This is a genomic window from Pseudomonas sp. H2_D02, assembly GCF_054677635.1.
This window is the reverse complement of record NZ_CP162816.1, coordinates 986,231-1,098,297: the sequence shown is the minus strand read 5'-3', so window position 1 is coordinate 1,098,297 and position 112,067 is coordinate 986,231. Positions and strand designations below refer to the sequence as shown.

Annotated in this window: 107 protein-coding genes, 1 other RNA gene and 6 pseudogenes (2 of these 114 running past the window's edge); 59 read left to right on the top strand and 55 right to left on the bottom strand. The window is 61.9% G+C overall.

Features of this window, described 5'->3' with window-relative positions:
- The 3 genes in view from AB4N42_RS04990 to AB4N42_RS04980 are tightly spaced (at most 31 nt apart) and all read left to right on the top strand, a layout consistent with a single transcriptional unit that may run on beyond the window.
- A protein-coding gene (locus AB4N42_RS04990; RefSeq protein ID WP_460115927.1) for a M16 family metallopeptidase crosses the window boundary here: on the top strand, positions 1-845 show its 3' portion. It extends 646 nt beyond the left edge of the window; 845 of the gene's 1,491 nt are visible here — the last part of the coding sequence; the start codon falls outside the window, past its left edge; its stop codon occupies positions 843-845.
- Entirely contained in the window at positions 845-1,456 is a 612-nt protein-coding gene (gene rsmD, locus AB4N42_RS04985; protein ID WP_030137927.1) for a 16S rRNA (guanine(966)-N(2))-methyltransferase RsmD, read from the top strand. Before AB4N42_RS04990 ends, rsmD begins: the two co-directional genes overlap by 1 nt.
- 31 nt (positions 1,457-1,487) lie before the next feature.
- A complete protein-coding gene (locus tag AB4N42_RS04980) occupies positions 1,488-2,486 on the top strand; it encodes a hydrolase (RefSeq protein ID WP_030137928.1) in 999 nt (332 codons plus the stop codon).
- A 146-nt stretch (positions 2,487-2,632) separates the two neighbouring features.
- On the opposite strand, the gene AB4N42_RS04975 is transcribed toward AB4N42_RS04980, so the two are convergent.
- Together AB4N42_RS04975 and AB4N42_RS04970 are read right to left on the bottom strand one after the other, a co-directional pair.
- Complete coding sequence (locus AB4N42_RS04975; protein WP_030137929.1) at positions 2,633-3,487, bottom strand: sulfurtransferase; 855 nt, start codon at positions 3,485-3,487, stop codon at positions 2,633-2,635.
- Between the two features lie 37 nt (positions 3,488-3,524).
- Positions 3,525-4,196, bottom strand: a complete 672-nt coding sequence (locus AB4N42_RS04970) for a TetR/AcrR family transcriptional regulator (RefSeq protein ID WP_198796886.1) — start codon at positions 4,194-4,196, stop codon at positions 3,525-3,527.
- Between the two features lie 151 nt (positions 4,197-4,347).
- Between AB4N42_RS04970 and AB4N42_RS04965 the strand changes: the two genes are divergently transcribed.
- The 5 genes and pseudogenes from AB4N42_RS04965 (at position 4,348) to AB4N42_RS04945 (ending at position 9,072) form a co-directional block, all read left to right on the top strand.
- Positions 4,348-5,778, top strand: coding sequence for a coniferyl aldehyde dehydrogenase (locus tag AB4N42_RS04965; RefSeq protein ID WP_323155194.1), 1,431 nt, complete (start codon positions 4,348-4,350; stop codon positions 5,776-5,778).
- 26 nt (positions 5,779-5,804) lie between these two features.
- A complete protein-coding gene (locus AB4N42_RS04960; protein ID WP_030138371.1) occupies positions 5,805-6,350 on the top strand; it encodes a hypothetical protein in 546 nt (181 codons plus the stop codon).
- A 145-nt stretch (positions 6,351-6,495) separates the two neighbouring features.
- A pseudogene (locus tag AB4N42_RS04955) lies at positions 6,496-8,092 on the top strand (GMC family oxidoreductase).
- Between the two features lie 115 nt (positions 8,093-8,207).
- The gene (gene coaD, locus AB4N42_RS04950; RefSeq protein ID WP_007897855.1) at positions 8,208-8,687 is read left to right on the top strand and encodes a pantetheine-phosphate adenylyltransferase; all 480 of its coding nucleotides are present in this window, start codon (positions 8,208-8,210) and stop codon (positions 8,685-8,687) included.
- 133 nt (positions 8,688-8,820) lie between these two features.
- Positions 8,821-9,072, top strand: coding sequence for a YfhL family 4Fe-4S dicluster ferredoxin (locus tag AB4N42_RS04945; protein WP_003206534.1), 252 nt, complete (start codon positions 8,821-8,823; stop codon positions 9,070-9,072).
- A gap of 139 nt (positions 9,073-9,211) precedes the next feature.
- Here the strand turns inward: AB4N42_RS04945 and AB4N42_RS04940 are convergent, their stop codons facing one another.
- From AB4N42_RS04940 to AB4N42_RS04930, 3 genes are read right to left on the bottom strand one after another with little or no spacing between them, the layout of a single operon-like run.
- Positions 9,212-9,532: a multidrug transporter gene (locus AB4N42_RS04940; RefSeq protein WP_198796890.1), complete on the bottom strand. Its 321-nt coding sequence runs from the start codon at positions 9,530-9,532 to the stop codon at positions 9,212-9,214.
- A gap of 54 nt (positions 9,533-9,586) precedes the next feature.
- The gene (gene mutM / locus AB4N42_RS04935) at positions 9,587-10,399 is read right to left on the bottom strand and encodes a bifunctional DNA-formamidopyrimidine glycosylase/DNA-(apurinic or apyrimidinic site) lyase (RefSeq protein WP_030138374.1); all 813 of its coding nucleotides are present in this window, start codon (positions 10,397-10,399) and stop codon (positions 9,587-9,589) included.
- 30 nt (positions 10,400-10,429) lie between these two features.
- Positions 10,430-11,299, bottom strand: coding sequence for an HDOD domain-containing protein (locus tag AB4N42_RS04930; RefSeq protein WP_198796891.1), 870 nt, complete (start codon positions 11,297-11,299; stop codon positions 10,430-10,432).
- Between the two features lie 178 nt (positions 11,300-11,477).
- Here AB4N42_RS04930 and AB4N42_RS04925 point away from each other — a divergent pair, with 178 nt between their 5' ends.
- The 6 genes from AB4N42_RS04925 to ilvD all read left to right on the top strand — a co-directional run bounded on the left by AB4N42_RS04925 (position 11,478) and on the right by ilvD (position 19,055).
- Positions 11,478-12,017 (top strand): type 1 glutamine amidotransferase domain-containing protein, encoded by a 540-nt coding sequence (locus AB4N42_RS04925; RefSeq protein WP_030138376.1) that lies wholly within the window; start codon positions 11,478-11,480, stop codon positions 12,015-12,017.
- A gap of 104 nt (positions 12,018-12,121) precedes the next feature.
- Positions 12,122-13,318 (top strand): class I SAM-dependent rRNA methyltransferase, encoded by a 1,197-nt coding sequence (locus AB4N42_RS04920; protein WP_030138377.1) that lies wholly within the window; start codon positions 12,122-12,124, stop codon positions 13,316-13,318.
- 406 nt (positions 13,319-13,724) lie between these two features.
- Positions 13,725-14,807 carry a SagB/ThcOx family dehydrogenase gene (locus AB4N42_RS04915; RefSeq protein ID WP_217860564.1) on the top strand — a complete coding sequence of 361 codons (1,083 nt, stop codon included), beginning with the start codon at positions 13,725-13,727 and terminating at the stop codon, positions 14,805-14,807.
- Positions 14,804-15,757 (top strand): diiron oxygenase, encoded by a 954-nt coding sequence (locus tag AB4N42_RS04910; protein ID WP_198796894.1) that lies wholly within the window; start codon positions 14,804-14,806, stop codon positions 15,755-15,757. The genes AB4N42_RS04915 and AB4N42_RS04910 overlap by 4 nt, the downstream gene beginning before the upstream one ends.
- Positions 15,750-16,955, top strand: a complete 1,206-nt coding sequence (locus AB4N42_RS04905) for an MFS transporter (protein WP_217860565.1) — start codon at positions 15,750-15,752, stop codon at positions 16,953-16,955. Before AB4N42_RS04910 ends, AB4N42_RS04905 begins: the two co-directional genes overlap by 8 nt.
- Before the next feature lie 258 nt (positions 16,956-17,213).
- Positions 17,214-19,055, top strand: coding sequence for a dihydroxy-acid dehydratase (gene ilvD, locus AB4N42_RS04900; RefSeq protein WP_323155191.1), 1,842 nt, complete (start codon positions 17,214-17,216; stop codon positions 19,053-19,055).
- A gap of 232 nt (positions 19,056-19,287) precedes the next feature.
- Here ilvD and AB4N42_RS04895 read toward each other — a convergent pair whose 3' ends face one another.
- Complete coding sequence (locus AB4N42_RS04895; RefSeq protein ID WP_030138379.1) at positions 19,288-20,343, bottom strand: HAD family hydrolase; 1,056 nt, start codon at positions 20,341-20,343, stop codon at positions 19,288-19,290.
- Positions 20,344-20,584: 241 nt separating this feature from the next.
- On the opposite strand from AB4N42_RS04895, the gene AB4N42_RS04890 reads away from it, so the two are divergent.
- Positions 20,585-21,976 carry an L-cystine transporter gene (locus AB4N42_RS04890; protein WP_030138380.1) on the top strand — a complete coding sequence of 464 codons (1,392 nt, stop codon included), beginning with the start codon at positions 20,585-20,587 and terminating at the stop codon, positions 21,974-21,976.
- 120 nt (positions 21,977-22,096) lie between these two features.
- On the opposite strand, the gene AB4N42_RS04885 is transcribed toward AB4N42_RS04890, so the two are convergent.
- Complete coding sequence (locus tag AB4N42_RS04885) at positions 22,097-22,609, bottom strand: dihydrofolate reductase (protein ID WP_217860567.1); 513 nt, start codon at positions 22,607-22,609, stop codon at positions 22,097-22,099.
- Between the two features lie 77 nt (positions 22,610-22,686).
- Here AB4N42_RS04885 and AB4N42_RS04880 point away from each other — a divergent pair, with 77 nt between their 5' ends.
- On the top strand, positions 22,687-24,054 hold the full coding sequence (locus AB4N42_RS04880) for a DUF2868 domain-containing protein (protein WP_460115926.1): 1,368 nt from the start codon (positions 22,687-22,689) through the stop codon (positions 24,052-24,054).
- The gene (locus AB4N42_RS04875; RefSeq protein WP_460115925.1) at positions 24,047-25,420 is read left to right on the top strand and encodes a GTPase/DUF3482 domain-containing protein; all 1,374 of its coding nucleotides are present in this window, start codon (positions 24,047-24,049) and stop codon (positions 25,418-25,420) included. Before AB4N42_RS04880 ends, AB4N42_RS04875 begins: the two co-directional genes overlap by 8 nt.
- A gap of 166 nt (positions 25,421-25,586) precedes the next feature.
- On the opposite strand, the gene AB4N42_RS04870 is transcribed toward AB4N42_RS04875, so the two are convergent.
- Both AB4N42_RS04870 and AB4N42_RS04865 read right to left on the bottom strand, forming a co-directional pair.
- A complete protein-coding gene (locus AB4N42_RS04870) occupies positions 25,587-26,078 on the bottom strand; it encodes a 2-thiouracil desulfurase family protein (RefSeq protein ID WP_431147158.1) in 492 nt (163 codons plus the stop codon).
- A gap of 2 nt (positions 26,079-26,080) precedes the next feature.
- Positions 26,081-26,713 carry a 2OG-Fe(II) oxygenase gene (locus AB4N42_RS04865; RefSeq protein ID WP_460115924.1) on the bottom strand — a complete coding sequence of 211 codons (633 nt, stop codon included), beginning with the start codon at positions 26,711-26,713 and terminating at the stop codon, positions 26,081-26,083.
- 140 nt (positions 26,714-26,853) lie between these two features.
- Here AB4N42_RS04865 and AB4N42_RS04860 point away from each other — a divergent pair.
- Positions 26,854-27,599: pseudogene (locus AB4N42_RS04860) on the top strand (DUF2059 domain-containing protein).
- Between the two features lie 96 nt (positions 27,600-27,695).
- On the opposite strand, the gene bipL reads toward AB4N42_RS04860, so the two are convergent.
- Complete coding sequence (gene bipL / locus AB4N42_RS04855; RefSeq protein ID WP_030138387.1) at positions 27,696-28,643, bottom strand: phospholipase BipL; 948 nt, start codon at positions 28,641-28,643, stop codon at positions 27,696-27,698.
- A 107-nt stretch (positions 28,644-28,750) separates the two neighbouring features.
- Between bipL and AB4N42_RS04850 the strand changes: the two genes are divergently transcribed.
- The 14 genes from AB4N42_RS04850 to AB4N42_RS04785 all read left to right on the top strand — a co-directional run bounded on the left by AB4N42_RS04850 (position 28,751) and on the right by AB4N42_RS04785 (position 38,563).
- Complete coding sequence (locus tag AB4N42_RS04850; protein WP_460115923.1) at positions 28,751-29,326, top strand: DUF6436 domain-containing protein; 576 nt, start codon at positions 28,751-28,753, stop codon at positions 29,324-29,326.
- 405 nt (positions 29,327-29,731) lie between these two features.
- Positions 29,732-30,655 (top strand): sigma-54-dependent Fis family transcriptional regulator, encoded by a 924-nt coding sequence (locus tag AB4N42_RS04845; protein WP_030138389.1) that lies wholly within the window; start codon positions 29,732-29,734, stop codon positions 30,653-30,655.
- 92 nt (positions 30,656-30,747) lie between these two features.
- Positions 30,748-30,957 carry a type III secretion system major pilin HrpA gene (locus AB4N42_RS04840; RefSeq protein ID WP_030138390.1) on the top strand — a complete coding sequence of 70 codons (210 nt, stop codon included), beginning with the start codon at positions 30,748-30,750 and terminating at the stop codon, positions 30,955-30,957.
- Positions 30,958-31,015: 58 nt separating this feature from the next.
- Entirely contained in the window at positions 31,016-31,945 is a 930-nt protein-coding gene (locus AB4N42_RS04835) for a type III secretion protein (protein WP_460115922.1), read from the top strand.
- A 27-nt stretch (positions 31,946-31,972) separates the two neighbouring features.
- Positions 31,973-32,347, top strand: a complete 375-nt coding sequence (gene sctI, locus AB4N42_RS04830; RefSeq protein ID WP_030138392.1) for a type III secretion system inner rod subunit SctI — start codon at positions 31,973-31,975, stop codon at positions 32,345-32,347.
- Positions 32,348-32,360: 13 nt separating this feature from the next.
- On the top strand, positions 32,361-33,236 hold the full coding sequence (gene sctJ / locus AB4N42_RS04825; RefSeq protein WP_460115921.1) for a type III secretion system inner membrane ring lipoprotein SctJ: 876 nt from the start codon (positions 32,361-32,363) through the stop codon (positions 33,234-33,236).
- Positions 33,233-33,820 carry a hypothetical protein gene (locus AB4N42_RS04820; protein ID WP_460115920.1) on the top strand — a complete coding sequence of 196 codons (588 nt, stop codon included), beginning with the start codon at positions 33,233-33,235 and terminating at the stop codon, positions 33,818-33,820. The genes sctJ and AB4N42_RS04820 overlap by 4 nt, the downstream gene beginning before the upstream one ends.
- Positions 33,798-34,379 carry a type III secretion system stator protein SctL gene (gene sctL, locus AB4N42_RS04815; RefSeq protein ID WP_460115919.1) on the top strand — a complete coding sequence of 194 codons (582 nt, stop codon included), beginning with the start codon at positions 33,798-33,800 and terminating at the stop codon, positions 34,377-34,379. Before AB4N42_RS04820 ends, sctL begins: the two co-directional genes overlap by 23 nt.
- 294 nt (positions 34,380-34,673) lie before the next feature.
- Positions 34,674-34,898 (top strand): type III secretion protein, encoded by a 225-nt coding sequence (locus AB4N42_RS04810; RefSeq protein ID WP_030138396.1) that lies wholly within the window; start codon positions 34,674-34,676, stop codon positions 34,896-34,898.
- A complete protein-coding gene (locus AB4N42_RS04805) occupies positions 34,885-35,310 on the top strand; it encodes a type III secretion system chaperone (protein ID WP_460115918.1) in 426 nt (141 codons plus the stop codon). Before AB4N42_RS04810 ends, AB4N42_RS04805 begins: the two co-directional genes overlap by 14 nt.
- The gene (gene sctC, locus AB4N42_RS04800; RefSeq protein WP_407682959.1) at positions 35,303-37,453 is read left to right on the top strand and encodes a type III secretion system outer membrane ring subunit SctC; all 2,151 of its coding nucleotides are present in this window, start codon (positions 35,303-35,305) and stop codon (positions 37,451-37,453) included. The genes AB4N42_RS04805 and sctC overlap by 8 nt, the downstream gene beginning before the upstream one ends.
- Positions 37,450-37,659, top strand: coding sequence for an HrpT family type III secretion system protein (gene hrpT, locus AB4N42_RS04795; protein ID WP_030138399.1), 210 nt, complete (start codon positions 37,450-37,452; stop codon positions 37,657-37,659). The genes sctC and hrpT overlap by 4 nt, the downstream gene beginning before the upstream one ends.
- A 6-nt stretch (positions 37,660-37,665) precedes the next feature.
- Positions 37,666-38,043 carry a hypothetical protein gene (locus AB4N42_RS04790; RefSeq protein WP_030138400.1) on the top strand — a complete coding sequence of 126 codons (378 nt, stop codon included), beginning with the start codon at positions 37,666-37,668 and terminating at the stop codon, positions 38,041-38,043.
- Positions 38,044-38,113: 70 nt separating this feature from the next.
- A complete protein-coding gene (locus tag AB4N42_RS04785; RefSeq protein WP_030138401.1) occupies positions 38,114-38,563 on the top strand; it encodes a type III secretion system chaperone in 450 nt (149 codons plus the stop codon).
- Positions 38,564-38,692: 129 nt separating this feature from the next.
- Here the strand turns inward: AB4N42_RS04785 and AB4N42_RS04780 are convergent, their stop codons facing one another.
- The 12 genes from AB4N42_RS04780 to AB4N42_RS04725 form a co-directional block, all read right to left on the bottom strand.
- Positions 38,693-39,202, bottom strand: a complete 510-nt coding sequence (locus AB4N42_RS04780; protein WP_460115917.1) for a type III effector — start codon at positions 39,200-39,202, stop codon at positions 38,693-38,695.
- Positions 39,203-39,319: 117 nt separating this feature from the next.
- Complete coding sequence (gene sctU / locus AB4N42_RS04775; RefSeq protein WP_030138403.1) at positions 39,320-40,420, bottom strand: type III secretion system export apparatus subunit SctU; 1,101 nt, start codon at positions 40,418-40,420, stop codon at positions 39,320-39,322.
- A 15-nt stretch (positions 40,421-40,435) separates the two neighbouring features.
- Positions 40,436-41,233, bottom strand: a complete 798-nt coding sequence (sctT, locus tag AB4N42_RS04770) for a type III secretion system export apparatus subunit SctT (RefSeq protein WP_030138404.1) — start codon at positions 41,231-41,233, stop codon at positions 40,436-40,438.
- Positions 41,233-41,487, bottom strand: coding sequence for a type III secretion system export apparatus subunit SctS (gene sctS, locus AB4N42_RS04765; protein WP_030138405.1), 255 nt, complete (start codon positions 41,485-41,487; stop codon positions 41,233-41,235). Before sctS ends, sctT begins: the two co-directional genes overlap by 1 nt.
- A gap of 9 nt (positions 41,488-41,496) precedes the next feature.
- Entirely contained in the window at positions 41,497-42,150 is a 654-nt protein-coding gene (sctR, locus tag AB4N42_RS04760; RefSeq protein WP_030138406.1) for a type III secretion system export apparatus subunit SctR, read from the bottom strand.
- Complete coding sequence (gene sctQ / locus AB4N42_RS04755) at positions 42,147-43,247, bottom strand: type III secretion system cytoplasmic ring protein SctQ (protein WP_460115916.1); 1,101 nt, start codon at positions 43,245-43,247, stop codon at positions 42,147-42,149. Before sctQ ends, sctR begins: the two co-directional genes overlap by 4 nt.
- Positions 43,244-43,813 (bottom strand): type III secretion system HrpP C-terminal domain-containing protein, encoded by a 570-nt coding sequence (locus tag AB4N42_RS04750; RefSeq protein ID WP_407682952.1) that lies wholly within the window; start codon positions 43,811-43,813, stop codon positions 43,244-43,246. The genes sctQ and AB4N42_RS04750 overlap by 4 nt, the downstream gene beginning before the upstream one ends.
- Positions 43,806-44,225 carry a hypothetical protein gene (locus AB4N42_RS04745; protein ID WP_460115915.1) on the bottom strand — a complete coding sequence of 140 codons (420 nt, stop codon included), beginning with the start codon at positions 44,223-44,225 and terminating at the stop codon, positions 43,806-43,808. The genes AB4N42_RS04750 and AB4N42_RS04745 overlap by 8 nt, the downstream gene beginning before the upstream one ends.
- On the bottom strand, positions 44,212-45,567 hold the full coding sequence (locus tag AB4N42_RS04740) for a FliI/YscN family ATPase (protein ID WP_460115914.1): 1,356 nt from the start codon (positions 45,565-45,567) through the stop codon (positions 44,212-44,214). Before AB4N42_RS04740 ends, AB4N42_RS04745 begins: the two co-directional genes overlap by 14 nt.
- A complete protein-coding gene (locus tag AB4N42_RS04735; RefSeq protein ID WP_460115913.1) occupies positions 45,567-46,460 on the bottom strand; it encodes an FHA domain-containing protein in 894 nt (297 codons plus the stop codon). Before AB4N42_RS04735 ends, AB4N42_RS04740 begins: the two co-directional genes overlap by 1 nt.
- Before the next feature lie 160 nt (positions 46,461-46,620).
- Entirely contained in the window at positions 46,621-48,708 is a 2,088-nt protein-coding gene (gene sctV / locus AB4N42_RS04730; RefSeq protein WP_460115912.1) for a type III secretion system export apparatus subunit SctV, read from the bottom strand.
- The gene (locus tag AB4N42_RS04725) at positions 48,705-49,832 is read right to left on the bottom strand and encodes a TyeA family type III secretion system gatekeeper subunit (RefSeq protein ID WP_198796917.1); all 1,128 of its coding nucleotides are present in this window, start codon (positions 49,830-49,832) and stop codon (positions 48,705-48,707) included. The genes sctV and AB4N42_RS04725 overlap by 4 nt, the downstream gene beginning before the upstream one ends.
- A 319-nt stretch (positions 49,833-50,151) precedes the next feature.
- On the opposite strand from AB4N42_RS04725, the gene AB4N42_RS04720 reads away from it, so the two are divergent.
- Both AB4N42_RS04720 and AB4N42_RS04715 read left to right on the top strand, forming a co-directional pair.
- The gene (locus AB4N42_RS04720; protein ID WP_030138414.1) at positions 50,152-50,703 is read left to right on the top strand and encodes an RNA polymerase sigma factor; all 552 of its coding nucleotides are present in this window, start codon (positions 50,152-50,154) and stop codon (positions 50,701-50,703) included.
- A complete protein-coding gene (locus tag AB4N42_RS04715; RefSeq protein ID WP_030138415.1) occupies positions 50,700-51,296 on the top strand; it encodes a GNAT family N-acetyltransferase in 597 nt (198 codons plus the stop codon). The genes AB4N42_RS04720 and AB4N42_RS04715 overlap by 4 nt, the downstream gene beginning before the upstream one ends.
- Positions 51,297-51,423: 127 nt before the next feature.
- On the opposite strand, the gene AB4N42_RS04710 is transcribed toward AB4N42_RS04715, so the two are convergent.
- The gene (locus AB4N42_RS04710) at positions 51,424-52,638 is read right to left on the bottom strand and encodes a cytochrome P450 family protein (protein WP_323154125.1); all 1,215 of its coding nucleotides are present in this window, start codon (positions 52,636-52,638) and stop codon (positions 51,424-51,426) included.
- A gap of 582 nt (positions 52,639-53,220) precedes the next feature.
- Here AB4N42_RS04710 and AB4N42_RS04705 point away from each other — a divergent pair.
- Complete coding sequence (locus tag AB4N42_RS04705) at positions 53,221-54,378, top strand: serine hydrolase domain-containing protein (protein ID WP_460115911.1); 1,158 nt, start codon at positions 53,221-53,223, stop codon at positions 54,376-54,378.
- A 149-nt stretch (positions 54,379-54,527) separates the two neighbouring features.
- Here the strand turns inward: AB4N42_RS04705 and AB4N42_RS04700 are convergent, their stop codons facing one another.
- Entirely contained in the window at positions 54,528-55,649 is a 1,122-nt protein-coding gene (locus AB4N42_RS04700; protein ID WP_198796919.1) for a transglycosylase SLT domain-containing protein, read from the bottom strand.
- A gap of 151 nt (positions 55,650-55,800) precedes the next feature.
- Between AB4N42_RS04700 and AB4N42_RS04695 the strand changes: the two genes are divergently transcribed.
- The 4 genes from AB4N42_RS04695 (at position 55,801) to AB4N42_RS04680 (ending at position 61,673) form a co-directional block, all read left to right on the top strand.
- Positions 55,801-56,289 carry a type III secretion system chaperone family protein gene (locus AB4N42_RS04695; RefSeq protein WP_334598488.1) on the top strand — a complete coding sequence of 163 codons (489 nt, stop codon included), beginning with the start codon at positions 55,801-55,803 and terminating at the stop codon, positions 56,287-56,289.
- Positions 56,290-56,305: 16 nt separating this feature from the next.
- Complete coding sequence (locus AB4N42_RS04690; RefSeq protein ID WP_431147124.1) at positions 56,306-58,432, top strand: type III effector; 2,127 nt, start codon at positions 56,306-56,308, stop codon at positions 58,430-58,432.
- A gap of 406 nt (positions 58,433-58,838) precedes the next feature.
- Complete coding sequence (locus AB4N42_RS04685) at positions 58,839-61,244, top strand: penicillin acylase family protein (RefSeq protein ID WP_460115910.1); 2,406 nt, start codon at positions 58,839-58,841, stop codon at positions 61,242-61,244.
- Positions 61,245-61,331: 87 nt separating this feature from the next.
- Complete coding sequence (locus tag AB4N42_RS04680; protein ID WP_003206631.1) at positions 61,332-61,673, top strand: carboxymuconolactone decarboxylase family protein; 342 nt, start codon at positions 61,332-61,334, stop codon at positions 61,671-61,673.
- Positions 61,674-61,675: 2 nt separating this feature from the next.
- On the opposite strand, the gene AB4N42_RS04675 is transcribed toward AB4N42_RS04680, so the two are convergent.
- A complete protein-coding gene (locus tag AB4N42_RS04675) occupies positions 61,676-62,641 on the bottom strand; it encodes a GlxA family transcriptional regulator (protein ID WP_431147118.1) in 966 nt (321 codons plus the stop codon).
- 184 nt (positions 62,642-62,825) lie between these two features.
- Here AB4N42_RS04675 and AB4N42_RS04670 point away from each other — a divergent pair, with 184 nt between their 5' ends.
- Positions 62,826-63,464, top strand: a complete 639-nt coding sequence (locus tag AB4N42_RS04670) for an HD domain-containing protein (protein WP_030138090.1) — start codon at positions 62,826-62,828, stop codon at positions 63,462-63,464.
- A 406-nt stretch (positions 63,465-63,870) separates the two neighbouring features.
- Here the strand turns inward: AB4N42_RS04670 and AB4N42_RS04665 are convergent, their stop codons facing one another.
- From AB4N42_RS04665 to AB4N42_RS04630, 8 genes are all read right to left on the bottom strand, one after another.
- Positions 63,871-64,758, bottom strand: a complete 888-nt coding sequence (locus tag AB4N42_RS04665; protein ID WP_217860585.1) for an ABC transporter permease subunit — start codon at positions 64,756-64,758, stop codon at positions 63,871-63,873.
- A complete protein-coding gene (locus AB4N42_RS04660) occupies positions 64,755-65,675 on the bottom strand; it encodes an ABC transporter permease subunit (RefSeq protein WP_030138092.1) in 921 nt (306 codons plus the stop codon). Before AB4N42_RS04660 ends, AB4N42_RS04665 begins: the two co-directional genes overlap by 4 nt.
- Positions 65,672-66,814: an ABC transporter ATP-binding protein gene (locus AB4N42_RS04655; RefSeq protein WP_030138093.1), complete on the bottom strand. Its 1,143-nt coding sequence runs from the start codon at positions 66,812-66,814 to the stop codon at positions 65,672-65,674. Before AB4N42_RS04655 ends, AB4N42_RS04660 begins: the two co-directional genes overlap by 4 nt.
- Before the next feature lie 71 nt (positions 66,815-66,885).
- Entirely contained in the window at positions 66,886-67,983 is a 1,098-nt protein-coding gene (locus AB4N42_RS04650; RefSeq protein ID WP_030138094.1) for a polyamine ABC transporter substrate-binding protein, read from the bottom strand.
- Between the two features lie 185 nt (positions 67,984-68,168).
- Positions 68,169-69,266, bottom strand: coding sequence for a polyamine ABC transporter substrate-binding protein (locus AB4N42_RS04645; protein WP_030138095.1), 1,098 nt, complete (start codon positions 69,264-69,266; stop codon positions 68,169-68,171).
- A 169-nt stretch (positions 69,267-69,435) separates the two neighbouring features.
- The gene (locus AB4N42_RS04640) at positions 69,436-70,800 is read right to left on the bottom strand and encodes an aspartate aminotransferase family protein (RefSeq protein ID WP_198797493.1); all 1,365 of its coding nucleotides are present in this window, start codon (positions 70,798-70,800) and stop codon (positions 69,436-69,438) included.
- A gap of 56 nt (positions 70,801-70,856) precedes the next feature.
- Positions 70,857-72,215: a glutamine synthetase family protein gene (locus AB4N42_RS04635; RefSeq protein ID WP_030138097.1), complete on the bottom strand. Its 1,359-nt coding sequence runs from the start codon at positions 72,213-72,215 to the stop codon at positions 70,857-70,859.
- A gap of 40 nt (positions 72,216-72,255) precedes the next feature.
- The gene (locus AB4N42_RS04630; protein ID WP_030138098.1) at positions 72,256-73,032 is read right to left on the bottom strand and encodes a gamma-glutamyl-gamma-aminobutyrate hydrolase family protein; all 777 of its coding nucleotides are present in this window, start codon (positions 73,030-73,032) and stop codon (positions 72,256-72,258) included.
- 278 nt (positions 73,033-73,310) lie between these two features.
- Here AB4N42_RS04630 and AB4N42_RS04625 point away from each other — a divergent pair, with 278 nt between their 5' ends.
- Together AB4N42_RS04625 and AB4N42_RS04620 are read left to right on the top strand one after the other, a co-directional pair.
- Positions 73,311-74,687 (top strand): glutamine synthetase family protein, encoded by a 1,377-nt coding sequence (locus AB4N42_RS04625; RefSeq protein ID WP_030138099.1) that lies wholly within the window; start codon positions 73,311-73,313, stop codon positions 74,685-74,687.
- 281 nt (positions 74,688-74,968) lie between these two features.
- Positions 74,969-75,604 carry a TetR/AcrR family transcriptional regulator gene (locus tag AB4N42_RS04620; RefSeq protein ID WP_030138100.1) on the top strand — a complete coding sequence of 212 codons (636 nt, stop codon included), beginning with the start codon at positions 74,969-74,971 and terminating at the stop codon, positions 75,602-75,604.
- A gap of 152 nt (positions 75,605-75,756) precedes the next feature.
- On the opposite strand, the gene AB4N42_RS04615 is transcribed toward AB4N42_RS04620, so the two are convergent.
- The 7 genes from AB4N42_RS04615 to AB4N42_RS04585 form a co-directional block, all read right to left on the bottom strand.
- Complete coding sequence (locus AB4N42_RS04615) at positions 75,757-75,972, bottom strand: TOBE domain-containing protein (RefSeq protein ID WP_003177394.1); 216 nt, start codon at positions 75,970-75,972, stop codon at positions 75,757-75,759.
- A gap of 25 nt (positions 75,973-75,997) precedes the next feature.
- Positions 75,998-76,804, bottom strand: a complete 807-nt coding sequence (gene ssuB / locus AB4N42_RS04610; protein WP_030138101.1) for an aliphatic sulfonates ABC transporter ATP-binding protein — start codon at positions 76,802-76,804, stop codon at positions 75,998-76,000.
- The gene (gene ssuC / locus AB4N42_RS04605) at positions 76,801-77,583 is read right to left on the bottom strand and encodes an aliphatic sulfonate ABC transporter permease SsuC (RefSeq protein WP_030138102.1); all 783 of its coding nucleotides are present in this window, start codon (positions 77,581-77,583) and stop codon (positions 76,801-76,803) included. The genes ssuB and ssuC overlap by 4 nt, the downstream gene beginning before the upstream one ends.
- Positions 77,584-77,590: 7 nt before the next feature.
- Positions 77,591-78,739 carry an FMNH2-dependent alkanesulfonate monooxygenase gene (gene ssuD / locus AB4N42_RS04600; protein ID WP_198797495.1) on the bottom strand — a complete coding sequence of 383 codons (1,149 nt, stop codon included), beginning with the start codon at positions 78,737-78,739 and terminating at the stop codon, positions 77,591-77,593.
- A 24-nt stretch (positions 78,740-78,763) separates the two neighbouring features.
- Positions 78,764-79,729 (bottom strand): sulfonate ABC transporter substrate-binding protein, encoded by a 966-nt coding sequence (locus AB4N42_RS04595; protein WP_217860588.1) that lies wholly within the window; start codon positions 79,727-79,729, stop codon positions 78,764-78,766.
- Positions 79,730-79,820: 91 nt separating this feature from the next.
- Positions 79,821-80,414 (bottom strand): NADPH-dependent FMN reductase, encoded by a 594-nt coding sequence (ssuE, locus tag AB4N42_RS04590; protein WP_198797497.1) that lies wholly within the window; start codon positions 80,412-80,414, stop codon positions 79,821-79,823.
- Positions 80,415-80,717: 303 nt separating this feature from the next.
- On the bottom strand, positions 80,718-81,356 hold the full coding sequence (locus tag AB4N42_RS04585; RefSeq protein ID WP_258648492.1) for a peroxiredoxin: 639 nt from the start codon (positions 81,354-81,356) through the stop codon (positions 80,718-80,720).
- Positions 81,357-81,691: 335 nt separating this feature from the next.
- Between AB4N42_RS04585 and mntA the strand changes: the two genes are divergently transcribed.
- Together mntA and hepT are read left to right on the top strand one after the other, a co-directional pair.
- Positions 81,692-82,087: a type VII toxin-antitoxin system MntA family adenylyltransferase antitoxin gene (mntA, locus tag AB4N42_RS04580; RefSeq protein ID WP_198797498.1), complete on the top strand. Its 396-nt coding sequence runs from the start codon at positions 81,692-81,694 to the stop codon at positions 82,085-82,087.
- Positions 82,077-82,505, top strand: coding sequence for a type VII toxin-antitoxin system HepT family RNase toxin (gene hepT, locus AB4N42_RS04575; RefSeq protein WP_030138107.1), 429 nt, complete (start codon positions 82,077-82,079; stop codon positions 82,503-82,505). The genes mntA and hepT overlap by 11 nt, the downstream gene beginning before the upstream one ends.
- A gap of 83 nt (positions 82,506-82,588) precedes the next feature.
- On the opposite strand, the gene AB4N42_RS04570 is transcribed toward hepT, so the two are convergent.
- The 3 genes from AB4N42_RS04570 to argE form a co-directional block, all read right to left on the bottom strand.
- Positions 82,589-83,914 (bottom strand): OprD family outer membrane porin, encoded by a 1,326-nt coding sequence (locus tag AB4N42_RS04570; protein WP_407682938.1) that lies wholly within the window; start codon positions 83,912-83,914, stop codon positions 82,589-82,591.
- 472 nt (positions 83,915-84,386) lie between these two features.
- The gene (gene argA, locus AB4N42_RS04565) at positions 84,387-85,685 is read right to left on the bottom strand and encodes an amino-acid N-acetyltransferase (RefSeq protein WP_198797500.1); all 1,299 of its coding nucleotides are present in this window, start codon (positions 85,683-85,685) and stop codon (positions 84,387-84,389) included.
- A 136-nt stretch (positions 85,686-85,821) separates the two neighbouring features.
- Positions 85,822-86,979, bottom strand: coding sequence for an acetylornithine deacetylase (gene argE, locus AB4N42_RS04560; RefSeq protein ID WP_407682937.1), 1,158 nt, complete (start codon positions 86,977-86,979; stop codon positions 85,822-85,824).
- Positions 86,980-87,292: 313 nt separating this feature from the next.
- Between argE and AB4N42_RS04555 the strand changes: the two genes are divergently transcribed.
- Positions 87,293-88,660 carry a CYTH domain-containing protein gene (locus tag AB4N42_RS04555; RefSeq protein ID WP_460115909.1) on the top strand — a complete coding sequence of 456 codons (1,368 nt, stop codon included), beginning with the start codon at positions 87,293-87,295 and terminating at the stop codon, positions 88,658-88,660.
- A 130-nt stretch (positions 88,661-88,790) separates the two neighbouring features.
- Here the strand turns inward: AB4N42_RS04555 and AB4N42_RS04550 are convergent, their stop codons facing one another.
- On the bottom strand, positions 88,791-89,261 hold the full coding sequence (locus tag AB4N42_RS04550; protein WP_198797502.1) for an Lrp/AsnC family transcriptional regulator: 471 nt from the start codon (positions 89,259-89,261) through the stop codon (positions 88,791-88,793).
- Between the two features lie 126 nt (positions 89,262-89,387).
- Here AB4N42_RS04550 and AB4N42_RS04545 point away from each other — a divergent pair, with 126 nt between their 5' ends.
- The 5 genes from AB4N42_RS04545 to AB4N42_RS04525 all read left to right on the top strand — a co-directional run bounded on the left by AB4N42_RS04545 (position 89,388) and on the right by AB4N42_RS04525 (position 93,553).
- Positions 89,388-89,726 (top strand): hypothetical protein, encoded by a 339-nt coding sequence (locus tag AB4N42_RS04545; RefSeq protein ID WP_217860592.1) that lies wholly within the window; start codon positions 89,388-89,390, stop codon positions 89,724-89,726.
- 150 nt (positions 89,727-89,876) lie between these two features.
- Positions 89,877-91,661 (top strand): GspE/PulE family protein, encoded by a 1,785-nt coding sequence (locus AB4N42_RS04540; protein ID WP_030138114.1) that lies wholly within the window; start codon positions 89,877-89,879, stop codon positions 91,659-91,661.
- A gap of 126 nt (positions 91,662-91,787) precedes the next feature.
- On the top strand, positions 91,788-92,708 hold the full coding sequence (locus tag AB4N42_RS04535; protein ID WP_030138115.1) for an SPFH domain-containing protein: 921 nt from the start codon (positions 91,788-91,790) through the stop codon (positions 92,706-92,708).
- A gap of 9 nt (positions 92,709-92,717) precedes the next feature.
- Positions 92,718-93,167, top strand: a complete 450-nt coding sequence (locus AB4N42_RS04530; RefSeq protein ID WP_460115908.1) for an NfeD family protein — start codon at positions 92,718-92,720, stop codon at positions 93,165-93,167.
- 65 nt (positions 93,168-93,232) lie between these two features.
- Positions 93,233-93,553, top strand: coding sequence for a DUF2388 domain-containing protein (locus tag AB4N42_RS04525; protein WP_172680574.1), 321 nt, complete (start codon positions 93,233-93,235; stop codon positions 93,551-93,553).
- A 119-nt stretch (positions 93,554-93,672) separates the two neighbouring features.
- On the opposite strand, the gene gcvH is transcribed toward AB4N42_RS04525, so the two are convergent.
- The 8 genes and pseudogenes from gcvH to AB4N42_RS04485 all read right to left on the bottom strand — a co-directional run bounded on the left by gcvH (position 93,673) and on the right by AB4N42_RS04485 (position 102,789).
- Entirely contained in the window at positions 93,673-94,056 is a 384-nt protein-coding gene (gcvH, locus tag AB4N42_RS04520) for a glycine cleavage system protein GcvH (protein WP_030138117.1), read from the bottom strand.
- Between the two features lie 52 nt (positions 94,057-94,108).
- Entirely contained in the window at positions 94,109-95,191 is a 1,083-nt protein-coding gene (gene gcvT, locus AB4N42_RS04515) for a glycine cleavage system aminomethyltransferase GcvT (protein ID WP_217860593.1), read from the bottom strand.
- Positions 95,192-95,378: 187 nt separating this feature from the next.
- Positions 95,379-96,996, bottom strand: a pseudogene (locus tag AB4N42_RS04510) (ABC transporter permease).
- A 247-nt stretch (positions 96,997-97,243) separates the two neighbouring features.
- Positions 97,244-98,249: pseudogene (locus tag AB4N42_RS04505) on the bottom strand (extracellular solute-binding protein).
- Between the two features lie 160 nt (positions 98,250-98,409).
- Positions 98,410-99,627 carry a 2-octaprenyl-3-methyl-6-methoxy-1,4-benzoquinol hydroxylase gene (locus AB4N42_RS04500; protein WP_460116370.1) on the bottom strand — a complete coding sequence of 406 codons (1,218 nt, stop codon included), beginning with the start codon at positions 99,625-99,627 and terminating at the stop codon, positions 98,410-98,412.
- 61 nt (positions 99,628-99,688) lie between these two features.
- Complete coding sequence (gene ubiH / locus AB4N42_RS04495) at positions 99,689-100,876, bottom strand: 2-octaprenyl-6-methoxyphenyl hydroxylase (RefSeq protein WP_198797508.1); 1,188 nt, start codon at positions 100,874-100,876, stop codon at positions 99,689-99,691.
- Positions 100,873-102,207, bottom strand: coding sequence for a Xaa-Pro aminopeptidase (pepP, locus tag AB4N42_RS04490; RefSeq protein WP_217860596.1), 1,335 nt, complete (start codon positions 102,205-102,207; stop codon positions 100,873-100,875). Before pepP ends, ubiH begins: the two co-directional genes overlap by 4 nt.
- A 27-nt stretch (positions 102,208-102,234) precedes the next feature.
- Positions 102,235-102,789, bottom strand: coding sequence for a YecA/YgfB family protein (locus AB4N42_RS04485; RefSeq protein WP_030138124.1), 555 nt, complete (start codon positions 102,787-102,789; stop codon positions 102,235-102,237).
- A gap of 129 nt (positions 102,790-102,918) precedes the next feature.
- On the opposite strand from AB4N42_RS04485, the gene AB4N42_RS04480 reads away from it, so the two are divergent.
- From AB4N42_RS04480 to AB4N42_RS04465, 4 genes are all read left to right on the top strand, one after another.
- Positions 102,919-103,128 carry a TIGR02449 family protein gene (locus AB4N42_RS04480; RefSeq protein WP_030138125.1) on the top strand — a complete coding sequence of 70 codons (210 nt, stop codon included), beginning with the start codon at positions 102,919-102,921 and terminating at the stop codon, positions 103,126-103,128.
- Positions 103,125-103,442: a cell division protein ZapA gene (locus AB4N42_RS04475; RefSeq protein WP_030138126.1), complete on the top strand. Its 318-nt coding sequence runs from the start codon at positions 103,125-103,127 to the stop codon at positions 103,440-103,442. Before AB4N42_RS04480 ends, AB4N42_RS04475 begins: the two co-directional genes overlap by 4 nt.
- A 30-nt stretch (positions 103,443-103,472) precedes the next feature.
- A non-coding RNA gene (gene ssrS / locus AB4N42_RS04470) (6S RNA) lies at positions 103,473-103,652 on the top strand.
- Positions 103,653-103,769: 117 nt separating this feature from the next.
- Positions 103,770-104,375, top strand: coding sequence for a 5-formyltetrahydrofolate cyclo-ligase (locus AB4N42_RS04465; RefSeq protein ID WP_198797510.1), 606 nt, complete (start codon positions 103,770-103,772; stop codon positions 104,373-104,375).
- A 35-nt stretch (positions 104,376-104,410) separates the two neighbouring features.
- Here AB4N42_RS04465 and AB4N42_RS04460 read toward each other — a convergent pair whose 3' ends face one another.
- Positions 104,411-104,557, bottom strand: a complete 147-nt coding sequence (locus AB4N42_RS04460; RefSeq protein WP_085987032.1) for a hypothetical protein — start codon at positions 104,555-104,557, stop codon at positions 104,411-104,413.
- A gap of 195 nt (positions 104,558-104,752) precedes the next feature.
- Between AB4N42_RS04460 and AB4N42_RS04455 the strand changes: the two genes are divergently transcribed.
- From AB4N42_RS04455 to AB4N42_RS04440, 4 genes and pseudogenes are all read left to right on the top strand, one after another.
- Positions 104,753-105,202 carry an EVE domain-containing protein gene (locus tag AB4N42_RS04455; protein ID WP_258648501.1) on the top strand — a complete coding sequence of 150 codons (450 nt, stop codon included), beginning with the start codon at positions 104,753-104,755 and terminating at the stop codon, positions 105,200-105,202.
- 81 nt (positions 105,203-105,283) lie between these two features.
- Positions 105,284-106,250: pseudogene (locus AB4N42_RS04450) on the top strand (HlyD family secretion protein).
- Positions 106,247-108,971: pseudogene (gene rbbA / locus AB4N42_RS04445) on the top strand (ribosome-associated ATPase/putative transporter RbbA). Before AB4N42_RS04450 ends, rbbA begins: the two co-directional pseudogenes overlap by 4 nt.
- Entirely contained in the window at positions 108,971-110,089 is a 1,119-nt protein-coding gene (locus AB4N42_RS04440) for an ABC transporter permease (RefSeq protein WP_030138131.1), read from the top strand. The pseudogene rbbA and the gene AB4N42_RS04440 overlap by 1 nt, the downstream one beginning before the upstream one ends.
- A 67-nt stretch (positions 110,090-110,156) precedes the next feature.
- Here AB4N42_RS04440 and AB4N42_RS04435 read toward each other — a convergent pair whose 3' ends face one another.
- Positions 110,157-110,573 carry a flagellar basal body-associated protein FliL gene (locus tag AB4N42_RS04435; protein WP_030138132.1) on the bottom strand — a complete coding sequence of 139 codons (417 nt, stop codon included), beginning with the start codon at positions 110,571-110,573 and terminating at the stop codon, positions 110,157-110,159.
- Between the two features lie 150 nt (positions 110,574-110,723).
- Here AB4N42_RS04435 and AB4N42_RS04430 point away from each other — a divergent pair, with 150 nt between their 5' ends.
- The gene (locus AB4N42_RS04430) at positions 110,724-111,701 is read left to right on the top strand and encodes an NADPH:quinone oxidoreductase family protein (protein ID WP_198797513.1); all 978 of its coding nucleotides are present in this window, start codon (positions 110,724-110,726) and stop codon (positions 111,699-111,701) included.
- Positions 111,702-111,832: 131 nt separating this feature from the next.
- Here the strand turns inward: AB4N42_RS04430 and AB4N42_RS04425 are convergent, their stop codons facing one another.
- On the bottom strand, positions 111,833-112,067 hold the 3' end of the coding sequence (locus AB4N42_RS04425; protein ID WP_198797514.1) for an energy transducer TonB. The gene runs 371 nt beyond the window's last position; 235 of the gene's 606 nt are visible here — the last part of the coding sequence; the start codon falls outside the window, past its right edge; its stop codon occupies positions 111,833-111,835.

The window sequence follows — 112,067 nt, the reverse complement described above, 5'->3', positions numbered from 1 at the left end:
CGTATGCCCATTCCAGCGATGGCACCGCCGACAGCATTCCGCCGATCACCCTGGCCCAGGCCCGGGCCTTCCATGCCAAGGCCTATGCCGCCGGTAACGCGGTGATTGCGCTGGTGGGGGATTTGTCCCGCGCCGAGGCTGAAGCGGTTGCCAGCCAAGTCTCCGCCGCGCTGCCCAAAGGCCCGGCCCTGGCGAAAACCCCCGCACCGGCGGAGCCGAAGGCGAGCATCGGCCATATCGAATTCCCGTCCAAGCAGACCAACCTGATGCTCGCGCAACTGGGCATCGACCGCGACGACCCGGATTACGCGGCCGTTACCCTCGGCAACCAGATCCTCGGTGGCGGTGGTTTCGGTACGCGATTGATGACGGAAGTGCGCGAGAAGCGCGGCCTGACCTATGGCGTCTACTCCGGCTTCACGGCGATGCAAGCCCGTGGCCCGTTCATGATCAACCTGCAAACCCGCGCGGAGATGAGCGAGGGCACTTTGAAGCTGGTTCAGGACGTGTTCGCCGATTACCTCAAGAATGGCCCGATCCAGAAGGAACTCGAAGACGCCAAGCGCGAACTGGCCGGCAGCTTCCCACTGTCCACCGCCAGCAATGCCGACATCGTCGGCCAGCTCGGCGCCATGGGTTTCTATGACTTGCCGCTGAGCTACCTGGAAGACTTCATGCGTCAAACCCAGGAACTGACGGTTGAGCAGGTGAAGACCGCACTGAACAAACATCTGAGCACCGACAAGATGGTCATCGTCACCGCTGGCCCGAGCGTGCCGCAAAAGCCGTTGCCGGCCCCCACTGACAAACCTGCCGAGCAGCCGCTCGGGGTCCCGGAGCATTAATGGCCCGCCCATCCAATCCCAGCAAGAAACCCGCGCACAACGGCGTGAACCAGTTGCGCATCATCGGCGGCGAATGGCGCAGCAGGCGCCTGAGCTTCCCCGATGCCCCTGGCCTGCGGCCGACCCCGGACCGGGTGCGCGAAACCCTGTTCAACTGGCTCGCCCCTTACGTGGCGGGCGCCAAGGTCCTCGATCCGTTTGCCGGCAGCGGCGCGCTGTTTCTCGAGGCGCTGTCCCGTGGCGCCGCCATGGGCCAGGCGCTGGACGCCAGCAACGTGGCGGTTTCCAGCCTGAAGGAACACCTGGGGACCCTGCGTTGCACCGTTGGCCAGGTGCAAACCGCCGATGCGTTGCGCTACCTCGACAGCCAACCGGCGACGGCCTTCGACCTGGTGTTTCTCGACCCGCCTTTCAACCAGAACCTGTTGCCGGCGGTCTGCGCCTTGCTCGAGGAACGTCAGTGGCTGGCCGAGGATGCCTGGGTCTACACTGAAAGCGAAACCGCCCCGTCCACCCTGGGCTTGCCGGGCAACTGGCGCTTGCACCGCGAGCAGAAATCCGGACGGGTGTATTACGCCTTGTGGCAGCGTCTGACAAAGGACATTGGCTGAACGGCTGACCAGTGCATCGAGAATAATAATGATGTCCGCCGCATCCGAACGTTTCGCCCCGGCTCCGGGGCTCGGCAATCCACACCTGCAAACCTTGTGGGGCCCCTTGTGGCGCAAGACCACGCACATCGCTCGTCAACGCGAGCGCTTGTGGCTCGAGGATGGCGATTTCCTCGATCTCGACTGGTACGGCCCCCACAGCGCCGAAGCGCCATTGGTACTGGTGCTTCATGGGTTGACGGGCTCTTCCAACTCCCCTTACGTGGCCGGTTTGCAGCAGGCTCTCGATCGCCAGGGCTGGGCCAGTGCAGCCTTGAACTGGCGCGGTTGCTCGGGCGAGCCGAACCTGTTGCCCCGCAGCTATCACTCTGGCGTCAGCGAAGATTTGGCAGCCGCCCTTGCTCATCTACGAGCCCGGCGACCCTTGGCGCCATTGTTTGCAGTGGGTTATTCACTGGGCGGCAATGTGTTGCTCAAGCACTTGGGGGAAACCGGCAGCAACAGCCAGTTGCAAGGCGCGGTGGCGGTCTCGGTGCCGTTTCGCCTCGACCAGTGCGCCGATCGCATCGGCCAGGGATTTTCCAAGTTCTACCAGGCGCACTTCATGCGGCAACTGGTGGCCTATGTGCGCAACAAGCAACGCCAGTTCCTGCACGACGGACGTCATGAGGGCCTGGCAACCCTGGCGGCGCTTGGCCCGCTGGAGAACATGCGCACCTTCTGGGATTTCGATGGCCGGGTAACGGCGCCGCTGCATGGGTTTTCCGACGCAGCGGATTATTACCGTCGTGCCTCCAGCCGTTACTTCCTGGCGGATATCAGCACGCCGACCCTGGTCATCCAGGCCGCCGACGATCCGTTCGTGTTCCCCCACAGCCTGCCCGAACCCGGCGAGTTATCAACCTCGACCCAATTCGAGCTGCACGCCAGGGGTGGGCATGTGGGGTTTGTCGATGGAACCTTGCGGTGTCCAGGGTATTACCTGGAACGGCGCATTCCGGATTGGCTGGCCAGCCTGGGTCGCGGGTGACTAAGACACGAATCTGCCCAAAGCCCATGTGGGAGCGAGCTTGCTCGCGATAGCGGTGGTCAGCCGCATTGAATTTGACTGACGCACCGTCATCGCGAGCAAGCTCGCTCCCACATTGACCCTCCCACATTGCCCCTGAGCAGCTGTTACTCGCCCTTCGCCACACCGCGCTGAGGATCATTGATCCACTCACTCCACGAGCCAGCGTACAGCCGCCCCAAGGGATACCCGGCCAGGCTCAAGGCAAACAGGTTATGGCACGCCGTCACGCCAGAGCCGCAGTAGGCCACCAGCCCAGTCGGCGAGCGATCGCCCAGTTTTTCGGCGAAGCGCTGCTTGAGCTGGTCGGCCGGCAGGAACCGGCCATCCGCGCCGAGGTTATCGGTGAAGGCCGCGCATTGCGCTCCCGGGATGTGTCCGGCCACCGGGTCGATCGGCTCGACTTCGCCCTTGAAGCGCGGCAGCGCTCGTGCGTCCAGCAAGGTCATGTCCGGCTGGCCAAGGCGTTGCTGCAGCGTGTCGGCATCGACCAGCAAATCCGCATCCGGCGAACCACTGAAGGTCCCGGCCGACGTGGCAGGCGGATCCAGGCTCAGGGGCAAGCCGGCCGCGTGCCAGGCCTTGAGCCCTCCGTCGAGGAGATACACGCCGTCCCGCTTGCCCAGCCAGGCCAGCAGCCACCAGGCCCGGGCGGCATAGGCACCGGGGCCATCGTCATACAGCACGATGTCGCTGTCGTTGTTGATGCCCCAGCTCTGGAGGCGCGCGATCAAGGCGCCAGGACCGGGCAAAGGGTGGCGCCCGGTCACACCCTTTAGAACCGGCCCGCTCAAATCCCGCTCCAGGTCCGCGAACGACGCACCGGCGATATGGCCCTCGGCGTAACTGCGCTGGCCATAGTCCGGATCATCCAGGGCAAAACGACAATCAAGGATGACCAACCCGGGTTGCGACCGCCTCTCTTCAAGGGCCTGGGGGCTGATAAGTTGCGCGATGGGCATGGTGAGCTCCTGAGATTGAAACAAGGGAGGGCCGAACCTACTGCCCCTCCTCAAGGGTCTGGGCCAGCGGGACGTAAAACTCTTTGAACAGATCATCCACCGCTTCACGGGCTCCGTCGGTCACAAAACCCGCCTCCAGCACCAGCACTTGATAGACACCGCGCTTGATCGCCTGCTCGCTCAGATGGCTGGAGTTTTCCCGGGTCGTGCAGAGGAAACGTACCCACGAGGTGAGGATAATCCAGGCATTGAGGGTCAGGGATTCGATCTGCACCCGGTCCATCTTCAGGATGCCGGCAGCGACGAAGCCTTCGTAGATCGCGGTGCCATGGATCAGGCAGCGCTGGGAGAACCGTCGATAGCGAGCCGCCAGCTCCGCGTCGCTGTCGAGCAGATGCTCCAGGTCCCGATGCAGGAAGCGGTAGCGCCACATCGCTGACAGCAGTTCTTGCAGATAGAAACGCTTGTCGTCCACCGTGGCCGCGCGGCCCTGGGGCGGACGCAGGAAGCTGTCCACCAGGTTTTCGTATTCGCTGAACAGCACGGCGATGATCGCCTGCTTGTTGGGGAAATGGTAATAGAGGTTGCCCGGGGACATGTCCATGTGGGCAGCAATGTGATTGGTGCTGACACTGCGCTCGCCCTGCCGATTGAACAACTCCAGGCTGTTCTGCACGATGCGCTCGCTGGTTTTTATTCGTGGGGCCATGGCTTGGGCTTTAATTCAAAAGTCAGTGGGAGGCATCTTACGACCTATCGGTCACGGGATAAAACCCAAGCAATTTTACAGGTCCTCATTTGACTTTCTAGAGCATTAGCTCTAGAAAGCACCGACTCCAATAATAAATCCGGTGCCCACCATGCCCGCCGACGTTGCTTACCTGCACGAGTCCCAACAGCAACTGGAAGAGCTCCGAGCATTGTTCGATGCCCAGCGCCTGGCCTACACAGCCCATCCGATGCCACCGGCTGAACAGCGCCTGCAATGGCTCAAGGCATTGCGCGAACTGTTGAGCAATGAACGGCAGGCGTTGATCAATGCGATCAGCCAGGACTTCAGCCACCGCAGTCCAGACGAAACGCTACTCGCCGAGCTGATGCCGAGCCTGCATGGCATCCATTACGCCAGCCGGCACCTGAAGGGCTGGATGAAACCCTCCCGACGCAAGGTCGGCGTGGCGTTCCAGCCGGCGTCGGCCAAGGTCGTCTACCAGCCGCTGGGCGTTGTCGGAGTCATCGTGCCTTGGAACTATCCACTGTTCCTGGCCATCGGGCCGTTGGTGGGGGCGCTGTCGGCGGGCAACCGAGTGATGCTCAAGCTCAGCGAATCGACGCCAGCCACCGGCTTGCTGCTCAAGCAATTGCTGGCGCGGGTCTTTCCCCAGGACCTGGTGTGCGTCGTGCTGGGCGAAGCAGACGTTGGCGTCGCGTTCTCCCGGCTGCCCTTCGACCACCTGTTGTTTACCGGTGCCACCAGCATCGGCAAGCATGTGATGCGTGCCGCCGCCGAGAACCTCACCCCCGTTACCCTTGAGCTGGGTGGCAAGTCTCCCGCCATCGTGTCCGAGGATGTCCCACTCAAGGACGCCGCCGAGCGCATCGCCTTCGGCAAGACCCTCAATGCCGGACAGACCTGCGTCGCGCCCGACTACGTGCTGGTGCCGCAGAACCGCGTCGGGGCGTTCGTCGAGGCGTATCGTGAGGCGGTTCGCGGCTTTTACCCGACGCTGGCTGACAACCCGGACTACACCGCAATCATCAATGAGCGACAGCTGGCACGGCTCAACGGCTACATCAGTGATGCCACCAGTAAAGGCGCCTTGCTGATCGAGCTGTTCGACCAGGGCCAGGGACGACGCATGGCCCACAGTCTGCTGCTCAACGTCACGGATGACATGACCGTCATGCAGGACGAGATCTTCGGCCCGCTGCTGCCGATCGTGCCTTATGCAGATTTGAACCAGGCGTTTGCCTACATCAATCAGCGACCTCGCCCGCTGGCGCTCTACTATTTCGGCTACAACAAGGCCGAGCAAAATCGCGTACTGACCGAAACCCATTCCGGCGGCGTCTGCCTGAACGACACCCTGTTGCACGTGGCCCAGGACGACATGCCGTTCGGCGGCATTGGTGCCTCAGGGATGGGGCACTATCACGGACACGAGGGTTTCCTGACCTTCAGCAAGGCCAAGGGCGTGCTGGTGAAGCAGCGATTCAACGCCGCGAAACTGATCTATCCGCCCTATGGCAAGCCTTTGCAGAAATTGATCCAGAAGCTGTTCATCCGCTGACAGTGCTTCCCAGGGGAATAACAATAATGAACCCGAGCCTGACCGATACGCCCACCCTGTCGCGGCGGGGCTTGCTGCACTTGAGCCTCGGCGCCGGCGCGTTTCTCGCCACGGTCGGATTGGGAGCCACGTTGAGCGGTTGCTCCACCAGCCAGCCGGCCAGCGGCCTAGTAGCATTGCGTGACAGTGACCTGCCATTTTTGCGTGCGGTCATTGCGGTGATGCTGAACGGCGCCGTGACGGCGCAAACGCTCGACGCCGCCACCAACGCCACGTTGCAGAGCCTGGATCGCGGCCTGGCGCATCTGTCCCCGTCCATGCTCAAGCTCACACGCCAGCTCTTCGATGTGCTCACGCTGGGTATCACTCGCGGGCCACTGACCGGGATCTGGGGTGCGTGGGAAAACGCCAGCACCGAGAACATCCAAGCGTTTCTGGCACGGTGGGAAAACAGCTCGCTGAGTTTGTTGCGCCAAGGCCACGGATCGTTGCTGCAAATGGTGATGATGGCTTGGTACAGCTGCCCCGAATCCTGGGGCCATTGCGGATACCCAGGGCCGCCAGTGGTTTGAAGCAAGATCCAATCCCTGTGGGAGCGGGCTTGCCCGCGAATGCAGTTATACATTCTCCCCTGTGCAAGCTGATCCACCGCCTTCGCGAGCAAGCCCGCTCCCACAAGAGCCTGTCGCAACCTACTCACAACAAGAGGCCCCGAACATGCCCGTACCCGACCCGTTCCGCGAAGGCCTCGCCCGTGGCTGGACCACCTACAACGGCGCGCAACTGGCCGAGGACCTGACGCTGGAAGCCGATGTGGCGATCATCGGCAGCGGCGGCCGGCGGTGGTACCACGGCGGAGATTCTCAGCGCCGCCGGCTACAAGGTGCTGCTGATCGAGGAAGGCCCGCTCAAGACCAGCCATGACTTCACGCTGCGCGAGGACCAGGCCTATACCAGCCTGTACCAGGAGGGCCTCGGGCGCATGAGCAAGGACGGCGCCATTACCATTCTCCAGGGGCGGGCGGTGGGCGGCACGACCTTGATCAACTGGACATCGAGCTTTCGCACGCCTACGCAAACCCTTGAGCACTGGGCCGCCGAGCACAACGTCAAAGGTCACAGTGCCGCCGAAATGGCGCCTTGGTTCGAACGCATGGAGCAGCGCCTCGGTGTAGCGCCCTGGCTGATACCACCCAACGCCAACAACGACGTGATTCGCAAGGGCTGCGAGCAACTGGGCTACAGCTGGCACGTCATCCCGCGCAACGTGCGCGGTTGCTGGAACCTGGGTTATTGCGGCATGGGCTGCCCGACCAACGCCAAGCAGTCGATGCTCGTCACCACGATACCTGCCACGCTGGACAAGGGTGGCGCGCTGCTTTACCTGGCGCGAGCCGAGCGTCTGACGATCAAGAACGACACCGTCGACGGCCTCGAATGCCAAGCCATGGACGAGCGTTGCGTGGCGCCGACCGGGCGACGCATCACCGTCAAGGCGCGGCATTACGTGCTTGCCGGTGGCGGCATCAACAGTCCCGCCCTGTTGCTGCGCTCCGATGCGCCAGACCCTCACGAGCGCCTGGGCAAGCGTACGTTCCTGCATTTGGTGAACATGTCGGCCGGCCAGTTCGATGAAGTCATCAATCCGTTCTACGGCGCGCCGCAATCGATCTACTCGGATCACTTCCAATGGCAGGACGGTATCACCGGAAAAATGTCCTACAAGCTTGAGGTGCCGCCCTTGCATCCCGCATTGGCCGCCACGCTGCTGGGAGGCTTCGGCGAGGAAAATGCCAGGCACATGGCGCACCTGCCCCATACCCACGCCATGCTGGCGTTGTTGCGTGATGGCTTTCACCCCGACAGCCCCGGCGGTACCGTCGAGTTACGCAGCGACGGCACGCCGGTGCTCGACTATCAGGTTTCGCCCTATGCGTGGGACGGTCTGCGCCGAGCGTTCCACAGCATGGCCGAGATTCAGTTTGCCGGCGGGGCCAGGGCGGTCATGCCGATGCACAGCGATGCCCATTATGTGAAAACCCTGGCAGAGGCACGGGTGATGATCGACGGGCTCGACCTCGCCCTCTACCGCACGCGCCTGGGCAGCGCCCATGTCATGGGCGGCTGTGCCATGGGCGAAGATCCAGGCTCAGCCGTGGCCGACAGCCTTGGCCGCCACCACCAATTGGGCAACCTGTCGATCCACGATGGCTCGCTGTTCCCCACCAGCATCGGCGCCAACCCACAGTTGTCGGTGTATGGGCTGACGGCGAAACTGGCGTCGAATCTGGCCGAACGCCTGAAAAATTCATGAAAATATGCACCATTCGCAGCGTCTATAGTTCTTTTCTACGCAACAGCCGACTTGGCCGACCGAGAAGGCTGCGATACCATCCGACTCCCCAACGCACTCCCGCCAGGACGACGCGATGAACCGAGTGTTGTACCCAGGTACCTTCGACCCTATTACCAAGGGCCATGGCGATCTGGTCGAACGCGCCTCGCGCCTGTTCGACCATGTGATCATCGCCGTCGCCGCCAGCCCGAAGAAAAACCCGCTGTTCCCGCTGGAACAACGTGTGGAACTGGCCCGTGAGGTCACCAAGCACCTGCCCAACGTGGAGGTGGTCGGCTTCTCGACGCTGCTGGCGCACTTCGCCAAGGAAAAGAACGCCAACGTGTTCCTGCGCGGCCTGCGCGCGGTCTCGGACTTCGAATACGAATTCCAGCTGGCGAACATGAACCGGCAACTGGCACCGGACGTCGAAAGCCTGTTCCTGACGCCGTCGGAACGCTATTCCTTCATTTCCTCGACCCTGGTTCGGGAAATCGCAGCGTTGGGTGGCGACATCACCAAGTTTGTCCATCCGGCCGTGGCCGACGCGCTGACCCTGCGTTTCAAGAAATAACCTGCCGGTGCTGCGAGTCGCCTCGCAGCACAGCGCAGTCCATCGCGCCCGCGTGCACTGCGCTCGCCAATGCGGCACAATTGCGCCCATACGTTTTCAGATGCCCGGGCCCAATGCCCCGGCAGGAGCCTGCATGTCCCTGATCATCACCGACGACTGCATCAATTGCGACGTCTGCGAACCCGAATGCCCGAACGAAGCCATTTCCCAAGGCGAAGAGATCTACGTCATCGACCCGAACCTGTGCACCCAATGCGTCGGCCATTACGACGAACCCCAGTGCCAGCAAGTCTGCCCGGTGGATTGCATCCCGTTGGACGAAGCGCACCCGGAGACTGAAGAACAGTTGATGGCGAAGTATCGCAAGATTACTGGCAAGGCTTGAATTTTCAGGGGCCCTACTGGCCTCATCGCGAGCAAGCTCGCCCCCACAGGGATTGCTCTGCTTACATTATTGGCGGCTGACGCAAACTACTTGTGGGAGCGAGCTTGCTCGCGATGAGGGCGTCAGCCGCGCCCAATGCTCAATCCTGCCGCTCAAACCCCTCCCCGATACACCCCAGGCAACGCACGAAGGTAGCCTTCGCCGGATCCACCACCAGCGCCTTCCCCGCATCGCCAACCCCACCGCCCAGCGCGGTAAAGGGCAACGACACGACAAACGCCCCGGCGCCAATCACGGTGGCAGCCAGCAGCAACGGCCGTGCAATCAGCAAATCGCCGATCATGGCGTAGGCCGGCGGATTCTGGATGGTGTAGCGCGGGTCACCGCTCTCGGTGTTCGCAAAGGCAGGCAAACTGGCACCCAACGAGAGCGCCAGAACGATAGGTCGAAGCAGATTCATGAGGCCATCCTTCGGCTAAGCAGTCTGATAACTGACTATAGACCGTAGGACAAATCATCTCTGGCAGCGTGGACACCAGACGCTGGCGCGCTGGCCCAGGCGGATTTCCCGCAGCCCCGTGCCACAGGCTTTGCACAACTCCCCGCCCCGACCGTAGACGAACAGTTCCTGCTGGAAATAGCCCGGCTGGCCATCCCCGCCGATGAAGTCCCGTAGCGTGGTGCCGCCGCGCTCGATGGCATGGGCAAGGATGCGCTTGATCTCGATCGCCAGTTTCAAATAGCGCGCCCGCGAGATGCCTCCCGCTTCACGCCGCGGGTCGATCCCGGCGGCAAACAGCGCTTCGGTCGCGTAGATATTGCCCACGCCCACCACCACCGCGTTGTCCATGATGAACGGCTTGACCGCCATCGAACGCCCGCGCGACAGCTGGAAAAGCCGTTCGCCATCGAACAGGTCGGTCAAGGGCTCGGGGCCGAGGCGAATCAACAGCTCATGATTGAGCGGATCCAGGCTCCAGAGCATCGCGCCGAAACGGCGAGGATCGGTGTAGCGCAAGGCCAGGCCGGACTCCAACTCGATGTCGACATGCTCATGCTTGGCGGCTGGCATGCCGATTTCAACCAGGCGCAAGTTGCCGGACATACCCAGGTGGCTGATCAACGTGCCGACCTCGGCGTTGATCAACAGGTACTTGGCACGGCGCTCCACCTGCACGATGCGCTGGCCCGAGAGCCGCACGTCGAGATCCTCCGGGATCGGCCAGCGCAGGCGGCGGTCACGGACCACCACACGACTGACCCGTTGGCCTTCAAGATGGGGCGCGATGCCTCGACGGGTGGTTTCGACTTCCGGCAGTTCTGGCATGGGGTTCTCGAATCAGGCGAACAGTGGCACTCAACGAGTGGCCAGGTCGCGAATTTCCTGTTTCTGGGTCTGGAAGTCATATTCCGACAACCCGATGTAATCGAGCACCAGCGGCCCGACGCTGTCCCACTCGTGATCGTCGGCCTGATTGCCCAGCACACGATGGGAGGCGCAAATGTTCTCCGACATCTTGAGGATCGCCAGCAGGTTCTTCAGCGGGCTGTTATTGCGCGACGTTTCGTCACTGAAGATCGCCAGGGCGTTGTGGTGATTGGCGATGGCCTGGCTGACGTGATCCGGCAGGCGCCAGGATTTGGATGTGTAATAACCGACCACCGCATGGTTGGTGTTGAACACGCGGTTCTCGGTGTCGACCACCCGGCACTCGGCGCTGGCATTGGCGTAGGCCTCCTCCAACACGCTCATGTAAGTGGGGAATTGCTTGAGCATCAGCGGTATGCCGCAATCATGGAACAAGCCCAGGGCATAGGCTTCGTCACCGTTCTGCAGGCCGACGCGCTTGGCGAGGGTCAGGCAGGTCATCGCCACATCCTGGGCGGTATCCCAGAAACGATTCAAGGTGACGATCGTGTCATCGTGCAATTCGCCCTTGATGGACTGCGCATTGATCAGGTTGATGATCGAACGGCTGCCCAGCAGGTTCACCGCGCGCTGGATCGAGGTGATCTTGTTGCTCAGGCCGTAATACGGCGAATTGACGATCTTGAGCAACGCGCCCGAGAGCCCCGGGTCCTGGGAAATCAGCTTGGCGATGGTCTCCAGGTCCGGGTCGGGCATGTACTGCTCCATCTGCAAATCCACCATGATTTGCGGCTGGGGCGGGACACTGATGCCTTGCAGGGACTGTTGGATCTGTTCGGCGGAAAGCTCTTTGGACATGGGTACGCACTCTGGGCCAGGCGGGGATTCTAACGCTTAAAGCGCAATCCGATACACCGCCGGGTAGTTCGGCGGAACTTTCATTAAAGCCTCGGCTTCGGATTTTGTAGAGCCGACAGCCAAGCCTGCATACAGGCTTAGGTCGGCAGCCTACCTACTCAGCTTGAGGAGATTTTTCATGCCTGGCTCCCTGAATGACAAACGCGTGGCCATCCTGGTGACAAACGGTTTCGAACAGGCCGAACTGACCGGCCCCAAGCAGGCGCTGGAGCAGGCCGGGGCCAAGGTGGAGATCGTCTCGGCCAGCGAAGGCCAGGTCAAAGGCTGGAACCATGACAAACCGGCCGACGACTTCAAGGTCGACCTGACCTTCAAGGCCGCCAACATCGACCAATACGATGCCGTGGTGCTGCCCGGCGGCGTGCAGAACTCCGACACCATCCGCATCGACACCGACGCCCAGAACCTGGTCAAGGGCTTCGACGCGGCGGGCAAACCCATCGCGGTAATCTGCCACGGCGGCTGGTTGCTGGTGTCGAGCGGATTGGTCAAGGGCAAGACCATGACCAGCTACAAAACCCTCAAGGACGACCTGGTCAACGCCGGCGCGAATTGGGTCGACCAGGAAGTGGTCAAGGACGGAACCTGGATCAGCAGCCGTCAACCCGACGACATTCCGGCGTTCAATCGCGAGCTGATCAGCGCATTGTCCGCGTGACCCATGGTGGCGAGGCGAGCAAAGCTCCCTCGCCGCATGTCCACCACAGGCCCCGCGATGGTTGCAACACGGTATACTCCCGCTCTTTTTTCCGGAGCGACGTCATGTCCCTGCCTAGCCTGCGCCTCAAAGCCAACGCCGACCGTCGCCTGCGCGCCGGCCACTTGTGGGTCTACAGTAACGAAATCGATGTAGCCGCCACCCCGTTGCACGGCTTCAAGGCCGGCGACCAGGCAATCCTCGAGGCCGCGGGTGGCAAGCCGCTGGGCATCGTCGCGATGAGCCCCAACAACCTGATCTGCGCGCGCCTGCTGTCCCGCGATGCGAAGCTGCCACTGGACAAGTCCCTGCTGGTGCATCGCCTCAACGTGGCGTTGTCCTTGCGCGAGCGGCTGTTCGACAAGCCTTTCTATCGCCTGGTCTACGGTGACTCCGATCTTCTGCCGGGCCTGGTGGTCGACCGTTTCGGCGATATCCTGGTGGTGCAGATCGCCTCCGCCACCATGGAAGCCCATAAAGACGACGTGATCGCCGCGCTGACCCAAGTGCTCAAGCCCAGCGGCATCCTGTTCAAGAACGACTCCGCCGCTCGTGACGCCGAAGGCCTGGAACGCTACGTCGAGACCGTGTTCGGCCTGGTGCCGGAGTGGGTTGCCCTCGAGGAGAACGGCGTAAAATTCGAAGCGCCAGTCATCCAAGGCCAAAAAACCGGCTGGTTCTACGACCACCGCATGAACCGCGCACGCCTGGCGCCGTACGTCAAAGGCAAACGCGTACTGGACCTGTACAGCTACATCGGCGGCTGGGGCGTGCAGGCCGCGGCGTTCGGCGCCAGTGAAGTATTTTGCGTCGATGCTTCGGCCTTCGCCCTCGACGGTGTCGAGCGCAACGCCGCACTGAATGGTGTCGCCGAAAAAATGACCTGCATCGAAGGCGACGTGTTCGAAGCCCTCAAGGAACTGAAAGCCAGCGAAGAACGCTTCGATGTGATCGTGGCCGACCCACCGGCCTTCATCAAACGCAAGAAAGACATGAAGAACGGCGAAGGCGCCTACCGCCGCCTGAACGAGCAAGCCATGCGCCTGCTCACCAAGGACGGCATCCTGGTCAGCGCCTCGTGCTCGATGCACCTGCCCGAAGACGACCTGCAGAACATCTTGCTGACCAGCGCCCGTCACCTGGACCGCAACATCCAACTGCTCGAACGCGGCGGCCAGGGACCAGACCATCCGGTGCACCCGGCAATCGCCGAAACCCGCTACATCAAGAGCATCACTTGCCGGTTGTTGCCTAACAGCTGAGGCCGGGCGGGGCCAGTGCCGCAGCGCTGTGCCCCGCACATTCGAATTGCATACTGATCGCGGCCTTGGCTGCGATTTTTTTGCGCGTCTGGAAAGTACTGCATTGAAGTTTCTGTAAGAAGCTCCCCACGACATTATTAGAATTTTCCTACTCAAAATTTATTTGCCAATGTCTCACTAATAACTATGATCAACCTGTCACGACGCAAGTGACAATCCATACAAAAAAACACATCAACAAAGCAAAGGAGTTTAACAATGAAAACAATCCATCTAGAAGCTAATAAAATTGCAAACCTGGCGAGCCTGATCATTCCAAAAGCCGCTAAGTAAGTAATAAGTGGGGCCGAGGAGTGCCGGCAACTCAGCCCCATTCAACTTATGAGCCACTGCGGGGTCAAAATCGATGCATATAAATCCGAGCCTCTTTATACTTGCGCACCCGCCATGCCAGATTGTCTGGAACTATGAAAACCACACCCAGCATGAACTCGAACTCGACTATTCTACACGTCTAGCTCAACTCACTAGCGACCCAACTTTATTCGACAAGCACAATCCCATTGATATCGATCTATTAGAAGCTGGGATACTTATAGCAGAGCCCAAAAAACCTTTAGATTGGAAATGGGATTCATTGTCTAAGATATTCCATATCGGCACAAAAAATATTCCTTGCGAAACTGTTCCTCAAAACGTGACCGAATGGGCAAAGCTTTATCTGGAACATTGCAACGAAGTCCTCGAGTCGCCAGCACCTCCGGCCAAGATAAAACCGGACTTGAGCAAGCTTATTTTCCTTTCGCCCTGCTCGTGGGAGGACCTTCAGGACGTTTCTCTGGCGCAGACGCTTGTCGACCGCCGCACGTCTCGCTCATTCAGCGAAGAGTCCATTTCGCTAAAGCAGGTCAGCACCCTGCTTTATCTGACGCTAGGTTACCTGAACGAACGACCTTTCGTTCCCGGAGCTGACCAGCCGGAAGCCTTGGGCGCGCGACGCAGCAGTCCCTCTGGTGGAGGTTTGAATGCCTGCGATGGCTACCTTTACGTGCGCAACGTCGAGGGGTTGAAAGCCGGTGTCTACGCTTATTACCCGGATAAACATGCCTTGAGTCTGATCGGCCCGCTACCGGCTGAACCTTTGGGCCTGTTGTTAAGCGGACAACATTTCATCAATGCGCTGCCATTCGGGCTATTCCTCACCTCCCGATTCGACAAACTCTGGTGGAAATACGAACACTCCCGCACCTATCGGATGGCTTTCATCGAAGTGGGACACGTGTCTCAGGTATTCCTGATGGTCGCGACCGGTCTTGGACTCGATACGTGGCTGACCGGAGCGCTAACTGATTGCAAGGTGGAACAACTGCTGGGCCTTAAAGAAAGTCCCGAGCAACCATTGTTTTTTGTCGGTTGTGGCCGGGGCGACGGGCAAGTGCATTGCGAAGCACTGAGGGCATTGGCCAATACTCAGGACATTACCCCATGACTGGCTCAACCTTTACGCAAACGCCTTGCTACACCCTAGGCGACTGGGACAACAAGGCAGCGGTGCGCGTGCGCAAGGACGACTACCGCCTTCCCGAGGATCTGGAGCAACAGTTGTGGGTCAGGGACTGGTTCCCGCCGGCCTTCGTCCCCTATATCGAACACCCGCTGATCAAGGCAGCTGGACGTTCCATCGTCCAGCGTCTTGAGGCTAATCACCTAGTGTATTTCTTAGACTACACCACGTTGCTGGAACACCGGGTCGTCAACCGTTCCGTGGAGACCATCGTTCATGGCGAACTTGACGTGACGATTCCGAACATGATGAAAACTGCCGCGCTGCAGCTCTATACCGATGAAGGCTATCACGCGCTGTTCTCCAATGAAGTAGCCGAGCAGGTCGCCGCCATGTATGGCATCGGTGATCGTCAAACGCCGAGACGCATTGAACGGCTGCTGGGCATGATCGATAAAATCCATTCGAAGCATCGTCCCCTGGCATGGTTCCTGATGGGATTCGTCTCTGAAACAATAATCGCCAAAGAGCTGCTGGCCATCACCCGCGAAAGCTTGGTTTCCACGGTGTACCGAATGCTCAGGAATCATCTTGAGGACGAAGCACGCCACAGTCGCTACTTTAGCGAAGTGTTCCAGTTTCTGTGGGCCGTCCTGGCCCCACCACAGCGCGATCAGGCCGCAAGGATGTTACTGGAGATCATAGGGCTTTATTTCGAACCAGACGCGTCCTGGCTAATGAGTAGCCTTGCCAGCGTAGGCTTCGACGAGCAGTCATCCCGACTGATCATCGCAGATCTCTTGCAACCAGACGCCCATATACAACGGCTTCGCTCCGGCACGGTATCGACGTTCGCAGCCATGAAGAAGGCGCGCTTCTTCGACAACGAACACAACCGACAGCTTTTTTCTCAAGCGGGGTTTATCGATGGCTGACACCAAGATCCTTATGCAGACCCGCAAACCTGCTGCCGTCGGTTTGCTACTGACGCTGACCTTGCTTGGCGTGTTTCCGATAGATGTGGTGCTGCCCTCGTTCCCTGCACTGTCCGAACACTTTCAGAGCCCATCATCCGATATCGCCCTGTCTGTCAGCCTGTTCGCGGTGGGCATCGCCCTTTCGCAACTGCTGATCGGTCCGCTTTCCGACGTTATGGGACGAAAAAACCTGCTGTTGATCGGGATCACCATTTCAGCGGGTGGAGCAACAGGTTGCGTACTCGCCGACAGTTACTGGTCCTTTCTCTTCTTCCGTGTCGTCCAGGCCTTGGGGTGCGGTTGTTTCGTGCTGTCCCAAGCGCTGATCCAAGACCTGTTCACCGGACAGGAACAGCAGCGATTGCGAGTCTTGCTGGTCACCTGCGGCGGGATTTTTATTTCCGTTTCGCCCCTGGCTGGCACCGGGCTGCAAAGCTGGATGGGCTGGCGCGGCAGCTTCCTGGTGTTCATTGCCCTGGCAATTGGCGTATTCGCAAGCGCCTGTCATTTGCTTGAACGCTCCCCGTCCGGCAGTCAATCCAGGCGTTTCAATATCATCGCATCCTATCGAAAGGTCTTCGGTGACTTCAGTTTCATCGCTTATTGGTTAACCTCGGCGCTGGCTTTTTCCTGCCATTTTTCGTTCATCGTCATTTCCCCCCTGGTGCTGATCGACCAGTTGCACTTATCACCCGAGGCTTTTTCGCTGGTACTGCTGGGCTATGGGCTGGCCTATATCGGTGGGGGCGCGGTGGCGTCCGTGCTGAGCAATCGAGTCGATCCACAGGCGCAAATCGTCACGGGGCTGGGCCTGATCCTTGCCGCAGGCCTCCTGATGCTGGGGCTCGCCAATTACCTAGGCTTGTCGATCACTACTCTGTTAGCGCCCATGATCGTTTGCACCGCCGGAACGACCATTGCCAGGGCGGCAGCCAACAACCAAGCCATGACGATATTTCCGGCGCAGGCTGGCACGTCCGCCTCGGCCGGTAGCGTACTGATCTTTATTGTCGGCGGGATAACCAGTGCCGTGATCAGCCTCACCCCGCTGGACTTACAGCTGGCCCTGGCCCTCTGCCTGATCCTGCTCAGCCTGCTGGGGCTGGTACTCAATGCCCTGGTCCGGCAGCGTGGCAAGGGCTTGTTGCCCGGCTGAACCGTGCCAGTCGTCATCCCGAGCGCGACATTGGCCTCGGTTCAGCGCTTTGCGTCATTTCATCCTGGCGCCAGCGGTGTAGAATCGTGGCATTCATCGCCATTCATCCCCGGCGGGTTTATGAGCTCATGCCGAGGCGCGCAGCGATCCTGCAAAGTCATCGGCCACTTCCGGACACACCGCCAATCCCGAGTGTTCCAGAGGTCAACAGAAGCTCACTTCCCCTTTGATACTTTGATTAGCCGCCCGGAGTGCTCCATGCCTGATTACCGCTCGAAAACATCCACCCATGGCCGCAACATGGCCGGCGCCCGTGCTTTGTGGCGCGCCACGGGGATGAAGGATGACGACTTCAAGAAGCCGATCATCGCCATTGCCAACTCCTTCACCCAGTTCGTACCGGGCCACGTCCACCTCAAGGACCTCGGCCAACTGGTTGCCCGTGAAATCGAGCGCGTCGGCGGCGTTGCCAAGGAATTCAACACCATTGCCGTGGACGACGGCATCGCCATGGGCCACGACGGCATGCTCTATTCGCTGCCGAGCCGCGAGATCATCGCCGACTCCGTCGAATACATGGTCAACGCCCACTGCGCCGACGCCATCGTGTGCATTTCCAACTGCGACAAGATCACCCCCGGCATGCTCATGGCCGCCCTGCGCCTGAACATCCCGGTGATCTTCGTCTCCGGCGGCCCGATGGAAGCCGGCAAGACCAAGCTCGCCAGCCACGGCCTGGACCTGGTCGATGCCATGGTGATCGCCGCCGACTCCAGCGCCTCTGACGAGAAGGTCGCCGAGTACGAGCGCAGCGCCTGCCCGACCTGCGGCTCGTGCTCCGGCATGTTCACCGCCAACTCGATGAACTGCCTGACCGAAGCCCTGGGCCTGGCCCTGCCGGGCAACGGTTCGACCCTCGCCACCCACAGCGATCGCGAACAATTGTTCCTGCAGGCTGGCCGGACCATCGTCGAGCTGTGCAAGCGCTACTACGGCGAAAACGACGAGTCGGTGTTGCCACGCAACATCGCCAACTTCAAGGCGTTCGAAAACGCCATGACCCTGGACATCGCCATGGGCGGTTCCACTAACACGATCCTGCACTTGCTGGCCGCTGCCCAGGAAGCCGAGATCGATTTCGACCTGCGTGACATCGACCGCCTGTCCCGTCACGTACCACAACTGTGCAAGGTCGCGCCGAACATCCAGAAGTACCACATGGAAGACGTGCACCGTGCCGGCGGGATCTTCAGCATCCTCGGCTCCCTGGCCCGTGGCGGCCTGCTGCACACCGATCTGCCGACCGTGCACAGCAAGAGCATGGCCGAGGCCATCGCCAAGTGGGACATCACCCAGACCACCGACGAGGCCGTGCATCACTTCTTCAAGGCCGGCCCGGCGGGTATCCCGACGCAAACCGCGTTCAGCCAGTCGACCCGCTGGGAAACCCTGGACGACGACCGTGAAAACGGCTGTATCCGCAGTGTCGAGCACGCGTACTCCAAGGAAGGCGGCCTGGCCGTGCTGTACGGCAACATCGCCCTGGATGGCTGCGTGGTGAAAACCGCCGGCGTCGACGAGTCGATCCACGTATTCGAAGGCAACGCCAAGATCTTCGAAAGCCAGGACAGCGCCGTACGCGGCATCTTGGCCGATGAAGTGAAGGCCGGCGATATCGTGATCATCCGCTATGAAGGTCCGAAGGGCGGTCCGGGCATGCAGGAAATGCTCTACCCAACTTCCTACCTGAAGTCCAAGGGACTGGGCAAAGCCTGCGCCCTGCTGACCGACGGTCGTTTCTCCGGCGGCACTTCAGGCTTGTCCATCGGCCACGCCTCGCCAGAAGCGGCGGCTGGCGGTGCCATCGGCCTGGTGCGCGATGGCGACAAGGTCCTGATCGACATTCCAAACCGCTCGATCAACCTGCTGATCAGCGACGAGGAACTGGCCGAGCGCCGCATCGAACAGGACAAGAAAGGCTGGAAGCCGGTGGAAGTGCGTCCGCGCAAAGTCACCACGGCCCTGAAGGCCTACGCCCTGCTCGCCACCAGCGCCGACAAGGGCGCGGTGCGCAACAAGGCGATGCTGGACGGGTTGTAAGCGCCCCGAGCCGCAAACAAAAATGCCCCGCCAAGTGCGGGGCATTTTTTTGGGCTTCAGCTCGGCCCGTTGAGTCAAGTGATCTTCGTGGCGAGGGAGCTTGCTCCCGCTGGGTCGCGAAGCGGCCCCAAAATTCGCCCCTCACCTCAATGTATGAGCTGACGACCTTGGGGCTGCTGCGCAGCGAGCTCCCTCGCCACAGGGGTCCTTGGTATTACTGTGGGGACAGGGTCTACTGGATATCTTCCGGCTTGACGATCACCCAGTTCTTGTCCGCCGTCACCGGCAGTCCTTCCTTGGCTTGGGCAGCCGCGTGCTTGGCCATCATGCCGTTGATCTGGGTCATGTACTTGTCCTTGCGGTTGACCCACAGGTGAATGCCGCCCTTGGCCACGTCCACATCGTGGAACAGCATGTAGCCGTCGCTGCTCGGCGTATCGCCAGCCACCAGAACCGGTTTTTTCCATTCGTCGATGTAGGTCAGGATCGCGGCATGCTTGCCAGCCATCCAGGTTGCCGGGGTCCATAGATAGGGCGTGTATTCCAAGCCCAGGTTGGCCTTTTCGTCATACTTGCCGGCAGTGATCTGCTTGCGTGCCGTGGTCAGTTCACCGGTCTTGCGGTCCTTGAGCAGCGTGGTCACGCCGATCACGTTCTGTGGCTTGAGGTTGTAGCCGTACTTCGGGTCCGAGGCGACCATGCGCACCAGTTCTTCGGAAGCGGCGGTCATGACATAGACCTCGATGCCGTTTTCCATCAGCTTGTTGTACAGCTCGGCCTGGCCGGTGAAGACTTTCGGTGGGTTGACGTTGTATTGGACTACCTTGTCGCCATCGTAATAGGTGGTCGGCACCGGCTTGCCGGAAGCCATCAATTCGTCGACATACCCCTTCAATTCCTCGAGCGTGAACCCGGAGAATACCTGGGCCACCCACGGGTAGCAGACCATGTCGTCCACTTCGCACAGGCGATAGTAATAGCTGAACAGGCTTTCCTTGTGATCCGCCGTGTCCTTGAACGGCATCAACTTCAAGGACGGATCGAGTTTTTCCCGAGTAATGAGCCCCTTGTTCTCCATGAATGGCAACAACGACTCTTCGAGGTCATAGCGGTAACTGGTGTTGTCCATGTCGAACACCGCGTAGTTACCCTTGTTGGCATTGGCCGCAATCATGGCCTCCAAGGCCTTGGCCTGTTCCGCTGGCCAGTGCTTGAGATCGGTGGCGAGCGCTTGGCCGGCGAGGCTCAGGCCTAAAGCGACAGCGAGCAAGTGAGGTACGAGCTTCATCGGCATTACTCCCATTTGATAAGAGTTCGACGCTAACAAATGCCTGTGACAGATCTCGCCTGTGGGCGACCGCTTGCGTCTCGATAACGGCAGCGGCATGTCCCTGGGCGCCAGCGGCTTATTCCAAAAGCGACAGTAAACATTCTTTTTTAGTATTAATTCTTTAGATTTCAGACTGTTAGGCTTTCCGGCTCACAGTCGCGGCGCTTGGCGGCTGGCAAAGTCTTATCGGAGCTATTTCATGAATGTGCCGCTGATACTCAATCTGTTGGTGTTCATCGGGCTGCTGTTCGGCCTGGCGCAAACCCGCCACGGCACCTGGAGCCTGGCAAAAAAGGTATTGCTGGCGCTGGTGCTGGGCGTGGTGTTCGGCATCGCCCTGCATACGATTTACGGCGCAGGCAACCCGGTGCTCAAGGCCTCGATCGGTTGGTTCGACCTGGTCGGCAATGGCTACGTGCAGTTGCTGCAAATGATCGTGATCCCGCTGGTCTTCGCCTCGATCCTCAGCGCCGTGGCACGACTGCATAACGCCTCGTCCCTGGGCAAGATCAGCTTCCTGACCATCGGCACGCTGCTGTTCACCACCGCCATCGCGGCACTGATCGGCATCGGCCTGACCAACCTGTTCGGCCTGACCGCCGAGGGCCTGGTGGCCGGTACCCAGGAACTGGCGCGCCTGCAAGTGATCCAGAGCGACTACGCCGGCAAGGTCGCCGACCTGAATATCCCGCAACTGCTGCTTTCGTTCATTCCGCAGAACCCGTTTGCCGACCTGGCACGAGCGAAGCCGACGTCGATTATCAGCGTGGTGATTTTCGCCGCGTTCCTGGGTGTCGCGGCGTTGCAGTTGCTCAAGGATGACGCCGAGAAAGGCCAGAAAGTGATCAATGCCATCGACACCTTGCAAGGCTGGGTGACGCGCCTGGTGCGCCTGGTGATGAAACTGACGCCGTACGGCGTATTGGCATTGATGACCAAGGTAGTCGCCGGCTCCAACCTGCAGGACATCATCAAGCTCGGCAGTTTCGTGGTGGTGTCGTACCTGGGGCTGGGCTTGATGTTCGTGGTCCATGGCCTGCTTGTATCGGCGGCCGGGATCAATCCGTTGCGCTTCTTCCGCAAGATCTGGCCGGTGCTGACGTTCGCCTTCACCAGCCGCTCGAGCGCTGCAACCATCCCGTTGAGCATCGAAGCCCAGACCAGCCGCCTCGGCATTCCCCGTGCGATCGCCAGCTTCAGCGCCTCGTTCGGCGCCACCATCGGCCAGAACGGTTGCGCCGGGCTCTATCCAGCGATGTTGGCGGTGATGGTCGCGCCGACAGTGGGCATCAACCCGCTGGACCCCGTGTGGATCGCAACGCTGGTCGCCATCGTGACCTTGAGTTCGGCGGGCGTGGCCGGTGTCGGTGGCGGCGCGACATTTGCCGCGCTGATCGTGCTTCCGGCCATGGGCTTGCCGGTTTCACTGGTGGCGCTGCTGATCTCTGTGGAGCCGCTGATCGACATGGGCCGCACCGCGTTGAACGTCAGCGGCTCGATCACCGCGGGGGCGATCACCAGCCAGGTGATGCAGCAGACTGACAAGGCGCTGCTGGATGCCGAGGAGCATGGGGAGTTGGTGCACGCTTGATTCGGCGGTGCCAGATAGATTGCCTTCGCGAACAAGCTCGCTCCCACAGGGATCAGCACTGAACACAAATTTCATGTTCGCCAAAAATCCAATGTGGGAGCGAGCTTGCTCGCGATGCTTTTAGCGCTTTTCCCAGACTTCGAAACTGTAGGCCGGCCTGTCCCCTTCAGCCGGATTCGGCTGGTTCGACACCAGCGTCCATAGGCTCGAATCAAACGCCGGGAACCACGCATCCCCTTCCGGGCTCAGCGCCACACGGGTCAGGTACAGCCGATCAGCCTGGTCCAGCGCCTGCGCATAGAGCTGGGCCCCGCCGATCAGCATCAGCTCGTCCACCCCCTGTTCCAACGCCCAGGCTTCGGCCCGCTCCACCGCCGCTTCAAGCGTGGAATAAACCTCCGCGCCATCCAAAACCAGGTCCGGCTGGCGGCTGACCACGATGTTCAAGCGACCCGGCAACGGCCGACCCAGGGAGTCCCAGGTCTTGCGCCCCATGATGATCGGCTTGCCCAGGGTGGTGGCCTTGAAGTATTTGAAATCCCCCGGCAAGTGCCAGGGCATGCTGTTGTCGATGCCGATCACACGGTTTTCACCGAGGGCTGCGATCAGGCTTAAGGGAAGTGTTTTTTTCATGACCGCGAGGATACCAGAGGCCCGGACCGGCGCCACAGCGGTTATGCTCTTTGCTCATTCGAGCAACGGAAGCCCCCGTGACAGAACTGCAGAACCTCTGGCTGACCGAGACGATACGCCTGCGTGAAGAACACGCCGGCCCGCTCGAGGACCAGGAAGCCAATCGCCTGGCCCGCGCGGCAGGAGGCGATTTAACCACCCGCATCCGCCACCGCGCCCGCTGGCTGGCCGACCGCGATGGCCTTACCCAAGCCCTGCGCCATTGGCTGCAAGGGGCGCGCCTGGCACTGGTGGTATTGGCGGTGCTCGCCATCATCAGCGGCGCCGGCCTGGGGTTTGCCGCGCTCGGCGATGGGCGTGCGCCGGTCAATGTCTTCTGGGCCTTGGGCAGTCTGTTGGGGCTGAATCTGATTCTGCTTATCGGCTGGGCCCTGGGCTTGATATTCGCCGGGGGACAAGGCGCCACGCTGGGACGCCTTTGGCTGTGGCTCAGCGAAAAACTGGCCCGCGATGCCAAGGCCGCCCAACTGGCGCCAGCCCTGTTGCTGTTGCTGCAACGGCACCGGCTCAACCGCTGGGTACTCGGTGTGCTGGTCAATGGTTTATGGCTGTTGGCGATGCTCAGCGCGTTGGTCATCGTCTTGCTGCTGATGGCGACCCGGCGCTATGGCTTCGTCTGGGAGACCACGATTCTCGGTGGCGAGACCTTTGTCGCCATGACCCAGGCCCTTGGCGCACTGCCGGCCCTGCTGGGCTTCAGCGTGCCGACCGTCGAGATGATCCGCGCCAGCGGCGACGCCGCGTTGAATATCGAGAGCGCCCGCCAGGCCTGGGCCGGCTGGTTGGTCGGCGTCCTGCTGGTCTACGGCGTACTGCCACGTCTATGCCTGGCGCTGCTGTGCCTGTGGCGTTGGCGTCGTGGCCGCGCCAGCCTTCGCCTGGACTTGAACCTGCCTGGCTACGCGCAGTTGCGCGAGCGGTTGATGCCCAGCAGCGAACGCCTGGGGGTCAACGATGCCGCGCCCGCGCAACTGCACCGAATCGACAGCACCATCGGCGCAATGGAAAGTGACGGCGCGTTGCTCGTGGCGATCGAGTTGGACGAACGGCCCTGGCCGCCGAAGCTGCCCGATTCCGTTAAAAACGCCGGCATCCTCGACAGCCGCGAGTCTCGCCACAAACTCCTGGAACAACTGTCACGCTTTCCTCCCGCGCGCCTGGCGATTGCCTGTGATCCACGGCGCTCGCCAGACCGTGGCAGCCTCGCGTTGATTGCCGAGCTGGCCCGCAGCGCCAGCGCCACCCGTGTCTGGCTGCTGCAGGCGCCGCCCGGCGAAGCGCTGGACGGCGAGCGCCTGGGAGACTGGCATAACGCGCTGCAACAGCTGCAACTGCCGTTTGCCGACTGCGCCCCGATGAACTGGCTGGAGACCGGCCATGACTGAATCCTTCAAACCTCTGAAGCTCGCGGTGGTCGGCCACACCAATGTCGGCAAGACCTCCTTGCTGCGCACCTTGACCCGCGACGTCGGCTTCGGCGAAGTCTCCCACCGCCCGAGCACCACCCGTCATGTTGAAGGCGCTCGCCTGTCGGTGGATGGCCAGGCGCTGTTGGAACTGTACGACACACCGGGGCTGGAAGACGCCATCGCCCTGCTCGATTACCTCGAACGTCTCGAACGTCCCGGTGAGCGCCTGGACGGCCCGGCGCGGCTTGCACGCTTCCTCGACGGCAGCGAGGCTCGGCAACGCTTCGAACAGGAAGCCAAGGTGCTGCGGCAATTGCTCGCCAGCGATGCCGGGCTGTATGTCATCGATGCCCGCGAGCCCGTGCTGGCCAAGTACCGTGATGAATTGGAAGTCCTCGCCAGTTGCGGCAAACCGTTGCTGCCAGTGCTCAACTTCGTCAGCAGCGCCCAGCATCGCGAGCCTGAGTGGCGCGAAGCCCTGGCGCGATTGGGGCTGCATGCGTTGGTGCGCTTCGACAGCGTCGCCCCACCGGAAGATGGCGAACGGCGCCTGTATGAAAGCCTGGCACTGCTGCTGGAAAGCGCGCGCGAACAACTGGAACGCCTGATCGCCGATCAACAGGCCCAGCGCCAGGCGCGCCAGCAGAGTGCAAAGCGCCTGATCGCCGAACTGCTGATCGACTGCGCCGCCTGCCGACGCAGCGTTGCCAGCGATGCCGATCTGGAGCACCAAGCCATCAGCCAATTGCGCGACGCCGTTCGCCAGCGCGAGCAGCGCTGCGTCGAAGCCCTGCTCAAGCTCTACGCCTTCCGCCCCGAGGACGCCGCGACTGGCGACTTGCCGCTGCTGGATGGCCGCTGGGGCGACGACTTGTTCAATCCCGATACCCTCAAGCAACTCGGTGTACGCGTCGGCGGCGGGATCGCGGCGGGTGCAGCGGCTGGTGCAGGCGTGGATTTGCTGGTGGGCGGGCTGACCCTTGGCGCGGCCGCCCTGGCCGGGGCGATTGCTGGCGGTGCGCTGCAAACAGCCCGCAGTTATGGCAACCGGTTGATGGGCAAGCTCAAGGGCCAGCGTGAACTGACCGTGGACGACGGCGTGCTGCGCCTGCTGGCCTTGCGCCAACGGCAATTGCTGCAAGCGATCAACCAGCGCGGCCATGCGGCGATGGACAGCATCCGCATCGCCACACCCCAGGACAAGACTTGGCGCGAGGGCAAGCTGCCCGAGGCGTTGGGCAAGGCGCGGGCGTATCCGCAGTGGTCCTCGCTTAATCCCAATCCGCGCTTGAGCCAGGCCGAGCGCCAGGAACAGATCGAGCAGTTGGCCGAGCAGCTCTAGCCCACCAGCCTAAGCCTTCCTCTGTGGCGAGGGGATTTATCCCCGTTGGGTCGCGTAGCGGCCCCGGCTTTCCATTGGATGCGCTGCTGCGGCCGATATTTTTTGGGGGCGCTTCGCACCCCAGCGGGGATAAATCCCCTCGCCACAAAAAAGCGATTCGCCGCAATTATTTTGCGGCCAACGCTTTTAGCGTCGAAGCCGCTTCCGCCAATTCAAGTTCATTGAACACCCGTACGCCATGCCGCTTGAGCAACGCCGCCGTCACGCCTTCGCCACTGACTTTCACACCACTGAACGTGCCGTCATAGGTCAGCAGGTTGCCGCAAGACGGGCTGTTGGCCTTGAGCACAGCGATCCGGATGCCGTGTTCACGCACCAGGTCCAATGCCTGATGCGCACCGGACAGAAACTGCACGGTCACGTCCTCGCCGTCGGTGGTAATCACCGCCGCGTCGCCATCGAGCACCTGCGCACCCTGCCCACCGGGAATCTCCGCAGCCGCCCGAGGCGTGGGCAAGCCTCCGGCGACTTCCGGGCACAGCGGCACGACCCGACCCTCGTCGAGCCATTGCTGGAGCTGATCGAACGGGCCACTGGCGCCACCGTCGTAGCGTACGCGGTGACCGAGCAAGCAGCGGCTGACGAGGATTTTTTCCATGTTCAGAACAACTCGTTGCCGCGACGCCGGAACCAACCGGTCAACGACAGGCGATCACGGATGGCCGGCAGGACTTCATGGGGAATGTCCCCGGAGAGAAACACCACCAGGCAGCCGCCCGTGGGCACCACGTCATGCTCCACGCCGTCATCCAGGTACATGCGCAATTGACCACCGTGTTCCGGCAACCAGGCGTCGTTGAGATAGAGCACCGCCGAGACCATGCGCCGGTCATCATCCCGGAATCGGTCGACGTGCTTGAGATAGAGCGCACCCGGCGGATACAGGGCAAAGTGGCTTTCGAAATCCTCCAGGCCCAGGAACAGCCCACGGTTCAAGGCCTCGCGCAGGCTGTCCATCAGCGCCAGGTAACGATCGCAGGCGTCGACCTGGCCAGGCTCGATCCACTGGATGCGATCACCCCGAATACCCTCTCGAATCTCGGAAAACGGCCCGCGCCCGACGGCGGCCGGGGCCAGTTCGCCTTCAACGGCGCGCTGACGGCATTCAGCCGCCAAGGCACGCGTCAGCGCATCCGGCAGGAAAATGTTCTGCTGCGACCAGCCGCGCTCGGCCAGGTCGTCGACGATACGTAACAGCAACGGATGATCAGAAGGTATTTGCATGGCGCGCATAGTATTCCTGTGCCTGCAAAACCGACAGCGCCGCGCAGCAGATCAGCCACGCCAGGTAGCACCGCCGTACGAACTTGATACGAATTCTCGACAAGTTCCCGTACCCCACGGAGAATAGTCCGCTGCTGACAGGAGTCCCTATGCGCCGTTTGCTTTTCTCACTGTTGATGTTCTGCGTTTTGCCCGCCTGGGCAGACAGCTACGACCAGTTGTACAAGGTCGCCGGCTGGCCGGAACAACGGGCGCATTTCAATGACGCCTTGAGCGCCGCGCAGCAGCGTTACCAGAGCAGCCTGCCGCCGGCATGGTGTTCCAGGCGCTGGTGAACAACAGCAATCAGCGTTTCGCGCCCCAGGCCATGGATCAACGGGCCGAGGCCCAACTGCGCAAGAAACTGGCCGACCCGAACCCAGCCCTGAGCTTTTTCCAGACGCCGCTGGGCCGTAAAGTCGTCGCCGCCGAACTGCTTGCCACTCGCCGCGATCAATTGGCGAAGAACGCCAAGGGCCTGCCGAAGATGCAAGCCAGCGACAACCGCCTGCTGATCATCGGCCACCTGGCCCAGGCGCTGCCCGCCCGTGAAGCGGGTGCCGAAGTCAGCCTGGCGATCGCCGGCGTGGCCGCCGACAGCCTGAGCTCGATGATTCCCGGCCTGCTGGGCGGCGGCCAGGCCCAAGGCATGCTGAACGGCCAGCGCCAGCGCCTGATGGACCAGATCGGCGCAGACCTGAACAACACGCTGCTGTACGTCTACCGCGACCTGAGCGACACCGAGCTGGAAGAGTTCGCCACCTTCGCCGAGTCGGCCGAGGGGCAGGCGTATTACCAAGCCGCCTTGGCGGCGATTCGGGCGGGGTTGGCGGTGGGGCAGAACCTGGGGCAGTAGTTCAGCACCGCTATCGCGAGCAAGCTCGCTCCCACAGGGACTGAATGCACAGTTCCATTGTGGGAGCGAGCTTGCTCGCGATTGACGGTAGCCCAGTCACCGCCGATCCCGGCTCATCCGCTTGGTCAAGAACCCAAACATCTCCTGCCGAATCTCCAGCGCCTCGTTCGCCAAGTGATGCCGTCCTTCGGGCAGCATCAACACTTGCGGCCGGTCGAACTTACCGCGCAACACCTGCAGGTTATGCCGCCAATCCACGGTCATGTCCGCCTGCCCCTGCACGATCAGCGGCTGGCGCGAGCTGCTCGGCGCCGCCTCGATACGCTTGATCCATTGCGCCAGCGCGCCGACCCACGCGGTGGGCAGGCGCAGCGGTTGCAGTGGGTCGGCTTGCAGGAATGGCAGGAAATCCGGATCGGTGGAGTTCTCGCTGAAGCGCCGGGCAATGCCGGTCACGAACGGCTTGAGCAGGTAATAACTGAGGCGTGACCAGCCCCAGGCCCGAGGTCGCACCAAGGGCGACAACAGGATGACCTGGCCCTGGGCCGGACTTTGCGCGCCCTGGTTGAGCACATGGTCCACTACGATCGCACCGCCGGTGCTTTGTCCGCACAGGTGCCAGGGTTGCGGCAAATCCAGCGTTCCGGCCTCAGCCAGCAGGCCTTGCAGCGTTGCCTGGTAGTCGGCGAAATCGCCGATGCTGGCGCGCTCTCCACCCGACAGGCCATGGCCCGGCAGATCGCAGCTGATGACCGCGAATTGCTGATCCAGTGCCCACTCGATCAGGTGTCGATACAACCCCATATGGTCGTAATAACCGTGAAAGAGGAACAAGGTCGCCACGGCCTTTTCCGGCCACCACACCTGGCCTACCAATTCATACCCGGCGCGCTCAAAGCGCCCCAGGCCTCGACGCAAGGTATGTGTCGGGAAATCCAGTCCATAGAAGCGCTGATAGGCCTGCGCTTGCGCAGAAAGAGGTTGCCATTGCGCCAGCGGTTGCAGGCTGGCGCGCAGTTGATCGGGGTCGAAAGAGGCAGGCATCAAGAGTCCAGGCAAAAGCGCATCGCGCGAAACAGGCTTTATGAGCCTGCGATATTCATCTGTCGCGCCAGGCATGGCAAGCTACGCCGCTTCAGAGGATCGACTCCATGCGCTCGTCCCACCGCACGACCTTGCTTGCCAGCCTTATCGCCCTCGGGTGCGCCGCCGTGCTGTGGTTCGCCTATGACTGGTTCCAGGGGCGCTTCCTCCGGGCGTTCAGCCAGCATACCGCGGTGTTTTCCGGCGATCCTCTGCGCCTGCCTCCCGACCTGGCCGGCCCCGGCGCGATCCGCCTGGTGCATTTCTGGGATCCGGCCTGCCCGTGCAACGTCGGCAACCAGCAGCACCTTTCCGAGCTGATCGACAAATACTCAGCCCAAGGGGTCGAGTTCTATGCGGTTCAGAAAACCGGCAGCCAAGGGCACCTACCCACCAACCTGACCCACCTCAAGCCCCTGGCCGCGTTGCCCGGTTCGGGGCAGATTCCCGCCAGTCCCGCCGTGGCGATCTGGGACCGCGCTGGCAAGCTGGCGTATTTCGGCCCTTACAGCGAGGGCCTGACGTGCAACTCGAGCAACAGCTTTATCGAACCGATTCTCGAAGCACTAAGTGTTAACCGGGAAGTTAACGCGACCCATACGCTCGCGGTGGGCTGTTATTGCCCATGGTCGACTTCGAATTGATCTAATCAAACTACGATACGTATTGGCAACATGCCCAGCCTCGCCGCGCGAAGTTGAGCACTTGCTCTTTTCTAGAGCTCTTGCTCAAAGTGACCGTTTTAGCTGAACCGTTTGTCGGATCCAATTTTCCCAAGCGCGCCCGATACGCCTCTTTTTTGCCTTCAAGCCCCAGGCCAGCCGGGTTTCTCAGCGGTTTTCGAGGCGCTTCGACCGTCGAGCTGAATCGATTAACAACCGCCGCCGCAACGTGAACTTTTCTTTAAACGCTTCTCTAAACCCGTACAGCAGATGTTGATCACCTATTCGGTTGCGCGGCGGCGCTATATATCGAGGAAGTTGTACACGCCTTTTCATCGTTTTACTTGTCGACCCTCCTAAACCAAACAAAAAATGGAATCGTCAGTGATGCAAAAGTTGCTATGCGCTGCACTTTCCACTTCCACCAAAGAGGATGCTCTCAACCTTGAGGCGTTTGCCCAGTGCGTGGCCCCGCTAGGGGTCGATGTGCTGTTGCGCGGCGAAACCGGCACTGGCAAGGACACCCTGGCGGAAAAGATCCACAGCTTGTCCGGCCGTTCCGGAAAATTCGTCGCCATCAACTGCGCCGCCATTCCCGAATCCCTGGCGGAGAGCCAGCTCTTCGGGGCCAACACCGGAGCATTCACCGGGGCCAGCCAGAATCGCGCGGGGTTCGTCGAAGCCGCGCACAACGGCACCCTGTACCTGGATGAAATCGACAGCATGCCGCTGGGGCTGCAAGCCAAGCTGCTGCGTGTCCTGGAGTCGAGGACGGTGCAGCGGCTGGGCTCGACCCAGAACATCCCGGTGGACATGCGGGTGATCGCCTCGGCCCAAAGCCCATTGGCGGACATGGTCGAACGTGGCGAATTTCGCCGGGATCTCTATTTTCGCCTGAACATCATCAGCCTCAAGCTGCCGCCGCTGCGCAGCCGCAAGGAGCGCATCGTGCCGCTGTTCCAGACCCTCGTGCGGCGCGAAGCCCAGGCGCTGGACCGACCTTATGTCGCTCCGTCGCCGGCGCTGCTGCGCCAGTTGCTCGGCTACGCCTGGCCCGGAAACATCCGCGAGTTGCAATCGGCCGCCAAGCGCTACGTGCTCGGCCTCCCGGCACTTCCCCGCGCCGAGCAGCTGGAGCACAACAGCTCGACGCTCAAGCTGAAGGAACACCTGCAGCAGTTCGAAAAGATCCTCATCGAAGACTGCATGCGCCGTCACCATCACTGCATCGACAAAGTCATCGCTGAACTGGGTATCGCCCGGCGCACGCTGTATTACCGGATGAAGTGCCTGCAAATCTCCTCGAGTTGAGTGGATCGGTGGAACCGTTTGCGTAGCGGTCGCCACTTAACCGTCGAGACGTTCACGATCGTCTCGCCATTCCACAATCCGGAGATACGACTATGAGTTTCGGTGGAGCTTCTCTCGCCGCCTCCATGGCTGCCATGCAGCAGATGGACGCCACGTCGGCGGCGATGACGACCATGAAATCCCAATTCGACCAGAAGAAACTGGTCGCCGACACCATGAATGCCATTTCAGCGGAGTCGATGGACAGCGCGACCAAGGCCATCACCGCCATGGGGGAGGCGTCGAAAAACATACGATTCTGACCCTCTCGCTCCAGCCCCGCTCCGGCGGGGAACCTCACGTGCAATGAGAGGAGGCCCTATGCAGATCCATACGCCCGACAGCCTTCACGCTCCCAGGGACTTGCCCCGCGACGACACGACGCAGCGCCCCACCTCGACCTCGGCGGGCCTGGCGAATCTGCTCGCCGAACATCTGGCACAGCCGGGTGCGGGCAACCGGCTGCGCGAATCGCTCGTGCAATGGGGCAGTGAGCACGGCTCGACAGGCGGCCAGTCCCGGCCAGGCCTGCCCAGCCCGCAGGACAGACTGGCGGCAGAGACCGAAGCGCCTCTGCACCTGGTGCTCGAAGACATTCTTGAAGAGATCAACGGTGGCACCGGCTCCACGCTCGACGTGGACATCGATGACGCCTATTCCAACGAAGACTTGTTCAACGACCTGGCGCAGATGCTCGCCCATCGCCGGCAGCCCATCGGCGACAACGATGTCGACAGCCAGAGCGATTTCGGCAACGCCAATAACCCGTTCTGTGGCGCGCTGTTCGGCGCCTGGGAGATGGAGGGCGACCACGCCACGCGGCGCAGTCGTCATGACACGAGCCTGTCGCTGCTGCTGCAGATCATCGCGGTCCTGGGCCGGAGGAAACTGCTGACGCTGCTGGACATCGACGAAGAGGAACGGCAGGCGCGCTATGAACCAGAGGACCTGGACCTGCTGTTCGAAGTCGCACGATTCATGGACCAGCACCCGACGCGCTATCCATCACCAACAGGCCCCGATGCAGAGCAGTGGACATGGACCGAACGCGTTGCCTGCGGCGCGTCCCTGGATGCTCGCGAAACCCGGTTGTTCCAACTTGCCCTGGAAGAATTGGACCTCGCCCTCGCCCGCCTGTCCGGCCAGCACACCCCGATGATGCGGCGCGGCCGACGCAGCCGGGAAGAAGTCGAGTTTCACCTGAGCGTCACCGGTAGCGCTCGCAACGTCTTGAAGCTGATGTACGCCTGAAGCCCACCCTGAAATTGGAGAAAATCCATGACCATCCAAGCCCTCGACACGACCAGCGTTGCCTCCACCGCTGCCAAGCCTGGCGGCAGCCCCCACGCGCGAGCCGAGACCAGCGATGTCAGCTGGTTCAACGCGCAGATGCATGAAAAACCGCCAGTCCCCGATAGCGAAAACAACGTCGCGGCGAGGATCATCGATTCGCTGTCCAGCCGCTCCGGCGAATTGCAGCGGCTGGATGATCGCGCCAACCGCGACATGCTCAAGGCCATCCGCACCGCCGATCCGCAAGACATGTTGCAGTCGAACCGGTCGCTGTCGTCCTTCCACCTGGAGAGCCTGATGACCGCGAAGATCGTCAGCAAGGGCTCCCAGGCCATCGAGAAGCTCACCAATCTCCAGTAAAGGGAAGCCGGTCATGTTCATGCGCGCATTCTCATCTCTAGTGCTGTGCCTGTTGCTCGCCGGTTGCGACGAAAGGACCGCGCTGCACAGTCATCTCTCCGAGCAGGATGCCAATGAAGTGATCGCCGAACTGGCGAACAAGAATGTCGAGGCCAGCAAGCAGATCGACAAGGACGGGCTGACCGTGCTGGTCGAGCCGGCCGACATGAACAGCGCCGTGCAGGTGCTGGAAGCGGCCGGCCTGCCACGCCGGTCGCGCTCCAGCCTGGGGGAGATCTTCCGCAAGGAAGGGGTGATTTCAACGCCGATGGAAGAGCGCGCCCGCTACATCTACGCACTGTCCCAGGAGCTTGAATCTACGCTGTCGCAAATCGATGGCGTGGTGCTCGCCCGGGTCCATGTGGTCCTGCCGGAACGGGTCGCGCCAGGCGAGCCGGTCCAACCGGCATCGGCATCGGTGTTCATCAAGCACACCAACGCCCTCGATCCCGACAGCATCACGCCGCGCGTGCGCAACCTGGTCGCCAGCGGGATCCCCGGCATGGCCGACGCGGCCCAGAACCCGGCCAAGCTGTCGGTGGTCTTCGTGCCCGCCGCGGCTTATCAGGAGCGGCGCAAGATGGCGTATTTCGGACCGTTCCTCATGCAGGCCGAAGACGTCGGTTATTGGCGCGCCGTGACCGTCGCGGCCAGCGTCACCTTGCTCGCGCTCTTGGCGGGCGTCTTGTATGGCGTCTATCGGTTGTGGCGCAACGGCGTGCTGGTGTTGCCGCGTTTTCTCGATCGCAAGGCTGGAACGCCGGCGCCGCAACCGAGCGGCGCGACACCGTCCCTGTTCGCAGTGAAATCCCCGGGGGCCAAGCCTGACAACAACGGGACGGCGGCATGAATCCGACGCTCGATTGGGTTCGCTGGTGGAGTCTTGCGTGGCGCGAGGCCGATCGGGACTGGTATCCGCCAGCCCTTCGCCTGTTGACCGCCCCCCAACTGGACGCCTTGGCGCGAGCGCATCATGCCGCACTGGCGCGCCGTTTCGGCATCACGCTCTGCACGCCGCCACCGCCCGATCCTTCAGTGCTTTCGCTATGTTGTGGCACGCCCCGGATCCTGCATCTTGCTTGTCGACTGGTGGCGAACACTTGCTCGCCGCTAACGGTATCCGACGAGCTTTCCCCACAGGATCAGGCCTGGTGCGAACGCACCGCCAAGGCACTGCGTCCTGGCCATTGGCTCGAACAAGGCCAGGATTCGCTCGCACTGCTGCGCGCCTGGCTGGAGGAGCGGACCTGGGAGCGGGTGCGCCTGGCCTTTCCTCGCAGCCGGATCGTCGCCCTCGAATCGCAGCCCACCCCACAGCCGCCCGTCGCCAAGCTCAACACGCTGTGGCAGTCCGCCTGCTGGAAAGCCGAGCAAAGCCTGGCGCCAGCGACCACCCAAACGGAGATGCACGATGCTCGCCCGGCGCTCGCTTGAACTACGCCCCGAAGGTCAAGGCTTGCAACAGCCTTACATCCCTTATGAAACCCTGGTGGATTGTGGCCGTGCCCAGGCCGTACTCGAACACGCCCAGGCACAGGCCGCGCAGTTGATCGCACACGCCGCCGAGCAGGCCGACGCGGCAGTGATCGAGGCTCAAGTCCGATTCTGGGAGAACGCCGAAACCGTGCTTGCCGCTTGGGAAAGCCAGCGCCAGGCCATGTGGGAACGAATCGAGACCAGCGCCGCGCAATTGGTCAACGAGGCCCTGGGGACGCTACTGGACGATGTCCCGGGGCAGGCACGGATCGATGCGCTCGTGCGTCAGCTTGCGACCCGCCAGGACGACCCGATCGAGGCCACCCTTCGCTGCCATCCCGATGACCTGGCGCGCCTGGCGCAAAGCCTGGGCGCGGCAGGCGAACGTCCCTGGACGCCAGTCGCGGACGCCAACCTGGAGGTTCACCAGCTGAAGCTGGAAACGCCGGGGGGGACGTTCCTGCTCGATTGGGAAACAGCCGTCAACGCGTTGCGCCTGCCTGAACCGCAGCGGTAGCACCACGACCCCGTGGCGAGGGAGCTTGCTCCCGCTCGGCTCTGTAGGAGCTGGCGAAGCCTGCGATCTTTGATCTTTTGCTCAAGCTTCAATGAGTAGTGAAAAGATCGCAGCCTCGCTTCGCTCGGCAGCTCCTACAAAACCAGCGGGAGCAAGCTCCCTCGCCACGGGGATTGCGCGCACCTGAAGAGTCTCACGCCTCCCCCTCCGATCTTTTTCCTCGCTTTTCGCGGAACCGCCACTGGCGTAACCACCACTCATCCGGTGAACACGCCTATCTCGGAGGAACCGACCATGTCTTCTATCGATGCCTTGCAGCGCCGCCTCGACACCTACTTCCAGCGCGCCACCGATAACGTCAACAACGCGGCGATCAATGCCGCAGAGAGCCAATCGCTGGACGACATGCATTCGTTCTTCACCAGCATGAACGGCATGTCGGTCGCGGTGAATGCGGCCACTCAACAGACCACCGCCCACCACAACCTCGCCAAGGCGATCATCGATGCAATGCCATGAGCTGCGCACACAGCTCGCCCGCTGGCGCGCCAGCGTCGATGGCCCCGAGCATTTCGCCCTTGTCGTCGACGATGGCGAAGCGGTTTTCAACACGCTCGAAGCCGGCTTGCTGGTGTCGGTCGAGTTGAACGTCGCGCTGGGCAACGAAGCGTCCCTGGAAGACGTCCTGCGGCTGGCGCATCCAAGCCTCTCGCGATTCCCCGGTGCGCTGGCCCGTTCGCCCCAGGACGATCGGTTATGGCTACTGGCGCACCTGGGCCAGGACGCACACCTCGACGATTTGCTCGAAACCCTTGAAGCCTTGCTCAACCAGCGGGACACCTGGCAGTCGGCCCTTCATAAAAGCCCACGTGCCGTCGCGCAACGTCCCTCGCATTTTCACTTGCTCGGAACAGGAATCCGCCATGCCTAACAGGTGGCTTGCACCGTACCCTCCGTTGTCCGCTGGCAAGGCAGTTCTTCGCCGGTCGATCGCGCGTCGTTGGACGAAAGCCTCGTTGCTCGCCCTGGCCTTGGCCGGCGCGCTGGGCGCGGGCATGCCGACAGAGGCGGCAGTACCGACCGACTGGAAGAACACGCCGTACGCCTACGATGCCCAGAACACGCCACTGCCCAAGGTACTTGGCGATTTTGCCAACACCTTCGGCGTGCAACTGGTGCTCGACGGCACCGTGAAAGGCACCGTCGACGGCCGGATGCGCGCTGAAAGTCCCCAGGCGTTCCTCGATCGGCTCGGCCTGGAAAATCGCTTCCAGTGGTTCATGTACGGCAACACCTTGTACGTCAGCCCGTTGCAGAACCAGGACTCCAAGCGCCTGGAAGTGTCCGCCGACGCGGCACCGGACATGAAGCAAGCCTTGATCGACATCGGCCTGCTGGACCCGCGCTTCGGTTGGGGCGAGTTGCCCGACGAAGGGGTGGTCCTGGTCTCCGGCCCGGAGCGCTACGTGCGCCTGGTGGCGCAGTTCGCCGAAGCACGCAAGACACCGGAAGAGAAGCAGGAAGTGATCAGCTTCCCGCTGCGCTACGCCACCGCCGCCGACCGCAGCGTCAAGTACCGGGGCGATACGCTGGTGATTCCCGGGGTCGCGACCATCCTCAAAGGCTTGCTGGAAAGCCGCAGCGCCGTTTCGGGCGGGATGCAGGCGGCCTCGCCCCAAGCGGCGTTCCAGAACATGCAGACCCAGCAATCCATGAGCATGGGCAACATCGAGCAATTGGCGTTGAACGGCATGGGGCGTCCGAACACCAACCGCGTGCAGCCCGGCGGGAACGGGGGCAGCGGCGGTCGCGGCCGGATCCGCGTCGAAGCCGACGTGCGCAACAACGCGGTGCTCATCTACGACTCACCCAAACGGCGGGAGATCTATACGCCGCTGATCCGTGATGTGGACGTGCCGCGCAAGCTCGTGGAGATTGACGCGATCATCCTCGACATCGACCGCACCCAACTGGCCGAGCTGGCGTCGAACTGGAACGTTGAAAGCGGCGACCTGATTGGCGGCGCCTCGATGATTCGTCCCGGCGCCAGCTCGACGGTGTTCATCCAGGACTACGGCGATTTCTCCGCGCAACTGCGCGCCCTGGAAGGTCGCGGCCTGGCCTCGGTGGTGGCCAATCCATCGGTGTTGACCCTGGAAAACCAGCCGGCGGTCATCGACTTCAGCAAGACCGAATACATCTCCGCCATCGGCGAACGCGTGGCCACCGTCGAGCCCATCACGGCCGGCACCAGCCTGCAGGTCGTGCCTCACGCCATCGAAACCGGTGGCCGCAACCAGATCCAGATGTCCCTGGACATCGAGGACGGTCGCATCGAACCCTCGGAAGTCGGGCAACAGACCCCCAGCGTGCGCCGGGGCGTGGTCAGCACCCAAGCGGTGATGGGCGAAAGCCGCTCGCTGGTGGTGGGCGGCTTTCATACCGAAGAAACCGGGGACAACCTTGAGCGGGTGCCGTGGCTGGGGCGTATCCCGCTGATCGGACCGCTGCTGTTCTCCTCGACCACGCGCGAGACCAGTCGCCGCGAACGGGTGTTCATCCTCACGCCACGCCTGATCGGTGACCAGGTCGACCCGGCTCGCTACATCTCCGCACTCGATCGGGAGCAGGTGGACAGCGCCATGGCGCGCCTGGAAGAGCGGCGCAACGGCACCCGCCCCGTCGGTCGCGTCGAGGTCAGCGATGTCCTCGCGCAACTGGCCGACGGCAATATCCCGGCGACATTCAAGCAGGCCGCCTCGATCCCCTATTCACCCGACACGCTGTGTGCGTTGCAGCCTGGCTTGTCCCTGGACGCCACGAGAGCCCAATGGTTCGCCGGCCCCGACTACGGAATCGCCGTGGGCGTGGTGCGCAACGAGGGCAGTCATCGGCTGCGCTTCGACGAGGCGAGCTGCAGCACCCGTTGGACCCTGGCGGCTTCCGCCTGGCCGAAGGTGTGGCTTGAGCCGGGCGAAGAAACGGAAGTCTTCGTCGTCATGAAACAACCCAAGCGCACGCCAGGCGGCGGACGCTCTTCTCTCCTGCAAACCAGTGCGAGGACCACGCCATGAGTCGCACGCTGAAGCTACTCGTCATATTGCTGAGCCTGCCGGTGTTCGCCGGCTGCGCAAGCCGCTGGGGCTGCCAGGGCGATGCCTGCGACCGCGCCGAACCCGATACCGGCCGGCTGGTGATCTGGTGGTCGCCGGGCATGCGCGGCGGCCTGGGTTCACCTGAACACCCGCTCGACCACACGGTCGTTCCACTGGAGAACTGAAACGGTATGTCTTTTTCGGTACACAGCGTAAGCACGCGCCAGGCTTTTCAGAAAAACATCATCGCCGGCATCGCGACGTATTGGGAAATTGCCCCGGGCATCGAGTTCTGCCTGCGACGCGAACCTCACAGCGTGGGGCTGGCCTTGCAAGTGCACAGCCAGGCGCTGCGGGCGAACCAGATGCAGCACGCGCTCGAACGACGTTTCGCCCAGCCGGGAGACTACGCGCAGCTGTTCCTGTTTCTTGATCCGCAGCGCGCATTGGTGGTTTGGCAGGCCCTGCCGGAATCACCGATATCGTCGCAAATGCTCGACGAGATCCAGTCCCGGCAGTTGGCGCTGCTGGGCCTGGAAGACCTCGACGATTATTCGGTGGCTTATTAACGAGCTGCCTGGCCACGGATCTGGCTCACCTGTGGCGAGGGTTCATGATTTTTTGTTGAGGAGATTTTCCATGACCGCTCCACCCATCGCCCAGCGCCTGATCGCGGCCCTAGCGGAACACTTGAATGCGGACCTTCAGCTGGAGGGCGGCGTCTGTGCGTTGTATGACGCGAGCAACCGCGAAGCCGTGGTCATCGAGCTGCCCGAACATGGCGATCTCGCCATCCTCCACTGCGCGGTCGACGTGCCAGCCCATATGCCCGGCCTGCACAAGCGCTTGCTGGAGCTCAACTTTCGATTGGACTTGCTCGCCGGCAGTTGGCTGGCCCTGGACGATAAGGGCACCGTTCGCTTGTGTGCCCACTGCCCATTGTCGATGCTCGACGAAGCGCAGTTCTGCCATTGGGTCGTGGGTTTCATCGGCCAGGTCGGCGAGGTGCGTACACGCTGGATGCCATCCGCAGCACCCACGGCTTCACGTCCAGCCTCGCTCAACGCGAGCCGTGCCCGGCTGGTCTAGACAACGAACGTGGCGAGGGAGCTTGCTCCCGCTGGGCTGCGCAGCAGACCCGTTTTTTGTGAGGGCTTCGCCCTCAAGCGGGAGCAAGCTCCCTCGCCACGGGGTGTTTCTGCTGGGCCATTGCGGTCCTTACCGAAGCTTCATCGCTTCACCGCCCTCCTGCATGACTTTCCTGGCGCTGTCCATGAAGCCCTTGGTCACCTCCGTCACCGTATCGCTCATCAACTTGGCCATGTCGGCGGAGCTTTTGACCAGCACCATGGTGCTCTGACGCTCCTCCATTCCCATCTGCATCTGGAACTGCTTTTCCATCAGCGCTTTCTGACGGGTCTCCATCTCGCTCATGAACGAGTCGGGCGTGCGAGACGGTGGCGTGGAGCTGGACCTTTGCGTGTCATCCAGCGGCCGATCGTCGGACGCCGCCGTGCGGTTCGCGCCCCGAGTGCGGGTCCGGCCACGTTGGTGCACCGTAGGGGGGACCGATGATGAACGTCCCAGCCCATGCAGGCTCTGGGTGCCGGTGCGCTGCTGGGCGTCGCGAGGTTGCTGGCTCAGCGAGGGTGAGCGCGATGAGTGCAAACCTTCGGCGCCATGCAGGGCACCGGTGCCCCTTATGGACAGCGGATTGGGTTCAGGCATGGAAAATCTCCTCGAGTCGATGGGCGTGCAATGCGCACGGTTGGCAAGCCGGCATCGCCCGGGCGAGTCCGACTCACTACCTGAGTGGCACCCGCGTATGCATCGGTTCCATCGGCCTCAACGCAGGTTCAATTCCGGAATTTCGATCACCTCGCCCTTGGCCTCGTCGTCCAGCTCGCGCAGGACCCGATAGATGTGCGCGACGGCCTGGAGCGTTTCCCTCGGGATATAACCGCCAACGTCTTCGCGGTAGATCGTTCGCGCCAGCCAGATGCACTGGATCACCGGGACGCGCGCAGCCTTGGCCCGCTCGATCAGCGCGCGGGCATCGGCATCGACACCTTTGGTGATCAACTGCGGCAACGGCGTCTGCTCGGGACGATAGAACAACGCGACGGCATAGTGAGTCGGGTTGACCACCAACATGTCGGCCTCCTCCACCGGCTTGGTTTCCTGGCTGGCGGGCTGGTCGATCAACTGTCGGGCCAGGCTGCGGCGGTGCATCTTGACGTGGGGGTCGCCTTCCATTTCCTTGAACTCTTTGCGCACCTCCTCTTCGCTCATGCGCAGCCGCTTGGCGAAGAAGTATTTCTGCAGGCCGAAATCGAGGATCGCCAGCACCAGCAACACGCCCAGGCAGATGTGCATGATGTGCCGGAACAGGCCGGCCAGCCCGCGCCAATACCCGTTCAGGTCACCATTGACCAGGCTGATCAACGAGCCGAGGGCCGGCATCGTCACCAGGTAAAGCACGCTGGCGATGAACACTGCCTTGACCAGGCCCATGAACAATTGGATCAGCGCCTGGGCGGAGAACATCTGCTGGGCCTGGTTCAGCGGATTCAGACGGTTCGGATCAGGTTGAAGGGCCTCGGGCGCGAACAGGAAGCCGAACTGCACCCAGCCGGCGATCAGCCGCGTGGCAATGGCCAAGCCCACGGTCATCAAGGTGAAGTTGAGCAACACCCCGCCGGCGTGGGCCAGGGTTTCCTCGAAGGCACGGACAAAGTCACCATCGAGCCGGTGCAGCGGGAACGCGACCATGTCACCCAGCGCCTGCATGCTGCTGTCGGCCTGGGTCAAGGCCACTTCGGTGATTGCCGTGAGCACCAACAGGCTGCTCAAATCCTGGCTCTGGCCGACCTGACCCTTCTTGCGCGCGTCGCGGATTTTCTTCGGTGTCGCCTGCTTGGTCTTTTCGCCGCTGTCTTCGCTCATGAACGAGCCCCTCCTTCAGGGCGCCGGTATCAACAGATGCAGCAGATGGCGGATTTCCCCGTATCGGCTGAGACGGCCGGTCATCGCGTCCCACAACGTGGGCAGGTAGAACAGCAGGAAGCCCAGGCCGACCAGGCTCTTGGCCGGCATGGCGAGGACGAACACCTGCAACTGCGGGCTGTACAGGCTGAGCAAGGCCAGGGCGAACTCCACCAGCAACAGCAAGCCGATGAAGGGCGCGGCGTAGAGCATCATGTGCATGAACATTTCGCCGAGCAGCCCGAGAAACACACCAAAGCCATCCGCGCCGGGCAACGGGAACCAGACCGTGGGCGACCACACCAGGTAGCTGTCCCAGATCACCTGGGTCAGCGTGCCGATGCCCAAGGTGGCGACCAGCAACAGGATGGTCATTTCCTTGAACAGATGGCCCAAGGGCGTCGTATCCGTGCCGAGGGCCGGATTCAATTGCCCGCCGATGAGCGCGCCGCGCTGGTTGTCGAGCAAGGCCCCTACCGATTCGTAGAGCCAGAACGGCATCGCCAGCAGCACACCCAGGAGCAAGCCCAGCAGCACCTCCTTGAACATCAGCCCGCCGAGGGTCAGCCAGTCGGCCTGTGCGTCAATCAACGCCTGGCGAATACCCGGCGCGGGCAGCATGCCCAGGGCGAACACCACGGCATGGCGCGGCAAGCCTCGCAGATGCTGGAAGCAGAACACCGGGACCAGGTACGCCACCGGATAAATGCGCGCCATGCCGAGGGCGATCGACAGCAGCAAGTCGAAATACGGGACGAACGCCTGGGCCGTCATCAGGTGCTGGCCATCATTTCAAATGCCCGGCGCAACAGCCCCAGCAGCTCGCCGCCAATCCAGCGACCGGTGACCAGCAAGGTCAGTCCCACCGCCACCAGCTTGATCCCGAACGGCAAGGTCTGGTCCTGGATCTGCATCAACGCCTGCACCAGGGAGGTCAGCACGCCAACGATCACCGCGACGATCAAGGGCGGCGCGGACAGCAGCACCACCAACAGCATGCCTTCCTTGAACAATGTCAGCGCGTCCATCGCAGGCCCTCAAAGGTAGGAATAGAAAAGGCTGTCGAGCAACTGCGTCCAACCCTGCACGAGCACGAAGATCAGCAGCTTGAGCGGCAACGAGATGGTCATCGGCGCGACCATCTGCATGCCGAGCGCCAGCAGCAGGTTGGACACAATCAGGTCAATGACGATGAACGGGATGTAGATCAGGAACCCCATCTGGAAACCCGCTTCGAGCTCCGACAGCATGAAGGCCGGGATGAGCAGCATCAGGTCATCGCGACTGGCTTGCTCGGCGCGCTCCTTGGGCCACATCCGCTGGGTGTTTTCCAGCAGATGGGTGAGGATGTCCGGGTTGGTATTGCGCGACATGAACGCTTGCAACGGCTTGACCGCGTTCAAGGCCGAGCCCTGCAGCGCCTCGGTGCTGCTGAAATCCAGCGGCTGCTCCTTCAGTTGCTCGGCGATGTTGTGACCGACCGGCGCCATGATGAACAGCGTTGCGGCCAGGGCGATGGCGTAGAGCGCCATGTTCGGCGGCACCTGCTGCACGCCGATGGCGTTGCGGGTGATGGTCAGCACGATGGCGATCTTGAGAAAGGCGCTGCAGATGATCAGCAGCAGCGGAACCAATGAGATCCCGCCGATGAACAGCGCCAGCAGAAAGGGGTCGACCCCCTGGAAGCTCATCCAGCCACATCCACGCGAGTGACTTGCAGGCCGAGCCGACCCTCGACGTCCACCAGTTCACCCTGGGCCAAGGCCCGTTCACCATGGAACAACGTCGCCGCACCCGGTGCCACGCCCTGGACCTGGAGCACCGCGCCGGGCGCCAGGTTGCGCAGTTCGCCCAGGGTCAGGCTCAAGTGACCACAGCGTATCGTCAGCGCCAGGGGCAAGTCGCCGAAGCGCTCGTCGCCGGCCACCGGCGCCTGCACCGGCGTCTCTGCGGCTACAGTTTCGGCATCGTCAGGCGCCGCGAAACCCGTCGCCTCGGGCGCCTCTGCGTCGGGTTCGTAGCGGGCGGTATCGTCCCAGTCGGGGGTCAGGATATCGGTGTCAGCGGTGGTACTCATATCGGTCTCCTCCAGAGCGAGCAAGGTCAGGCGCAACGGCGCGGAGCGGCTCTGCACCCCGACCCGCAGGCAGTGCCGGCCGAGGCGAACCAGCCCTTGGCCGGATGGGTCGAACAAGGCGGTTTCCGGCACCAGCACGTCACCGGGGCGCAGCGCCGACACTTGCCCAGCCGCCAGCGCGAGGTGTCCCAGAAGCAATGGAACGTGCAGCGCAAAATGATCGTCCACCGGTGTTGTCCGCCGCTGCCAAGGCGCTGCGCGAAGCAATCCCAGCAAGGTCGACCCGGCCAGTTCCAGGTGACTCGTCGCATGAGCCGCGCCCAGCCGTGCTTCGAGCCGGCAGGGAATGCCCCGGACCGCGGGGCCGGTGGTTGGCTTGAGAAAACCGAACGCCTGGCGCAGCGGCTCGCTCAGGGTCTGCTGGAACAGCGCCCAGAACCAGGCATCGTCCGGCCCAGGCTCGGCCGGCAGGACCACCGGACATTCGCCGAACAAGCTGAGCAGCGGCCCCGGCTCGTCAAGCGCCAAGACGCCATGGGTGCACTCGAGCAAACACGACTCGCCTCCCAAGGCGCCGCTGTCCAGGGTCAGTTCCAGCAAGCCCGTCTCGCCCGCCACCTCGAAAGACAAGCTGACGCCCGTTCCCAATCGCTGCCGGGCGACGGCGTCATCGCCGCTCATCGGTGGCAGCGCCAAAGCCTGTACGCTCATGTCACGCTCGCCTCTTCTTCGTGGGTCACGCGCACCACCACCGGTTGGCCCAGGCTTTGGGCCAGTGCCTCTTCGAGGCGCCCGGTTCGACTCGACAGCCGCGCGCGCGTCTCTTCGCTTTCGCCGCTCAGGCCGATGTCCCAGCCGGACGTCCCGCCCAGCCGCTGGGCAGTCACCCTGATCCGGCCCAGATGAGGAAGGTGCAGCAGCAGGTCAAGTTGCTGGTCGAGGGTGGCCTGGAGGCGTGGCGAGAGCTGATCGACAAATGCCTCCATTTCACCACCCTCCAGATTCACCAACCCCGATAGGGAGCCGGTGCCTGCCATGTCGTCCTCGGAGCCGCCCCGCGGCGCATCGACCCACTGGCGAAACCAGTAGCCGTCGCTGCGTTCTGCCGTCACCTCGGGGTCGCGCCCAGTGGCAGGCAAAGGCTCGCGCGCCACTGGACGACTGGCCCGGCTCACCTGGGCAAGCGGTTGCTCATACGCCTTCGGCGCGTGACGAACGGGGGCCGCCGCAGGGCTGCCATGGGGTGACGGTCCACCGTGCACAGAGCGTTCATTCATCACCGGAGACCTCCACCAGGTAATCCATCATTGCGCTGAGCTTTTCCAGGTCACGCCTGCGCCCTCGCAGGCGCTCCAGGGCAGCTTCGGTGTCGCGTGCCTGTTGCGCCTGTTCCTCGTCGAGTGCCTGCAAGGCCTGCGCTTGCTCGGCCAACTCGCCGATCAAGCGTCGCTCCTCGGTGCTCCAGGCGTTGAGTTCGCAGACGCTCAGCGCGCGGCCACGGTGCTCGCCGTATAACGCCTCGCGCTGTGCCGCCTGCTGCTCGCTCGCGGCCTGCCAGCGCGCCCGCGCGGCGACGACCGCTGCTTCGCGCTCACGCAACAAGTCGCGCTGTTGGCGCCAGGCCCGTTCGGCTTGCGCCTCGCGGTGCCGACGCACCGGCGCCAGGGCATCCAGATCAGCCCGGGACATAAGCGGTCAACTGCTTGAGATGGGCGAGCGTCGACGCAAACGGCTCGGGCTCGCGCAGGTCCTGGCGCAGGAATGCGTCCAGGGCACCGCGCGACTCCACCGCCAGGTCGGTCAAGGGGTCGGCGCCGGCCTGGTATTCGCCCAGGCGCAGCATCAGCTCGATCTGATCGTAGGCCGACAGCAAGCGGCGCAGATTGATGCCCGCGCGCAGGTGCTCGGCCTCGGCCACATTGGCCAAGGTTCGCGACAGGCTGGCAAGCACGTCGATGGCCGGGTAATGACCGCGCTCCGCGAGTTTGCGCGACAGGACGATGTGGCCGTCGAGCAGCGAACGGACTTCGTCCGCCACCGGATCGTTCATGGAGTCCTGCTCGATGAGCACGGTATAGAGCGCGGTGATCGCCCCGTCATTGCTCAACCCCGCCCGCTCCACCAGGCGCGGCAACAGGCTGTACACCGAAGGAGGCAAGCCGCCCCGCCCCAACGGCTCGCCCGCCGCCAGGCCAATTTCCCGTTGGGCGCGGGCGAACCGGGTCAGCGAATCGATGAGCAGCAAGACCCGCTGGCCCCGGGCACGAAAGCCCTCGGCCAGGGCCGTGGCGGTGAATGCCGCGCGGGCGCGCTCCATGCTGGAACGGTCGGACGTGGCGCACACCAGGACCGCACGGGCCCGCAGTTCATCATCCAGCTCATGGTCGAGGAATTCCCGCAGCTCGCGACCGCGCTCGCCGATCAGGCCGAAAACGATCACGTCACATTCAACGTTGCGGGCGATCTCCGCCAACAGCGTGGTCTTGCCGCAACCGGCGCCGGCGAACAACCCGACACGCTGGCCTTCGCCAAGCGTCAGCGCGCCGTCGATGGCGCGTACGCCAGTCATCAACGGTCGCTGGATGCGCGGCCGTGCGGTCGGCGGCGGGGCTTCGCCGATCACTTGCGAGGCCTCCGGCACTTGAGGCCCGGCGAACGCGCCTACGCCATCTTCAAGCAAAGGCCGGCCAAAGCCATCCAGCACCTGCCCCAGCAACTGCGGGCCGACGGTCACCCGATGCGGCATGCCCAGCGGCTCCACCGCCGCACCTACGCGAACACCCTCCAGGCCACCCAAGGCGCTGAGCAAGGCGTCGTGCTGGTCGAAGCCGACGATCTCGGCGAGCAATGGCTCACGCCCGTCACGCTCGACCTGGCAGAGGTCACCGATCTGCGCCCCCGGCAGCCGGCATTGCAACAAGATCCCGCTGACCCGCTGCACCCGTCCGCGCACCATCACCGGCGCGAATCGGCGCAGGCGTGCCCGCTGCCCGGCTTCCCAGGTCTCCAATCGGGCGATGGCTGTGTGCATCACCACGTCACCTCGTAGCGCTGCTCGCCTTCGAAAGTGACTTTGCCGCTGTCGATGGCGGTCAGTCGCAGACCGTCGATCTGATCGCCGAGGAACAGCCGGCGACCGTCGGAGGTGACGACGTGACCACGCTTGCCGCCGACAATCTGGGCGATCTGGAACGGCAGTTGCGTCAGCCGTTCCTTGACGTTGGCCGTGATCTCGATCGACGTGTCATAGCGAGCGTGGAAACGCTCCATCAGCCGCTCGACCACCGCCAGGCGCTGGCGCGGCAGCTCGCCCACCAGCGCCAGCCGACCGTCCTGGACCTCGACCCGGACATTGGCATCCAGGTCGCGCTCCTGGAGCATGCGATCCAGCTCCAGGCGAACCGCCTCCACTGTGTCCAATGCAGCCTTGGCCGGCTTGTGCTGCTGCGCCGCACTGGGCGCTACCGTCGGTGCCGGTTGGCTGGTAAAGGCCCACGCGCTGGAGGCGACGGTGATCACCGCCGCAGCGATTCCCAGGCGCTTGGGCCACGACGGCCGTGCCGCGGTTTTTTGGGTGTCACGGTCCGCCGTCAAGTGCGCAGCATCATCCAGTGCCGCTTCTTCAGGCCAAGGCTGATCGGCCGGGGCCAGGCACAACCAGACGCCGGCGATGGAAAAAGGTGTATTGCCTGGCAAAGGCTCGGTCGCGACCCAAGGCTGGCCTTGTCCGTTGCAAACCACGCCCTCCAGCGACGCCAGCAGCCACTGGCCCTGGACTAGGCTGACGGCAGCGTGACGCCCGCAGATGCCTGGGTCGTAGAGCGCGAGATCGGCGTCTTCCGCCGCCCCGACAACCCATTGCTCACCCACCAGCGGCAATGCCGCCCCCCGGTGCAGACCACTCAATACGCGTAGCTCGAACATGGCCAATTTCCTCAAGGCGCGACCGAAGTGCGCCGACAATCCGCTTGAACGACGGGGCACGGGCGGCCCTCGTCCACTGTCACAGCCAGGCCATCGGACGCGCCTGGTTTCACATCGCTACGCCTGGCATCGCGGCTGGCGCGCCAAGCGCAAGAACACGTCATGCGGCATCCTCGATCTGGAGGGCTTCCTGCTCCAGATCAAAGCGCCCCAGCACGGTGACCTGGGCATTGCTGTGCAACTCGCTGAAGGCCAGCACCGGCACATGGTTGAACTCGTCGCGCAACAGATCCCGCAGCGGCGCGCGCAAGTCCTGCGCCACCAACAGCACCGCCGTCCGCTTGGCCCGCAGCGGGAAACCTTCGCGCAGTTGCAGGACCAGGGCGCGGGTGTGCACGCTCTCCAGGGCAAAGAAGGTTTCGGTCTGGGTCTGGCGCAGCGCGTCGCGCAGCAACCCTTCGGTCTCTGGCGTCAGCAGCCAGACGTGCAGGCCGTTTTCATCGCGGTACTGGTGGTAGATTTGCGACTTCAAGGCGATGCGCGCGTAGTCGGTCAGCGCGCCGACGTCACGCTCGTGCTGGCCGTGCTCGATCAACGACTCGGCGATCAGCCGCACCGCCCGCAGCGGCACGCCCTCGCCCGCCAGGCGTTGCAGCACGGCAGCGAAACGGGCCAGGGGCATGGTTCGTTGCAGTTCCTGCACCAGCTCTGGCTGGCCCGCTTCGAGCCAACTGAGAATCGACTTGCTCTCTTGCAAGCCGAGGAACTGCGGCCCGGTGGCAAACATGGCGCGGCTCATGCGTTCCACCAGCAACTCTCCCGCCGGTACCGCTTCCACGCGTTCGTCCGCCAGCAACGGGTCGCCGGGCGCCAGCCAGAGCCATTGATGCTCGTCGCGTACTTCGCTGCCGACCCGGGCATCCTGCGGTTCGAACGGCAACGGCCCGCGGGCGACGGCTACGCGATCTCCAAACGTGGCGCGCAGCATCGGCACCTCGTGCACGCAGAAGCGGAATTCGTCGTCCTCCAGGCGCGCGCTGTATTCGATCTCGAACGGCGGCAAGGTCAGGCCGAAACCGGCGACCAGCGCGTTGCGTTTCTTGCGGATCGCCTGGATGACCTCGTCGGCGGCCGGGTTGCCTTGCATCGACTTGGAGAACTGCAAGAGATAGGCACGGGTCGGGTCGAAGCTGCGCAAATCCTCGGCGCCATTCTGCTCCGGTGTGACGCTGGCTTGAGGCTGCTCGCCCTCGCGCGCCTGTCGCGCGCGGCCATACAGCTGGACGATGCCCGCCGTGCCGGTGATCACGGCAATGACGATGAACACCAGCGTCGGCATGCCGGGCAACGCGGCGAAGCCGAGCATGCCCACCGAAGCGATGACCCAGGCCTTGGGTTCGGCGGTCAATTGCTTGGCGATTTCCTTGCCGACGCTGCTGCCCGCCGGCTGCCCTTCCGGCGATACGCGGGTGATGATCATGCCGGCGGTGAGGGAAATCAGCAGTGCCGGAATTTGCGCAATGAGGCCGTCGCCGATGGTCAACACGGCATACAAGTGCATCGACTCGGACGCGCTCATATCGTGCTGGACCATGCCGACCGAAAAGCCGCCGATGAGGTTGATCACCACGATCACCAGGCCGGCGATGGCGTCGCCCTTGACGAACTTCATCGCCCCGTCCATCGCCCCGAACAATTGGCTTTCCTTGTTCAATTCCTCGCGACGACGGCGCGCTTCGCTGACGTCGATCAGGTTGGCCCGCAGGTCGCTGTCGATGGACATCTGCTTGCCCGGCAAGGCGTCCAGGGTGAACCGCGCCGCCACTTCGGCAACCCGCTCCGAGCCCTTGGTGATCACCAGGAAGTTGACCACCGTGAGGATGAGAAAGATCACCAGCCCGACGGCCAGGTTGCCCCCGACCACGAAATTGCCGAACGCCTGGACGATATGGCCAGCGTCGCCCTGGAGCAGGATCAACCGCGTGGTCGCCACCGACAGTGCCAAGCGGAACAACGTGGTCAGCAGCAGCACCGCTGGAAACGAGGAAAACGCCAGCGGTCGTGGCAGGTACAACGAGAGCACGATCAACAGGCAGGAAATACAGATGTTGATGGCGATCAGCGCATCGACGACTGAAGTCGGCAACGGCAGGATCAGCATGAACACGATGCCAAGCACGACGAACGCCCCGGCCACTTCGATACGCCGCACCGCCGCGTTGGCGACCTTGTTCAGCAGGGCAATCATGACCGCGCCCCAATGACCGGTTCGGCGGTCTGTCCACGGGTCTCGCCACGGGAACGCTCATCGAGCAGCACCAGCAGATTCTTCAGCGCGGTCTGGCGGCTTTTCGCATCTCGCCAGAGCGCCAACGGCAAGCGCTTGAGCAAGGGATACAAGCCGTTCAAGGAAACCAGTTGATCATGCTCCTCGTCCCCTCCCAGTTCGCGACCGATACGCCGCACTTCCGCCGAAGACAGGCCGCTGCTGACAAACCCGAGCATGCGTTGCAGCAGCAGGACGGCGGTGAGCTGGCTGGACGGGCAACTGTAGGCCAGTTGCTCCAGCAGACGGCGACAGCTTTGCAGCACGCTGCCCAGTTGCGTCGAGGCAGCCAGGCCGATCAGCAGCGTACGCAGCAAGGGCGTAGGCCGCGAAGGCGCGTGGGCGGCGATGTCGTCGGCCAGCGCGCGGCGCATCATGTCCAGCCCGGACACGAATGCCGTTTCGCCGAACAGGCCAAGCAACGCCTGCATCATGGTCGGCAACGATTGCTTGAGCACCACGGTGTCGTAATAGAGGCGACGTACCGCCTGGCGCAATTCAGGATCGCCACCGGCGGCACGCAGGGCCTCGGCGATGTTCATGCCGGCCTGGATCTGCGCACCGTAACGCTCGCGCAGCAGTTGCAGGTAGTCGCGGGCGCGCTTGGCCTCGACAAGACGACCTTGCGCCTCGGCGTCCAGCAACGTTTGCTGGAGGATCAGGTCAGTCCGGGCCGGATCGCCGCCGGTAGACTGCACCACCTCTTCCAATACCGGCTCGCCCATCAGCAGCACACCGGCCTGGGCCGCCATGGCACTCAGGCTCTGCTTGCCTGGATGGCCAAGCTGGTCGTACCACTCTTCCAACTGCTCGCGGGTTTCGACCCGTGTCCGGCCCACCTCACTGCGGGCGTTGCGAATGCGCCGCTGGCTCAGCGCCTTGGTGTTGCGCTCCACGTGATGACTGAAGGTCATGCCGACCTCCTCCATCGAATTGGACTGCGCGACCTGCGTCGATTCCACAGGCCTGCCAACGCCCGCGACTGCCGAAACGGCCTGGGCGAGATTGACGGCAATGTGCGCATTGGTCGGGGCTTCTACTTTCATGACAAACCGGGAGCGTGGTTTCGGACGCTCAGTGGGTGGCGCCGATCCCGCATTCGGTTCCATGGCCGATCAGGCCTTTTTCGATCTCATCGGCGACACCTTCCGCATGCCGATTTTCGACGGTCCGTGCGGTGCAATTTCATGCAGTGAATTCTTTGAAAGTCGTGCACGAGCTTGCACAAATAGAGCTTTAGCACTAACAAAAATACTTTGAATATCAGGTAGATAGATTATGAAAGCGGCTTGGCACAGGTCCTGCTGAAGGGGGAACGCCGACATACGGATCGGCGCTATGGAACCTACTCAGAGGGATTTATCAATGAACAGCCTGAACCTCATGCTGCCCCCGCAAACCTCCTCGAAACGCCCAGGCACGCCGGGCGTCAGTTTCGGCGAGGAACGTAAGCTCCGTCTGTTTGTGCAAAAGCGTGTGCTCAACCAGGACGACGCCGACGACATCATCCAACTCACTTACCTGGAAGCCTGGCGCAACCAGGAGAAGTTCAAGGGACTGGCCAAGCCGGACACCTGGCTGTGCGGCATCGCCCTCAACCTGATCCGCAATCACTTCCGCCGCTTCTACGCGCAACCGCCACTGAGCACGTTCGACGAAAGCGATTTCAACGAATCCAGCGAAGACATCGACCTGAGTGAACTGTGCGATAACCGCCGGCTGCTGGACCGCACGCTGTCTGCCATGGACGCGCTGCCCAAGGACATGCGCGAAACCCTGTGGACCGCCGTGGACACCGAGAGCAGCTACCGCGATGCCGCCGAACGGCTGGGCGTGCCCATCGGCACCGTACGCTCGCGGCTGTTTCGCGCCCGTGAACAACTCAAGCGCAGCGTCTACGGAGAAGCCCGGCCATGACCCATAATCGTCTGAACAGCCGACCCGACCTGCCACGCGGCGTGCGCCGCTATACCCCCGACGACCTGCCGGTGATGACGGATATCTTCAACGAAAGCGCTCTGGGCGGCACCAGTTCCCCCGTGCTCAGAGCGTTTTCCCTGAAGGAAATGACCTTCTTCGTCGATTGCTTCGTCAAGGAAGGTGATCCGATCTACGTGCTCGAACGTGGCGGTGAAGTGGTCGCCTGGTTGATCGTCAACCGCTTCTGCTGGGGCGCCCAGGCCTGCCGGCTGACCGGCGAAGTATCGATCTACGTGCGCAACGACCACATTGGCAGCGGCGTCGGCATTCGCCTGGGCCAGGCAGCGGTGGTGTTGGCCAAGCGGTACGGTTTCGAAACGTTGGTGGCCTGGATCATCGAGCACAACGAGGCGAGCAAACGTGGCGTGCAGGGATTGGGCGCGACGCAATGGGGCCGTTTCCCGGGTATCGCCCGGTTCGCTGACAAGCGCGCGGACGTGGTGCTTTATGGGTTGGACCTGATGCCCATCGACACGGCATCCACTACCGCTTCAGCGCCTGTGCAAACACTGGAGACCAGCCTGGCGTGAGTCCACGGCTCGTCCGGAGGCATTGCCGGGCGAGCCGTCTCGTGAATTCGAACCCATGCCATTTTTTGCACGGGGCACCACGAATCCTCGCCACAAAGGCTCAGCACTACCGAATCAATCCACCGAATCAGCCCACCGACCAGCACACCGGCAACGCATCCGGTCCCCTGAAGTTGGGCACATAACGCCAGCGCACAGCACTTGGATCAACCGCCAATCGCAGACCCGGGCAGCGCCGCAGCAAGGTGTTCAACGCAATGTCCAATTCCTGCCGAGCCAACGATGCACCCAGGCAATAATGCGTGCCCTTGCCGAACGACATGTGCGGGCAGGCCGGGCGGGTGATATCCAGCCGATCAGGATTGGCACACATCGCCTCGTCGCGATTGGCCGAGCCCACCACCGCCACCACAAATTGCCCGCGTCGCAGATGTTGCCCGGCCAATTCAGTGTCCCGCGTGACGAAGCGGACCATTGCCCGTTCCACCGACGAGTCATAGCGCAAGAACTCCTCGACCGCGTCGGGCATCAGTGCCGGCTCATCACGCAACCGGACCAGCGCATCGGGGTGTTGCACGAGCGTGTGCACAGCATTGCCAATCATCGACGCCGACGTTTCGTGGCCGGCGATGATCAGCAGCGCAATCATGCTGCACAACTCGCTTCGGCTGAGCATGCGGCCCTCTTCCTCGACCTGGGCCAGGGCCGACACCAGGTCATCGGTCGGATAGGCCCGGCGCCGGTCGATCAAGGCAAGCATGTAGCCGGCGAACTCGTTGTAGCAGCGTTGCAGTTCACTCAGATCGTGGCCCACCTGCCGGACGATCATGTGGGACCAGCGGCGGAAATCGTCTCGGTCCTGAGCAGGTACGCCGAGCAGCTCGGCGATGACGGTGATCGACAGCGGGAAGGCATATTGGCTCACCACATCCATTCGCCCGCTTGGCCCAACGGCGTCCAGCAGCGACTCGGCAATCTGCTCGATACGCGGCCGCATGGCGGTCACCGCCTTCAGGGTAAACGCCTTGTTGACCAGCCGACGCAGCCGACGATGACTCTCTCCGTCACGGTTAAGCATGTGGTCATTGAGAAAGGCGATGGACTGCTCGCCCCCCAGCATCGCCGCGAACTGCGGATCGATCCGTGACGGATCGCGGGCGAAGCGCTCGCTGTCCAACAGCACCTCCTCGACCTCCCGGGCCCCGGTGACGTACCACATCGGCAACTGCCCATCGGGCTGGCTGAGGAACACCGGGGACGCTTGGCGCAACGCCGCATAATGCCGATAAGCCTCGCCGCGAAAGGCGTCGCTGTTCAAGTCGAGGGTACGCTCGTAGGGCATGGACATTCTCCGGGGGCAGGCATCGTTGCTCCTGAGTGGCGGGGGGCGCCCAAAAAGATCCCTATGAAAAAACGCTGCTCGCGACGGCGGTGGATCAGTGGCTATCAATGCAAGCTGAACGGCCGCCTTCGCGAGCAAGCTCGCTCCCACAAGGGAAATGTGGTGTGGCACCAGAGCCAGGTCGGCCCTAAGGCCGCCTCGGCTCGGCTTTTGATCTGCCAGGCCCCGTTAACCACGATGGCCGAACGCAGGCATTGTGGAGTGGGCAACCCGGCATGGATGCCGGGTTAGCCGCGCAGGGCCATGGATGGCCCATCGCGGCGGGCCCACGGAGCAATGCCGGAGTGCGGGCATGCCGAGCCTAGGCGAGGCACCGAGTGGTGGGGCAAGCCTTTTTGGTTACTTTTTTGGCGTCTGAAAAAAGTGACCCGCCGTAAGGGCGGAACCATAAGCCGCCGTGACCGCAGCAATGGATATGTACCCGATCAACAACATCCCGACTGAATGCTCCCCAGAGGTCAGTGAACCGTTCCCCCAGCCCTCGTCACTCAAGGAAAACCCCCAACCCTGCGTGGAACTGACATGACACACTCACCCGCCATCCACGGCCACTGCGACCCTCGCTTCGAACCGGTCAAAGCGGCTTTCACCGGACTGATGCAAAGCCCTTTCGAACGCGGCGCCGCCCTGTGCGTCCAGGTCGACGGTGAAACAGTGATCGACCTGTGGGCTGGTATCGCCGGGCCGGAACCGGACAGCCATTGGCAGCGCGACACACTGCTCAACCTGTTCTCCTGCACCAAGCCCTTCACGGCCGTGGCGATCATGCAACTGGTTGGCGAAGGACGCCTGGACCTGGATGCACCAGTCTGCCGCTACTGGCCCGAGTTCGCCAACGCCGGCAAAGCATCGACGACCGTGCGCCAAGTGCTCTGCCATCGCGCCGGGCTACCGGCGCTGCGCACGCCCCTCGCCCCGGAAACCCTTTACGACTGGGACACCATGATTGCCCTGATCGCCGAGGAGCAGCCATGGGCCGATGCAGGGCAACAGCAGACCTATTCACCGTTGCTGTTCGGCTGGATTCTCGGTGAGCTGCTACGCCGAGTGGATGGCGTAAGCCCGGCGCAAAGCATCCACCAGCGGGTGGCGGTGCCGCTCGAACTGGATTTTCATATCGGCCTGGACGACGCGACCATCGCTCGCTGCGCCTACATGGCCCGAACCAAAGATGAAGTCGACGATGAAGCCTTTGGTCGAGTCCTGCAGTATGTGCTCACCGAGCCGACAGCCATGAGCTCACTGGCCTTCGCCAACCCGCCGATGGTGCTGGGGCGCAGTAACGAGCCGGGCTGGAAGCGCATGACCCAGCCGGCGGCGAACGGTCACGGCAACGCCCGCAGCCTGGCGGAGTTCTATGCCGGCCTGCTGGACGGGCGGTTGCTGGAGTCGCCACTGCTCAACGAAATGCTGCGCGAGCACAGCGCCGAATATGACCCGACCATCCAGACACCGACGCGGTTCGGCCTGGGCATCATGCTCAACCAGGCGGACGTGGCGAACGGCAGTTACGGCATGGGACCCGACGCCTTTGGCCACATGGGCGCCGGCGGCACCATCGGTTTTGCCGACCCCGAGCGCGGCGTGGCGTTCGGCTTTGCCTGCAACACCATTGGTTCCTACGTCTTGATGGACCCTCGCGCACGCGGCCTGGCGAATGTGGCGATGGGGTGTCTCTGAACCGGACACCCGGCGCTGGATCCGTGGCGAGGGAGCTTGCTCCCGCTGGATTGCGCAGCAATCCCATTGTCTGATGGGCGCTGCGCACCCAAGCGGGAGCAAGCTCCCTCGCCACGGATTGAATATCGGCAACTCATTGCACAGCCCGCTCAAACCCCCGGAGGCGGCACCACCTCCGCGACCTGCGGCTCGGCCACACCGGCCTCCGGAGAAGCAGCGACTTGCTCGTCACCACTCGCCCGAGGCAGCGCCGCCTTGGCGATCATGTCCGGTTGTGCCAGCAACCTGCGTGACGCTTCCACCGGCATCAGCAGACGCCCCCTGACCCGGCCGCGCCCGGCTGGATTGAGCATGCGCAACTCGCGTTCATGGACGCCGGATACCTGCGCCAGTTGCGCGAGGTCCACGGGTTGCGCCAACGCGACCATCTGGAAGTACGGCTGGTCGGCAATCGGCGCCAGGCTCACGCCGTAGCTCGCTGGCGCGTTGACCAACTGCGACAACGCCAGCAACCGTGGCACATAGTTCTGGGTTTCTCCGGGCAACGACAGGTTCCAGTAAGTGGTCGCCAGGCCCCGGGCGCGGTTCCGGGTGATGGCGTCGCGCACCCGCCCTTCCCCGGCGTTGTAGGCGGCCAGCGCCAGCAGCCAGTCACCGTCGAAGTAGTCGTGCAGGTAGGACAGATAATCCAGGGCCGCCCGGGTGGACGACGGAATGTCTCGACGCTCGTCGTAGTCGCCCCGTTGCTGCAATTGATAACGACGCCCGGTGGCGGGAATGAATTGCCAGAGCCCCAAGGCCTGGGCAGGCGATTGCGCATTGGGGTTGAACCCGCTCTCGATCGCCGGCAGCAGGGCCAGCTCCAGCGGCATGTTGCGCTTGTTCAGTTCGCCGACGATGAAGTGCAAGTATCGGCTGCCGGCGCGTCCGGTCTGGGTGAGAAACGCCGGGCGCTCCATCAGCCAGCGGCGTTGCTCGTCGATACGCGCCACGCCTTGGGTCTTGGCCTGCAAGGAAAACCCCTGGCGCATCCGTGCCCACAGGCTGCCACCGCTTTGCGGCGATGATTCGCCAATCTCGATGATCGTGTCGGTGGGCGCCGGTTCGAGCCAGCGCAATTGGGCGCGATACGGTTCATTGGCGAAACGATCGCCGATGGTCAGCTGCGGTTCGAGGTGTTGACACCCGTACAGCAAGGTCCCCATGGCGAGCAGAGACAACCCTTTGGGGACAAATCGAAGGGCCGGCGAAAGTGCAAGTGATCGGGACATGGGCGGTCAACCTTGAATGAGGTGGCGCCATTGGGTGGCAGATCAGCTGCCAGCGGTTCCACGCGGCGCAGTGGAACCGAAATGCCGCAGGTGTCACTCACGATGGGCAGCAGGCGCTCGTCGGTGCCTGGATGACAATGCGAGGTCAATCATGGCGTCACCCACCTATTGCAAGCTGATCGATCAGCTCTGCGAACTCACGATGATTCCTACCCCGTCAGCGTTCTACGAACAGGCAAACCTGTCGGTCAAGGAAGTCGATTTTTCCCTCAAGCACACACCCGGCGTGGGCGAGGGAGACGTGTTCATCTACTGCGGCTTCGGGCCGTTGCCCGTGGCGAATCGCGAAGCGGTCATGCAACGGCTGCTGGAAACCAACCTGTACCTGCTGAGCGGCGCGTTCTGCCCGTCGCTGTCGTACAACCGCGACAGCGAACAGGTGGTCCTGATCGGCCACGTGCCCCTGGACAACCTCAGCGCCGAGCGCCTGCTCGGACTGATGAGCGGTGCTGCCGACATGGCGCTTATCTGGCGGGAGGGCTACTTCTTCGACGGCGCCAGCCCGGGCCAAGCCGCCAAGACCACCCAGCAAAAACCCACCCCGCGTAGCGCAGGGCTGAACAACGCCCTGTCGATCTAGGAAAGGAGAACATCACATGCCAGCAGTATCAGTAGGCGGAACCTCAAGTTCGGCGCCATTGCACCAGCAGCAGGATGATCGGATCACGCCGGTGGGCACCAGCCTGGCCGGACAGGTGCGTCCTTCCACGACTCCCCTGGTGCCTTATCACTTCGAAGGGAAAGCAAGCGACAAGACCCAGGAAACGCTCAAGACCAGGCAGCATCGCCTGACAGTGATGATCAACAAACTCGGCAAGGAAAACGCTGATAGCAACCCTATCGGCTATGCACGCCAACAGATGGTTCTGGAAGGTACCGCGTTGGACTACGCGCCCAATGCAGGCTATCAGGACATCCAAAAGCACCTTGCCGAACTTGGCGGCACGCCTCATCCAATGCTGTCCGGCCACGAAGAAACCGAAGCATTCGTCAAGGATTTCAACGAGTACCTAGGCAAGAACGAGGCCGATCGGGAAGAAAGCGGCGGTTTCAAAGCCGTCTGGGACAAGCATTGCGAGCGCGTCGGTAACACCCTCGGCGCCTATCACTCGCTGTGCCAGGAAGTGATCGACCAAACCCCGGGGGAAGACGATCGCAAGCTGCTGGAGAGCAGCCATAAAGCCTTCCGTGGTTATGCAAAAGGCGTCACGCAAGCCATGACGCAAGACATGCCCCAGCGACTGAACAGGTTCATGGAAAGCCGGATCGAGCACGCGCAACAAGCGGCGAGCAACGAGAGCCTGCCCCAGGCCGACCGAGACAAGGCGAACGACGAGTTGAGCCAACTGCGTGAGGTCCGGGATGAGCTTGGCGAGTTCCTCAAGAAAGATGACGACAAGCCCGGTACCACAAGCGAACTGGCAAAAGCCACGAAGAAGAACGAAGTGCTGGACACCGCGCTGAAGAATGTCGGACGCCAGGACTACGTGGCCGAACTCAAGACCCACAGCGGCTTCGTGACGGGCCTGGCCGTATTTGCCGACGCGGGGATCCCCCAGGGCTTCGCGTCGGCCGGACACTTCGGCGCCAGCACCGCGGCAATCGACGAGGCGATGGCGGATCAGTCCTTTGGAAAACATGTGGCGGCGACATCAACCGTCCTTGGTACCGCCCACAAGGTCATCAGCGACGGTCTGCGCCCGTTTATCCAAGTCGTCGTCGACAAGACCATCGGCCGGGGGTTGGAAAAGGTCGACCCGCTGGCGGTGTACCCCAAGGCCTTGCAAGACATCACCGTGAATGGGCGGCGGGTTGCCAACGCCCAACGTGACACCCTCGACGCGACACAGAGCGACAAGCGAGCCGATTTCAAACTGAAACAGAACGCCAACAACTTCGGCACCATGAGCGGCGACTTCACCGGTTACCTCGCCTTCGGCGCGGCCCATGCGGTACGGGACACGATAGACCAGTTCACGTCCGTCAACGCCTCCGGCATCGCGGCTCGCAGCGTCGCCTCGGCAGTGGGCGGCACCTTCATGGCGGGCGGCCAGGCGGTGGCCAAATATGCCCAGACCCACGGCGACGAGCAGATCCCCACCTATCGCGTCACGAAGGAAAACCGCGAATGGAAAGAGCTCCTGCCCAAGGCGTTTGCCGAAGCGACTGGCAAGCTCAACCCGATCAGCATGGCCAATGTCAGCGACTTGACCAACCGAATCGTCGGTGTCGGTCCGGGGATCGCCATGCGCACCGGGGTCGGAGACGCCGCCGCGGTGGGTGAAAACCCCGATGTCCGGGAGAAAATGGAGCAGATTGTCACAACCTTCTTCTCCTCCGGCCTGACGCTGCTCCCATTCTTCGCCAACAGCGTGGCGGCCCCCCTGGAAAATAAAGCACTGGGCGATGGCACGGACGACCTGACCAAGCGAGCGCAAGTACCGTGGCAGAACGTTACCAATCCAAACCGCGACACCCTGCCCCACACCCAGACCGAGGGCTTGACCCGCAACCTCGAGAACGCCTATCACGTCACCCGAGGCCTGACCCAGGTGGTTCCTCAAAGCACCCTCTCCGCGCTGAACATCACCGCTGACTTTGCCAAGGGCGTGGTAACGAGGCCGAAAAAGGCCGGCGACGGCCTGGAACTGGCAGAGCGCGGCGAAGCGCGACCCCAGGGCGGACCGTCCACCGAAGCCACGCCCACCACCCGACCAAGCTGAAAAACCGCCGGGCCATCGCCAGACGGTCCGGCATCCTTCCCTCCTCGCTGGCCACACGTATTCGCCTGTGGCCAGCCCTCGCGACACTCCGAATCACTTCTCTGCGCTCCATGACAACGCTCAACGTCTGCCTTTGCATGGCAAGGAAACTTGCTCCCACTGGCCTGTAGGAGCTGCCGAGCGAAGCGAGGCTGCGATCTTTCCACTACCCATTGAATCTGGAGCGAAAGATCAAAAGATCGCAGGCTTCGCCAGCTCCTACAGGCCAAGCGCCCTCGCCGTGGGCGATTCGGTTGATGGAAAGGAAAATCCCTCCGAGGAACGATGCACCGGCACGCGATTGCATGTTAAACAGGGAATCAGCAGCAAGATCATGGGACCGCTGCCACTCGAATAAGGATCAACCATGAAACGCACCCTCGTCGCCTTCCTGTCGCTGATCGTCACCGCAATCATCGTCGCGGGCGGCTACCTCTACAGCAAGCAGCCGACCCGCCAGGGCACGGTGCAGTTGCAAGGGCTGCTGGGCTCGGTGACGGTGCGCTATGACGAACGCGGCGTGCCGCACATTCGCGCCGAGAACGAAACCGACCTGTACCGCGCCCTCGGTTATGTCCATGCCCAGGACCGGCTGTTCCAGATGGAAATCATGCGCCGCCTCGCCCGGGGCGAACTGGCGGAAATCCTCGGCCCCAAGCTGCTCGACACCGACAAGCTGATGCGCAGCCTGCGCATTCGCGAGCGCGCCGCCAGCTACGTCGCCGAGCAGGATCGACAATCGCCGGCCTGGATCGCGACGCAGGCGTACCTGGACGGCATCAACACCTATCAGCAAACTCACACGCGGCCGCTGGAGTTCGATGTGCTGGGCATTCCCAAGCGTCCCTTCACCGCCGAAGACACCGCCAGCATCGTCGGCTACATGGCCTACAGCTTTGCCGCGGCCTTTCGCACCGAACCCTTGCTGACCTACGTGCGTGACCAGCTCGGTGCCGACTACCTGAACATCTTCGACCTCGACTGGCAGCCCCAGGGCGTGCTACAGCAGGCTCCGGCAAGCGGTCCGACACTGACCGCCAGCGCTTGGAAAGACGTCAACGCCCTGGCGCGCCTGAGCGAGCAGGCCTTGGCCGACAACGGCCTGCCGCAATTCGAAGGCAGCAACGCCTGGGCGGTCTCCGGCAATCGCACCCACAGTGGCAAGCCCTTGCTGGCCGGCGATCCGCATATCCGTTTTTCAGCGCCGTCGGTGTGGTACGAGGCACACCTCTCGGCGCCGGGATTCGAACTCTACGGCCAGTACCAGGCCCTGATGCCGTTTGCCTCGCTGGGCATGAACAAGGATTTCGGCTGGAGCGTCACCATGTTCCAGAACGACGACCTGGACCTGGTGGCCGAGAAGGTCAACCCGGACAACCCCGAACAGGTCTGGTACCGCGACCGATGGGTGGACATGACCCGCAGCGAACAGCAGATTGCCGTGAAGGGCCAAGCACCCGTGACACTGGTGCTGCGCCAGTCGCCCCATGGGCCGATCGTCAACGATGCCCTCGGTGCCAATGCCGGCAAGACGCCAATCGCCATGTGGTGGGGGTTCCTGGAAAGCCGCAACCCGATCCTCGAGGCGTTCTACCAGCTCAATCGCGCCGACACCTTGGTCAAGGCTCGTGGCGCGTCGGCGAAGATCCATGCGCCCGGCCTGAATGTGGTCTGGGCCAACGCCAAGGGTGATATCGGCTGGTGGGCCGCAGCCCAATTACCCAAGCGGCCGGCTGGTGTGAAGCCCGGTTTCATTCTCGACGGCAGCAGCACCGAAGCGGACAAGGACGGTTTCTACCCGTTCGGCAGTAACCCCCAGGAAGAGAACCCGGCCCGGGGCTATGTCCTCTCGGCGAATTTCCAGCCGGTGGCGGCCAGCGGGATCGAGATCCCCGGCTACTACAACCTGCCCGACCGCGGCCAGCAACTCGACCGGCAGTTGAGTGAAAAGCAAGCCAAATGGGACATCCAGACCACCCAGAAACTACAACTGGGTACCACCACCGCCTACGGTCCGCGCTTGCTCGCGCCCTTGTTGCCGATCCTGCGCGAAGCGGTCAGCGACCCGCAGGAACGCAAGTGGGTGGAGCAACTGGCTGACTGGAAGGGCGACTACCCGCTGGACTCCGTCAGCGCCACGCTGTTCAACCAGTTCCTGTTCGACTTGGCCGACGTTGCCCTGCGCGATGAACTGGGGGACAGTTTCTTCGAAACCGCGCTGTCGACCCGCGTGATTGACGCCGCGCTTCCCCGCCTGGCCGCCGCCAAGGACTCGCCGTGGTGGGACGATCGCTCGACGCTGGGCACCGAAACCCGCGCCGACATGGTCATCAAGGCCTGGCACCGGACCCTGGTGCACCTGAAGGCCACCTTGGGCGAGGACGCCAGCCAATGGCAGTGGGGCCAGGCTCACACCCTGACCCACGGCCATCCGCTGGGCCAGCAGAAACCGCTGGACCGGATCTTCAACGTCGGCCCATTCGCCGCCCCCGGCACCCATGAAGTGCCGAACAACCTCTCGGCCAGGATCGGTCCGACGCCCTGGCCAGTGACCTATGGCCCCTCCACCCGGCGCATCATCGACTTCGCCGACCCGGCCCACAGCGTCACCATCAATCCCGTGGGCCAGAGCGGCGTGCCGTTCGACAAGCACTACGAGGACCAGGCCGAAGCCTACATCGAGGGGCTGTATCACCAGGCGCACCTGGCCGAAGAAGAGGTCACGGCCAACACCCGCGGTACGTTGAAGCTGCTACCCGCCAGGGCGGAGTAAATCTTTTCGACCATCAGCAGGCCCGATCGCCATGGATGGTCAAGACTACAAGGGCCCAAACCCGTTTATTTCAAAGGAGTCCACGCAATGTTCAATAACTGGTCCGAGCTGCTGCCTACCATCAAGAGCGCCTTTGGCGCCTTGGGCAAAAGCAATCCGAAAATGGTCAAGGCCTACATGGCCCTGGATGAAGCCGCCGCCGAGAACGACGTACTCGACGCCAAGACCCGCGAGCTGATCTCCATTGCCGTGGCGATCACCACCCGCTGTGACGGTTGCATCGGCGTACACACCGACGCCGCGATCAAGGCCGGCGCGACCCGCGAAGAAATCGCGGCCACCCTGGCGACAGCGGTCTCGCTGAATGCCGGCGCGGCTTATATCTATTCCCTGCGGGCGCTGGAGGCCCATGACGCACTGAAAAAATGAGCTCAAAGCATCGCGGCGAAATTCAACCTGAACTGTTGCGGTGTCACGCCCAACCGCCGATTGAATACGCTGCGCATGTGTTGGGCATCACGAAAGCCGCATTGGTATGCCACGGTCTTGAGCGGTGCCCGAGTGCTTTCCAGCATCACGCGTGCCGCGTCCACCCGGGCCTGCTCGACGAACTCCGCCGGCGTGACCTTCGCCTCCCGGCTGAACACGCGGGAGAAATTGCGTGGGCTCATGTTCGCCGCGTTGGCGAGGTCGGCGATGCCCAGGTCACCGTTGAGATTCGCCAGCACGTACGCCTGGACCTGAGCCACGGTGGAGGTCGGCTCGGCATGGGGCGTGAGGAACGGACTGAACTGCGATTGACCGCCTGAACGCTGGGTGAACACCACCAGCCGCTTGGCGACATTCAGCGCCACGTCCGGCCCGTGGTCCTGCGCCAGCAGGAACAGCGACAGGTCGATGCCTGCCGTAACACCCGCCGAGGTATAGAGCTCGCCGTCCTGCACGTACAGCCGATCGGCTTCGACCCGGGTCGAGGGGCACATCTGCGCCAGCGCCGAAGCATCGCCCCAATGGGTGGTGACGGTCCGCCCTTCGAGCAGTCCGGCCCGGGCCAGCATGAACGCGCCATTGCAGATCGAACCAAAGCGCCGGGCCCGTGCGCAGGCCTCGCGCAGCCAGGCATTGAACGCCGGGCCAAAGTCCATGAACGGCAATTGCGGCCCGCCCGCGACCAACAGCAGGTCGTACGCCTCCGATGCTTCGCTGAAATGACGGTGGGGATTGAGGGACATTCCGTTGGAGCAAGACGTCGCACCGCGCTCGACGCCGATCACTTGCAACCGATAGTGATCCTGCGTGGCGAGAAAGCGATTGGCTTCGCAAAACACATCCATGGGGCCGCTGACGTCCAGGGATTGGGCGCCTGTGAACACCACGATGGCGACGGATATTTCCATGATTCTGGCCGACCTGTCCGGATTGACCACCGAACCCTAGCCAATCCGGCGCGCAGAAGCCAGATGGCATGAAACCCGAGTTCATTGGCCGTAATCGCAGCCATGGCGCGATTGCTGCGCCATACCCCGGCGAACAGACTGGAACCTCAGCGCCGCCACGGCGCACCGTCAAGAGGAGAGCAGCATGAACAGCATCGCCGGCATCCAGATCCCCGACAGCGCCCTCGCCCGGGCCACCACCGAATACATTCGCGACATTGAATCGGACCTGCTGTACCACCATTCCCGCCGGGTGTTCCTGTTCGGCGCGTTGAGCGGCCAACGCCAGCAATTGGCTTACGATCCGGAGCTGCTGTACGTCGGCGCGATGTTTCACGATATCGGGCTGGTCGAAGGTTATCGCAGCGACGATGAGCGTTTCGAGGTGGATGGCGCGAATGCCGCCGCAGCGTTTCTCAAACCCTACGGGTTGAGCGACGACGACATCGAGCAAGTGTGGCTTTCGATCGCGTTGCACACCACGCCCGGCGTGCCCAAGCACCTGCGCCCCAACGTCGCCCTGGTGACCGCTGGCGTGGAGATGGACGTGCTGGGCATGGATTACGCCGCATTCCCGGCCGCACAACGCGACGCCGTGGTACATGCGCATCCCCGTGGGGAAGGCTTCAAGGAATGCATCATCTGCGCCTTCGCCGACGGCTTGCGGCATCGTCCGCAGACCACCTTCGGCAATGTGAAGACCGACGTGCTGAGGGATCAGGAGCCGGGGTTCAAGCCGATGAACTTCGTTGAAGTAATCCGCAGCTCGCCTTGGAATTCATAACCAGCCTGTACACCACCTTCGCGAGCAGGCTCGCTCCCACAGAGGATCCGAGCCAGGCCGCGAATTTATGGACACCACAAAAACCTGTGGGAGCGAGCTTGCTCGCGAAGGCGGACTGACCGTCAACACCTGCATCGACTGCCACACCGCTATCGTCGGATCGCCGCCCGGAGCAAGCTCGCTCCCACAGAGGATCCGAGCCAGGCCACGAATTTATGGACACCACAAAAACCTGTGGGAGCGAGCTTGCTCGCGAAGGCGGCCTGACCGTCAACACCTACATCGACTGCCATACCGCTATCGCGAGCAAGCTCGCTCCCACACAGGATCCGAGCCAGGCCACAAATTCACGGACCACAAAAAACTGTGGGAGCAAGCTTGTCCCCACATTGGGTTCTGCGTTACCTCAGGCCGAAACAGTCTCCGCCCGGCGGACTTCCGGTTGTTTCCAGGAATCGGCGGCGCTTTCCTCGATGGCTTGCTGGATCGCCCGCTTGCGGTTTTCTTCGGCGCGGCGGCTGAAGTACCAGACCAGGAACGTCACCAGGGACACCGCCAGCAGGATCAGGCTCGCCACGGCGTTGATTTCCGGTTTCACCCCCAGGCGTACCGCCGAGAAGACTTCCATCGGCAATGTGGTGGAGCCAGGGCCGGAGACGAAGCTGGCCAATACCAAGTCGTCGAGGGACAGCGCGAACGACATCATGCCGCCTGCCGCCAGCGACGGCGCGATCATCGGAATGGTGATCAGGAAGAACACCTTCCACGGCCGCGCCCCGAGGTCCATGGCCGCCTCTTCGATGGACAGGTCCAGCTCACGCAAGCGCGCCGACACCACCACCGCCACATAGGCCGCGCAGAACGTGGTGTGGGCGATCCAGATCGTGACAATGCCACGCTCCTGGGGCCAGCCGATCATTTGCGCCATGGCCACGAACAGCAGCAACAGCGACAGGCCGGTGATCACTTCCGGCATCACCAATGGCGCGGTGACCAGGCCACCGAACAGCGTGCGGCCCTTGAAGTGGGTGATACGGGTCAGCACGAAGGCCGCCAGCGTCCCCAGGGCTACCGCAGCAATCGCGGTGTAGCAGGCGATCTCCAGCGAGCGCACCACCGAGCCCATCAGTTGGGTGTTGTCCAGCAGGCCGACGTACCACTTGACCGACCAGCCGCCCCACACCGTCACCAGTTTCGAGGCGTTGAACGAGAAGATCACCAGGATCACCATCGGTGCGTAGATGAACAACAGGCCCAGCACCAGCATCAGGCTTGAAAAACTGAAGCGCTTCATTCCTTGCCCTCCATTTCCTTGGCCTGACTGCGGTTGAACAGGATGATGGGCACGATCAGGATCGCCAGCATCACTACCGCCAGGGCGGATGCCACCGGCCAGTCACGGTTGTTGAAAAATTCCTGCCACAGCACTTTACCGATCATCAGCGTTTCCGGGCCGCCCAGCAGCTCCGGAATCACGAACTCGCCCACCACCGGGATGAACACCAGCATGCAGCCGGCAACGATGCCGTTCTTGGACAGCGGCACGGTGATTTTCCAGAAGCTGTTAAAGGTGCTCGAGCCCAGGTCGGACGCGGCTTCCAGCAGGCTTGGATCGTGTTTGACCAGGTTGGCGTACAACGGCAGGATCATGAACGGCAGGTACGAATAGACCACGCCGATATACACCGCCAGGTTGGTGTTGAGGATCTGCAGCGGCTCGCTGATCCAGCCCATGCTCATCAGGAAACCGTTGAGCAAGCCGTTGTTGCTGAGGATGCCCATCCACGCGTAGACGCGGATGAGGATCGCGGTCCAGGTCGGCATCATGATCAGCAGCACCAGCACCGTCTGCATTTCCTTGCGGGCGTTGGCGATGCCGTAGGCCATCGGATAGCCGATCAGCAGGCACAAGGTGGTGCTGATCAGGGCCATTTTCAGCGACCCAAGGTAGGCGGCGATGTACAGCTCGTCCTCGCTCAACATCACGTAGTTGGCGAGATTGAGCAGCACCTGCAGTTTCTGGTCGACGTAGCTGTAGATCTCGGTATACGGCGGAATCGCCACGTCGGCTTCGGCGAAGCTGATCTTCAGGACGATGAAGAACGGCAGCATGAAGAACAGGAACAACCAGATGAAGGGCACCCCGATGACCATCTGACGGCCACCGGGCGTTATTCGGGCGAGTCGGCGTTTGAATTTGCGCATGTTCATGAGCGAAGCACCACGCCGCTGTCGTCTTCCCACCAGACGAACACCTGGTCACCCCAGGTCGGACGTTGGCCACGGCGTTCGGCATTGGCGACGAAGGACTGCACCAGCTTGCCGCTCGGCAATTCGACGTAGAACACTGAATGGCCGCCCAGGTAGGCGATGTCGTGGACCTTGCCGCTGGACCAGTTGTGCTCGCAGGTCGGCTGCTCGGACGTGACCAGCAGTTTTTCCGGGCGAATGGCGTAGGTCACCGACTTGTCCTGCACCGAGGTGCTGATGCCGTGGCCGACGTAGATGCTGCGGTCCAGGTCCTTGCAGGTCAGCACCGCGTGGCCTTCGGCGTCGTCCACCACTTCGGTCTCGAAGATGTTGACGTTGCCGATGAACTCGCAGACCAGGCGACTGGTCGGGGTCTCGTAGATATCGATCGGGCTGCCGATCTGCGCGATCCAGCCCAGGTGCATGATCGCGATGCGCTCGGCCATGGTCATGGCCTCTTCCTGGTCGTGGGTCACCATCACGCAGGTCACGCCGACCCGCTCGATGATTTCCACCAGTTCGAGTTGCATCTGCGAGCGCAGCTTCTTGTCCAGGGCACCCATCGGTTCATCGAGCAGCAGCAGCTTCGGCCGCTTCGCCAGGGAACGGGCCAGGGCCACGCGCTGACGCTGGCCGCCGGAGAGCTGGTGCGGCTTGCGCTTGGCGTACTGGCTCATCTGCACCAGCTTGAGCATCTCGGCCACGCGGGCGTCGATCTCGGCCTTGGGAATCTTGTCCTGCTGCAGGCCGAAGGCGATGTTCTGCGCCACGGTCATGTGCGGGAACAAGGCGTAGGACTGGAACATCATGTTGATTGGCCGCTCATAGGGCGGCATGTCGGTGATGTCCACGCCATCGAGGAAAATCCGCCCCTCCGTGGGCCGCTCGAAACCTGCCAGCATGCGCAGCAAGGTGGACTTGCCCGATCCCGAACCGCCGAGCAAGGCAAAGATCTCGCCTTTCTTGATCTCCAGGGACACGTCGTCCACGGCAATCGTCTCGTCGAACTTCTTCGTGACCCGGTCGATTTTGACCAACACCTGCTTGGGTGTCTGGTCGCCCTCGAGGGCTTTCTTATAGGCGCCGGAGGCAACTGCCATTTACGAAACTCCCACAAAATTTGCAGCTCGCCCAAGACGGGCGAACCTTCTGAAAGTTAGAGCGTTGAACGCTATTTACCCGACTTGACCTTGGTCCAGCTGCGGGTCATGAGTCGTTGGATCTTGGCCGGCAACTCGGAGTTGACGTAGAGCTTGTCGACGACCGCTTGCGGTGGATAAACCGCTTCGTCGGTGCGTACTTTCTGGTCCATCAGTTCGCCAGCCTTGGGGTTCGGGTTGGCATAACCGACCACGTCGCTGACCTGGGCGATCACTTCAGGCTTGAGCAGGTAGTTGATGAACGCATGGGCCTCCTTGACGTTGGTGGCGTCGCGCGGGATCGCCAGCATGTCGAACCAGAGGTTGCCGCCTTCCTTGGGAATCACGTAGGCAATTTCGATACCCTTGCCGGCTTCGCTGGCGCGGGAACGGGCCTGGAAGATGTCGCCGGAGAACCCGGCGGCCACGCAGATCTCGCCATTGGCCAGATCGGAGATGTACTTGGAGGAGTTGAAATAGGTCACGTAAGGTCGGATCTTGAGGAGCTGGGCCTCGGCCTTCTTGTAGTCTTCCGGATCCTGGCTGTTGGGGTCCAGGCCCAGGTAATTGAGCATCGCCGGGATCATCTCGTCACCCGAATCGAGGAACGAAACGCCACAGCTGGACAGCTTCTTGATGTTTTCCGGCTCGAACAGCATGGCCCACGAATCAATCTTGTCGACGCCCAGGACGGCCTTGATCTTCTCGACGTTGTAGCCGATGCCGTTGGTGCCCCACAGGTAAGGCACGGCGTACTGGTTGCCCGGGTCGTTCTTTTCCAGGCGCTTGAGCAACAGCGGATCGAGGTTGGCGTAGTTGGACAGCTGGGATTTGTCGAGCTTCTGGAACGCCCCGGCCTTGATCTGCTTGCCCAGGAAATGGTTGGACGGCACGACCACGTCGTAACCGGTACGACCGGCCAGCAACTTGCCTTCCAGGGTTTCGTTGGAATCGAATACGTCATAGACCGGCTTGATCCCGGTGGCTTTCTCGAAGTCCGCCAGCGTGGATTCGCCGATGTAGTCCGACCAGTTATAAATATGCACGGTGGAGGCCGCCTGGACACTGACAGCAAATGTCAGGCCGGCACCGACCAGCAAGGCGTTGCGCAACAAAGAAAAGACAGGCACGTGGAGGTCCTCTTAAATAGTTGGGCCCAAGTTGCCCCCGTCACCGGGCCAATGAAGTGCCCTGCAACAAAACCGGCGCGCAACTTACCCTCGATAAACCGATCCAGCAAAACTTTTAGTTATTTAATTGCTCCCGTTGTCGCCGTCGCGACGACCGCGACAACGAGAGACTGCTTCAAGCCGGTTTATTTACCGGATTTGATCTTGGTCCAGCTGCGGGTCAACAGCCGCTGGGTGGCCGCATCCAGATCGCTGATCGCGTACAGCTTGGCCTTCACTTCGTCCGATGGATAAATGCTCGGGTCACCGGAAATTTCCTTGTCCACCAGAGGGGTGGCGGCCTTGTTGCCGTTCGGGAAACGCACGTTGTCGGTGATCTCCGCCATGATTTCCGGCTGCATGATGAAGTTCATCCACTTGTAGGCGGCCTCGAGGTTTTCGGCATCCTTGGGAATGGCGACCATGTCATAGAACGAACCGGCACCTTCCTTCGGAATGGTGTAGGCCACTTTCACCTTGCCACCAGCTTCGGCTGCGCGGCTCTTCGATTGCTCGATATCACCCGAGTAGCCCACGGCCACGCAGATGTTGCCGTTGGCCAGGTCCGAGATGTATTTGGAAGAGTGGAAGTAACCGATCGATGGGCGCAGCTTGAGGAACAGTGCTTCGGCTTCGGCCAGTTGCTTCTTGTCTTTGCTGTCGGTCGGGTAACCGAGGTAATGCAGGGCCACCGGGATCATTTCCGTTGGCGAGTCGAGGAAACTCACACCGCAGCTCTTGAGCTTGGCGATGTTCTCCGGCTTGAGCAGGGTGTCCCACGAATCGATCTTGTCGACGCCCAATGCGGCCTTGACCTTCTCGGGGTTGTAGCCGATGCCGATGGTGCCCCACATGTAAGGGAAGGCGTGCTTGTTGCCTTGGTCGCTGGCATCGCCGACGGCCTTGAGCAGGTCGGTGTCCAGGTTCTTCCAGTTAGGCAGCTTGGACTTGTCCAGCTCCTGGTAGACGCCGGCCTTGATCTGCTTGGCGAGGAAGTTGTTCGACGGCACCACGACGTCGTAGCCGGACTTGCCGGCCAGCAATTTGGCTTCCAGCGTCTCGTTGCTGTCGAACACGTCGTAGACGACCTTGATCCCCGTCTCTTTCTCGAACTTGGCGACCGTGTCCGGCGCGATGTAGTCGGACCAGTTATAGACGTGCAGCACTTTATCGTCCGCCTGGACGGCGCCCGCCATCAGGCCCGCCAGGGACATGGCGAGGAGGGTCTTGCCAGCTATCTTCATACCTAATGCCTTCATGGATGATGCTCCGGTTATTCTTTTTAGCCACGTTCAGCGCAACTTGAACAGCAGCGGTAGTCTGGCAAGTTACAGGGCAGGCTTTCAACACAAGCCCAGCCTTTTGTTCATGCTGGGCGAGGGCCGTTCCGGCACCTCGCTCAGAGCCTAGCACTTAGCCCTGCAACGCACTGAGCGTCAGGTCCAGGCATTGCCGCGCCTTGGCCACCAGTTCGTCGATCTCGGCCTTGCTGATCACCAGCGGCGGCGCAATGATCATGGTGTCGCCCACCGCACGCATGATCAGCCCGTTATCGAAGCAGAACTGCCGGCAGATCATGCCCACGCCCTTGCCTTCGTAGCGTTTGCGCGTGGCCTTGTCCTGGACCAGTTCGATAGCCCCCAGCAAACCGACACCGCGCACTTCACCCACCAGCGGATGATCGTTCAGTTCCCGCAGGCGTTGTTGCAAATAGGGTGCCGTTTCGCCGTGGACGCGCTCGATGATCTTTTCTTCACGCAGGATGCGGATGTTTTCCAGGGCCACCGCAGCGGCCACGGGATGACCGGAGTAGGTAAAGCCGTGGTTGAAATCGCCGCCTTCGTTGAGCACCGCGACCACGTCATCGCGCACGATCAGGCCACCCATGGGGATGTAGCCGGAGGTCAGGCCCTTGGCGATGGTCATCATGTGCGGTTTCAACCCGTAGAAGTCGGTACCGAACCACTCACCGGTGCGCCCGAAACCGCAGATCACTTCATCGGCCACGAACAGGATGTCGTACTTGGCGAGGATTTCCTTCATGCGCGGCCAGTAGCTGTCCGGCGGCACGATCACCCCGCCCGCGCCCTGGATCGGCTCGGCAATGAACGCACCGACGTTGTCGACGCCGATCTCGAGGATCTTCTCTTCCAGTTGGTTGGCGGCCCAGATGCCGAACTCTTCAGGACTCATGTCGCCGCCTTCGCCGAACCAGTACGGCTGGGCGATATGGACGATGCCAGGGATCGGCAGGTCGCCCTGCTCGTGCATATAGGTCATGCCGCCCAGGCTGGCGCCGGCCACGGTCGAGCCGTGATAACCGTTCTTGCGGCTGATGATGACTTTCTTGTTCGGCTGACCCTTGATCGCCCAGTAATGGCGGACCATGCGCAACATGGTGTCGTTGCCTTCCGAGCCGGAGCCGGTGAAGAACACATGGTTCATGCCTTCCGGGGCGATGTCGGCGATGGCCTTGGACAATTCCAGTACCGGCGGGTGGGCGGTCTGGAAGAACAGGTTGTAATACGGCAACTCACGCATCTGTTGGCTGGCGGCGTCCGCCAGCTCATCGCGACCGTAGCCGACGGCCACGCACCAGAGGCCGGCCATGCCGTCGAGGATCTTGTTGCCTTCACTGTCCCAGAGGTACACGCCCTTGGCGTGGGTGATGATGCGCGGGCCTTTCTCTTTGAGCTGTTTGAAATCGCTGAAGGGTGCGAGGTGATGGTCGTTGCTCAGGGCCTGCCATTCACGGGTTTGCGGGTTGTTGCGGGTCATGCGAATTCTCCTTTATTCCATTGAGGGCGGGGCCTATGGCAGCCCCGCCCGGCGCATCAGACGGCAAAGAGCAGGAATTCCCGCTCCCACGAACTGATGACGCGCTTGAAGTTTTCATGCTCGGCCCGCTTGACCGCGACGTAGCCCGTGATGAATTTCTTGCCCAGGTATTTCTCGATGGTGGTGCTGTTTTCCATGCGCTCCAGGGCATCTTCGATGGTCAACGGCAGGCGCAGGTTGCGGCGCTCATACCCTCGGCCCACCACGGGGGCGCTCGGATTGATGCCTTCGACCATGCCGATGTAGCCGCACAACAGGCTGGCGGCAATCGCCAGGTACGGGTTGGCGTCGGCGCCCGGCAAGCGGTTTTCCACCCGACGGTTCTGCGGCCCGGCATCCGGCACCCGCAGGCCCACGGTACGGTTCTCCTCGCCCCACTCCACGTTCACCGGCGCCGAGGTATCGGGCAGGAAGCGGCGGAACGAGTTGACGTTGGGCGCGAACAGCGGCAGCAGCTCGGGGATGAATTTCTGCAGGCCACCGATGTGGTGCAGGAACAGATCGCTCATGGTCCCGTCTTCGTTGGAGAAGACGTTCTTGCCGGTTTCCTTGTCGATGATGCTCTGGTGCAGGTGCATCGCGCTGCCCGGCTCGCCGGTCATGGGCTTGGCCATGAACGTGGCGGCCACGTCGTGTTTGAGCGCTGCCTCGCGCATGGTGCGCTTGAACACCAGGATCTGGTCGGCCAGGGACAGCGCGTCGCCATGACGGAAGTTGATCTCCATCTGCGCGGTGCCGTCCTCATGGATCAGCGTGTCGAGGTCCAGCTCCTGCAATTCGCACCAGTCGTAGACGTCTTCGAACAGCGGGTCGAATTCGTTGGCAGCTTCGATCGAGAACGATTGGCGACCGGTTTCCGGGCGGCCGGAGCGGCCGATCGGCGGTTGCAGCGGAAAGTCCGGGTCGTCGCTGCGCTTGGTCAGGTAGAACTCCATTTCCGGCGCGACAATCGGCTGCCAGCCCTTGTCGGCGTAGAGCTTGAGCACCTTCTTCAATACGTTGCGCGGCGACAGCTCGATGGGGTTGCCTTGCTTGTCGTAGGAATCATGGATCACCTGTGCGGTGGGCTCGATGGCCCATGGCACCAGGAACACTGCGTTTTCGTCCGGGCGGCACATCATGTCGATGTCGGCAGGGTCGAGCAGTTCGTAATAGATGTCGTCTTCGACATAGTCGCCCGTTACGGTCTGGAGCAGGACGCTCTCGGGCAGGCGCATGCCTTTTTCGGCAATGAACTTGTTGGTCGGCGAGATCTTGCCCCGGGTGATGCCGGTCAGGTCGCCAATCATGCATTCGACTTCTGTGATCTTGTGGTCTTTCAACCAATCGGTGAGCTGGTCGAGGTTGTTACTCATAAATGCCTCTAGGCGTGAGTTTCCTGGCTGCTATTAGAAGTCAGGCGTTGTTTGACGCATCGGCGTCGCGTTGTGTTGCCCTTGCTCGGCAGGCATCGCCAAATGCCTGGAAAATCGCAAGATAGTACGGATTAGAGCCTACCGCCCATTCCGGGTGCCATTGCACACCTAAAGCAAAAGCCTTGCCTTGTACAACCGAGACGGCCTCGATCAGGCCATCCGGCGCCAGCGCTTCGGCCCGCAGTCCCGGTGCCAGGCGCTCGATGCCCTGGCTGTGAATCGAGTTGACGTCGATCTGCGGCGGCAGGCCCAGGCCCGCGAGAACCCCGCCTGGCTGGATATGCACGACGTGGGCCGGGCCGTATTGGATCTCGACCGGTTGGGTGTCGTCTTCACGATGATCGATAAAGGTTCCGACTTCATGAACTTTCTGATGCAGGCTGCCGCCAAAGGCTACGTTCATTTCCTGGAAGCCCCGGCAGATGCCCAGCACCGGGACGCCCGCGTCGACAGCGGCGCGGATCAGCGGAAGGGTGATGGCGTCACGTGCAGGATCATGGGCAGTGCCTGGCGCACTGGCCGGGCCTTGGTAGTGAAAAGGTTCTACATTGGAAGGAGAGCCGGTAAAGAGAATACCGTCCAGGGCGTCCAGAATATCGGACGGTGCGAACAGATCCGCCAGTGAGGGGATCAGCACTGGCAAGCCCTTGGCGGCTGTTGCGACAGCCCGGGCATATTTGTCGCCAGTGGTGTGATACGCATGCAAACCGATCTGCCTGGAGCAGGTGGTGACGCCGATTAACGGCAGGCGAGACATGAAGCACCCCGGTATTATTGCTGTTATGGGTTTGAATCGAGCTTAGCCTTGTTCATTTTTTTACACAACACCCCCGTAAAAAATACAACACGGCCCGCTCAAGCCTGCGGGCGCCAAGCCCCTCAAAGGGAAAAAAACGCCCCAAATTGCCTCAAAAAAGCCCCACAGGTGCTTTTTTAGGGCAAAAAAGGCCCTGCTTGACTTCGGCATGCCGTTCGGGTTGACTGGCTTTCGAAGAGATCAATGATTGATATTTTTAACAACAAAGGTGTTGCATCATGTCGGTACCCCCGCGTGCCGTTCAGCTTAACGAAGCGAACGCGTTCCTTAAGGAACATCCTGAGGTTCTGTACGTTGACCTTCTGATTGCGGATATGAATGGTGTGGTGCGCGGCAAGCGCATCGAACGCACCAGCCTCCACAAGGTTTACGAGAAAGGCATCAACCTGCCGGCCTCTCTATTTGCCCTGGATATCAATGGCTCGACGGTGGAAAGCACCGGCCTGGGCCTGGACATCGGCGATGCCGACCGCATCTGCTATCCCATCCCCGGCACTCTGAGCAACGAACCCTGGCAGAAGCGCCCGACCGCGCAACTGCTGATGACCATGCACGAACTGGAAGGCGAACCCTTCTTTGCCGACCCGCGTGAAGTCCTGCGCCAGGTCGTGACCAAGTTCGATGAATTGGGCCTGACCATCTGCGCGGCTTTCGAGCTGGAGTTCTACCTGATCGACCAGGAGAACGTGAATGGCCGCCCACAACCGCCCCGCTCGCCCATCTCCGGAAAACGCCCGCATTCGACACAGGTCTACCTGATCGATGACCTCGACGAATACGTCGATTGCCTCCAGGACATCCTGGAAGGGGCCAAGGAGCAAGGCATTCCCGCCGACGCCATCGTCAAGGAAAGTGCCCCGGCGCAGTTCGAAGTCAACCTGCACCACGTCGCCGACCCGATCAAGGCTTGCGACTACGCGGTCCTGCTCAAGCGGTTGATCAAGAACATTGCCTACGACCATGAAATGGACACCACATTCATGGCCAAGCCGTACCCGGGCCAGGCAGGCAATGGTTTGCACGTCCACATTTCGATCTTGGACAAAGACGGCAAGAATATCTTTGCCAGCGAGGATCCCGAGCAGAACGCCGCACTGCGTCACGCGATCGGCGGTGTGCTCGAGACCCTGCCCGCGCAGATGGCTTTCCTCTGCCCGAACGTCAACTCCTACCGTCGTTTCGGCGCACAGTTCTATGTGCCGAACTCGCCGACCTGGGGCCTGGACAACCGCACCGTCGCCTTGCGCGTACCGACCGGCTCGGCCGATGCGGTGCGCCTGGAGCACCGCGTTGCCGGCGCCGATGCCAACCCGTACCTGCTGATGGCAGCCGTATTGGCGGGTGTGCATCACGGCCTGACCAACAAGATCGAGCCCGGCGCGCCGGTCGAAGGCAACAGCTACGAGCAGAACGAGCAAAGCCTGCCGAACAACTTGCGTGATGCCCTGCGCGAGCTGGACGACAGCGAAGTCATGGCCAAGTACATCGATCCGAAATACATCGATATCTTCGTGGCCTGTAAGGAAAGTGAGCTGGAAGAGTTCGAACACTCCATCTCCGACCTTGAGTACAACTGGTACCTGCATACCGTGTAAGCGGTTGCTGTAGAACAAAAACGCCGCAGGCTTCAGGGCCTGCGGCGTTTTTTTTGGCGCTTCCCCCCGTGGCGAGGGAGCTTGCTCCCGCTGGGCTGCGCAGCAGTCCCAAAAATGCTGAAGCGGTCAACCTGAACCACCGCAGTGGCTGATTTCAGGGCTGCTTCGCAGCCCAGCGGGAGCAAGCTCCCTCGCCACAGGAGTTGCTCTCCTCTCAAGTGCAGGTATGGACCAGCCGCCCGCTCTGCGTACAATGCCCGCCAGTCCCGCAGGAGACGTCCATGACGCGCATCGCCACCCCTCGCAAACCCCGCGCACGCAGCCAGGCCCGGATCGACACCATTCTTGATGCCGCCCGTACGCTGCTTGCCGCCGAAGGCGTGGCCAGCCTGTCGATCTACAGCGTCGCCGAACGCGCCGGGATCCCGCCCTCTTCCGTCTATCACTTCTTCGCCAGCGTCCCGGCCTTGCTCGAAGCCCTGACCGCTGACGTCCATGCGGCCTTTCGCGCCTGCCTGCAAGCACCGATCGACCATGGCGCGCTGAACCACTGGCACGACCTGTCGCGACTGGTGGAGCAACGCATGCTGGTGATCTACAGCGAAGACGCCGCCGCCCGGCAATTGATCCTGGCCCAGCACGGCCTGACCGAAGTCACCCAGGCTGACCGCCAGCACGACCTGGAACTGGGCGAGCTGATGCACACGGTCTTCGCCCGTCATTTTCAATTGCCGGCACTGCCCTCCGACGTCGACGTGTTCGCCCTGGCCATGGAACTGGGGGACCGCGTCTACGCCCGTTCGGTCCAACAGCACGGCGAGATCACCCCGCGCATGGCCGAGGAAGGCATGCGGGTGTTCGATGCGTACCTGGGGCTGTATCTGCCACCGTATTTGCCCAAGCGCGAAGCCGCCTGAAAAATCGAAGGCATACGATGACATGGAGATAAGAATCCTTATAAAGCGCTTTATAACAAATAAGCGCATTTAAAATCCCTTTAAAGCCTCCTAGAAGCACAAAAAAAGCCCCGAAGGGCTCACGCCATCCGGGGCTGCGGGTGAAACACCGCTCACAACTTGGCGATAGACACCTCCGTTGATTTGACGAAAGCAATCACTTCGCTGCCGATCGCCAGTTCCAGCTCTTTCACCGAGCGGGTGGTGATGACCGAAGTGACAATACCCGAAGCCGTCTGCACGTCGATTTCCGACAGCACGTCGCCTTCGACGATTTCCTTGATGGTGCCTTTGAACTGGTTGCGAACGTTGATGGCTTTGATAGTCATGGTATCGATTCCTGTCTGGATGAAGTTATTGCGCCCAACGCAACTGCGTGGGCAAGGGTGAAACGGGTTCGGGTTCCGGCGGTTGGCCGGGCAAGGACAGCACGCGATTGAGGACTTCGGTTTCCAGGCTCGCCAAACGATGCGAGCCGCGAGCACGGGGGCGTGGCAGGTCGATGGCCAGGTCGAGGCCGACCTGGCCGTCCTCGATCAGGATGACCCGGTCGGCAATCGCCACCGCCTCGCTGACGTCGTGGGTCACCAGCAGCACGGTGAAGCCGTGTTGCTGCCACAGGCGCTCGATCAGTTGCTGCATCTCGATCCGGGTCAGGGCGTCCAGCGCTCCCAAGGGTTCGTCGAGCAGCAGCAGGCGCGGCTGGTGGATCAGCGCCCGAGCCAGCGCCACCCGCTGCTTCTGGCCGCCGGACAACGCCGCCGGCCATTCATGGGCGCGATCCGCCAGGCCCACGGCATCGAGCGCCTGCAAGGCTTGTGGTCGCCAGTTGCCCTTGAGGCCAAGACCGACGTTGTCGATGATCTTCTTCCAAGGCAATAAACGCGCGTCCTGGAACATCAACCGCGTGTCCTGTTGCGCCGCACTCAACGGTGCCGAACCCGCCAGCAGTTGGCCGTCCGTGGGTTGGTCGAGGCCGGCCAACAAGCGCAGCAAGGTGCTTTTACCGCAGCCACTGCGTCCCACTACCGCGACGAACTGCCCAGCCGGGATATGCAGGTCGATGTCACGCAACACCTGTCGCGAGCCGAATGTCTTTTGCAGATTGCGCACCGCCAGCGGAATGCCCCGCAGCAGGCGTGGAGGTTGCTGGGCGGTCATGCGGCACCTCCCTTGTTCACTTGATAGGCCGGATGCCAGCGCAACCAGACCCGTTCCAGGCCGCGGGCGGCGAGGTCGGCCAGCTTACCGAGCACGGCGTACAGAAGAATCGCCAGCACCACCACATCGGTCTGCAGGAACTCACGGGCATTCATCGCCAGGTAGCCGATGCCGGAACTGGCCGAGATGGTTTCCGCCACGATCAGCGTCAGCCACATGAAACCCAGGGCAAACCGCACGCCCACCAGGATCGAAGGCAAGGCACCCGGCAGGATCACCTGGCGAAACAGGCTGAAACCGGACAAGCCGTAGCTGCGGGACATTTCCACCAGCGCCGGGTCGACGTTGCGAATGCCGTGATAGGTATTGAGATAGATGGGGAACAGCGTGCCCAGCGCCACCAGGAAAATCTTCGCCGACTCGTCGATGCCGAACCAAAGGATCACCAACGGAATCAGCGCCAGGTGCGGCACGTTTCGCACCATCTGCACCGAGCTGTCCAACAACCGCTCGCCCCACTTCGACAGGCCGGTGATAAAGCCAAGGCCGAGGCCGAGGCCGCCGCCAATCAAGAAGCCGACCGCCGCGCGCCAGCCGCTGATGGCCAAGTGTGTCCAGATCTCGCCGCTGCGCACCAGGTTCACACCGGCCTCAATCACCGCGACCGGTGCCGGCAGGATCCGCGTGGACAGCCAGCCGGCCGATACCGACAATTGCCACACCGCCAGCAACAGCAGCGGCACCGCCCACGGCGCCAGGTTGTGGATAACTTTTTTCATGGCCGCCTCAGCTCTGGGACGCGGCTTTGGGCAGGATGTCGTTGGCGACCATCTCACCGAACGGGCTCACGTAGCCCTGGCTTTTCGGCAGCTCCGGGCGCTCCACATCCAAGTGCGGGAACAACAGCTCGGCCACCCGATAGGACTCTTCCAAGTGTGGATAACCCGAGAAGATGAACGTGTCGATGCCCAGGTCGGCGTATTCCTTGACCCGCGCGGCCACGGTCGGGCCATCGCCCACCAGCGCCGTACCGGCACCACCACGCACCAGGCCGACCCCGGCCCACAGGTTGGGGCTGACTTCCAACTTGTCGCGGCGACCGCCGTGCAGCGCGGCCATGCGTTGCTGGCCCACCGAGTCGAAGCGCGCCAGGGAGGCCTGGGCACGGGCGATGGTTTCGTCGTCCAGATGGGAAATCAAACGGTCGGCCGCTTGCCAGGCCTCGGCGTTGGTTTCCCGCACAATCACATGCAGGCGAATACCGAAGCGCACGGTACGCCCAAGCTTCGCGGCCTTGGCGCGCACCTGTTCGATTTTCTGCGCGACGGCTGCAGGCGGCTCGCCCCAGGTCAGCACCATTTCCACCTGCTCGGCGGCCAGGTCCTGTGCCGCTTCCGACGAGCCACCAAAATACAGCGGCGGGCGCGGTTGCTGGATGGGCGGATAGAGCAGCTTGGCGCCCTTCACACTGATGTGCTCACCGTCGTAATCCACGGTCTCGCCTTCCAGCACCCGACGCCAGATCCGGGTGAACTCCACCGACGCCTGGTAACGCTCTTCGTGATCAAGAAACAGCCCATCGCCGGCCAGTTCGTCCGGATCACCGCCGGTCACCAGGTTGAACAGCGCGCGCCCACCGGACAACCGATCCAGCGTCGCCGCCTGACGCGCCGCCACCGTCGGGGAGATGATCCCGGGGCGCAGGGCAACCAGGAACTTCAGGCGTTGGGTCACCGGAATCAGCGAAGCGGCTACCAGCCAGGAGTCTTCGCAGGAACGCCCGGTGGGAATCAAGACGCCGCCAAAACCCAGCCGATCCGCCGCTTGGGCGATTTGTTGCAAGTAACCATGATCGACGGCGCGAGCGCCTTCGGCGGTGCCAAGGTAATGGCCGTCGCCGTGGGTAGGCAGGAACCAGAAAATGTTGAGGCTCATGGAGTGGTCTCCTAAGGGATCGAATTACTGCGCGTTCGCAACGGCCGCCGGCGGCGTCCAGATCACGTCCTTGATGCTCAAGGGCTTGGGAATCAACTTGAGTTGGTAGAAGCTGTCGGCGATTTTCTGCTGGGCCGCGACGACTTCCGGCGTGAGGAACAACGCGCCGTAGCCCTGGCGCTTCACCGACGTCAGGGTGATATCCGCTGGCAGCCCGAGCAGCGGCGAGACCTGCTGGGTCACGTCTTCAGGATTGGCCTTGGACCACTCCCCCACCGCCCGCACTTCCTCCACCAGGGCCGTGATCACCTGGGGATTTTTCTGCGCATAGGGTTTGGTCGCGAGGTAGAACTGATGGTTATCGACGATGCCCTTGCCGTCACGCAGGGTGCGTGCCTGCAACTGCTGTTCAGCCGCGGCCTGGTACGGATCCCAGATGACCCAGGCGTCCACACTGCCCCGTTCGAACGCCGCACGGGCATCGGCCGGAGGCAGGAAAACCGTCTGGATGTCTGAATATTTGAGACCGGCGTCTTCCAGCGCCCGCACCAGCAGATAGTGGACGTTGGAGCCTTTGTTCAGCGCGACTTTCTTACCCTTGAGGTCCTGCACCGACTGGATGGCCGAGCCTTTCGGCACGAGGATCGCCTCGCTGGTGGGCGCCGGGGGTTCGTAGGCAACATAGAGCAGGTCGGCGCCTGCGGCCTGGGCAAACACCGGAGGGGTTTCGCCGGTCACGCCAAAGTCGATGGAGCCGACGTTCAAGCCTTCAAGCAACTGCGGGCCGCCGGGAAACTCCGTCCATTGCACGTCCACGCCTTGGGCCGCGAGGCGTTTTTCCAATGAACCCTTGGCCTTGAGCAGCACCAGGGTGCCGTATTTCTGGTAACCGATCCGCAAGGTCTCGGCTTGAGCCTGGGTGATGGCGCCGAAGGACACAGCCGCAGCAAACAGAGCGACCAGCCCGCGACGCAAAATGACAGTGCGCATGGCGCCTCTCCTTTTTGCTGTGGGGTTTTGGCTGCACCTGCTTGGCCGTTGACGGCTGAGTAAGGTGAGTTGAATCAGTGGTGTTTGGGGTTCAGATGCTCCAGCGAGCACTCAACAAACGTTCGTTCAATACATCGGGGTCCAGCGGCCTCGGCCGACGGGCCATGGCGCTGTGAAACTGTTCAAGCGCTTCGTCCAGGCGCTGCTGCAAGGCCGGCGTCAATTGCGCCTGGGCACTGCCTTCGCCATAAGCGATCTGGCTGTCTTCGGCGAAAATCCCATGGAGCATTTCCTGGGCCTTGAGCGCCGACAGCACCGGCTTCAGGGCGTAGTCCACCGCCAACATGTGGGCGATGCTGCCGCCTGTCGCCATGGGCAACACCACCTTGTGGGCCAGGGCCCGCTCCGGCAGCAGATCAAGCACGGTCTTCAACGCACCGGAAAAAGACGCCTTGTAGACCGGCGTGGCGATCAGCAGCCCGTCCGCGTTTTCGATCTGGGCCAGCAAGTCCACCACCTTGGGACTGTCGAAGCGGGCATGGAGCAGATCCTCGGCGGGGAAATCACGCACCTGATAACTCACCACTTCCACACCGTGTTGCTGCAACCAACGTTGCGAGCGCTCCAACAGCACTCCAGAACGGGAGCGCTGGCTGGGACTGCCGCCGAGCGAGACAACCAACATGCCAACCATCCTTAATGTCACGTGCGATTCGCGGTGGGCGATCTCGCGGTATGGAGCCAACCATAACAGCGCGCATATATATCTTTAAATCATATTTATTCATTTAGTTATTCGATACAGATATATGCGCCCTGCTTTTTTCTCTGCGCAATAAAAAAGGCCGTCGAAACGGCCAAAACCCTTGGTACACAGATGTTCCTGTGGGAGCGAGCTTGCTCGCGATGGCGTCAGATCTGCCAGCCTTGATGTTGAGTGATACACCGCTATCGCGAGCAAGCTCGCTCCCACAGGTTCGGTATTGCGTCAACGATTAGGTTGGGGCGTGAGGCGCAGGTATGGCTTCACCGCGCGATAGCCCTTGGGGAAGCGCTGCTTGAGCTCTTCTTCGTCCTTGAGCGACGGCACGATCACCACTTCATCACCGTCCTGCCAGTTGGCGGGCGTGGCGACTTTGTAGTTGTCGGTCAGTTGCAGGGAGTCGATCACTCGGAGGATTTCGTTGAAGTTGCGCCCGGTGCTGGCCGGGTAGGTGATGGTCAGGCGAATCTTCTTGTTCGGGTCGATCACGAACAATGAGCGCACGGTCAAGGTGTCGCTGGCGTTGGGATGGATCAGGTCGTACAGGTCGGACACCTTGCGGTCGGCATCGGCCAGGATCGGAAAATTGACCACGGCGTTCTGGGTTTCGTTGATGTCTTCGATCCATTTATGGTGCGAGTCCACCGGGTCCACCGACAGGGCGATGGCCTTGACGCCGCGCTTGGCGAATTCATCCTTGAGCTTGGCGGTGAGGCCCAGCTCGGTGGTGCACACCGGGGTGAAATCCGCCGGATGGGAGAACAGCACGCCCCAGCTGTCGCCGAGCCATTCGTGGAAGCGAATCTTGCCGACGCTGGAATCCTGTTCGAAATCGGGGGCGATGTCGCCGAGTCTGAGGCTCATGATGCGGCTCCTGGATGGTTTTTATGAGCCCAAACTGTGCGCCGCTTTTCGTTGCTTTAAAAAGAATGAATACCCATTTATCTAGATCATTAGGAAATATAAAAAACTGTTCACTGGTGCCATGACGCATACCGGCCCAAGATCATTCCCGAGGTTTCGAGAAGGCCTCGAGTTGCTGAAAAGAGGAGAAGGTTCGGGAAAGGCTACAGGGGTGGGCCGGACCCGAAACGCAAAAGCCCCGCCCGGCTTGATGCCGGGCGGGGCTTTTTTTGTTTTGTCGCTACATTACGGAAATTATTGACGCGATTTTGAGACGAGCGGCTAGGATAGGCAGCATGAACGCTCAAGCCTTGTTGACGCACTTGCAAAATCATCTGCCTGACCTGTTGGCGGTTTACCTGTTCGGAAGCCACGCCCAGGGGACCGCCGGACCTGACAGTGATGTCGATTTGGCTGTGCTGTTGTCAGGCACGGTGGACCCGGTGTCGTTGTGGCAACTTTCAGGCGATTTGGCGGACATTGCGGGCAGTCCGGTGGATCTGATAGATCTACGGGCGGCAACCACCGTCATGCAGTACCAGATCGTGACCCGAGGCCGAAGACTCTGGGCCAAAGATGTACAGGCGGGGTTGTTCGAATGTTTCATTCTCAGCGAAAAGACCGCGCTCGATGAGACTCGAGCAGGATTGCTCAAAGATATTCAGGAACAGGGCAGCGTGTATGGCCGATGACGTATTGATCAACAAGGCAGCGAGTATCGAGCGTTGCGTAGCCAGGGTGCGCGAGGAATACGGGAAAGATCCTGCCACGTTTGCCACCGATTTCACTCGCCAGGATTCGGCCGTCCTGAACATCCAGCGTGCCTGCGAAGCGGCGCTGGATATGGGGCAGCATCTGATTCGCCGTGAGCGATTGGGTGTCCCGCAAAGTGCCCGCGATACATTCGAGTTGCTTTTTCAAGGCGGCTGGATCGAAGAAGGCCTGGTGAAAAACCTGAAGAACATGGTGGGGTTCAGGAACATCGCGGTGCATGACTACCAGGCCCTTCAACTGCCGATCATGGTCGCGATCATTACCGGGCATCTGGATGATTTTCTGGCGTTCAGTGCGTTTATCCTGCGCAAGGACGCAGCGGAGCCAAAGGGATAAAGGCGAGATCCATCCGACATACCCGAAACGCAAAAGCCCCGCCCGGCGTGATGCCGGGCGGGGCTTTTTTACTTCGCTACGTCTTACATGAAGTTGTAAGTGTAGTTGAAGATCAGGCGGGTCTGATCCTGGCTGTCGCCCACGCCGCTGCTACGGTAGGTACCGTGGCGCAAGGTGGTGCCGAAGCCTTTCAGCGCACCTTGCTGGATCACGTAATCCACACGCATGTCGCGTTCCCACTCGGAGTAATCGCTTGCGCCGTCGGCGGTTTTAACGTCGTCACCACGCAAATAGGCAACAGCGGCCTTCAGACCCGGAACGCCCAGACCAGTGAAGTCATAGGAGTATTGGCCGAACGTGGTGTTCTCACCAGCACGAACAAACGCGTTGATCATGCTGTCGGTGAACAAGTAGAAGCTCGAACCACCGGCTCCTTCAAAACCATTGGAGTCGCTGCGGAGGCTGCCCTGATTCAGGTAGACGAAACCACCGTCATCACCGACCTGCTGGTGACCCAACAGGAACGCACTGCCACCCAAGGTATAGGTAAACATGGCGCTCCAGGTCTTGTTATCGACCTCGCCAGCGTTCTTGGCATAACCTTGGTTGTTATTGAAGGTATAACCCGCCTCGCCGTTACGGCCATCGGAGCTGCTGTCGAAGTAACGCAGGTCAGTTTTGAATGACTGGCCTTCGCTGATCGGAAAAACGTGGACCGCACCCAGGAAGTGCTGTTTGTAGAAATCCTGCAGGTTGGCGTAGTAATACTGCAAGGTCAGATCTTTAGTGACCTTCCAGTCAGCGCCAGCGTAACGGAACTGGTTACTTTCCTCCGTTGCACCATTCACCGACAAGCCGGTGCTGTTGCTCGACGCACGGCCTGTGGCATGTTCCAACTGACCAGCGTTGAACGTAACGTTGTCCAGGTCCTTGGAGGTGATTGTGCCACCTTCGAAGGTTTGGGGCAGCAGACGACCATCGCTGGCGACCAGGATCGGCAGGTTAGGCGCCAGGGCGCCACCCAGGTGAGCCTCGGTCTTGGAGAAGAGCGCCTTGACGTTACCCGACAGACGACTCCAGTTGTGTACAGCCGAGCCATCGGAATCGCTTGGCACGAAAGAGTTGTTATCCGGGTGGTGGCCTTTGCCGCCATCAAGGTGAATACCAACCAGTGCCTGGGCGTCGATACCAAAACCGACGACGCCTTGAGTGAAGCCGGACTTATAGTCGAACTTCAGCCCAGTGGCCGTTTCACGCTGGTCGGTTTTGCCTGTTTCACGGTTGTCGTTGTCAAAGTACAACGTGCGAGAACTGACAGACGCCTTGCTGTCTTCGATAAAACCGGCGGCGCCTGCCTGCTGCGCCAATACCCCAACGGCCACTGCCATGGCCAAGGTGGACTTCTTCATGCATCGCTCCTCTCGTTTTCTAATTCTTGTCTATCTTTGGCTCCGGATCGAACGCCCGGAATCCGCGGATGCGCGATTAGCGCCAGACCGTGACTGGCAAGTCAACCGTAACCCTTTCGGACTACGACCATGGTCTAACCCCGCGACATCGGCCCGCAGAATAAAGGATTCTTTATAAATCCAAAAAGAATTGTTTCAACAGTTTTCAGTGCGTTTTGACATATGAGTGCCATCACAGCGTCATCAAGCTGTGACAAGCCTTATCGGCGACGTAGGGGATAACTGAACGGTTATTCGTCCGGGTTTTACGCAACCCCGCGAATTCCTGGCGACGAGATATATTCCGCGCCTCCTGCGCCTTCGATCCTGCTCATGACAACTCGCGCATGCCGCGATCTTGACGCGTTCCAGACTAGCTGCTCATTGTCTGAAATCAAGAAAGTCGCGGCGATGGGAGATTTCCGAGAGCCGTCTACAGGGATTTTTCGAAGATCTTCGAATTGCGCTGGTAGTTGTACAGCGAAGCCCGCGCCGCCGGCAGGCGTTCGACGCTGCTGGGCTCGAAGCCCCGTTCGCGGAACCAGTGGGCGGTCCGGGTCGTCAGCACGAACAGCGTCTTGAGCCCCTGGGCACGGGCACGGGTTTCGATTCGCTCCAGCAGTTCATCACCGCGCCCGCCATGGCGATACTCCGGATTGACCGCCAGGCAGGCCAGCTCACCCGCGTCCGAATCGGCAATCTGATACAGCGCGGCGCAGGCAATGATCATGCCCTCGCGCTCGACCACGCTGAACTGTTCGATCTCACGCTCCAGCACTTCACGGGAACGACGCACCAGGATCCCCTGCTCCTCCAGCGGGCTGATGAGGTCCAGCAAGCCGCCAACGTCCTCGATGGCCGCTTCGCGCACCACCTCGAATTGCTCCTGGGCCACCAGCGTGCCGCTGCCATCGCGGGTGAACAACTCGGCCAGCAGCGCACCGTTCTCGGCATAGCTGACGATATGGCTGCGCGCGACGCCACCGCGGCAAGCCTGGGCCGCGGCGTCGAGCAGTTCGGCCTGGTAGTCGCTGCCCAATCGCTGCATGTGGGCCGGAACCTGTTGCGGACGCAACTCGCGAACCAGGCGTCCATGCTCATCGATCAGCCCCTGTTCAGCGCCGAAAAGCAGCAACTTGTCAGCCGCCAGGTCAATGGCCGCCCGGGTGGCGACATCCTCGCAGGCCAGGTTGAAGATTTCCCCCGTGGGCGAATAGCCCAGCGGCGACAGCAGCACGATGGAACGCTCGTCCAGGAGCCGGTTGATGCCCTTGCGATCGACCCGGCGCACTTCGCCGGTGTGGTGATAGTCCACGCCCTCAAGGACGCCGATCGGCCGCGCAGTGACCAGGTTGCCACTGGCGACCCGCAGCCGCGAGCCCTGCATGGGCGAAGACGCCATGTCCATGGACAGGCGCGCCTCGATGGCGATGCGCAGTTGGCCGACCGCATCGATCACGCACTCCAGGGTCGCGGCATCGGTGATGCGCATGCCGTGGTGATAATGAGGTGTCAGGCCCCGTGCCGCGAGGCGAGTCTCGATCTGCGGGCGCGAACCATGGACCAGCACCAGGCGCACGCCGAGACTGTGCAGCAACACCAGGTCATGAACGATGTTGCCGAAGTTGGGGTGTTCAACCCCATCTCCGGGCAGCATGACGACGAAGGTGCAATCACGGTGGGCATTGATATAGGGCGAAGCGTGGCGAAGCCAATTGACGTATTCGGGCATGAACCTGACCTGTAATAAATAACAGCCGAAAAAAGACGAAACAGAACGCACAGCGGGCTGGTGGTTATCGTCGGAACAGGCTTGGCGACACGCGCGCTCTCCTCATGTGATGAATACGGGCCCGCAAGAGGGCAATTTAACCGGCCGTGGCCGGCGTCAAGCAGTAGTGCCCAATCAACTGACGGAGCAATTGCACGGTAGGCTGCAAACGTGACATTTCAAGGTATTCGCCCGGCTGGTGGGCACAGGCAATGTCGCCAGGGCCGAGCACCAGGGTTTCGCAGCCAAGGCGCTGAAGATAAGGCGCTTCGGTGCCGAACGCCACTGCTTCGGCACGATGGCCGGTAAGCCGTTCGGCCACGCGCACCAGTTCGGCATCCTCGACCTGCTCGAATGGCGGCACTTCGGGGAACAGCGGCGCGTAGTCGATCTTCACGTGGTGTCGTTCGGCAATCGGGTCGAGCTTCTGCTGGATCGCCGCCCGCAGCACTTGCGGATCCATGCCGGGCAAGGGCCGCAAGTCGAATTCCATGGAGCACTGGCCGCAGATCCGGTTGGGGTTGTCGCCGCCGTGGATGCAGCCGAAATTCAGGGTCGGTTGCGGCACGGTGAATTGCGGGTTGCGGAATTCACGCTGCCATTGCAGGCGCAGGCCGCGCAGCTCGCCCATGGCGTCATGCATCGCTTCGAGGGCGCTGTGGCCCAGGCTCGGATCGGAAGAATGGCCACTGCGCCCGAGGATGTCGATGCGTTCCATCATCACGCCTTTATGCAGGCGGATCGGCCGCAAGCCGGTGGGCTCGCCAATCACCGCGGCACGCCCCAACGGCCGTCCGGCGTCGGCCAGGGCACGGGCGCCAGACATGGAGCTTTCTTCATCGCAGGTGGCGAGGATCAACAGCGGCTGCTTGAAGGGTTGGTCCAGCAGCGGCTTGACCGCTTCGATGGCCAGGGCGAAAAAGCCCTTCATGTCACAACTGCCCAGGCCTACCCAACGACCGTCGACTTCGGTGAGCTTCAGCGGATCGGTCTGCCATAACGCGCCGTCGAACGGCACCGTGTCGCTGTGGCCCGCCAGCACCAGGCCGCCGGGTCCGCTGCCGAAACTGGCCAGCAAATTGAATTTGCCTGGGCTGACCTGCTGGATATCACAGGAGAACCCCAGCTCGGTGAGCCAGCCTGCCAGCAGCTCGATCACCGCACCGTTGGACTGGTCCAGCTTTGGCTGGGTACAACTGACCGAAGGCGCGGCGATCAGGGCAGCGAACTGATCTTTCATGGACGGCAAAGGCATCGCTGGCTCCGGGGCGTACAAATTGACGTCCATCATAGAACCATCGAGAGCGAGTGTCCTGTCTTACCAATACGTTCTTTTTTGACGAGTGGCTGTTGTCGTCACGCAAGGCGCCGCGACGAGTCATAGCCCGCTATGGCGAGGAGCGGCAACGCAGCATGACGGCAACAGACGCCGTCAAAAAGAACGTATTGGTGAGATAGGACACTCTTATACCGTCGCGACGCGTAGGACGGATGAGTCCTGTACACTGCACGACCTTGGCAGCCACACCTCCCCCCGGCTGCGCACCCGATCCCTGGATTTTCCGGCCATGCAGAAAGAAACCGAAATCAAGCTCCGCGTCAGCCGCGAGACCCTGGCAGCCTTGCGTGAGCATCCGCTGCTGAAAAAACGCAACAAGAGTGGCTGGGAACGCCACGAACTGATGAACCAGTACTTCGACACGCCGGAGCGTGACCTCGCCCGGGCCAAGGTTGCCCTGCGCCTGCGCCGCGACGGTGAAGAAGTGATCCAGACCCTCAAGACCCGTGGCCAGAGCGTCGCCGGCCTGTCCGAGCGCAACGAGTACGACTGGCACCTGCCCAAGGCCAAGCTGGACCTGAAGAAACTCGAGGGCGAATGCTGGCCCGAGACACTGGCCGAACTGGACAAGAAAACCCTCAAGGCGATCTTCACCACCGACTTCGTTCGCGAGCGCGCCGAAATCGCCTGGGGCCGTGGCAAGAGCAAAGTGGTCATCGAGGCCGCGCTCGACCTGGGCCACGTCGTGGTGGGCAAGCAGAAAGAAGAAATCTGCGAGCTGGAGCTGGAGCTGCGCGAAGGCGAACCCGCCGCGCTATTGGAACTGGCCGCCGAGCTGGCCGCGACCCTGCCCTTGATGCCCTGCGACATCAGCAAGGCCGAACGGGGCTATCGCCTGCATGACGCGGGCAGCTATGCCCTGAGCCTGCCGGCCCCGCAACTGACCGTCGAAACACCGCTGGACGATGCCTTCGCCGTCTTGAGCTGGCATTTGCTGGGCAGCAGCCAGCGCCTGGCCGAACAATACCGTTTCAATGGCCATTGGCGCCTGCTGCAAGACTGGGCGGAAAACCTCGCCGAACTGCGTGCGCTGCTTAGCAGCCTCGGCCAGGCCGCGCCGCGTCAATCGACTCATGATCTGCGCGTTGCCCTGGACGCACTGCTGGAAGACTGGCGCCCATTGGTCCAGGCCGGCATCGAAGACGAAGACGTGCGCAAGGCAGCCCCGGAGCAATTCCTCGAAGAGCTGCAGGACCCGCGCTGGGGCCTGTTCTCCCTCGAAGCCTCACGCTGGTTGCTGGCCCGTAGCTGGACCGCCGACCGCAACACCCGCGGCAACCGCCAAGGCGCAGCGCAACTGGGCAGTTGGTTGCCGCGCCTGTTGAGCGAAGAAGCTTCGTCTTTGCAACTGCAACGCTACCAGCAACAGCCGGAAGACCTGGCCGAGCAATTGCCGCGCATCGAACGGATCCAGGCCTGGCTGCACCATGCCCGCCACGTCCTCGATATTCCGGAAATGGACCGCCTCTACGGTGAATTGAACAAGCTGGCGCAACTGGCCAACGAGCCGATCACCGACGAGCTTCTGGATGCGCGCAAGCAACAGGCGATCGCGGTGTATCAGAATCGGGCGTGGAAGACTTTGTTGCGCCTGTAAGATCGCCATCGCGAGCAAGCTCGCTCCCACAGGGGTCCAGCGTTGCACACAGATCTTGTGGCCGCTGAAGATCAACTGTGGGAGCGAGCTTGCTCGCGATGAGGTCAGCCCAAACATCGCAAAAACAAGCTCAGCGCACCACCGGCAAACTCGTCGTCGACTTGATCTCCGACAGCGCCACGATCGAGTTCACTTCCTGGATCCCCGGCACCATCGACAGCTTCTCGAAGAAGAACCGCTCATACGCCTCGATGTCCGCCGTGACGATACGCAGCAGGAAATCCACTGACCCCATCAGCACATAGCACTCCAGGACTTCGGGAAAGCCGCGGATCGCCTCGGTGAACTCAGTGAAGTTCGAACGACCGTGGGCGTTGAGTTTCACTTCGGCGAATATCTGCGTGTTCAGGCCGATTTTCTTGCGATCCAGCAACGTCACCTGCCCGCGAATGATCCCCTCCTCCTTCATCCGCTGGATCCGTCGCCAGCACGGCGATTGGGACAAACCTACCTGCTCGGCAATCTGCGCGCTGGACAGCGAAGCGTCCTCTTGCAGCAGTGCGAGTATCCTGCGGTCGTAGCTGTCCAGCTCGCTGTGCATAAATAAACCTTTAACAAACCAGATATCGATTGGATTAATTCGCTAGAACAGCATAAAGGCATATCTTAGATAAGAAATACCTCAGGACGCATGTAAATATTTCTCCGCATATCCAGGAGATGTTCCATGCCCTCATTCGATTCCACTGCCACGCCTCCACTGCGCGCCGACGTCTGGCACTCCGCCAATCCCCATCGTCGCGTCGAGTATCAATTGTTGGGCGAGGCCGAGCCGGATCTGCCTTGCCGGGTGCTCAACCTGTTCGCGTTGCAGGGCCTGACGCCGGAGAAAATCCATATGGAGTGCCACCATGATCAACTGTCCATGGAGATCCTCGTGGACGGGCTGAGCTGGCACCGTGCCCAGGTGATTGCGGAAAAATTACGTAACTTGATCAGCGTGAGTTCGGTGGACATGCAAGACATTGATATTGCACGGGCTGGATCGGTTCAGGCAGCGAGTTGAGATCGCTGCGGCAAGAATTCGAAACTCATTGGTCGGGTAGTGGCCCAACGGTACATAACGTCGCGACTATTCTTTTGCAGACCAGGCCAAGACATCGAGGTGTCTGTATCGCGGCTTTGCTGCAATTGTCCAATAGGAATTCGAACGCTCATGTCCACCAAACACGCCACTCAGGACCGCTGGCTGGACCTTAACGATCTGCTGCGCCAATTGGTCGCCCAAGGCATCATCAGCCAGGATTCAGCGGAAACCGCACTCAATGCGCGTCGGCGTCACACTGCCAACAGCCAGTTGCATCCACTTGAATTCATTGCCAACCAGCACCTGGACGACCTGAGCCGTCCCGGCAAGCGCCTGGACCTGGAAAACCTGACGCTGTGGCTGGCCGAGCAGGCCGACCAGCCCTACATGCGCATCGACCCGTTGAAGATCAACGTGGCAGCCGTTACGCCCCTGATGTCCTACGCCTTTGCGCAGCGCCACAAGATCCTCGCCGTGGCGGTCGATCGCGACGCGGTCACCGTTGCCAGCGCCCAGCCTTACGTCAGCAGTTGGGAAGCGGACCTGACCCACGTGCTCAAGTTGCCGGTCAAGCGGGTGGTCGCCAACCCGGTGGATATCCAGCGCCTCAGCGTGGAATTCTACCGCCTGGCCAAGTCGGTCAGCGGTGCCACCACGGTCGAGCAGCAACCGAGCAACCTGAGCAACTTCGAACAACTGCTCAATCTCGGCGCCAGCGACCAGGAGCCGGACGCCAACGACGCCCATATCGTCAATATCGTCGACTGGCTGTTCCAGTACGCCTTCCAGCAGCGCGCCAGCGATATCCACATCGAACCCCGCCGCGAGCAGGGCACCGTGCGTTTTCGCATCGACGGCGTGCTGCACACCGTCTACCAGTTCCCGCCGCAGGTGACGATGGCGATCATCAGTCGCCTCAAGAGCCTGGGGCGGATGAACGTCGCGGAAAAGCGCAAGCCCCAGGACGGACGCGTCAAGACCAAGACCCCGGACGGCGGCGAAGTGGAGTTGCGACTGTCGACCTTGCCCACGGCATTCGGCGAAAAAATGGTCATGCGGATCTTCGACCCGGAAGTGCTGCTCAAGGATTTCGACCAGCTCGGTTTTTCCGCCGACGACCTGCGCCGCTGGCAGGACATGACGCGCCAGCCCAACGGCATCATCCTGGTTACGGGGCCCACCGGGTCCGGCAAGACCACGACGCTCTACACCACGCTCAAGAAGCTGGCGACACCGGAAGTGAACCTCTGCACCATCGAAGATCCGATTGAAATGGTCGAGTCGTCCTTCAACCAGATGCAGGTCCAGCACAATATCGAGCTGTCGTTTGCCGCCGGCGTCCGCGCGCTGATGCGACAGGACCCGGACATCATCATGATCGGCGAGATCCGCGACCTGGAAACCGCCGAGATGGCGATCCAGGCAGCGCTCACCGGACACCTTGTGCTCTCGACCCTGCACACCAACGACGCGCCGAGCGCCATCAGCCGCCTGCTGGAGCTTGGCGTGCCGCATTACCTGATCAAGGCCACGGTCCTCGGGGTCATGGCCCAGCGCCTGGTACGTACGCTGTGCCCGCATTGCAAGGCACCGTTGACCCTGGACGAAGACGACTGGCAAACCCTGACGCGTCCCTGGCAGGCACCCTTGCCCACCAATGCCCAACGGGCGGTCGGTTGCTCGGAGTGCCGTGACACCGGCTATCGCGGGCGTGCCGGGGTCTACGAAATCATGCAATTGAGCGACAGCGTCAAAGGCTTGATCCACCCCGACACCGATTTGCTGGCCGTACGCCGCCAGGCGTTCAAGGAAGGCATGCGCAGCCTGCGGCTCTCGGGCGCGCAAAAGGTTGCGGCGGGCTTGACCACCGTCGAGGAAGTATTGCGGGTAACGCCACAGAGCGAGCAGAAGTAGGCACCATCCTGCTCAAGAGGCAGAAATATCCCACAAACAAACCGGAACGGACCGTAGCGAAGATAATGGCCGCGTGCCCTACACTCAGGGTTCGCAGGTCCATTTCAATTCGCACAGGGAACCGTCATGCAGATCGGTAGCGTACTTTTACTGTTCATCGGCCTCGTGGTCGCCATCCTGTTCATGGGGTTCAAGGTCGTGCCCCAGGGCTACCAGTGGACCGTCGAGCGCTTTGGCCGTTACACCAATACGCTCAAGCCCGGCCTGAACATCATCATTCCGGTAATGGATCGCATTGGGCGCAAGATCAACGTCATGGAAAGCGTGCTGGATATTCCTCCCCAGGAAGTGATTACCGCCGACAACGCCACGGTACAGATCGACGCCGTGTGTTTCTTCCAGGTCGTCAACACAGCCCAGGCCGCCTACGAGGTCAACAACCTCGAACACGCCATCCGCAACCTGTTGCAGACCAACATCCGCACGGTGCTGGGGTCCATGGAACTGGATGCCATGCTCAGCCAGCGCGACGGCATCAATGAAAAACTATTGCGCACCGTGGATGAGGCCACGGCGCCGTGGGGCATCAAGATCACCCGGATCGAGATCAAGGACATCAGCCCGCCAGCCGACCTGATGGCCGCCATGTCCGGGCAGATGAAAGCCGAACGGATCAAGCGTGCCCAGATCCTCGAAGCGGAAGGCCTGCGAGCGTCGGCCATTCTTACCGCCGAAGGCAAGAAACAGGCGCAGATCCTCGAGGCCGAAGGCAGTCGGCAGGCCGCGTTCCTGGAGTCGGAAGCCCGCGAACGCCAGGCGCAAGCCGAAGCCTTGGCTACCCAGGTGGTGTCCCAGGCGATCGCCGCCGGTAACGTCCAGGCCGTGAACTACTTCGTTGCGCAAAAATACATCGATGCCCTCGGCCGTCTTGCCTCGGCCAACAACAGCAAGGTGATCCTGATGCCGCTGGAAGCCAGCCAGGTCATTGGCGCCGTCGGCGGTATCGGTGAGATCGTCAAGGCCACCTTCGACAGCAAGAAAGCCTGAGGCGCGCGTATGTGGGGTTTCCTGCAACAGATGTCGTATTGGGACTGGCTGGCGCTTGGCGTCATCCTGCTGATCCTGGAGGTATTCGGCGTCGGCGGATATCTGCTCTGGATCGGCATGGCCGCCGCTGCGGTCGGTGTGCTGACCTTTATCCTGCCGCAAATGGCTTGGGAGATGCAGTTCCTGCTGTTCGGCCTGTTCGCCATCGCAACAGCCCTGTATTGGTGGCGACGCCAGCGCAGCGCGGTGCGCCAGAGCGATCAGCCACACCTGAACCTGCGCGGTCAGGAACTGATCGGCAAGGTCTTCCAGGTCCACGAGGCAATCGTCGATGGACGGGGCAAGATCAAGGTGGCCGATGGCGTGTGGTTGGCGAAGGGACCCGATTCGCCTGTTGGCGCCCGGGTCAGGGTGGTGACGCAGGAGGGGACGGTGTTGACGGTTGAACGAGCGGAGTGACGCGTCATGGAACTGAATCGAGACCTCGACAATCCAACGTCATAGTTAACCCAGTGGAGTCACCTATCATGCGTCTCAAACTTGCTGTCGCGACCCTAGCCTTGCTTTCTCTTCCTGTGGGCTCGGCAATGGCCGACACGTTTTGGCGTAACGTCATCTCGTCCGGTGCGACCACCGGTTCCACCTACCTGACCTTCAAGGATCACAAGCTGATCGTCGCCGCCCAGGACGACGCCGGCAGCTTTGTCGCCAGTGACGGCAGCATCCGTGGCCCTTACCTGGAAGCCGCGATGCAGAAAGTCCGTGCCGACAACCCAGGCCTGCAGGCCACCGACATGGAACTGGCCAACGCGATCCTGGCGAAGAACGCCGTCGCCCAGGATTGATTCCCGGCCCATAAAAAATGCCGCTCGATTGAGCGGCATTTTTTTGCCCGAAAATATTATCAGGCTGCCCGCAGTACCCAGTGCGGGAGCGGGCTTGCTCGCTCCCGCATTAGATCCGGTTATTCGCCGATTGCAGCTTTGTAGCCGGCAGCGTCGAGCAGCTTGTCCAGCTCGGCCTTGTCGCTTGGCTTGAGCTTGAAGATCCATGCCCCGTACGGGTCGGAGTTCAGCAGCTCTGGCGAACCGCTCAACTCTTCGTTGATTGCAATCACTTCACCCGAAACTGGGGAATAGATATCGGAAGCGGCCTTGACCGACTCCACCACACCGGCTTGATCGCCCGCAGCAAAAACCTTACCGACCTCAGTCAGCTCGACAAACACCACATCGCCCAAGGCTTCCTGCGCGTGATCGCTGATGCCCACGGTGACAGTACCGTCGGCTTCCAGGCGTGCCCACTCATGGCTTTCGGCGAAACGCAGTTCGGCAGGGATATCACTCATATTCTGTGTCCTCAAGAGAAGTGTCAGCGGCCGGCGGCCCGCCGTAAAAAGGTTAGATCAGGGTTTTGCCATGGCGGACGAAGGTCGGCTTGACCACCCGTACCGGGTACCACTTGCCACGAATTTCCACCTCGGCACGGTCGGCGGTGGCCATTGGGACACGAGCCAAGGCAATTGACTTGCTAAGCGTAGGAGAAAAACTACCACTGGTGATCTCCCCTTCGCCAACATCTGCGATTCGAACCACTTGATGGGCGCGCAAGACTCCCCGTTCTTCAAGCACCAACCCCACCAATTTGTGCTGCACGCCCGCAGCGAGTTCGGCTTCCAGCGCTTCGCGGCCGATGAATTGGCGACTGGCCGGCTCCCAGGCGATGCTCCAGGCCATGTTCGAAGCCAAGGGCGAAACATCCTGGTGGATGTCCTGGCCATAGAGGTTCATGCCAGCTTCCAGGCGCAGGGTGTCGCGGGCGCCGAGGCCAATGGGTGAAATACCGGCGCCCACCAGGTCGTTGAAAAAGCTTGGGGCTTCATGGGCCGGAAGAACGATTTCAAGACCGTCTTCTCCGGTATAGCCAGTACGAGCGATGAACCAATCACCGTCGGCGCGACCTTCGAAAGGCTTGAGTTGCTGAAGCAATTGGCCGCGAGATTGCGTGACCAGTTCAGCGATCTTGTGCCGGGCGTGAGGCCCCTGGATCGCCAGCATCGCCAGTTCGGGACGCTCATGCAATTGCACGTCGTAATCGCCGAGCTGCGCCTGCATCCAGGCCAGGTCCTGATCGCGGGTCGAAGCGTTGAACACCAACCGATAGCCGTCCTCGACCCGGTAGATGATCATGTCGTCGACAATGCCGCCATGCTCATTGAGCATGGCGCTGTACAGCGCACGGCCCGCGTCCTGCAAGCGATCGACATCGTTGGCCAGCAAGCGCTGCAACCAGACTTTGGCCTGGGGACCGGCAACGTCGATCACGGTCATGTGGGATACATCGAACACACCGCAATCGCGACGCACCTGATGGTGCTCTTCGACTTGCGAGCCGTAGTGCAAAGGCATATCCCAACCGCCAAAATCGACCATCTTCGCGCCGAGGGCGAGATGAAGGTCATACAGAGGCGTACGCTGTCCCATGGGTTTCTCCTTCCGGGCTTGGCGAAGGTGCGGACGGGCACTGCACAGCACGAGCATCTGAAAAGAAGAGTTTTCTGACGCTCCCAGCTACCCGGTCCGACAGACGGACCGCACCGAATGCCGCGCATTGTATCCGCATGATGTAGGACTGGCACCTAGGAGGACGCTCAATAATTGAGATCGCCTGCTAGGGGTTTCGATGGGCCGAACGTCGTATCAATCCGATGACCGGTAACAGCCCCACCAGCACCAGCGTCAACAGCAAGCAACGCTGCCCTGGCCCATTCTCCCTCACTGGTCATTTCAAAGATCCGCACCGCCAGGGTGTCCCAACCGAACGGGCGCATCAGCAAGGTCGCGGGCATTTCCTTGAGCACATCGACGAATACCAGCAGCGCCGCACTCAGGGTGCCCGGCAACAGCAATGGCAGATACACCTTGAAAAACAATCGCGGTCCACTGACGCCGAGGCTTCGGGCGGCCTCGGGCAAGGACGGACGAATGCGCGCCAGGCTGCTTTCCAATGGACCGTAGGCCACCGCCAGGAAACGCACCAGGTACGCCAACACCAGAGCCGAAAGACTGCCCAGCAGCAGCGGTTTGCCCGCACCGCCAAACAGGCTCGACAGCGGAACGACCCACTCACGGTCCAGATAGCTGAACGCAAGCATGATCGAGACCGCCAGCACCGAGCCCGGCAACGCATAGCCCAGGTTCGCCAGGCCGACACCGGCGCGGATGGCGCGGGTCGGCGCCAGTCGCCGGGCAAAGGCCAGCAGCAAGGCGACGCATACGGTAACCAGCGCAGCCAAGCCGCCCAGATAAAGGGTATGGACGATCAGCCCGGCATAACGCTCGTCCAGGTCAAAACGACCGCGCTGCCAGAACCACACCACCAGTTGCAGCACCGGAATGACAAAAGCGCAGGCAAACACCAGGAAACACCAACCGCTGGCGGCCAGCGCCTTGAGCCCTTGCAGAGGGTAAAGCGCCTTGACCCGAGGTCGCTCGTTGCCGGCTCGCTGGGCACCCCGGGCTCGGCGCTCACCGTAGAGCACCACCACCACCGCCAACAGCAGGAGACTTGCCAGTTGGGCCGCACTGGAGAGGCTGAAAAAGCCGTACCAGGTCTTGTAGATCGCCGTGGTGAACGTGTCGAAATTGAACACCGACACCGCGCCGAAGTCCGCCAGGGTCTCCATCAAGGCCAGCGCTACGCCCGCGCCGATTGCCGGCCGCGCCATCGGCAACGCCACACGCCAGAACGCTTGCCATGGCGACTGCCCCAGCGCCCGGGCCGCTTCCATCAGTCCTTTGCCCTGGGCCAGGAAAGCACTTCGGGCGAGCAGATAGACATAGGGGTAGAACACCAGGACCAGAACCAGGATCACCCCGCCAGTGGAACGCACCCGGGGCAGGCGCAGGCCGCTGCCGAACCATTCACGCAGCAGCGTCTGTACGGGGCCGGCAAAATCCAGCAGGCCAACGAATACAAATGCCAGGACATAGGCAGGAATCGCGAACGGCAGCATCAACGCCCAGTCGAGCCAGCGTCGGCCGGGAAACTCGCAAAGACTGGTGAGCCAGGCCAGGCTGACGCCCAACAGCGTCACGCCGATGCCCACGCCAAGGATCAGCGTCAAGGTATTACCCAACAGGCGCGGCATCTGGGTTTCCCACAGATGGGACCAGATCTGCTGATCGATGCTTTGCCAGGACAGCAGCAGCACACTCAAGGGCAGCAGGACCAACGCAGTGACGGCGAAGACCAGGGGATACCAGCGGCGTTGGGCGGGGTGGGCCAAGGAAAACTCTCGTTAAATGGTCACGTGGCAAGGGAGCTTGCTCCCGCTGGGCTTCGTAGGAGCTGGCGAAGGCTCGGGCCGCGTTCGGACGATCTTTTGATCTTTTGATCTTTCGTTTGAGATTCAAGTGTCTGGGGAAAGATCGCAGCCTCGTTCCACTCGACAGCTCCTACCAGCTCCTACCAACTCCGACCAGTCCCTGCCAGCTCCTACAGGCCCGGTGGGAGCAAGCTCCCTCCCACAGGTGTTAATTCCAACCAGCACGATCCATCATGCGGATGGCTTCGGCCTGGCGCTTACCCGCGACTTCCACCGGCAACGTATCGGCCTTGAACTTGCCCCAGGCGGCAACTTCCTTGGAAGGCTCCACTTTCGGGTTCGCCGGGAATTCCTGGTTCACGTCGGCAAAGATGTTTTGCGCTTCAGGCGTGGTCATCCATTCCACCAGCTTCTTCGCGGCCTCCGGGTGCGGCGCATGCTTGGTCAAGCCAATGCCCGAAAGGTTGATGTGCACGCCCCGATCGGCCTGGTTCGGCCAGAACAGCTTGACCTTCAAGTCCGGCTTCTGCTGGTGCAGGCGGCCATAGTAGTAGGTGTTGACGATACCGACATCACACTGGCCGGCATTGATCGCTTCAAGCAGCGCAGTGTCGTCGGAGAACACGTCGGTAGACAGGTTCTTGACCCAACCCTTGAGGATTTCCTCGGTTTTTTCCGCCCCGTGGGTTTCGATCAGGGTCGCAGTCAGGGACTGGTTGTAGACCTTCTTCGACGTCCGCAGGCACAAGCGGCCTTCCCACTCTTTGCCAGCCAAGGCTTCATAGGTGGTCAATTCGCCCGGTTTGACCCGGTCAGTGGAATAGACGATGGTCCGCGCCCGCAGGCTCAAGCCGGTCCAGGCGTGGGAGGACGCACGATATTGAGGCGGGATGTTGGCGTCGATGACCGGCGAGGTGAAGGGCTGGAGGATCCCCATCTGCTCGGCTTGCCAAAGGTTGTCGAGCGTCCACGGTGAGCAGCAGGTCGGCGGTGGCGTTCGCACCTTCGGCCTTGATCCGCTGCATCAGGGGCGCTTCCTTGTCGGTAATGAACTTTACCGCTACGCCGGTCTTCTTGGTGTACGCATCGAAAACCGGTTTGATCAATTCATCGATGCGCGAGGAGTAGACCACCACCTCATCGGCGGCCTGGGCAGCGGAAGTGCCAATCAGGGCCAAGGCGAGGGCGGACAGCAGGCGTTTTGTGGCCAACATGGTAGCGGTCTCTCGATTGTGAACGGAGCGCAAATGATAAGGACTCACATTTAGCACCACAATCGGACAGTGGGCAGACACGTTTCCAAATGTTGCAGCGGTGGGGTCGAGGTGGCTGTTCCGGCCTGCTCGCGATGAGGCCATGAGCCCAACCCACCTCTCAGGCCTTGGCCAAATCCGGCAAATCCCCAATCAACCCGAGCGCCTCGCGCACGAACAGCGCCTTGGCCTCAGGCAGGCGGTCCACCAGTTTCAGCCCGGTGTTACGCAACCAGCGAACCGGCAGCGGATCGGCCTGGAACAACCGTTCGAACCCCTCCATCGCCGCCATCAACGCCAGGTTGTGAGGCATGCGTCGCCGCTCGTAGCGGCTCAATACCTTCACGTCCGCCAAGCGCTCGCCGCGTCCGGCCGCTTGCAACAGCACTTCGGCCAGCACGGCGGCGTCGAGGAAGCCGAGGTTCACCCCCTGCCCGGCCAACGGATGGATCGTATGGGCCGCGTCGCCAATCAGTGCGAGCCCTTCGGCCACGTAGCGTTTGGCGTGGCGTTGGCGCAGCGGCACGCACAGGCGCGGGTCGACAGCGAGAACCGTGCCGAGCTGACCTTCGAAAGCACGTTCCAGTTCGTCGCAGAACGCTGCGTCATCGAGCGCCATCAAGCGCTGCGCCTCGCCGGGGGTCGTGGACCAGACGATGGAACACCAATCCTGCTGGCCATCGCGCGCAAGCGGCAGGAAGGCCAGCGGGCCGTTGTCGGTAAAACGTTGCCAGGCCGTCAATCGATGGGGCTTGGCGGTGCGCACGCTGGTCACGATGGCGTGGTGCAGATAATCCCATTCGCGCGTAGCGACACCGGTCAAACGGCGCACGGCAGAATTCGCGCCGTCGGCGGCAATCACCAGCGGTGCCCGCAAGGTTCGGCCGTCAGCGAGGGTCAACAGCCAGTCATCACCGGAGCGGCGCATCTGCTCCAGGCGCGCACTGGCCAGCAAGCCCAGGTCGCAGTCATGCAACCTGTCCAGCAAGGCATCCTGAACGACGCGGTTCTCGACGATATGCCCCAGCACTTCGGCATGCAGGCTGGCGGCAGAAAAATGAATCTGCCCGGTGCCGCTGCCATCCCAGACGTGCATGTCGGTATACAGGCTGGCGCGCCGTCCGGTGATGCCGTCCCAGACGCCAAGGCGTTCGAGAATCCGCTGGCTGGCCGCCGACAAGGCGCTGACCCTCGGCTCGAACGCCGCCTGTGGATCAAAGGGCTTGACGCTCATCGAGCTGCCGTCGAGCAACAGCACTTGCAGGCCACTGCCCTGCAACGCCAGCGCCAGGGCGCTGCCGACCATACCGGCGCCGACAATCAGCAGATCTGCACGCAATTCCATGCTTTAAGCCTGTGTAGCTGGCGACATGAGCCGCCCGTGAAAAAAATACCCCGGCTCACGCATCGGGACGGGTTCCCAGGCCCATGGCCTGGCGAGCGAACCAGCGTTTGGCCGGCGGCAACAGATCAAGGCCCAACAGGCCCAGATTGCGTCCCACGGACACCAACGGCAGATCGCTGGCGAACAAGCGTGTCACCTGGTCCGAGAATCCCACGGTCAGGGCCTGATCCATCCGCTGGCGCTCACGATAGGCCTGCAGCACGGCGAAATCGCCAGGCGTGCTGTCGCTTTCCAGCAAGGCATCGGCCAGGGCTTGCGCATCGCGCAGGGACAAGTTGAACCCCTGTCCGGCGATCGGATGCAGGCTATGGGCGGCATTGCCCAGGATCACCAAGTGCGGACGGACCTGTTCTTCAGCCTCCACCAGCGCCAAGGGGTAAAGATGCCGCGCGCCGACCTGCTTGAGCGCGCCCAACCGATAGCCAAACACCTCCTGCAGTTCACTGAGGAAGCTGCGCTCGTCCAATGCCGCCAGGCGTTGCGCATCCATCCCCTGCCGGGTCCAGACCAACGCACAGCGATTCTCCGGGAGCGGCAACAGGGCCATCGGACCGTCATCGGTAAACCGTTCGAACGCCATGCCGTTATGGGCTTCGCCCGGCGTGATGTTGGCGATCAACGCGCTCTGGTCATAAGGTCGGTTGCGCACACCGACCCCCAACTGCTCCCGCAGGCCGGAACGACCGCCGTCGGCAAGCACCGCCAGGTCGCACTCGAGGACGGTTTCGTCGTCGAGGGTCAGGCGATAACCCTCGACTTGCGGCTCCATCCGAGTGACCTGCGCCGGACAGCGCCAACTGACGACCTCCGGATCCAAGCCCTGCCACAGGCACTGGCCGAGCCAAGCGTTTTCCACGACATAGCCGAGGGCCGGCACGCCCTCTTCCATCGCGGACAGCCGCGCCGTGGAAAACCGCCCGCGATCGGACACGTGGATCTGCTTGATCGGCTCGGCGCGGCGGGAAATCTCCTGCCACAGGCCCAAGCGTTGATAGATCTGCCGGGCGCCGAATGAAAGCGCCGAGGACCGCGCGTCATAGCTCGGCTGCCAGGTGTCGCCAGGTGCAAAGGGCTCGATCAGCATGATCTTCCAGCCCCGCGCCTTTGCACCGGCCTGCAACGCCAGCGCAAGGCTCGCGCCGACCAGGCCGCCGCCGACGATTGCCACATTGACCCGGCTCATGCCGCCTGGGTCCGTGCAGCGGCCATCAGGGCCTCGATATCGGCGACCGTCCTGGGCAAGCCACGGGTCAGGATTTCACAACCGGTCTTGGTCACTACCACGTCATCCTCGATGCGCACGCCAATGCCGCGCCATTTTTTCGCTACGTTGCGGTTGTCCGGCGAGATATAAATTCCCGGCTCCACCGTCAACGTCATGCCTGCTTCCAATACCCGCCATTCGCCACCGACGCGGTATTCGCCCACATCATGCACATCCATGCCCAGCCAATGGCCGGCGCGATGCATGTAGAACGCCCGGTAGGCTTCGCTGGCAATCAGCTCATCCACGTCGCCCTCAAGCAAGCCCAGGCGCACCAACCCTTCGGTGATGACCCGGACCGTCGCTTCATGGGCCTGGTTCCAGTGTTTATCCGGCGCGATTTCAGCGAACGCCGCTTCCTGGGCGGCCAGCACCACTTCGTAGATCGCCTTCTGCTCGGGCGAAAACTTGCCGCTGACCGGCCAGGTACGGGTGATGTCGCTGGCGTAGCAATCGATCTCACAACCGGCATCGATCAACACCAGGTCGCCGTCCTTAAGCAGCGCGTCGTTCTGCTGGTAGTGCAGGATGCAGCTGTTGCGCCCCGCCGCGACGATGGAGCCGTAGGCCGGCATTTTTGCGCCGCCCTTGCGGAATTCGTAATCGAGCTCGGCTTCCAGGCTGAACTCATACAGCCCGGGCCGAGCCGCCTGCATCGCCCGTATATGCGCCCGGGTCGAAATCCGGGCCGCTTCGCGCATCACTTTCACTTCCGCTGCCGATTTATACAGGCGCATGTCGTGAAGCAGATGATCCAGGGCAACGAATTCGTTCGGCGGCTGGGCGCCGAGGTTGGCCTTGGAACGGATCACATTGATCCACTCCATCAGGTGCCGGTCGAATTCAGGGTTGCTGCCCATGGCCGAGTACACCCGGTCGCGACCTTCGATCAGGCCCGGCAGGATGTCGTCGATATCGGTGATGGGAAATGCGTCGTCGGCGCCGTAGTCTCGAATTGCGCCCTCCTGGCCGGCGCGCAGTCCATCCCATAGCTCACGCTCGGCGTTGCGTTCGCGGCAGAAGAGGACGTACTCGCCATGGGCCCGGCCGGGCATCAGCACAATGACCGCCTGCGGCTCGGGAAAGCCGCTGAGGTACTGGAAATCGCTGTCCTGGCGATAGACATGCTCGACGTCGCGGTTGCGGATAGCAACGGCGGCGGCGGGCAGGATTGCGATGCTGTTGGGTTCCATCTGCGCCATCAAGGCCTTGCGGCGACGACTGTATTCCGATTTCGGGATATGAATCATGGGCAGACGGTGTTCCCTTTCAAGCGATCAGTGCAAGGATGGCTTGGCAGCCGGCTCAGCGGTTTTCTTGGTCTCGGTAAACAGTAGCAGTGGCGCGACCCGAAGATATTCCATCACTTCCATATAGTCGCTTTCGCCGTCGTCGGATTCTTCCAGGGCATCCTGGACCTGAGAGATGGCCGCCAGATCTTGCAGCACTTCCTTGGCTTCATCGCTCAGGGTGTATTCGCGGCGGGTCAGGCCGAAACCGGCGAGGAAGCCCTGGCACCACTGGCCCAGCGCGGCGGCGCGTTCGCTCAACGGCGCATCGTCGGTCGGCAGGAGCAGGACGACGGTCATGTCATCGCTGGTCAACTCACCCTTGACCATTTCCTGCAGGCCGATGAGCGCGTTGCGCACGTTGTCGGCAGGCTCGCCTTCGAGCATCTCGGCGGCGTCGGCCAGCCAGCCATCGGCGTCGAAACCGGCGCCGGCACAGCTGCGACCGAGCAGCAAGCCATGCAGTTCGGCAGGCGAGACAGGATGACCGCTGGTGCTCAGCAGGGTGGCGAATGCTTGATACGGGGAATTCTGAATGGGCATGGGCAGCTAGGCGCCAGACGGCGCTATGTCTAGAATGGAGGCCTTGTATCCTACATCGACAGACTCGCCAAGACCATTAAAGGCTGTGCGACCCTTATTCCCCATCAGACACAATCCTCAGTGGACACAATGGAAGATACCGACCTGCAAGCGCTGATGGCCAGACTCGAGCTGCTAATTGAACGGGTCGAGCAACTTAAGAGCCAAAACGGACTCTTATTAGCTCAGGAAAAAACCTGGCGCGAGGAACGCGCGCACCTCATTGAAAAAAACGAAATCGCCCGGCGTAAGGTCGAATCGATGATTTCGCGCCTCAAGGCCCTGGAGCAAGACTCATGAGTTCAAGCAATAGCGTCACCGTGCAGATCCTCGATAAAGAATATTCGATCATCTGCCCCCAGGAAGAGCGCAGCAACCTGGTGAGCGCCGCCCGTTACCTGGACGGCAAGATGCGCGAGATCCGCAGCAGCGGCAAAGTCATCGGCGCCGACCGCATCGCCGTGATGGCCGCCTTGAACATCACTCACGACCTGCTACACCGCCAGGATACGCCCGACCTACAGGTCAGCGGCTCGACCCGCGAACAGGTGCGCGACCTGCTGGAACGGGTGGATTTGGTACTGGCCACTGATCCGGACGTCAGCAAGGGCTGATTCGCGAGGCTGCCTGGGGTATACTTGCGACACTCCCTGGGGTGCTTGCCAGTTGGTGATGTCCCTGAGCCGATACGCACAACCACGGGGGTTGCACGTTGGGGCCGGTGTGCATGTCCGCTTGACGGAAAGCCTTAACGCCTCCTGCAACTTCCACCTTGAACTTTCGGGTTCAAGGGCTAAGCCGACAGCGGTTCATCCGGGGAGCCTGATTCTCGACACAATGCCAGTCATCATGACTGGCATTGTCGTTTCTGCTTTCGCCATTTCTGGCCTGATCATTTGCGGTTACGCTGTGGTGATGACACCGCCTCGTGAAGCCTCGATATGACAGAACCTGCGCTGCTGCCTCGCCCGCAACTCCGACGCCTGCTGCGCCAGGCCCGTCGTGCCCTGACGCCGGCCCAGCAGCGGGAAGCGGCCCGCGGGCTCTACAGGCAACTGGCCCAGCATCCACTGTTTCGCCGCGCGAAGCACATTGCGCTTTACCTGCCCAACGACGGCGAGATCGACCCGCGCCTGCTGCTGCGCGCGGCCCAGCGTCGAGGCAAGTCGACCTACTTGCCGGTACTGAGCCCCTGGCCGCAGACCAAGATGGTGTTCCAGCGCATTCACGCCGGCGAAAAAATGCAGCCCAACCGCTTTCGTATCCCGGAACCGCGCCAGAACATCGCCCGGCAGCGCAAGGTCTGGGCCCTGGACCTGGTGTTGTTGCCGTTGGTGGGATTCGATGACGCCGGAGGTCGACTGGGCATGGGCGGCGGCTTTTATGACCGCAGCCTGGCGTACCTGGCACGACGTAGACAGTGGCGCAAGCCGACGCTGTTGGGGCTGGCCCATGAATGCCAGAAAGTCGAACGATTGGCACAGGCAAGCTGGGACGTGCCGCTGCAAGGAACGGTCAGCGACAAGCGATGGTATATCGCGGGATAGACGCCGCGGTGATCAGCGGCGCCTGGAAAGCGGGCTCAGCGCTTGAGCGATTGTGCAGGCTGGGTGATTTCCACCGGCGCATCGGTCTTGTTGGCCCAAAGGCTTTGGGCGTAACCCGTGGTCACGACACCCAGGCCAAACAGAATGACCAGTATCCACAACAAATCCGGTTTGCGTTTCATCGATTGCCCCCCTCAAGGCATATCACACACGATGACAGCAGCGGTTTTCTTATTGGCCGTGCAGCAGCGTCAAGCTTGGAAGGCCGGCATTTTGCGGCAACCCGGACCCACACGCAAACTCTGGCGTCAACCGACTGTCGGTTTGTCATAAAATCGCTGAACTATTTTTTTCCACATCGCCCAGGAGTAGAAATCATGGCCCATTGGCTGATGAAATCCGAGCCCGACGAATTGTCCATCCAGGGCTTGGAAAAGCTCGGCCAAGCGCGCTGGGACGGCGTTCGCAACTATCAGGCGCGCAATTTCCTGCGGGCCATGGCGGTGGGCGATACGTTCTTTTTCTACCATTCCAGCTGTCCCGAGCCAGGCATCGCCGGGATCGGCAAAATCATCCAGGCTGCCTACCCAGACCCTACTGCCCTGGAGCCTGACAGCCACTATTTCGACCCCAAGGCCAGCCCGGAAAAAAATCCCTGGACGGCCATTGATGTCGCCCATGTCGAGACATTCGCCCGCGTACTCAAGCTTGACTATCTCAAGCAACAGGCCGACCTGGCGGAAATGCCGCTGGTACAGAAAGGCTCGCGGCTGTCGGTGATGCCGGTGACAGCCGAACAGTGGGCGGCGGTGCTTGCGCTGCGCTGACTAGCGATGAGTTGATGGACATCAAGCTGAGCCGGTTATTGATGCTGCAGACTTCGACGCTACAGCAGCAGGATGCCGGACATGTCGACGAACCATCGTACCTCTCGCTTTTTTGCCCTCGCCTTGATGGCTGTGTTGCTGGCTGCCGGCGGTTTCGGCTACTGGAAGTCGCGCCATGATCGCCTGCCGGACGGTTTGAGCCTGGGCAACGGTCGCCTCGAGGCCACCGAAGTCCAGATCGCCAGCAAGACGCCCGGGCGCCTGGCCGAAGTCCATGTCGATGAGGGCGATAGCGTCATCAAGGGCCAAGTGCTGGCACGCATGGACACCCGGACCCTGGAGGCCCAGCGCAACCAGGCCGAGGCCGAAGTCTTACGTGCCCGGCAAAATCTGGCCGCCACCCAGGCCAATGTACAGTTTCGCCAGAGCGAACAATTGCTCGCCCATCAGGAACTCAAGCGAACCCAGGAACTGTTCAAGCGCGGTTACGCCAGCGGCCAGGTCATCGATCAGCAGCAAGCCCGCGTCGACACCGCCAATGCAGCGGTCAACGCCGCCCGGGCCCAGGAATCGGCCGCCAATGCGGCCATCGGCGCGACCCTGGCCCAAGTGGCCCAGCTCACCAGCGAAATAGATGACAGCACGTTGCGGGCACCGCTCGACGGCGTGATCCAGTTGCGCCTGGCCGAGCCCGGTGAAGTGCTGGGCGCCGGCGGTCGAGTGTTGTTGATGATCGACCCGAACGATCAATACATGAACCTCTACCTGCCGGCGTCGGTGGTCGGGAAACTGGCAGTGGGCGATGAGGCACGACTGCTGCTGGACGCCCTGCCCGAGCGACCGCTGCCGAGCGAAGGTCAGTTTCGTCGCGGCCAAGTCCCAGTTCACCCCGAAAGAAGTCGAAACCCGCGATGAACGCCAGAAACTGGTATTCCGCGTCAAAGTGCGCCTGACCCGTCCCGGCGAAGTGCCCCAGGCCAAACCCGGCATGCCCGGCGCCGGCTATGTGCGAACCGCCCCCATTGATTGGCCGGCCAACTTGCAATGAGCATCGCCCCCAGCGAAGCATTGCACGCCTCGGGCATTGAGCATCGCTACGGCCAGCACGCGGCGTTGAGCGATATCACCTTTAGCCTGCCCGCCGGCACTCGCTGCGGCCTGATCGGCCCGGACGGCGCAGGCAAGTCAAGCCTGCTGGGGTTGATCGCCGGGGTAAAAAAACTTCAGCACGGCAAACTGGACGTGCTGGGTGCATCGATCAATGATCGACGCCATCGCAATACGCTCTATCGACGCATTGCCTTCATGCCTCAAGGGCTGGGAGGCAACCTTTACCCTGATCTGTCGATACGCGAGAACATTCGGTTTTTCGGCACGCTGTTCGGGTTATCGCGGACCGAATGCGACCAACGCATGAATACCTTGCTACTGGCCACCGACCTGCAACTTTTTGCCGACCGTCCGGCGGGCAAACTGTCCGGCGGCATGAAACAGAAGCTCGGCCTGTGTTGCGCGCTGATCCATGAACCGGACCTGCTGATTCTCGACGAACCCACCACCGGCGTGGACCCGCTGTCCCGGCGGCGCTTCTGGGAACTGATAGAAGGCGTGCGCCGACAACGGCCGCAACTGACCCTGCTGGTCGCCACGGCGTACATGGAAGAGGCCGAACAATTCGAACATTGCCTGATGCTCGACAACGGTCGCTTGATCGCCAAGGGCTTGAGCGCAGAGCTGGCAAAGATCACCCCGGATGGCAAGCTCGACTCGGCTTTCACCCACTTCCAGGGCAACCGTGGTCGCGACACCGAACCGTTGCTGATCCCTGCGAGGAACGCCAACACCACCGACATTGCCATCCAAGCCCACGACCTCACCTTGCGCTTCGGCGATTTTACTGCCGTCGATAACGTCAGCTTCGCGATTGGCCGCGGTGAAATCTTTGGGTTCCTGGGCTCCAACGGTTGCGGCAAGACCACCACCATGAAGGTGCTGACCGGGCTGATCCCCGCCAGCGAAGGCAGTGCCAAGCTGCTGGGCAACCCGGTCGACGCCAAGGACCTGGCCACCCGCAAGCGAGTGGGTTTCATGTCCCAGAGCTTTTCGCTGTACGGCGAACTGAGCGTGCGCCAGAACCTGACGCTGCACGCGAAGCTGTTCGACCTGCCCACGGCGGACAGTCGCCAGCGCATCGATGAGTTGATCCAGCGCTTCAATCTCCGGGCGCTGGCGGACCAACCTTCCGGCGCGCTGCCACTGGGCCTTCGCCAGCGTTTGTCCCTGGCGGTGGCGGTGTTGCATCGCCCGGAAGTCCTGATCCTCGATGAGCCGACCTCAGGTGTCGATCCGGCGGCGCGGGATGATTTCTGGCGGCTATTGGTCGAGCTGTCTCGCGAGCAGGGCGTGACGATTTTCCTTTCCACGCACTTCATGAACGAGGCCCAGCGCTGTGACCGCATTTCATTGATGCACGTGCGGCAAAGTATTGGCCTGTGATACGCCGACGGCTTTACAGGCGCAATTCAACGGCCCGACGCTGGAAGCCGCGTTTGTCACTTGCCTGGAAAGAGCCCAGGGCGAGACGCAGCAGGACCCCGCCCCAGTGGCCCTCGACAGCGCCGACACACCCCGGGACCAGCGCGGCTTGAGCCTAGGTCGCCTATGGGCTGTCGCCAGCCGTGAAGGTAAGGAGCTGCTGCGCGACAAAGTACGGATGGCCTTCGCCCTGCTGGGGGCCCTGTTCATGATGGTGGTCTTCGGCTTCGGTATTTCCCTCGATGTAGAAAAACTGGCCTTCGCTGTGTATGACCAAGACCAGAGCCCGCAAAGTCGCACGTACCTGGAAGCGTTCCGCAGCTCACGCTACTTCGAGGAGCAGCCAATCATCCGTGACGCAAAGGAGCTGCACCGACGCTTGCAGCGCTCCGAGATCAAGCTCGCCCTGGAAATACCACCCGGTTTCGGCCGTGACCTTTACGCTGGCCGTCAGCCAACCGTGGGCGCCTGGCTGGATGGCGGCATACCGTTTCGGGCCGAGACCAGTCGCAACTATGTCCAGGCCGTCCACGCGGCTAACCTTGAGCAATTGGCTGAATCGAGCAGTCGCGCGCTGGCCCGGCAACCCGGCGCGACGCTGGAGACGCGCTTTCGTTATAACCAGGACGTGGTCAGCGTCAACGCTATCGGCCCCGGGGTCATGGCGCTGATCCTGGCATTCATTCCTGCCATGTTGACTGCGCTGGGTATCGTGCGGGAGAAGGAACTGGGTTCGATCACCAATTTCTATGCCACGCCGCTGACCCGACTGGAATTCCTGCTAGGTAAACAGGTTCCCTACCTGGTCGTCAGCCTGATTAACCTGGCCCTGCTGACTGCCATGAACCGCTGGCTGTTCGGCGTGCCATTCAAGGGCAGCGGCGTGACGCTGGCGTTGGGCGGCCTGCTCTATGTACTGGCGACCACCAGCATGGGGCTGCTGATCTCGGCATTCACACGCACCCAGATCGCGGCGATCCTCGGCACCATGATTATCACCAGCCTGCCGACCATTCAGTTTTCCGGACTGATCGTGCCGCGCTCGTCCCTGGAAGGTGCAGCCTCGGTGATGGGCCAGTTGTTTCCCGCCGGGTACTTCCTGGATATCGCCGTCGGTACCTTCACCAAGGCCCTGGACCTGCGCCAGCTCTGGCCACAATGCCTGGCGTTATGCGGTTTTTTCCTCGGTTTCACCGGACTCAGCCTGATCATGCTGAAAAAGCAGGAGGCCTGATGCACACGCTTTCACATATCTGGCGTCTCGGGCTAAAGGAACTGACCAGCCTGCGCTATGACTCCGTCCTGCTGCTGTTCCTGGGCTACGCCTTCACGGTGGCGATCTACATGCCGGCCGCCGGTTCAGTGGTCGGCGTCCACCATGCCAGTGTCGCCATAGTGGACGAAGACCAGAGCCAACTCTCGCGTGAACTGGCCCAGGTCCTGCAGCCTCCGGAATTCCAGAGCCCGGTGGCCTTGCCCTATGCCGACCTGGACAAGGTCATGGACAGTGGCCGCTTCACCTTCGTCATCAACGTGCCCGCCAACTTCCAGGCCGACCTGCTCGCAGGACGCGAACCAACCCTGCAACTCAACGTCGACGCCACGGCCATGAGCCAGGCGTTCATGGGTGCCGGCTACATCGGGCGGATTTTCCAGCAGGAATTGGCGGCCTACGCCGGTCAGGCAGAAACGAGCGAGCGAACGCCCGTGAGGCTGACCACCCGCTCGCTGTTCAATACCAACCTTGAAGGTGGCTGGTTCCTGGCGGTGATCCAGATCGTCAACAACATCACCATCCTGGCCATCATTCTCACCGGGACCGCGCTGCTACGCGAACGTGAGCATGGCACTCTCGACCATTTGCTGGTGCTGCCGCTGACGGCATTGGAAATCATGCTGGCGAAAATCTGGAGCAACCTGCTGGTGGTGGTGCTGTGCACCTGGGCATCGCTGGAAATCATCGTCAAATTCGCACTGGGAGTACCGCTTGCTGGCTCCATGGTGCTCTTCCTGCTGGTGACCGCACTCTATCTGTTCGCCAGCACATCGCTGGGCATCTTCCTCGCCACCCTGGCCCGTTCGACGCCGCAATTCGGCTTGCTGGCGATCCCGGTCATCATCCCAATGCTGCTGTTGTCAGGCGGCAGTACGCCGCTGGACAGCATGCCGCAGTGGTTGCAATGGGTGATGCAGGGCTCGCCGTCGACGCATTTCGTCAGCCTCAGCGCGGCGATCCTGTTCCGAGATGCCGGCCCTGGCGTGATTTGGCCGGACCTGCTGGCGCTGGCGATCATCGGGCTTTTGTTCTTTGCAATCGCCCTGGCCCGGTTTCGGAAAAGCCTGGCGTCTTGACGAAAAAAAGCAGCCTTGGCCAGCGCCAGGAGATCCGGGCACGGCCCAAGGCTGCGATCGAGGCGGCTTATTGAATGATCAGGTTATTGAACAACAAATCCTCAACCATCGGCTTGCCGGTCTCGTCATTCATCACCTGCTGGGTCTGCTTCAACGCTTCCTGACGCAGCTTCTCCTTGGCCTCGAGGTTGTTCATCGTCTCGGTCGTCTGCTGGGCGAACAGCGCCACCAACTGGTTGCGAATCAACGGCTCGTTAGCCTTCACCGCTGCAGCGGCGGCGTCACCGGTTACGCGCAGGGCGACGTCGGCCTTGTAGACCTTCAGTTTGGCTGTACCGTCCAGCCCATAATTCCCCACGAAGGGAGGGCTCAGGGTGATATAACTGACTTTCGGCGCCTCGCCTTCCTTGGCTTCCTTGCCCTCTTCGGCCATCACTGCCGCTGGCAGCGACAGGGCCAGCATCAACATGATCCACGCTTTCACATTCGACTCCTCATCCGGTTTGCGGCCCAGCATACCGACCCGCCGTCCAAGCACAAGCTTATGGCCAGCTATCAGGGCGGGACATGCTCGTTGACCCATTGACTCTCACACCTACACTTATCGGCCATCACTCCCAAAGGAATAGCCCTGATGAAAGCCGTGCTGTGCAAAGAATTCGGTCCCGCCGAATCGCTGGTGCTGGAAGACGTCGCCAGCCCCGTCGTGAAAAAGAACGAAGTGCTGCTGGATGTGCACGCCGCCGGGGTGAATTTTCCTGACACGCTGATCATCGAGGGCAAATACCAGTTCAAGCCGCCCTTTCCGTTTTCCCCGGGTGGCGAAGCGGCGGGCGTGGTCCGTGAAGTAGGCGAAAAGGTCAGCCACCTGAAAACAGGTGACCGGGTCATGGCACTGACCGGCTGGGGCAGCTTCGCCGAACAGGTGGCGGTTGTGGCCTACAACGTATTGCCGATTCCTTCGTCCATGGATTTCAACACGGCTGCCGCTTTCAGCATGACCTATGGCACGTCGATGCACGCCCTCAAGCAGCGGGCCAACCTCCAGCCCGGTGAAACCTTGTTGGTGCTTGGCGCTTCCGGCGGCGTCGGTCTGGCGGCAGTGGAAATCGGCAAAGCCATGGGCGCTCGCGTGATCGCCGCCGCCAGCAGCGCGGAAAAACTTGCCGTGGCCAAGACCGCCGGCGCCGACGAGCTGATCAACTACACCGAAACCAGCCTCAAGGACGAAATCAAGCGCCTCACCGACGGCCGGGGCGCCGACGTGATCTACGACCCGGTGGGCGGCGACCTGTTCGACCAGGCCGTGCGCGCTATCGCCTGGAACGGCCGTCTGCTGGTGGTCGGTTTCGCCAGCGGCCGCATCCCCGAACTGCCAGTAAACCTGGCCTTGCTCAAGGGCGCCTCGGTGGTCGGCGTGTTCTGGGGATCCTTCGCCCAGCGCCAGCCCCAGGACAACGCGGCCAACTTCCAGCAACTGTTCGGCTGGTTCGCCGAAGGCAAGCTCAAGCCGCTGGTGTCCCAGGTTTATCCGCTGGACAACGCGGCGCAGGCGATCAACGACCTGGGGCAGCGCAAGGCTGTGGGCAAGGTAGTTGTGCAAGTTCGCTGAACCCGTACCGATTAAAAAAGGCCAGAGCCATTGATAGAGGGTTCTGGCCTTTTTCTTTCCAATGACCGCGCCGTAATTCCTGCCAACCACAAATTCAAACCGATTTGGCGGTAGATATTTACCGCCCATTTCTAAAGCAACTCCCGAATCTCCTTCGGCAACATCCTCATATACCGCGTCGCGGGAAACCTTCCGCAGCGCTGTACGATCGAGGGCAGCAGCCGGTTGAACCGGGCGATCAGCGCCAGGCGCTCGGCTTCCGGTAGCTGCCTGACGAAGAAGACATTGGACAGGTAGCTGCGCGTGTAATGGAACGGGAGCAGGTCCCGCACCTGCAATCGGTCGCTGGCATAGGCGTTGATGTCC

Coding starts and splice junctions, on each gene's coding strand:
- AB4N42_RS04645 (WP_030138095.1), bottom strand. CDS start 69,266: ATGAAGATAGCTGGCAAGACCCTCCTCGCCATGTCCCTGGCGGGCCTG.
- AB4N42_RS04840 (WP_030138390.1), top strand. CDS start 30,748: ATGAGTTTCGGTGGAGCTTCTCTCGCCGCCTCCATGGCTGCCATGCAG.
- AB4N42_RS04540 (WP_030138114.1), top strand. CDS start 89,877: ATGTCCACCAAACACGCCACTCAGGACCGCTGGCTGGACCTTAACGAT.
- AB4N42_RS04845 (WP_030138389.1), top strand. CDS start 29,732: ATGCAAAAGTTGCTATGCGCTGCACTTTCCACTTCCACCAAAGAGGAT.
- sctU (WP_030138403.1), bottom strand. CDS start 40,420: ATGAGCGAAGACAGCGGCGAAAAGACCAAGCAGGCGACACCGAAGAAA.
- argA (WP_198797500.1), bottom strand. CDS start 85,685: ATGCCCGAATACGTCAATTGGCTTCGCCACGCTTCGCCCTATATCAAT.
- AB4N42_RS04865 (WP_460115924.1), bottom strand. CDS start 26,713: ATGCGCGCCATGCAAATACCTTCTGATCATCCGTTGCTGTTACGTATC.
- AB4N42_RS04715 (WP_030138415.1), top strand. CDS start 50,700: ATGACCCATAATCGTCTGAACAGCCGACCCGACCTGCCACGCGGCGTG.
- AB4N42_RS04635 (WP_030138097.1), bottom strand. CDS start 72,215: ATGAGTAACAACCTCGACCAGCTCACCGATTGGTTGAAAGACCACAAG.
- sctC (WP_407682959.1), top strand. CDS start 35,303: ATGCCTAACAGGTGGCTTGCACCGTACCCTCCGTTGTCCGCTGGCAAG.
- AB4N42_RS04885 (WP_217860567.1), bottom strand. CDS start 22,609: ATGAAAAAAACACTTCCCTTAAGCCTGATCGCAGCCCTCGGTGAAAAC.
- AB4N42_RS04700 (WP_198796919.1), bottom strand. CDS start 55,649: ATGTCCCGATCACTTGCACTTTCGCCGGCCCTTCGATTTGTCCCCAAA.
- sctT (WP_030138404.1), bottom strand. CDS start 41,233: ATGACGGCCCAGGCGTTCGTCCCGTATTTCGACTTGCTGCTGTCGATC.
- AB4N42_RS04455 (WP_258648501.1), top strand. CDS start 104,753: ATGGCCCATTGGCTGATGAAATCCGAGCCCGACGAATTGTCCATCCAG.
- AB4N42_RS04870 (WP_431147158.1), bottom strand. CDS start 26,078: ATGGAAAAAATCCTCGTCAGCCGCTGCTTGCTCGGTCACCGCGTACGC.
- AB4N42_RS04680 (WP_003206631.1), top strand. CDS start 61,332: ATGTTCAATAACTGGTCCGAGCTGCTGCCTACCATCAAGAGCGCCTTT.
- bipL (WP_030138387.1), bottom strand. CDS start 28,643: ATGCCTGCCTCTTTCGACCCCGATCAACTGCGCGCCAGCCTGCAACCG.
- sctJ (WP_460115921.1), top strand. CDS start 32,361: ATGTTCATGCGCGCATTCTCATCTCTAGTGCTGTGCCTGTTGCTCGCC.
- AB4N42_RS04485 (WP_030138124.1), bottom strand. CDS start 102,789: ATGCCCATTCAGAATTCCCCGTATCAAGCATTCGCCACCCTGCTGAGC.
- AB4N42_RS04705 (WP_460115911.1), top strand. CDS start 53,221: ATGACACACTCACCCGCCATCCACGGCCACTGCGACCCTCGCTTCGAA.
- AB4N42_RS04675 (WP_431147118.1), bottom strand. CDS start 62,641: ATGGAAATATCCGTCGCCATCGTGGTGTTCACAGGCGCCCAATCCCTG.
- AB4N42_RS04910 (WP_198796894.1), top strand. CDS start 14,804: ATGACTGGCTCAACCTTTACGCAAACGCCTTGCTACACCCTAGGCGAC.
- AB4N42_RS04740 (WP_460115914.1), bottom strand. CDS start 45,567: ATGCACACAGCCATCGCCCGATTGGAGACCTGGGAAGCCGGGCAGCGG.
- AB4N42_RS04735 (WP_460115913.1), bottom strand. CDS start 46,460: ATGTTCGAGCTACGCGTATTGAGTGGTCTGCACCGGGGGGCGGCATTG.
- gcvT (WP_217860593.1), bottom strand. CDS start 95,191: ATGGGACAGCGTACGCCTCTGTATGACCTTCATCTCGCCCTCGGCGCG.
- AB4N42_RS04810 (WP_030138396.1), top strand. CDS start 34,674: ATGTCTTCTATCGATGCCTTGCAGCGCCGCCTCGACACCTACTTCCAG.
- ssuB (WP_030138101.1), bottom strand. CDS start 76,804: ATGACCGCCCAGCAACCTCCACGCCTGCTGCGGGGCATTCCGCTGGCG.
- AB4N42_RS04555 (WP_460115909.1), top strand. CDS start 87,293: ATGCAGAAAGAAACCGAAATCAAGCTCCGCGTCAGCCGCGAGACCCTG.
- sctV (WP_460115912.1), bottom strand. CDS start 48,708: ATGATTGCCCTGCTGAACAAGGTCGCCAACGCGGCGGTGCGGCGTATC.
- AB4N42_RS04640 (WP_198797493.1), bottom strand. CDS start 70,800: ATGACCCGCAACAACCCGCAAACCCGTGAATGGCAGGCCCTGAGCAAC.
- AB4N42_RS04670 (WP_030138090.1), top strand. CDS start 62,826: ATGAACAGCATCGCCGGCATCCAGATCCCCGACAGCGCCCTCGCCCGG.
- AB4N42_RS04720 (WP_030138414.1), top strand. CDS start 50,152: ATGAACAGCCTGAACCTCATGCTGCCCCCGCAAACCTCCTCGAAACGC.
- AB4N42_RS04460 (WP_085987032.1), bottom strand. CDS start 104,557: ATGAAACGCAAACCGGATTTGTTGTGGATACTGGTCATTCTGTTTGGC.
- ilvD (WP_323155191.1), top strand. CDS start 17,214: ATGCCTGATTACCGCTCGAAAACATCCACCCATGGCCGCAACATGGCC.
- AB4N42_RS04690 (WP_431147124.1), top strand. CDS start 56,306: ATGCCAGCAGTATCAGTAGGCGGAACCTCAAGTTCGGCGCCATTGCAC.
- sctS (WP_030138405.1), bottom strand. CDS start 41,487: ATGGACGCGCTGACATTGTTCAAGGAAGGCATGCTGTTGGTGGTGCTG.
- AB4N42_RS04530 (WP_460115908.1), top strand. CDS start 92,718: ATGTGGGGTTTCCTGCAACAGATGTCGTATTGGGACTGGCTGGCGCTT.
- AB4N42_RS04615 (WP_003177394.1), bottom strand. CDS start 75,972: ATGACTATCAAAGCCATCAACGTTCGCAACCAGTTCAAAGGCACCATC.
- ssuD (WP_198797495.1), bottom strand. CDS start 78,739: ATGAGCCTCAACATTTTCTGGTTCCTGCCTACCCACGGCGACGGCCAT.
- AB4N42_RS04625 (WP_030138099.1), top strand. CDS start 73,311: ATGTCGGTACCCCCGCGTGCCGTTCAGCTTAACGAAGCGAACGCGTTC.
- AB4N42_RS04685 (WP_460115910.1), top strand. CDS start 58,839: ATGAAACGCACCCTCGTCGCCTTCCTGTCGCTGATCGTCACCGCAATC.
- coaD (WP_007897855.1), top strand. CDS start 8,208: ATGAACCGAGTGTTGTACCCAGGTACCTTCGACCCTATTACCAAGGGC.
- ubiH (WP_198797508.1), bottom strand. CDS start 100,876: ATGAGCCGGGTCAATGTGGCAATCGTCGGCGGCGGCCTGGTCGGCGCG.
- AB4N42_RS04465 (WP_198797510.1), top strand. CDS start 103,770: ATGACAGAACCTGCGCTGCTGCCTCGCCCGCAACTCCGACGCCTGCTG.
- AB4N42_RS04850 (WP_460115923.1), top strand. CDS start 28,751: ATGCGCTCGTCCCACCGCACGACCTTGCTTGCCAGCCTTATCGCCCTC.
- AB4N42_RS04475 (WP_030138126.1), top strand. CDS start 103,125: ATGAGTTCAAGCAATAGCGTCACCGTGCAGATCCTCGATAAAGAATAT.
- AB4N42_RS04805 (WP_460115918.1), top strand. CDS start 34,885: ATGCAATGCCATGAGCTGCGCACACAGCTCGCCCGCTGGCGCGCCAGC.
- AB4N42_RS04585 (WP_258648492.1), bottom strand. CDS start 81,356: ATGAGCCTCAGACTCGGCGACATCGCCCCCGATTTCGAACAGGATTCC.
- AB4N42_RS04895 (WP_030138379.1), bottom strand. CDS start 20,343: ATGAAGCTCGTACCTCACTTGCTCGCTGTCGCTTTAGGCCTGAGCCTC.
- AB4N42_RS04550 (WP_198797502.1), bottom strand. CDS start 89,261: ATGCACAGCGAGCTGGACAGCTACGACCGCAGGATACTCGCACTGCTG.
- AB4N42_RS04945 (WP_003206534.1), top strand. CDS start 8,821: ATGTCCCTGATCATCACCGACGACTGCATCAATTGCGACGTCTGCGAA.
- AB4N42_RS04970 (WP_198796886.1), bottom strand. CDS start 4,196: ATGGCCCCACGAATAAAAACCAGCGAGCGCATCGTGCAGAACAGCCTG.
- AB4N42_RS04785 (WP_030138401.1), top strand. CDS start 38,114: ATGACCGCTCCACCCATCGCCCAGCGCCTGATCGCGGCCCTAGCGGAA.
- hrpT (WP_030138399.1), top strand. CDS start 37,450: ATGAGTCGCACGCTGAAGCTACTCGTCATATTGCTGAGCCTGCCGGTG.
- AB4N42_RS04665 (WP_217860585.1), bottom strand. CDS start 64,758: ATGAAGCGCTTCAGTTTTTCAAGCCTGATGCTGGTGCTGGGCCTGTTG.
- AB4N42_RS04655 (WP_030138093.1), bottom strand. CDS start 66,814: ATGGCAGTTGCCTCCGGCGCCTATAAGAAAGCCCTCGAGGGCGACCAG.
- sctI (WP_030138392.1), top strand. CDS start 31,973: ATGACCATCCAAGCCCTCGACACGACCAGCGTTGCCTCCACCGCTGCC.
- hepT (WP_030138107.1), top strand. CDS start 82,077: ATGGCCGATGACGTATTGATCAACAAGGCAGCGAGTATCGAGCGTTGC.
- AB4N42_RS04570 (WP_407682938.1), bottom strand. CDS start 83,914: ATGAAGAAGTCCACCTTGGCCATGGCAGTGGCCGTTGGGGTATTGGCG.
- AB4N42_RS04725 (WP_198796917.1), bottom strand. CDS start 49,832: ATGAAAGTAGAAGCCCCGACCAATGCGCACATTGCCGTCAATCTCGCC.
- AB4N42_RS04710 (WP_323154125.1), bottom strand. CDS start 52,638: ATGCCCTACGAGCGTACCCTCGACTTGAACAGCGACGCCTTTCGCGGC.
- AB4N42_RS04975 (WP_030137929.1), bottom strand. CDS start 3,487: ATGCCCATCGCGCAACTTATCAGCCCCCAGGCCCTTGAAGAGAGGCGG.
- ssuC (WP_030138102.1), bottom strand. CDS start 77,583: ATGAAAAAAGTTATCCACAACCTGGCGCCGTGGGCGGTGCCGCTGCTG.
- AB4N42_RS04940 (WP_198796890.1), bottom strand. CDS start 9,532: ATGAATCTGCTTCGACCTATCGTTCTGGCGCTCTCGTTGGGTGCCAGT.
- AB4N42_RS04960 (WP_030138371.1), top strand. CDS start 5,805: ATGAACCCGAGCCTGACCGATACGCCCACCCTGTCGCGGCGGGGCTTG.
- AB4N42_RS04915 (WP_217860564.1), top strand. CDS start 13,725: ATGCATATAAATCCGAGCCTCTTTATACTTGCGCACCCGCCATGCCAG.
- pepP (WP_217860596.1), bottom strand. CDS start 102,207: ATGATTCATATCCCGAAATCGGAATACAGTCGTCGCCGCAAGGCCTTG.
- AB4N42_RS04595 (WP_217860588.1), bottom strand. CDS start 79,729: ATGCGCACTGTCATTTTGCGTCGCGGGCTGGTCGCTCTGTTTGCTGCG.
- AB4N42_RS04750 (WP_407682952.1), bottom strand. CDS start 43,813: ATGAATGAACGCTCTGTGCACGGTGGACCGTCACCCCATGGCAGCCCT.
- sctQ (WP_460115916.1), bottom strand. CDS start 43,247: ATGAGCGTACAGGCTTTGGCGCTGCCACCGATGAGCGGCGATGACGCC.
- AB4N42_RS04905 (WP_217860565.1), top strand. CDS start 15,750: ATGGCTGACACCAAGATCCTTATGCAGACCCGCAAACCTGCTGCCGTC.
- AB4N42_RS04535 (WP_030138115.1), top strand. CDS start 91,788: ATGCAGATCGGTAGCGTACTTTTACTGTTCATCGGCCTCGTGGTCGCC.
- AB4N42_RS04925 (WP_030138376.1), top strand. CDS start 11,478: ATGCCTGGCTCCCTGAATGACAAACGCGTGGCCATCCTGGTGACAAAC.
- ssuE (WP_198797497.1), bottom strand. CDS start 80,414: ATGTTGGTTGTCTCGCTCGGCGGCAGTCCCAGCCAGCGCTCCCGTTCT.
- AB4N42_RS04745 (WP_460115915.1), bottom strand. CDS start 44,225: ATGTCCCGGGCTGATCTGGATGCCCTGGCGCCGGTGCGTCGGCACCGC.
- mntA (WP_198797498.1), top strand. CDS start 81,692: ATGAACGCTCAAGCCTTGTTGACGCACTTGCAAAATCATCTGCCTGAC.
- AB4N42_RS04430 (WP_198797513.1), top strand. CDS start 110,724: ATGAAAGCCGTGCTGTGCAAAGAATTCGGTCCCGCCGAATCGCTGGTG.
- AB4N42_RS04875 (WP_460115925.1), top strand. CDS start 24,047: ATGACTGAATCCTTCAAACCTCTGAAGCTCGCGGTGGTCGGCCACACC.
- AB4N42_RS04480 (WP_030138125.1), top strand. CDS start 102,919: ATGGAAGATACCGACCTGCAAGCGCTGATGGCCAGACTCGAGCTGCTA.
- AB4N42_RS04965 (WP_323155194.1), top strand. CDS start 4,348: ATGCCCGCCGACGTTGCTTACCTGCACGAGTCCCAACAGCAACTGGAA.
- AB4N42_RS04545 (WP_217860592.1), top strand. CDS start 89,388: ATGCCCTCATTCGATTCCACTGCCACGCCTCCACTGCGCGCCGACGTC.
- AB4N42_RS04440 (WP_030138131.1), top strand. CDS start 108,971: ATGCACACGCTTTCACATATCTGGCGTCTCGGGCTAAAGGAACTGACC.
- AB4N42_RS04980 (WP_030137928.1), top strand. CDS start 1,488: ATGTCCGCCGCATCCGAACGTTTCGCCCCGGCTCCGGGGCTCGGCAAT.
- AB4N42_RS04835 (WP_460115922.1), top strand. CDS start 31,016: ATGCAGATCCATACGCCCGACAGCCTTCACGCTCCCAGGGACTTGCCC.
- AB4N42_RS04780 (WP_460115917.1), bottom strand. CDS start 39,202: ATGCCTGAACCCAATCCGCTGTCCATAAGGGGCACCGGTGCCCTGCAT.
- rsmD (WP_030137927.1), top strand. CDS start 845: ATGGCCCGCCCATCCAATCCCAGCAAGAAACCCGCGCACAACGGCGTG.
- argE (WP_407682937.1), bottom strand. CDS start 86,979: ATGCCTTTGCCGTCCATGAAAGATCAGTTCGCTGCCCTGATCGCCGCG.
- gcvH (WP_030138117.1), bottom strand. CDS start 94,056: ATGAGTGATATCCCTGCCGAACTGCGTTTCGCCGAAAGCCATGAGTGG.
- mutM (WP_030138374.1), bottom strand. CDS start 10,399: ATGCCAGAACTGCCGGAAGTCGAAACCACCCGTCGAGGCATCGCGCCC.
- AB4N42_RS04790 (WP_030138400.1), top strand. CDS start 37,666: ATGTCTTTTTCGGTACACAGCGTAAGCACGCGCCAGGCTTTTCAGAAA.
- AB4N42_RS04630 (WP_030138098.1), bottom strand. CDS start 73,032: ATGTCTCGCCTGCCGTTAATCGGCGTCACCACCTGCTCCAGGCAGATC.
- AB4N42_RS04820 (WP_460115920.1), top strand. CDS start 33,233: ATGAATCCGACGCTCGATTGGGTTCGCTGGTGGAGTCTTGCGTGGCGC.
- AB4N42_RS04920 (WP_030138377.1), top strand. CDS start 12,122: ATGTCCCTGCCTAGCCTGCGCCTCAAAGCCAACGCCGACCGTCGCCTG.
- AB4N42_RS04890 (WP_030138380.1), top strand. CDS start 20,585: ATGAATGTGCCGCTGATACTCAATCTGTTGGTGTTCATCGGGCTGCTG.
- AB4N42_RS04695 (WP_334598488.1), top strand. CDS start 55,801: ATGGCGTCACCCACCTATTGCAAGCTGATCGATCAGCTCTGCGAACTC.
- sctL (WP_460115919.1), top strand. CDS start 33,798: ATGCTCGCCCGGCGCTCGCTTGAACTACGCCCCGAAGGTCAAGGCTTG.
- AB4N42_RS04660 (WP_030138092.1), bottom strand. CDS start 65,675: ATGAACATGCGCAAATTCAAACGCCGACTCGCCCGAATAACGCCCGGT.
- AB4N42_RS04620 (WP_030138100.1), top strand. CDS start 74,969: ATGACGCGCATCGCCACCCCTCGCAAACCCCGCGCACGCAGCCAGGCC.
- AB4N42_RS04930 (WP_198796891.1), bottom strand. CDS start 11,299: ATGTCCAAAGAGCTTTCCGCCGAACAGATCCAACAGTCCCTGCAAGGC.
- sctR (WP_030138406.1), bottom strand. CDS start 42,150: ATGAGCTTCCAGGGGGTCGACCCCTTTCTGCTGGCGCTGTTCATCGGC.